This is a genomic window from Promicromonospora vindobonensis, assembly GCF_042685865.1.
In the GTDB taxonomy this organism is placed as follows: Bacteria; Actinomycetota; Actinomycetes; order Actinomycetales; family Cellulomonadaceae; genus Promicromonospora; species Promicromonospora vindobonensis.
The window spans coordinates 3533071-3646786 of the sequence record NZ_JBHUOG010000002.1; the positions used below are offsets into that span (position 1 = coordinate 3533071).

Below are 113716 nucleotides of genomic sequence, written 5' to 3' on the forward strand. Positions count from 1 at the left end.
GGAGCCCGTCGTCGGTGCGCCCCGGCTCGTAGTCGACGGTCTCCATCGGCCGGCCCGTGAGCCCGTCGAAGACGGTGAGGTACTCGGGGCCGCTCAGCACGAAGCCCTCGAACTGGCGCAGCTGGTTCCGCGCCGAGCGGGACGGTGCGTAGACGTCGATGAAGTGGTCCGCGGCGGCACGCGCCTCGGCGTCGGACAGGGGGTAGGACCACGTGGCGTCGATGCCCCACGCCTCCTCCAGCGTGGCGGGCCACTGCCCGCTCGTCACCTCCGACCGCGACGACCAGCCGCGGAACAGGTCCACGAGGTGCTCGTGGTAGTCGTCGGCCGACATCCGGTAGTCGTCACCGTTGGTGACGCCGGCCGCGCGGTCCTCCCGCGGGATCGTGACGTAGCGCCTGCCGGCGGGCTCGCCGTCGTCGTACCTGGTCACGCTCGTGCCGGGGGCGGTCTTGACCATCAGCTCGGCACGGCCGTCGCCGTCGTAGTCGTAGACGGGGAACTGCGTGTAGTGCGCGCCCGCACGGATGTTGACGCCCAGGTCGACGCGCCAGAGCTGCGTGCCGTCGAGCTCGTACGCGTCGAGGTAGGCGTTTCCCGTGTACCCCACCTGGGAGACGTCCTTGGAGTTGGACGGGTCCCACTTGACGACGATCTCGTGGTCGCCGTCGCCGTCGAGGTCGGCGACGGACGCGTCGTTCGCCCGGTACGTGAACGCCTCGCCGACGGGCGTGACGCCGTCGGCCGGCTTGTTCAGCGGGATGTCGAGGTGGCCATCGCCCCAGACGCCTGCTGACGCGGCCTTGCCCTTGCTCGGTCCGCCGAGCGGCACCACGCGGTAGCGCGCGTCGGCCGACCCGTCCGCATCAAGGTAGTTGGTCGAGTCCGTCACCGTGGCGATCCGCCGGCCGTCGCGGTACACGGCGAAGCTGGGACCCGCCAGGCCTGAGTCGGTGTGACCGGTGACCTCTGCGGCCAGGAGCCGCCAGCTCAGGAACACTCCCTCGCTGGTCGCGGCCGCCACGAGTCCGCGGTCGAACCGCTCGGTGCCGCGCCCTCTGCCGGGCTGGTCGCCCCGCGTGGTGGTCTGGGTCGTGGTCTGGGTCGTGGTCTGGGTCGTGGTGCGGGCATCGGCCGGAACGTGCGCGGGGGCCGACGCCGCGCCCGCCGGCGCCGCTGCTGTCAGGCCGCTCAGGCCGACGCAGAGCACTGTCGCCAGGACAGCACCCGCGCGGATTCTCCTCGGGATCATGGTCGAATTCCTCTCTGAATTCTGTTCTGGAGGTCGCTCGACGGCGGCACTGCCGCCAAGCGCGGATCATCGAATGCGGCTGAGATCGGTCCGTCGGGATGAGATCGGTCAATCAACGGACCGATCTCATCCCGACCGACCGAAGTCGAACGAGTTCGGTCAGACGCTGCGCTCCAGACGTCGGGTCTCGACGGCGACCGCCGCCAGGCTGAGCAGTCCGCCGGTCACCAGCACGAGCGGCACGAGCATCCAGACGAGCACCGCGCACATCGCGAGGGCGGCGAGCAGCAGCGCCGACCCGGTCAGGTCGTCGCGGGACCGCGCGGCCCCGCGAGCCAGCACCTGCCGCGCGCCGGCGGCACCCTGCGGCGCTGTCCCGACGCCCGGTGCTGTCCCGGCACCCGGCGCCGTCGCTGCATCCGGCGCCGTCCCGACGCCGCCTCCCTCGTCGTCGGACCACGCCGTCGCGGCCCGGACCAGCACCACGGCGGCGCAGATCGCCGCGATCCACGTCACCCACCGGACGGCCGGGGCACCCGGGAGCGCGCCCGACGCCGTCAGCCCGGTGTTGACGACGACCACCGCCACCACGCCCAGCAGCAGCATGCCCAGCGTCCAGAGGCTCCGCACCGCCGCGAGCCAGTCGTGCGCGTAGCTCCGGACGGACGTGTCGTACCCGCCGACGTGCCGGCGCAGGTGGGCCGTCCCGGCGGCGAGCGCCGCCGGGACCGTCACCACGGGGATGCTCCCGACCAGGACGAGCACCCCGGTCAGGAGCGTCTCGCCGAGCAGGGCGAACCCCTCGCCGCGGACCCTGCGGCGACCGGCGCGCGGGGTCTCGGGCTCGTCGGCCGGTTCCTCGGTGCTCACGCCGCTCAGCCCTTGAGGCCCTGCGTCGCGACGCCGTCGACGAGGTAGCGCTGGAACAGCACGAAGAACAGCAGCACCGGCACCAGCGCGAGCACGGCCATGGCCATCTGCGCGCCGTAGTCGGACACCGACGTCTGGTCCACGTACAGCCGCAACGCGATCGGCAGCGGGTACGTGTCGGGCTGCTTGAGGTACAGCAGCGGCCCGAGGAAGTCGTTCCAGGACCAGATGAACGCGAAGATCGAGCTGGTGATCACCGCCGGCCGCATCAGCGGGAGCAGCACGAGCCGGAAGATGCCCCAGTGCCCGCACCCGTCGATCCGCGCGGCCTCGTCGAGCTCACGCGGCAGCCCGCGCAGGAACTGCACCATGAGGAACACGAAGAACGCCTCGGTGGCCAGGAACTTGGGGGCCAGCAGCGGCAGGAACGTGTTCACCATGCCCATGGAGTTGAACAGGATGTACTGCGGGATGATCACCACGTGGAACGGCAGCAGCATCGTGCCGATCATGACCGCGAAGTACACCCCGCGCCCGGGAAAGCTGATGCGCGCAAACGCGTAGGCGGAGACCGTGGCGGACAGGACGATGCCGACCACCGAGCCGACCGCCAGGATCAGCGAGTTGAGGACGAACGTCCAGAACGAGACCCCGCCGATCCCGCCCAGCGCCGAGACGTAGTTGTCGAGCGTCCACGTCTCCGGCCACAGGTTCACGTTGCCGACGATGTCGCCGCTCGGTTTGAACGAGCTCATCACCATCCACACGCCGGGATACAGGATCACCGCGGCGATGGCGAGCACGAGCACGTGGAACACCACGGACCTGGTGCGCTTCCGCCGGTTCGCGACCACGCTCGCGGTGGCACTCACAGTTGTCATCGCAGTAGTCATCGCACGTCTCCCGTGTAGTGGACCCACGCACGCGAGGTGCGGAACAGGATGGCCGTGATGATCCCGACGACGAGCACGAGCACCCAGGCCATGGCCGAGGCGTACCCCATGCGGAACTCCGTGAAGCCCTTGATGTAGAGGTAGAACGTGTAGAACAGCGTCGAGTCGGCAGGGCCGCCCGTGCCGCCCGAGATGATGAAGGCCGAGCTGAACACCTGGAACGCGCCGATGGTCTCGAGCAGCAGGTTGAAGAACAGCACGGGGGACAGCATCGGGACGGTCACCGAGAGGAAGCGCCGGACGGGACCGGCGCCGTCCACCGCTGCGGCCTCGAGCAGCTCGGGCGGGATCTGCTTGAGGCCGGCCAGGAAGATCACCATCGGGGCGCCGAACTGCCACACCGCCAGCAGGATCATCATCGGCATGGTCATGTTGGGATTGCCCACCCAGCCGCCTCCGGGGAGCCCGAAGAACTGCTGGACCTGGTCCGCGACGCCGTCGTCGATGAACATGGCACGCCACACGATCGCCACGGAGACGCTGGCCCCGATGAGCGACGGCGCGTAGAACATCGAGCGGTACGCGCCCTGGCCGCGATGCTTGGCGTTCAGCAGCATGGCCACCGCCAGCGCGGCGGCCAGCTTCACCGGCACCCCCACGATCACGTAGATGGCGGTGACCTGGGCCGACTTCAGGAAGCGTGGGTCGGCGAACAGGGCGGTGAAGTTGTCGATCCCGATGAACTCCGGTGCCCGGAACAGGTTGTAGTCCGTGAACGCGAGGTACAACGACATCAGCATCGGGCCGGCCGTCAGCAGCACGAACCCCAGCAGCCACGGGGAAAGGAACGCGTAGCCGGCGCGCGTGTCGGCCCGGCTGCGCGACGGCTTTCCGGCGCCGCCCCGTGCGGGGGGCGACGGTGTCGCCGCCCCCCGCACGCTGCCGCTCCCGGCCCCGCGGCCGCGCTCGGTAGTGGTAGCTGACACGGTCACTCGCCGCCGAGGTTCGATTCGGCGCTCTGGAACCACTGGTCGGCGAACTCCTCGGCCGTGATGTTGCCGTACGAGAGCTCCTCGCCGAGCCGCTTGAACTCGACCTCGACCACGCCGTAGCCCTCGACGGGGATCGGGGTGTCGGCGGTGACGAGCTCGGCCACGTCCTCCTCGTAGGAGACGATCTTGTCGTCCACGGAGCCTTCCGCCACCTCCATCGCGTCCTTCTGGGCCGGCACGGCGGGCACGCCCTTCGACGTGCCGAAGATCTTGCCGACCTCCGGGTCGTTCACGAGGAAGTCGATGAGCTTGGCTGCGGCGTCCGGCTCCTGGGTGGCGGCCGACGACGAGAGGAGCATCGACGGCTTCCAGAACTGCTGCGAGCCGTCGGCGCCCGTCGGCACCGGCAGCAGGCCGACGTTGTCGGTGCCCGCACTCGCCGCGTACCCGGCCGTCATGTTGTCCCAGGTCAGCTCGGTGGCCGCCTCGTTGACCTGGAGACCCGTGAGGGGCTCCACCTGCTTGGCGCGCTCGACCGGGTAGAACACGCCGTCGTCGCGCATCGGCTGGGTGCGCTCGACCCAGGCGACGAGGTCCGCCTTCTCGAAGGCCGGCGAGCCGTCCTCGGCGAACGCGGTCTTGCCCTGCTGGAGCAGCCACTGGATGAACAGCCAGAGGGTGCCGGTGTAGTCGGTGCCGCCGTAGACCTGCGGGTCCTGGTCGGCGCCGGCCGCTGAGACCTCGCGGATCCAGGCGTCGTACTCGTCCCAGGTCAGGCCCGCCTCCGGCGGCTCCATGCCGAGCTCGTCGAGGAGGTCGTCGTGGTGGATCATGCCGAGCGTGTTCGTGCTGGTCGGGATGCCGTACTGCCCGCCGTTGACCGAGCCGGAGCCGAGCAGGGTCTCGTCGTAGTCGCCCGTCTCCAGGTTGACGTCCAGCTGCGTCGACAGGTCGAGGAGCTGGTTGTTCGACGCGTACTGGTGGATGTAGGCGAGGTCCATCTGGAAGACGTCGGGCAGGGTCTGGCCGGCAGCCTCGGTGCTGCGGGCGGTCCAGTAGTCGTCCCATGCCTGGAACTGGGTCTGGACGTCGATGTTCGGGTACTTCTCCTCGAACAGAGTCACCGCTTCCTCATAACGGGAGGCGCGGTCGTCGTCTCCCCACCAGACGAGCGACAGCTCGATGTCCCGGTCGGTGGCGACGGGCGCTGCGTCGGCCGATGCGGCGGTCCCGCCGCCTCCGCACGCCGAGAGGGCGAGCGCCGATGCTGCTGCGATAGCCGTGGCGTGGACGGCGGCCTTCCTTGTGGTGGTGCGTGTGCGAACCACGTGAGCCTCCTTGCTCGTACTGCTGTTGGCACGCCGGCTGCATCCTCGACGGCCGACTGAATCGATACAATACTCGTCGGGGAAGCGTTGTCCATAGCAAGCGGGTCAGGAATCAGTAACGAAGTACATCGATAGAGACCGAGGCCTGGTCAGCCACGGAAGCCCGGCCACCCACGACCGGCCCGCTCGCCGCTCAGCGCGGCGCCGCTCCCAGGTCCTTCACGGGAGCCCACGCGGGACCGGTCCCGCGCATGGAGCCGTGGAACGGGTCGCCCGGCCCGATCTCGCCCGCCCGGACCACTGCTCCGGTGAACGCCGACCGGTAGATCGCGGCGACCAGCTCGAGCGTGCCGCGCACGTCGTGCACCGTGACCGGGGGCGCCTCCCCCGCGACGAATGCGCGGTAGGTCGGCACGAGCTGGGCAAGGTGCCCGGAGGGCAGCGCCGCCGGGTCCGGCTGCCACAGCGGCCCGACGTCGTCCCGGCCCTGCGCGGGCGTGAACGTCCAGTCGGCGTCGGAGTACCCGTACAGGTGCGACAGCTCGACGGTCGCCGCCTCGGTGTCGAACCGGAGGGAGGAGGTCTCCCGCGGGGACAGCAGGGAGTTCGTGATCGTGGCCATCGCACCGCTGGCGAAACGGACGATCGCCATCGAGACGTCCTCGGTGTCCACGTGCCTGGCGAGGCGCCCCGCCATGGCCGTCACCTCGGACCACGGCCCGAGGACCGCCAGCAGCAGGTCGAACTGGTGGATGCCGTGGCCCATCGTCGGGCCGCCGCCCTCGGTGTCCCACCGGCCGCGCCAGGGCACCTCGAAGTACTCCGGGGCACGGAACCACAGGGTGTCGCAGGTCGCGACGAGGGGGCGGCCCAGCGCTCCGTCGTCGAGCAGCCGCCGGAGCTGACGTAGCCCGTGCCCGAACCGGTGCTGGACCACCTGCGTGAACGTCGCGGCCGAACCGGCCTCGGCCTCCGCGATCCGGTCGAGCTCCGCGAGGGACAGGGTGGCGGGCTTCTCCACCACCACGTGCACGCCGGCCTCGAGCGCGGCCACCGTGGCGACCACGTGGGCACCCGGTGGCGTGCACACGTGCAGCACGTCCGTATCGGCCAGCACGCCGGCCAGGTCGGTCCCGTGCGCGGCGGCGCCGTGCTTCCGGGCGAACTCCTCCGCCCGGGCCGCATCGATGTCGACGGCGTGGGCCAGTACGGCGTCCACCCCGTGGTCCGCCAGCCCGGTGATCGCTTCCGCGTGGGCTCCGGCGATGGCACCGGTACCCAGGATCGTGACTCTCACTCTTTCTCCGTCCTCGTCGACGTGGGATCGAATCGTTTCAGAATGCGCTTTCCAAGAGGCTACGGGAGGAGCTGCCAGGCGTACAGGTCACCGTGGTGGCCGGTACGCCTGACAGCTCGCGGGCGCGGCACGGCTCGGGAGGCACAGGCCTCAGCGCGCGACGGCGCCGATCTCCGCGGCCACCGCGTCGAGGAAGCTCTCCGGCGTGCTCTCCGGCAGCAGCCCCGGCAGGCCCAGGAGGGCACGGACGTCCTCCTCGGTACCGGCCAGCCCCTCGACGTCGCCCAGGCCGTCGGCACCGCCCGGCACCTCGAAAGCGGTGACCACTGCCTCCAGCTCCTCGGCGCGGGGGTCGTCGACGCCCTCGCCCGAACGCGTCCGGCGGCGGACGAACTCGGCCCATGCGGCCAGGGCGAACGCCACCCCCTGCGGCTCCCGTCCGGCGGCCAGTGCGTCCGTGAGGACCCCGCCCCACCGGAACGGGATCTTCTGCGTGCCGTCCATCGCCACCTGGGCGGTGGTGTGCCCGGTGTGCGGGTTGGCGAACCGGGACAGGATCTGCTCACCGTACTGGTGCAGGTCCAGGCCGTCGGGCGGGGTGAGCGTCGGCAGCGCGTCCTCGAACAGGTACTGGCGGGCGCGCTCGGCGATCGCCGGGTCGACCACCGCCTCGGCGATCGTCGTGTGCCCCGCGAGCCACCCGGAGTAGGCGACGAGCGAGTGGGTCCCGTTCAGCAGCCGCAGCTTGGCCTGCTCGAACGGGGCCACGTCCTTGGTCAGGGTGGCGCCGGCGGCCTCCCACGCGGGGCGCGGCCCGGCGAACCGGTCCTCGATCACCCACTGGGCGAACGGCTCGCCGACCACGAGCCCTTCGTCCCGGGCACCCAGTGCCTGGCTGACGTGGTCACGCTGCTCCGGCGTCGTCGCGGGCACGATCCGGTCGACCATGGAGCACGGGAACGTGACCCGTGCGTCGAGGAACCCGCGCAGGGCGTCGCCGTCCGCCCCTGGCAGGCCTGCCTCAGCGGCCTGCCGCACGAGACGCTCCAGCACACGGCCGTTGTCCACCATGTTGTCGCAGGTGAGCACCGTGATGGGGGCGGCGGAGGCCGCACGGGCCGCCAGGCCCCGCACCAGGAGCCCGATCGCCGAGCTCGCCGGCCGCACGGGTGCCTCCCCGCGGACATCCGCCTGGAGCGCCTCCAGGTCTCCCGCCACCGCCTCCAGGTCGAGCGACCCGTCCGGTTTCCGCGCGTAGCCCTTCTCCGTGATCGTCAGCGTGACCACGTGGGTCGACGGCGCCGCGAGCGCCGCCAGGACCCGCTCGGTCTCCTCAGCGGGGTAGGCGACGTCGACGACCGAGCCGATGAGCTCGACCGACGACTCCTGCTCCCCGGCCGTCAGCACCGCGTACACCCCGCCCTGCGGGCGCAGCTGGTCGCGGACCCGCGCGGACCGCTGGGTCACGCCGAGGATCCCCCACGAGGTGTCGCCCGTGGCGATCGCCGCGCGTTCCGTATAGACGGCCTGGTGGGCCCGGTGGAACGCCCCTATGCCGAGGTGGACGATGCCCACCGCCGTCGGCGTCACGGGCGCGTCGATTCCTACGGGGACGTTGTCCCGGTGCAGGCGGTCGTCAGTCATCACGTGTCTCCTTCACCTGTGCCACGAGCTGCGTCGGGTTCACGAACCGCAGCGCCACCACGAGCATGACCAGCATGGTCGCGGTGTAGATCACCGACATGGCCGAGATGAGCTGCCTCGCCTCGCCTCCGCCGGCAGACGTCATGCCACGGTAGATCGCAACGACGAGTGTGTCCGAGCCAGGACCGGACACCAGGAAGGTCAGCTCGAACAGCCCGACGGTCCGTACCAGAACCAGGATCGCCGCCGCGAGGATACCTGGCACGAGGAGCGGGGCGAGAACCCGCGTGAACACCTGCCGGGTCCGCGCACCGCACATCCGGGCCGCTGACTCGATGGCGGGGTTGATCTGTTCGATGAACGGCGTCATCGTCAGGATCACGAACGGCACGGACGGGACGAGGTTGACGAGCACGACAGCGGTCAGCGTGCGCCCCAGCCCGAACGAGTACATGACCGTCGCGAGCGGGATGCCGTAGGTGATGGGGGGCATGAGCACCGGCAGCAGGAACAGCAGCATGACGGCGCGCTTGCCCGGGAAGTCGCGGCGGGCCAGCACGTAGGCGGCGGGCACCCCCACCAGCACGGAGATGACCACGACGAGCGCCGCCACGCCGACGGTGACGCCGACGACCTCGCCGAGCGAGAACCTGTCCCATGCCTCGACGTAGCGGTCGGTGGTCAGGCCCTCGGGCAGCCAGGTGTCGAACCACTGGCGGCCGAACGAGTCGACGACCACCGCGATGATGATCCCGAGCAGGAATACCGCGAACGCGGTCATGCCTGCCCACACGAACCACGTGGACGGCCGGGCGGCGATCGGCCGCGCCAGCGTTGATACGGCCATCAGCCCTTCCCTCCTGTGGTCCCTCGGTACAACAGCGAGCGCAACCCCAGCACCGCCGCCACGACGAGCAGCTCGACCACGCCCATCATCAGCGCGATGGTGGACGCCATCGCGTAGTCGTTCTGTTCGCCGAACGCCCGGAACGCCATGAGCGACATGACGCGGGTCTCGCCCATGGCGTCACCGACCAGCCGCGCCGACGGGAACACGGAGAACGCGAGCACGAACGTCAGGATGAACGTGGTGGCGAGGCCCGGTGCGAGCAGCGGCAGGATGATCCGCCGGAACCGCTGCCACCAGCCGGCGCCGAGCGTCTTGGCGGCCCGCTCCAGTGACGGGTCGATACCGGACAGGTAGGACGAGATGAGCAGGAACGCGAACGGGAACCCGGTGATCACCAGGGAGAACATGACGCCCAGGTAGTTGTTCACCAGCCGGAGCGGCTCGTCGATCAGCCCGATCTCGAGCAGCGTGCGGTTGATCCAGCCCTGCCGGCCCGCGAAGATCAGCAGGCCCTGTGCCGTGAGGACCGTGCCGAGCGTGATGGGCAGCACGAGCAGCGACGTGAGCAGCCGCTTGCCGCGGAACCGGTGCCGCAGCACCATCGCCACCGGGATCGACGCCAGCACGTTGAACAGGGCCGCCGGGAGCGCGAGCCGCATGGTGAGCCAGATCGAGTCGAACACGAACGGGTCGCGGAAGAACGCCACGTAGTTCGCGAAGAGCCCGCCGCCCCACTGCTCCTGCATCTCGGCGCTCGGCTGCACGGTCAGCCCGATCCCGTACGAGAACGGGTAGACGAACAGCGCGATCGCGAGCACCAGGCCCGGCAGCAGCAGGAGCAGGGTGGGGTCCACACCCCGCTCGGCCAGGCGGTGCCGCAGGCTCGCCGTCGACCGCATCGGCTGCTGCCGGACGCCGCTCACGGCGCACCCCCCAGCTCGCCCTTTGCTGTGGGCGTGATCGTTGCGCCTAAAACGGGCACGTAAGCGCAATGATCACGCCCACAGCAAAGGGTGGGGCTGGTCATGCCGCCACCTCCACGGGCGCGACGGCGTCCAGCGACTCCGGGAACACCAGCACCCGTTCGACCGGCGCCGTCAGCCAGACCGCGCCGCCCACCTGCGGTGCGGCCGGCGTGCGCGCGTGCAGCATCGTGTCACCGGTCTGCACCCCGACGGCGTGCTCACGACCCTGGTACTCGACCACCGACACGGCGCCAGGGATGGCCCCCGCGCCCACGCCCTCCGTGACGCTGGTCGCGACCGAGAAGTCGTCCGGACGGATGGCCACCCGCACGCTGTCCCCGGCACTCAGGACGCCGACCGCGCGCCCGGTGAGCCGCGCGCCGCCGTCGGCCGTACCGGGAAGCTTGACGACCGCCTCGTCGCCGGAGGCCGAGACGACGGTGGCGGGCAGGATGTTGCGGTATCCCATGAAGTCCGCGACGTACCAGCTCGTCGGGCTCTCGTAGAGCTCGTCGGGTGTGCCGATCTGCTGCACCCGTCCGGCGCGCAGCACGACCAGGCGGTCGGCCAGGGACAGCGCCTCCTCCTGGTCGTGCGTCACGTAGATGGTGGTGAGCCCGAGCGACTGGTGCAGCCTGCGGATCTCGGTGCGCATGTCGAGGCGGAGCTTCGCGTCGAGGTTCGACAGGGGCTCGTCCATGAGCACGAGCGACGGCTCGAGCACGACCGCACGCGCGATGGCGACGCGCTGCTGCTGCCCGCCCGAGAGCTGGCCAGGCAGCTTCTTGGCGTGCTCGTCGAGCTTGACGAGCTTGATCGCCTCGCGCACCCGCGCGTCGATCTGGGCCCGAGGCAGCCCCTGCATCTGCAGGCCGAACGCGACGTTCTTCTCGACGGAGAGGTGGGGGAACAGCGCGTAGGACTGGAAGACCATCCCGAACCCGCGCCGCTCCGGTGGCAGGGTGTCGATCCGCTTGCCGTCCAGCAGGATCTCGCCGTGCGTGAGCGGTAGCAGGCCGGCCAGGCAGTTCAGGGCTGTCGACTTGCCGCAGCCGGACGGGCCGAGGAGGGCGACGAACTCGCCCGCCTTGATCGTCAGGTCCAGGTCGGCCAGCGCGTCCACCCCGCCGAACCGCCGGCCCACGCCGCGCAGCTCCAACGACTCGAAGTTGCTCACTCTGCTTCTTCCTCCACCTTGCCGCCGCCGACCTCGCGGTCCCAGATGTCGAACGCGGTCACCATGGACTCGGCGTCGAGCGGCACCACGGCGTCCTGCGACTCGATGAGCTCGTCGAACATGGGACGGCCGAACTCCTCGATCACGTCCTGCGACTCCTGCGGCGCGAGGTCGAGCGTGGCGCCCTCGACGGCCGGTCCTGGGTAGAAGTAGCCGGCGTCGTACGCCTTGGCGTTCTGCTCCGGGGTGAGCATGTCCTGCAGCAGGAGCATGATCGCGCTGATCTTGTCGGCGCTCTGCCCCTTCGGGATGGCCGCGTAGTGCGCGTCGGTGACCCAGGTGAAGTCGTCGAACGCTGCGGTCTCCAGCGTGTTGGGGAGCTGACCCTCCGCACGCGGCGCGATCTCCCAGCCGGTGGTCGTCGGGATCATGCCCCAGGTGCCGTCGGCCATGTTGGTGACGACCTGGCCGGTGCCCGTCGGGTAGGTGTCGACGTGCTGGCCGAGCTCCTTGAGGTACGCCCAGGTCTTGTCCCAGCCGTTCTCGGGGTCGCTCGGGTCCTCGTCGCCCAGGATGTAGGGCAGGCCCATGAGGAACGTGCGGCCGGGGCCGGAGTTAGCGGGACGGGCGTACCCGAACTTGCCCGGGTTGGCCTCGGCCCACTCCAGCAGCTCCTCCGGGGTGGCAGGCGCTGCGTCGACGACGTCAGGGTTGTACTGCAGCAGCGGCCCGGACGGGTAGTACGTCGTCACCACGCCGTAGCCCTGGGCGAGCTCCTGCATCTTGGCGGCAGGCTCCAGGTAGTTCTCCTGGTTGGACACGCGGTCGCCGTAGTCGTCGACGATCGGGAGCCACAGGTCCTGGCTGATCCCCGCTGCCAGCCCGTCGTTACCGGTGAACACGACGTCGATGGACAGGTTGCCGCTGTCGACCTGGGGCTTGACGAGGCCGGTGACGTCGGGCGCGCCGCCGGTCTCCCAGGTGACGGACTCGATGACGTCCGGGTTGTTCTCGACGAACTCGTCGACCATGCCCTCGGTGAGCCGCTGGTTGCCCGCGACGTCGAGGATGTTCAGCGTCACCGGCTCGGCGGGCGTGTCGGGGACGTCGGCCGGGTCGGAGACGGCGCTGCCACCCTCGCCGCCGGGGGCCTCCGGTGGCGTACAGGCGGTCAGCAGGGTCAGTGCCGCGACGCCGACGAGCGCCACGGCCTTCTTCGAGGTTCGCATGATGCCTTCCTCTCTCTCGGGCTCCTTCGCCCAGGGGGTGTAGCCGGGACGGGCGTCAGTTGACCGGCCCGGCGGGGACGGGTCCTGTGGACCCGCGAATCGTGAGCTCCACGGGGAGCTGGGCACTCGTCGCCGTCCCGCCGCGCAGGCGGACGAGCAGCAGGTCGACGGCGCGCCGGCCCAGCCGCGCGAGCGGTGCGTGCACCGTCGTGAGGGCAGGCGAGACGAGGGTGGCGAGCTGGACGTCGTCGAACCCCACGACGGACATCTCGCCGGGCACGTCGACGCCGCGGTGCCGCAGCCGGTCGAGGATGCCGAGCGCCATGAGGTCGTTGAACGCAACGACGGCGGTGACGCCGCTCGCCAGGGCATGGTCGGCGGCCTGGACCCCACCGGCGAAGTAGGGCTGGAAGGTGCCGAGCTCCACGAGCTTGACGTCCCGTTGGTCGGCGGCGGTGATCAGCCCGGCGACACGGCGTACGCCCGACCAGGACGAGACCGGGCCTGCGGCGACCCCGACGGTCCGGTGCCCGAGCGCGGACAGGTGCCCGAGCGCCTGGGCGACACCGTCGGCGTCGTTCACGCAGACGTACGGGACCTCGGGCTCTCCGGAGCCGGTGGCCGGCAGCTCCCGGCTCGCCAGGACGGCGGTCACGCCGACCAGCGCCGCACGGAGCTCCGCCTCGCCCGACCGCGGCGAGGCCACGAGCACGCCGTCCGTCCGGGCGGCGAGCGCGCCGATCAGCTCGGCCTCGACGTCGGCGTCCTCGTCGGAGTCGGCGACGAACACCTCGTACCCCTCGGCACGGGCCCGCGCCTGCACTGCCTTGGTCACCGTCGCGAAGTACGGGTTCTCCAGGTCGGGTACCAGCAGGCCCACGGCGTGCGTCCGCCCCATCCGCAGGCCGCTCGCCGCGTGATTCGGCCGGTAGCCCAGCTCGGTGGCGATGCGCGTCACGCGGTCACGGGTCTCGGCGGCCACCCGTTCGGGCGAGGCGAGGGCGCGCGACACCGTGGAGATCGAGACTCCGGCGGCGCGAGCGACGTCGTGCACCGTGACCATGGCACCTCCTTGTGACCGTTGCGACGCTGCAAACGTTTGCACCCTACCCTAGGTTAGAGTGCAAACGTTCGCATCCACCTCCGTCCGGCCGCCTGATGCACCGGCCCGGCAATGACGCCAGGAGCACACACGAATGACCCCTTGGACCCTGCACCCTGACCGAGCGCTACCCGCCGACCCCGTGACGCGGCCCATCGCCCGCGAGATCTACCAGGCGGTGCGGGACCTCCCGATCGTGTCGATGCACGGCCACGTCGACGTAGCGGCCTTCGCGGACGACGAGCCGTTCCCCGATCCCGCCCAGCTGCTCGTGGTCCCGGACCACTACCTGACCAGGATGCTCGTGTCGCAGGGCGCGCGGCTCCCTGAGCTGGGCGTCGGGCCGGCCGACGGCGCCGGTTTCGAGTCCGACCCGCGCGAGATCTTCCGCCGCTTCTGCGCCGGCTGGAAGCACTTCCGCGGCACTCCGACCCGGTACTGGATGGAGCACGAGCTCGTCGAGATCTTCGGCGTGACGGTGCAGCCGTCCGCCGAGACCGCCGACCAGGTCTACGACCAGGTCGCCGAGTGCCTCGCCGACCCGTCGTTCCGCCCCCGCGCGCTCCTGGACCGGTTCGGCATCGAGACCATCGGCACGACGGATCCCGCGTGGAGCACGCTCGAGGCGCACGCCCGCCTCGCCGCCGACCTGCCCGGCCGGGTGCTGCCGACCTTCCGGCCGGACCCGCTGCTGCACCCGGCCCGGCCGACCTGGCGTGGCGACCTCGAGCGGCTCGCGACGGCGTCGGGCATCGCCACCACCACGTACGCCGGCTACCTTGAGGCGCTCCGCGAGCGCCGCGCCGCGTTCGTCGCTGCGGGCGGCCTGGCCACGGACCACGGCCACTTCAGCGCGGACACCACCCCGCTGCCCGACGACGCCGCGCGCACCCTGTTCGAGAAGGCGCTGCAGGGCGGCCCGGGCGGCCCTGGGATCACGGCGGAGGAGGAATCGGCGTTCTCCGCGCACATGCTCTTCCAGATGGCGGCGATGGCTGCCGACGACGGGCTCGTGATGCAGTTCCACCCCGGTGTGCTCCGCGACCACGACCCGGCGGTCGCCGCCACGTTCGGGCCCGACAAGGGGTACGACATCCCCGTGACGACCGAGTTCGCGCGCGGTCTGCGGCCGGTGCTGGAAGCGTTCGGCAACTCGGAGAGCTTCCGGATGATCGCCTTCACGGTGGACGAGGACGTGTACTCCCGGGAGCTCGCGCCGCTGGCCGGTGTGTACCCGGCGCTGCGGCTCGGTGCCCCCTGGTGGTTCCTCGACGCACCGGACGCGATGCGCCGGTTCCGCGAGTCGGCCACGGAGACGGCCGGCTTCTCGAACATGTCGGGGTTCGTGGACGACACCCGCGCGTTCTGCTCGATCCCGGCCCGCCACGACCTGGCCCGACGCGTCGACGCCGGCTACCTCGCCCGGCTGGTCGCGGAGCACCGGCTCGACCTGGACGAGGCCCTGGACACCGCTGCCGACCTGACCTACCACCTGCCGAAGCTGGCGTACGCGGCACGGTGACGAGTCGACGCCGTCGAGGTCGGCAGTCCGCATCGAGGTCGGCACATCTCTGTGCCGACCTCGATGCGAACTGCCGACCTCGTCAGGCTGGGCGAGGGGCCAGCGGACCGCCCGGGCCAAAGGCCAGGGCCGCGAACCGTTCACCGATGCGCTGGTGCGTCGCGGCGTCCGGGTGGAGCCGGTCGGGCAGGGGCAGCTCGGCGGCGTCGGCGTGGCCGTAGAGCTCGAGGCCGTCGAGGTAGTGCAGGTTCGGGTCGGCCGGCGCACGCTCCACCACGATGCGGGCGAGCTGCTCGCGGATGACGGTGAGCGTGAGCTTGCCGGCCGCGCGCTCGGCGGGGTCGCCGGTCGCGCGGAACCGCAGCAGGCCCTCGGCCAGCGCGTCCTCGTCGAAGGTGCCTGGTCCCGGCGTGTCCTCGTGGATCGGGCAGAGGATGGGCGAGACCACCAGCAGCGGCGTGTCCGGGTGGCCGTCGCGGAGGGTGTCGAGGAAGCCGTGGACGGCGGGGCCGAAGGCACGCAGCCGCATCAGGTCGGCGTTCACGACGTTGATGCCGAGCTTCAGGCTGATCAGGTCGGCCGGCGCGTCACGCATGGCGCGGGCGGTGAACTGGTCGAGCAGGGCGCTCCCCCCGAACCCGAGGTTGACGAGGTCCACGCCGCCGCGGGACGCGGCGACCGCAGGCCAGATGCCGGTGGGGCGCACCGCGTTGGAACCCTGGCTGATCGAGCTGCCGTGGTGCAGCCACACCGGGCGCCGTTCCGGCGCCGGCCGCACCGGTGCGTCCGTACGCAGCTCGACGAGCTCGACGGTCTCGTTGTGGGGCAGCCAGAGCTCGACGGACTTCTCGCCCTCGGGCAGCCCGTCGAACCGGAGGCCGCCGACGGGCCCCTGTTCGGTCTCGCGCGCTCCGGTGGTCATGTCGATGGTCACCACGGTGGCCTCGGCGAGGCTCGCCTGGCCGGCCGGGTGTCCGTCGACGACCAGGTCGAAGACGCCGAGCGGCCGGGCGGGAGCGCCGCGGAAGCCGAACCGCACCGCGTGCGCCCGCAGCTCGATGCTGGTGGCAGCGGTCGTGACGGCCAGGCGCACCCCGGACGGCTGGGACTCGGCCATGGCGAGCTGTGGGTCGGCGGCCTGGGCCCGCGCCCAGGCAGGCAACCGGTGCACGCGCACGCCGGTCGGCGTCTGCTCGAGCTCCGGTGCACCTCGCAGCAGGTCGGCGGTGACGGGGGTGGCGATCTGAGCAGGCCCGGCGGTCATGGTCACCAGCGTAGGGGTGGTCCCGCCGCCCGACCGGCTGCCGCCGGGTGTTGCATCCTGGTTGAGGAACCCCGACCGGAGAGTGGACCTGAACCAGCTCGCTGCGGCACAGTTCAAGCACACCCCCACATATCCGCACATCAACCGCAAGACGGACGGGACGACGACCTATGACCGGTGATTCTCCGCGCTCTACCTCAGCTCCCCATCCCGCCTGGCTGCCCGATGACGCGTTCGCCGCGATCGGCAGCCGCCGGGTGGTGGTGGCGGGCGACGGCGCACTCGCTGGAACGGTCGCGGAAGAGGTGGCTGCTGCGACCGCGCGGTTCGGCGGCGCGTTCTCCCGCCTCGAGGTGGGCGACGGCGTGGCCGACGCCGAGCTGGTGCTGACGCTCGCGTCGTCCGATGCCTCGCCGGCCGACGTCTCGCCGGCCGACGTCTCGCCGGTCGGTGTCTCGCCGGTCGACGCCGACGAGAGCTTCCGGTTCATGCGGGAGTCGGGCGCCGTCGTCGTGCAGGCGACGACCGACGCGGGGCTGCTGTACGGGCTGTTCCACGTGGTGCGCCGTGGCGAGGCCGCCTTCGCGGGGCCCGACGCCGACGAGACGCACGCCCCCGCCACGGACCTGCGGATGCTCGACCACTGGGACAACGTGGACGCGCACCCCACGATGGGCCAGGTGGAACGGGGATACTCGGGCGGATCCATCTTCTACGACAACGGTTTCGTCCGGGCGGACCTGTCCCGCGTCGAGCGGTACGCCCGGCTCCTCGCAGCGGTGGGGATCAACCATGTGGCCATCAACAACGTCAACGTGCACGCGCACGAGGCGCGGCTGCTGACCGACGACCTCGGCGACGTCGTCCGGATCGCCGCCGTCTTCCGGCGGTGGGGCATCCGGGTGCACCTGTCGGTCTCGTTCGCGTCCCCGATCACGCTGGGCGGCCTGGACACGTCCGACCCGCTCGACCAGGACGTCGCGCACTGGTGGGTCCGCGCGGCGGCGCGGGTGTGGGAGGCGATCCCCGACTTCGGGGGGTTCGTGGTCAAGGCCGACTCCGAGGGCCAGCCGGGCCCGTTCGCCTACGGACGCACCCATGCCGACGGCGCGAACATGCTGGCGGCGGCCGTCGAACCGTTCGACGGCCTGATCCACTGGCGGGCGTTCGTCTACAACCACCGGCAGGACTGGCGCGACCGGTCGACGGACCGCGCCCGCGCCGCGTTCGACCACTTCCACCCGCTGGACGGCGCGTTCTCTGACAACGTGATCGTGCAGGTCAAGTACGGCCCGCTCGACTTCCAGGTGCGCGAGCCCGTCTCGCCGGTCGTCGCGGCCATGCCGCACACCCGGATCGCCCTGGAGCTGCAGGTCACCCAGGAGTACACGGGCCAGCAGAAGCACGCCGTCTACCTTGGGCCACAGTGGAGCCAGATCCTCGGGTTCCGCTTCTGGGAGCCCGTCGGCCGCGACGGCGGCTCGCCCACCGTGGCAGACCTCGCGACCGGCCGCGGCAAGGCCTCCGAGGACCCGGGCACCGGGACGTGGCGCAAGCCGGCGGGTGGGTTCGCCGCCGTCTCCAACGTCGGCGACGACGAGTTCTGGACGGGGCACCCGTTCGCCCAGGCCAACCTCTACGCGTACGGGCGGCTGTGCTGGGACCCGACGCTCGACCCCGGCGCCGTGCTCGACGAGTGGATCGGGCTCACGTTCCCGGGGGCGCCGGACGCCGTCGGCCAGGCGGTGCACGCAGTGCTCGATCGGTCCTGGGAGACGTACGAGCAGTACACGGCACCCCTCGGCGTCGGATTCATGGTGCGCCCGGGCCACCACTACGGGCCCGACGTCGACGGCTACGAGTACACCCCCTGGGGCACGTACCACTTCGCGGACCGCGACGGGATCGGCGTGGACCGCTCGGTCCGCACGGGAACCGGGTACGCGGGGCAGTACCCCTCGCCCTGGCGCGAGACCTACGAGTCGCCGTCGACCTGTCCCGACGAGCTGCTCCTGTTCTTCCACCACGTGCCGTACACGCACGTGCTGCACAGCGGGAAGACCGTGATCCAGCACATCTACGACACCCACTTCGAGGGCGTCGCACGGGTCGAGGCGATGATCGAGGCGTGGTCGGGGGTCTCGAAGCTCGTGGACCCGCGCTTCTCCGAGCGGGTGTCTGAGCAGTTCGCGGAGCAGCTCCGCAGCGCGACGGAGTGGCGCGACCAGCTCAACACCTATTTCCTCCGCAAGTCGGGCACCCCCGACGCCCACCACCGCCGCATCTATTAGGTCCGGCCGGATCAAGGGTGATCGGTAGAACGTCAGGTGATCGGTAGAACGTCAGGTGATCGGTACCCCGGGGGTACCGATCACCTGACGTTCTACCGATCACTCGTGGCTACCGACCCTGCCGCGGGACGTGGCGGGTGTGGCTGAACGTGCCCTTGCCGAAGGCAAGGACCTTGGTCGGATCCACGGCGAAGACGAGCGCTGGGCCGCCGATGTCGTTGCGGAAGACGCCGTCGCCCACCTCGTACACCCACTGCCCGTCCCACTTGGTGCGCCAGGCCGCGGCGAGCCGCCCCAGCAGCTCCGGGTCGGTGACGCGGCGGGCGGGGCCCTCGACCATGACGTCAAGACCCGCGTCCCAGGTGTCACGCCCCGTGGTCAGCACGACGTTCGGGTTGGCCGCGAGGTTGACTGCCTTCTGCTCCTCCGGTCCGGTCGTGAAGTGCAGCGCCCCGTCGAGCCAGACGGCGACGAGCGGCGTGACGTGCGGGCGCCCGTCGGCGCGCACGGTGGTCAACCAGGTGATCTGGGCGTTCTCGAGCACCTCCCGGGTCGCCGACCAGCTGGTCGGCTCGGCGTCGGGGTCGCTGAACCGGCTGTCGATCGTGGTGACGGGGTCGTTCATGATCGTGCTCCTCGAGGTTGTGTGGGAAAGAGGTCTGCGACGAGGCGGTCGACCTCGCCGGCGGTGCTCCAGTCCGCGCTGAAGCGGTTGCGCATCACCGCGACCGCGAGGCCGGAGTCGATGTCGGCCCAGGCGGCGGATCCGTTGCCCCCGGCCATGCCGAACGTCGAACCCGACCGGGCAGGCACGCCGCCCGGGCGGTACTCGCTGAACCCGAAGGCCCAGGTGGTGGCCGGTAGGCCCATCACCTCGTCCGGCCCCGCGTACGCCGGACGCGCCAGCTCCGCCAGCCGGTCCGGTGAGACGAGCGGAGACTCCGCGTGGCCCAGCAGGCCCGCATAGACCCGAGCCGCCCCGCGCGCCGTCATGGTGCCCTGTCCGACGAGGTCGCTGGTGAGCACGTCGCGGCGGTTGGCGAGGTCGGCGGTCGGCCGGGTCGCGGGCGGGACCGCCCGGCCGGCGGGCGTGCCCGGACCGGGGTGGTGCAGTGGCACGCCCTGCGCCACCTCCTGTCGCGCGACGCGGTCCAGCAGCGCCGGCGGGACGCCGAAGTGCACGTCGTCCTCGACGCCGAGCGGCCCGGTCACGGCCTCGTGCAGCCACGAGGTCAGCGTCCGCCCCGTCGCCCGGCGTACCGTCTCGCCGAGCAGGAAACCGAAGGTGTGGACGTGGTACCCGAAGCGAGTGCCGGGCTCCCACCAGGGTTCGGCGTCCGCGACCGCGCGGCACATCAGGTCCCAGTCGCACAGGTCCTCGACGGTCGTCTCGTACGGCAGGGCCGGTACGCCGGCCGTGTGCATGAGCACGTGCCGCAGGGTCACGCCGCCCTTGCCGTGCGCTGCGAACTCGGGCCACACGTCGGCGACGCGCAGGTCGTAGGTCAGCTCGCCGCGCTCCACGAGCACGTGGGCGACGGCGGAAGCCATCCCCTTGGCCGTCGAGGTGGCGAAGAACAGGGTGTCCGGGGTGACGGCCACGCCTCGCTCGGCGTCGGCCAGGCCGCTCACCGCGTCAACGACGAGCTCGCCCCCGTGGATGACCGCCACCTGGAGGCCGGCCTCGCCGCCGTCGGCCACGAGGCGGTCGACGGCCTCCTGGACGCGCGCCTGTGGGGTGCCCGTAGCGTTGTTCGCCATGCAAGGTCCGACGGGCGGCGGGCGGGAAAGTCATCGGCGCAACCGACGCACGAGCGTCGGAACCCTGGAGACAGAGCCTGGTATCACCTTGATACCTTGGCTGCCTGGCTAAGGTATCAAGGTGATACCTTAGCCAGGCAGCCCAGTTCAAGATGCGCAGCAACTCCAGAGGAGCCACTCTCATGGCTATGACACTCCGCCTCACCGAAGAAGAGGACCGCGCGCTCACCGCCACTGCCGAACGGCTGGGGGTCTCGAAGCAGGAGGCCGCACGTGAAGCCATTCGTGTGTTCGTCGACGAGCGCGCACACTTCGAGGACGTCGTCCAGCGCGCCGTCGACCGCTTCGGCCCGGTCCTCGACCGGCTCAAGTAGCGCCGCGCATGACTATCCGATATCTGACCGCATCCGAGCTGCTCTGGATCGCGGAGCAGTTCCTCGGTCGTGCCGTCGAGGTCCGCGACCCAGGCCTGCTCGATTCCGCAGTCACCCGCCCAGCATCTTCAATGATGGGCGTCGAGGCCTACCCCACGATCGACCTCAAGGCTGCCGCGCTGCTCGATTCCTCTGTCAACAACCACGCGCTGATCGACGGGAACAAGCGCCTCGGTCTGATAGCCGCCGCAACCTTCTACGAGGTGAACGGCTTCTACTTCGACCCACCACCCGATGACATCTACGAGCTGGTCATGGCCGTGGCCGACGGGTCACAGCGTGACGTCGCGAAGATCGCCGAGGTGCTCACGAGTTGGCGTGCGCCGCTCGCGCCGGAGGAGAACCGGCTCACCTGACTCTCTGTGCGCTTGCCGGCCGCGACGACAGGTCGCCTAACCTGCGGTCGCCCGCGGGGCGTACATGATGATCGCGACGCCGACCAGGCAGACCAGCGCGCCGATGACGTCCCAACGGTCGGGGCGAAAGCCGTCGACCACCATGCCCCACACGAGCGAGCCCGCCACGAAGACGCCCCCGTAGGCCGCAAGGATCCGGCCGAAGTTGGCGTCGGGCTGGAGGGTCGCGAAGAACCCGTACAGGCCCAGCGCGATCACTCCGGCACCGATCCACAGCCAGCCCCTGTGCTCGCGCACGCCCTGCCACACGAGCCACGCGCCACCGATCTCGAACACCGCGGCGGCGACGAACAGGATGATCGAGCGGGTCACGTTCATCGTGCCGTGCCCCCCGGCGTCGGCGCGGAGCTCCTCATCCCGTCCATGCCACGACCGTAGCCCGTCGAGCTGGCTCGACGGTCACGCTGCGACGCTCAGCCGGCGTCGAAACGCTCCTCGCCCTCGAGATCCGGGTTGTCCTCGGGATCCTCGCCGGGGATCGCCTCCGACCGCTCGTCCTCCTCCGCCGGTCCCGGGTTCTCCCTCGGCGCCCCCGCGGCGTCCGTGACCCCGCGGCCCTGGCCCTCGCCGGGGACCGGTGGCCCCGGACTGGGCACGTGGCCCGGCGCTACCTCGTTCTCGTCGTACTCGCTCTCGCTCATGCTCGGCTCCCTCCCGATGGGGTGGTGCGGCGGCGTGACCGTGGAGCACTCCACGCCGCCGCTCCTCGACCGTACGGCGCCGGCGTCTCGCTCGCACCCAGTCCCGCTGGCTCCGGAGGGGCACCTCCGGCCCGCCTAGAGCGGGGTGTCGCCAGGAGTCTTCCGGTCCTGGACCAGGGCCCGTGCCGGCAGGCCGATGTCCCAGAACTGGATGGTCTGCAGCAGCCAGAAGAGCGCGAAGGTCAGCATCATCACGGTCTCGACCACGAACAGCGTCTGCGGGAACAGGTCCGGGACGTACCGGTCGAGGACGACCATGGTGGTCAGGCCCACCACGAGCACGACCGCCATCACCACGGCTATCCACCGGTACCAGACCCGGTACGCGGCCGCCGACATGCCGCGCAACCGCTCGAACGCCTGGGCGGTGACCGCGTGGTCGGAGCCGTTGATCCAGGCGACGGCCACGAGACAGGCGAACAGCAGGACCGCCGCGGCGTAGTGGGCGACCGCAAGGAAGCTCGCCGGCCACGCCAGCAGCCACGTGCCGGTCGCCGCCCACGTCAGCCAGGTCAGCCACAGGTCGGCTCCCTGGCGGCCGCCGAGGTCGCGCCGCCGTGGCCACGTCGCCAGCAGCAGGACCAGGCCACCGACGAGAAGCAGCGTCCCGACGTTGTTGCCCACCCGCTCCGGAACGTCCAGGCAGTACGGCTCGACGGTGCACATCGCGGCGTCGAGCGGCGTCGGGACCAGCGCCACGACGAACGCGAACATGCCCGCGAAGTTGAGCAGCACCTCCTCGGCCCCGTGCCGGCCCTTGATCGCGATGAGGCACGTCCCGATGCCCACCAGCGTGCCGACGAAGATGCTCTGCACCGGCGAGTAGAAGTACGCGCTGATCGACGCGTGCCACCACTCCTCGCCGGAGCCGAGCCTCCCGTGATCGGCGACCACCTGCATCGCCAACGACACGAACAGCACCAGCACCACCGCCACTATCGCCACCCGGAGATAGCGGTAGGTCAGCCGTACCGGGTCCCCCTGCTTGATCACCATGCGCTCACCCTGGCGCAAGTGCGGCAGATCGGACAACGGCGCACCGCCCCACCACCCGCTACTCCGCCAGCGGGTTGGGGATGGTCACCGACCGGACCACGTCGTTCACGTCGTTGTCGGGCGCCTGGGCGTCCACCGGGCCGAAGTCCCGCGCCTCGACGACCACGCGGTCGTCGAACACGTCCACGGTGAGCCCCCGGTTGATGTCGCGCGTCACGATCTCCTGGATGCCGGACGTGTTCTCGCCCCGTGCGTCCCACTCCACCTGGACCGCTCCGGTGTTCACCGTCCAGAAGCCGTCCGGGTGGCCCCCCGCCGTGCGACGCTGCACCGCCCAGTCGCCGAGCTCGAACGGGTAGTGCGTGTGCCCGCTGAACAGGATCGCGTTGGGGTGGGCGCCGAGCAGCTCGGTCAGCTCGTCGTTGTACTGGTAGCTGTCGCTGTACCAGGGGATCCACGACGCAGAGACCGTGTCGCCGAGCGGGAAGTGCGACATGACCAGCACCTGCTTGTCCCGGGCGGACCAGTACGCGAGCCGGTCGCGCAGCCACTCGACCTGCTCGCGGGACATCGGCACCTCCGGCGGGCGGGCCTCCTCCTGGCCGAGGACGAGGACCGGCACGTCACCGCCCGAGCCCTCCAGGAGGTACTCGTCCCACACCCGGTCGCGCTGGGCGAAGTCGAGGAACCGGTCGCGCAGGACCTCCCACGGCTCGCCCGTGTAGCTCTCGTGGTTGCCGATCCCCGCCACCACCTGGTCCGGCAGGACGTCGGCCGCGCCGGTCATGACGTCGTCGACGTCCTGCCACTGGGCCGTCGAGCCAGAGGCGACGATGTCGCCCGCCATGAGGAGCCCGTCCGCGTCCGGGCGGACGGCGTCGAGGTCCCGCAGCGCGTGGCCGAGGTCGTCGGGGTCGCCCTGGATGTCACTGAGCACCCACGCCGACGTCGGCGCGCCGGCGGCCGGGGGCAGGGGCGCCCGGACCGATACCGAGTCGACAGCCCAGTACCAGGAGTTCGCGTCCGCCGTGAAGTGCCAGCGGAAGACGGCCCGCTTCGCGCCACGCGGCACGTCGACCGGCACGGTCTCGGTGGCGTTCAGCGTCGCACCGTCGTAGTCGTCGGTGACCGTGTCGCTGTCGTACCGGACCAGCTCGGTCTCCGCGCCGCCGTCGAACGCGACGGTGACCCGGCCGGTCTGGCCGGCCCAGCCGCGGTAGTGCGAGTCGAAGGTGAGCTCCACCTCGTCCCGGCCCTTGACCTTGATCGGCGTGGAGGCCAGCGTCGTCGCGTAGCTGCCGGGCGTGCCGGCGCCGTCGGCGAACTCGTCCGAGTCGGCCACGGCGATCACGTCCTGCGCGCGGGCGAACCGGTAGCGCATCTGGTCCTCGGCGTCGGTCCAGAACTCGCGGGTGGTGAACGACCAGCCGCGCCACTCCTCCACGCCACCGTCCGCCAGCTCGGGGCCGTTCTCGACGGACCAGCCCCGTGGGGCTTCGTGCGTCCAGCCGACCGTGCCTGGCTCGATGCCCGGGTCCTCGGCGCGGGGCAGCAGGTCGTCCGCGAGAGAGTCGAAGCTCTCCCGGTGGAGCACGTCGTCGGTGCCACGGGTGTCGGGCTGCCCGGGCCGGCCGGGGCCCGCCACTGCGGTAGCCACCGTGCCGGCGGCGAGCAGGCTCGTGCCGAGCAGCACGGCGACCGTGCGTCGCGTCCGAGCGCGGAAAGTGGAGGTCATGCGGGGGCCTCTCGTCGACCTGGATCGTCCGGCGCCGACGCTACGACCGCGAGGTGTCCGGTGCCGGACCCACGGTCGACGCCGAGGTGAACGGCGACGTCATCCGCGGCACCGGCTGTGCCAGACTCCCGTGCCATGACGTCTGGATCTCCGATGCCTGCCGCCTCCGCCGTTCCCAAGGGCGGGGCCCGGATCCCGCGGCTGCGACGCTCCGGCACGGCCACGCAGCTCGTCGTCGACGGGGAGCCGTTCCTGATCCGCGGTGGCGAGCTGGGCAACTCCAGCGCCGAGCGGACCTACCTTGCCGGCTACTGGCCGCGGCTCGAGGCACTGGGGCTGAACACCGTCGTCGCACCGGTGTACTGGGACGTGGTCGAGCCCGCCGAGGGAACGTTCGACTGGACGAGCGTCGAGGAGCTGATCGACGACGCCGCCGCCCACGGGATGCGCCTCGTACTGCTGTGGTTCGGCAGCTGGAAGAACAGCATGTCCTGCTACGCACCGGGCTGGGTCAAGACGGACGTCGAACGATTTCCGCGCAGCCGGGACTCCAACGGGCGCGCCCTGGAGATCCTCACACCGTTCAGCGACAACAACCGGGACGCCGACGCCCGGGCGTTCGCGGCCCTCATGCGCCGGCTGCGCGAGTACGACCGGGAGCACGTCGCCGTCCTCGTCCAGGTCGAGAACGAGATCGGGATGATCCCGGAGGCCCGCGACCACACCGCCGAGGCCGAGCGGGCGTTCGCCGGACCGGTGCCCGCCGAGCTGATGGCCTACCTGCAGAAGCACCACGAGGCGCTGGCCCCCGAGCTGCGGGAGAGGTGGACGGCGGCGGGAGGCCGCACCGGCGGGACGTGGACCGAGGTTTTCGGCGAGGGCCCAGCCACCGAGGAGCTGTTCATGGCCTGGGCCTTCGCCAGGTACGTGCAGCCAGTCGCCGCAGCCGGCAAGGCAGAGCTCGACCTGCCGATGTACACGAACGCGGCACTGATCCGGCCCGGATACCTCCCGGGTCAGTACCCGAGCGCCGGCCCCCTGCCGCACCTGATCGACGTCTGGCGTGCTGGCGCGCCCGCCCTCGACTTCATCGCCCCGGACATCTACTTCCCCGAGTTCGCGGAGTGGGCGGGCCGCTACACGCGCGACGGCAACCCCCTGTTCGTGCCGGAGGCGCTGCGCAGCACCGACGCCGCGGCCAACGCGCTCTACGCCTTCGGCGCCCACGGGGCGATCGGGTTCTCACCGTTCGGCATCGAGACGATCGAGGGCCCCGCCGCGGAGGCGTTGACTGCGAGCTACGACGTCGTGAACCAGCTCTCGCCGCTGATCGCGGCCCATGCCGGCGACGGCACCATGACGGCGCTGGTGCCACCCGCGGAGAGCCAGCGAGCCCCGCACCGGATCGTCTTCGGTGAGCTCGTGCTCGAGGCGACCTACGAGCGCATCGCCGCGCCGAGCCTGGCCGACGGTGTCATCAACGAGGCCGACGACCGGTCCACGGATCTCACCAGGCTGCCCGCGGCCGCGATAGTCATCCGGACGGCACCTGACGAGCTCGTCATCGGCGGTACGGGTGTCACCGTCACGTTCTCGTCCGCCCGGTCGGGTGCGGAGAGCATTGGCATCCTGGACTGCGCGGAGGGCCGGTACCACGACGGCGCCTGGGAGCACCAGCGGTGGCTCAACGGGGACCAGACCCACCAGGGACGGCACCTGCGGCTGGAGCCCGGTCGGTTCGCGATCCAGCGGATCCGGCTCTACCGGTACAGCTAAGGGCCGAGCCGACCGGGGCGGACCGGCTGGGGCGGTCCGGCCAGGTGGTCCGGCCTGACACCGTCAGTCGGCGCTCGGCACCGTGAACCGCTCCTCGATGTCGCGGATCAGCTTCGCGTAGTTCCGCAGCACGGCGGCCACCCAGAGCACCGCCAGCGCGGCGAACGCCACCTCCGTGGCGAGATAGACGACGCCGCCTGCGAGCACCAGCAACGACACGGTGCCGAGCGTAACGAGTGGAAACCGGAACAGGTAGTACACGGACAGCCGCGCGACGTCGCGTGTGCGGAAGTTGAAGAACGAGGCGATGACCAGCGAGTTCATGCACGCCAGCACGAGCACCAGGGAGATCCCGAGCAGCAGTCCGGCATACCAGTCCGGTACGCCGGTGGCACCGAAGTTCGCCAGGGTGACGCCCAACACCATCCCGCCGACGAGCGCGGGCACCCACACCTTGAGCACATCCGCCCAGTTCTGCCAGTATCCGCGCAAGAACGTTCGCGCCGGGGTCAACCCTTCGGTGCCTGCCCGGTTCCGCAACCCGTACAGCCCTGCCGAGAACGCCGGGCCCAATGGCATCAGGCACAGTGCCACCAGCGGGGCGTTGCCGGCGGACCGGTCCAGCACCAGCAGGGGCAGCGTCCCCGGCAGGGTGGTCAGGATCATGAGGAACCCGGTGACCAGGTACCAGTAGATCGCGTTGGTCACCTGGGAGAGCGGGCCCTCGCCGAACTCGGGACGCCCAGGAGGCTGGCCCGGCCTCTCGTGCGGCCAGTGCAGCGGGTCGCGCCGGGGTCCGTCGTCCGATGTCGTCACTCGCTCGTTCTCCGTCTCATGTGGTTCCCGCTCCGACCCGCGTGGCCGGGACGTCATCGTCGAGCCCTTTCACTGGCCGGTCGGGTCAGGCAGGTCAGGTCGGATCAGGTCGGGTCGGACGCGCTGGGCTTCCCGAGGATCCTGGCGTCGTCCAGCCACGGCGGGGTCTCGTCGCGCACGGGGTCGATCTCGACGAGCGTGACCCCGTGGCGGCCGATGGTCAGGTCGAGGTCGACCCGGCCTGCGTCCGCCGTCGGGACAACGGGGAGCGAGTACGCGCGGCGGGCAGGTTCGCTCGCCTCGCGCAGCGCATCCAGCTGCCTGCCCGACGGCGACGCGGGCCGCCCCATGGCCCCCCAGGCCGCCCAAGCGTTCCCGGCGGCCTGATCGACGTCGTGCCGCATGACGAACACCCGCCCGGTCGCCGAGACCGGGAGGCTCAGGCGTAACTCGTGCCGGTCCGGTTCCGGTGGGGCGTCCGTGCCGCCCACCGGCTGCCAGGCCAGCACGGTGACCCGGCCCGTCGAAGAGTCCCGGGTCACGAGATGGTCGGTGCCGCGGGCGAGGACGTCCTGGCCCATGCGCGCTGTGAACGCGTACAGGTGGTACGTCGGCTTCTTGATCTGGCGGTGCGTGAGCATGCCGAATCCGCCGTGGAAGAACGACGCGGGAACCCCGACCTCTTCGAAGACGTCGCAGAACGTCCAGTAGGAGAACGAGTCCACCAGCTCGCCACCGCCGGCCAGGACCGGCGCGAGGTAGGCCGCGTTGTAGGCGGTGTCGTGGATCGGGTTGTCGGGACGGTAGCTCGTGTTGAACTCGGACACGTGCAGCGGCAGCTCCGCCAGCTGCGTGCCGGCGAGCAGCTTGCGTGGTCGCGCGAACTGGTCGAGCAGGGTCTCCGGAGACCCGAGCGTCTGATAGACGCCGAACGGCACGTGCTGCGCGGGACCGGAGGAGTACGCGTGCACGGACGTGAAGTCGATCGGCACGTCGCGCGAGGTGACGAACTCGGCGAAGGGCTCCCACCAGTCGTCGGCGCCTGGTGACAGGACAGGGCCGCCCACCTGCAGCGACGGGTCCACGTCCTTGACGGCTGCCGCGGTCACCTCATAGAGGCGGAAGTAGGCGGCCCGGTCGGCGTCCTTCCAGAAGTTGACGAGGTTGGGCTCGTTCCACACCTCGACCGGCCAGGTGCTCACCTCGTCGAGGCCGTACCGGTCGACCAGGTGTCGCAGGGTTGCCCGCACGAGCCCAGCCCACTCGCGGTGGTCACGCGGCGGCGTGATGTTGCCCTTCCACCAGAAGACGGTGTCGGTCCCGGACGCGAGCGCCTCCGGCATGAACCCGAGCTCCAGGAATGGTTTGATCCCGAGGCTCAGGTAGGCGTCGACCACCTGGTCGACGTAGGTGAAGGCGTACCGGGTCCCGGAGTACCCGGCCTGGTCGTACGGCCGGAGCACCCCGACGTCGTCGGACAGCAGGCCGTGACCCCGGATGTACCGGAACCCGATGTCCTGCTGCACCAGGGCCAGGGATTCCTGGTAGTCCTGGCGGAGCGCCAGGTTGAAGCGGCCGGTGCCGACGCATGATCGCCAGGCGTCCCCCAGGACACCTGAGGGTTCGGCCGGTACAACGATGCGGGACACTGGGCTCCTCGAGGTTGGTACGTGTGTGCCCGGCGTACGGCGGTGGTACACCCGGGCACCGTTGCCGGCCCGAACCAGGTGTGGGCTCGGACCGGCAGACGGGGCGGGTCAGGCGTGGATCACTCGGTGACGCCGGCTGCGGAGTTGGCGCGGTCGACGTACTCCTGCATCCCGGCGCCCTCGAGCTCGGCGACGTAGGCGTCCCACTCGTCCAGCGAGCGCTGGCCCAGGATGAACTGTGCGGTGGCCTGGAAGACCATGTCCTGCAGCGTCGTCTGCTGCAGGCCCGCCTGCTCCTGCTCCATCTCGTCGTACGCGACGGCCGGCGGGATCTCCAGCTCCTCCTTGGTCGCGTTCATGTCCTCGATGTACTTGATCGACTCCTCGCTGCGCATCGACAGGTCCAAGTCCTCGGACGAGCCGTGGGCCAGCGAGAAGACGCCGTTGTAGTAGCCGAAATCGGCGTTGAGGAGCTTCGGCGCGCCCTCGTTCAGGGCACCCCAGGTGACGTCGTCCTTGAGTACGCGCTTGTCGCCCTCCCGCTCGAACGTCTCGCCCTCGACGCCCCACTTGGCGAACTCCATGCCCTCGTCGGAGTAGTACAGCCAGTCGACGTACTGGAGCATCGCCAGGAAGTCCTCCTGCTCGGCGGCGCCCGCCGCGAACATCAGGCCGGACTCGCGGCGCGAGCCACCGGGGACGTAGTCACCGGCCGGACCACCCGGGACGGTGATCATCTCGATCTCGGAGTCCTTGTCGCCGATCTCGTCGAAGGCCTTCCGGTACTCCAGGATGACCTGGTCGTTGGTGCCGATCGCCGCGGCCTGGCCCGACGCGAACTTCTGCTCGGCCTGCTCGTCCTCCTGGGTGACCGCCTCGGGATCCAGCAGCCCGTCCTCGACCAGACCGGCGAAGTACTCCACGAGGGTCTTGTACTCGTCCGAGCCACCGGCGTACTCGTACACGCCCTCGTCCTGGTTCCACTGCAGGCCCAGGACGTAGCCCCAGCCTGCCACCGTGCCGAAGTTCGGCGCGGCCGCGGAGATCGTGGCCTCGATCGGGCCGTTGGTCGACCAGCGGTCGGTCATCGGGTACTTCAGGTCCGGGTTCTCGTCCTTGATCACCTGGAGTTGCTCGGCGAGTTCGTCCCAGGTCTTCGGGTGCTCGAGGCCGGCCTCTTCCCACAGGTCCTTTCGGATCGCGACGGTGTAGGCGCCGGGGATCGTGATCTCGTGGATCCCCGGGATCATGTAGAACTTGCCGTCCTCCTGCTTCTGGGCGTCGATCTCCTCCTGCAGGTCCCACTCCTCCACCTTCTGCTGGAAGTTGGGCATGTACTGCACGTAGTCCGAGATCGGCAGCAGAGCGCCACCGCTCACGAACTGTGCCTCGTCCCCGGGATAGGTAACGGGCATGATGTCCGGCGCGTCGCCCGAGCTGACCAGGACGGACCGGCGCTGGGCCATGTCCTCCAGCGGCACGTTCTCGTAGTCGAACGTGACGTTCTGGTTCTCCTCGAGGTGCTGGATGATCGGCCAGTCGGCCTTGAACGGGTAGTTCGGGTGGTCGCGGTACAGCAGGCTGAAGCTGACCGGCTCGGTGGCCTTGAACGTGGTGCCGGCCTCAAAGTCCTCCATGTAGCCGACCTGCGACTCCATGTCGATTGCGCCGGCCTCGCCGCCGCCGTCGTCGCCGTCGCCGCCGACCGAGCACGCGGTGAGCGTGACGGCCAGGACCGACGCAGCCATGCCCGCGGCAGTCTTTCTGCGGGTGATCCTCATGATTCTCCTCCAGTTGTGAACGTCGTTGTTCGCGACGGTCAGATGGTCTGGTGCACCTGTGGGGTACCGGCGGGACGGCGGGCGTCAGCCCTTGACCGAGCCGAGCATCACGCCGGAGACGAAGTACTTCTGGACGAACGGGTAGACGCACACGATCGGGATCACCGTCAGCAGCATGGTCACCGCCTGGAGGTTGGCGCCGATCTGCACCTCCTCCATGCCCGCCTCTCGGCCCGCGCCCGTCGCGCCGGCCAGCAGGTTGCGTAGGTAGAGCGTGACCGGCTGGAGCTCCGGATCGCTCAGATAGAGCATCGCCGGGAACCACGAGTTCCAGAACGCGACGGCGTAGAAGAGGATCATGGTGGCCACGACCGCCTTGGACAGCGGCAGCACGATCCGGAAGAAGATCCCGTAGACCGTCATGCCGTCGATCGCCGCGGCCTCCTCCAGGTCGCTCGGGAAGTTCTCGAAGAACGCCTTCATCACGAGCAGGTTGAACGCGCTGATCGCGTTCGGGATGATGATCGCCCAGACCGTGTTCTTGAACCCCAGCCCGGAGATCAACAGGTAGTTCGGCACGAGACCGCCGTTGAAGAACATGGTCACCACGACCATGCCGATGAAGAACGACCGGCCCTTGAGGTGCTTCTTCGCCAGCGCGTAGGCCATCGTGGTGGTGAGTGCCATGGCGATGGCGGTCCCGCCGACCGTGTGGATGACGGTGTTCCCGTAGCCCGTCCAGAACCGCCCTTGGGTCAGCACCTCCATGAGGGTGGTGGTGTTGAAGCCCATCGGCCAGAGGTTCACCTGGCCGGCGACGATGTAGCCGTGCGAGCTGAACGCCTTGGCGATCAGGTTCACGAACGGGTACAGCGTGATGCCGCAGACGATCACCAGCACCGTGGCGTTGACGACGCGGAACACCGTATAGGCCCGCGAGTCCTTGACGGTCTTCGGGACCTGCCGGACCCGAGAGATGTCCGGGACAGCCGGATCCGTGGTCACCATAGGGAGGCTCCAACCGTGCGCTTGGCGATCGCGTTCGCTGAGAGGACAAGGGTCAGACCGATGAGCGCCTCGAACAGGCCGATCGCGGCGCCGTAGGAGAAGCTCCCGCTGTTCAGTGCGACGCGGTAGATGTAGGTCGCGATGACGTCGCCCGACGCGTACGTCAGCGGGTTGTACAGCAGCAGCACCTTCTCGAACCCGACCGCCATGAACGTGCCGATGTTCAGGATCAGGAGCACGACGATCGTCGGACGGATGCCGGGCAGCGTGATGTGCCACGTCTGCTGCCACCGGTTGGCGCCGTCGATCCGAGCCGCCTCGTAGAGCTGGTCGTCGATGGTGGTCAGCGCGGCCAGGTAGAGGATCGTGCCGAACCCGACGACCTGCCAGATCTCCGACGTCACGTAGATCGTCCGGAACCAGTCGTCCCGCTGCATGAACGAGATCGGGTCGGCGCCGACGGCGGAGATGATCTGGTTCACGGTGCCATTGAGCGCCGTCAGCTGGTACACGAAGCCGGCCACGATCACTATCGACATGAAGTGCGGCAGGTAGGTGATCGTCTGCGTGATCTTCTTGAACCGACGTGACCGCAGCTCGTTCAGCATGAGGGCTAGCGCGATGGGCAGCGGAAAGAGGACCACCAGGGTGAGCGTGCCCAGGACGACGGTGTTGAGGAAGACGTCCCAGAACTTGGGGTCCTGGATGAACATCTCGATGTAGTAGAAGCCGACCCACTCGTCGCCGAACATCGAGCTGCCCGGCCGGAACCGGCGGAAGGCGACGACGTTCCCGGCCATCGGTACGTACCTGAAGATGATCAGGTAGATGACGGGCAGGATCAGGAACGTGTAGAGCCGCCAGTCCTTGCGCAGCGCGCGCGCCCATGTGTAGGTGTTCCGCAGCTGCTGGGGCGGGGGGCTGTCCGCGCTCACGCCCTCCGTGCCACCCGGCGGTGTCCCACCCGGCGGCTTCCCAGCCGTCTGCGGCACGGTCTCGACCGTCCCGGTGCCTCGTGCCATCGATGTCCTCCGGCCACGGCGCCGTGTCCTTGACCCCGTCGCTGGGGTCGGTCCACTTCGTCGTGGAACGTTTTCGAAAACTATCGGCACGATTGCCGATACTTTGGTTTCTCGGACAGTAGGGTGACTCCGCTCACACAGTCAAGCCATGGTTGCTCGGGGTCAGGTCACGATTCGATGTCACCCTCGTGTTGGCCAACCCGGCAGTGCGAGCGGTGTACGGTCAGAAGTGAGAGGCGAAAGTTTCGACAAGGAGACCCGAAAGGTGGTGGCGACCCGCATGGCTGAGCTCGACACGGGACAGGGCGGACTGACCTCCGCCGCGGCAACGCCGACGATCGCCACGATCGCGCGCGAGGTCGGTGTCTCGGTGCCCACGGTGTCCAAGGTCCTGAACGGCCGGGCCGACGTCGCCCCGGCTACCCGCGAGCGCGTCGAGGCCGCCCTCGAGAAGCACCAGTACCGGCGTCGCCGTCCGGCGACCGCGCCACTGGGCACCGGCCTGATCGACCTCGTCTTCCACCGGCTCGGCTCGGGCTGGTCCATGGAGATCATCCGCGGCGTCGAGGCGGCGGCAGCCGAGTCCCGGACCAGCGTGATCCTGTCCGAGCTGGGCGGCGAGCACCGCCCGCCCGCCACCTGGCTCGACACGACCATCGCGCGGCCGCCGCTCGGCGTGCTGCTCGTCGCGGCGAACCTGTCGGAGGCCCAGCACCAGCAGCTCGACCGGCGCAGCATCCCGTACGTGGTGATCGACACCGACGGTGAGCCGCCGGCCGACGTCGCCTCAGTGGGTTCCGACAACTGGAACGGCGGGCTGCAGGCCACACGGCACCTGCTCGCGCTGGGACACCGCCGGATCGCGATGATCACCGGGCCATGGGACATGCTGTGCAGCCGCGCCCGCGTCGACGGGTTCCGCTCGGCGCACGACGAGGCGGGCGTCGTCGTCGACCCGGCGCTGGTGCGCGAGGGGAACTTCTACACCGAGGCCGGCTTCGACCAGGGCATGGAGCTGCTGTCCCTGCCGGACCGCCCGACGGCGGTGTTCGCCGGGTCCGACATGCAAGCCCTCGGCCTGCTCCGCGCCGCGCACCAGCTCGGCCTGCGGGTGCCCGAGGACCTGTCGGTGGTGGGCTACGACGACCTGCCGCTCGCCTCGTGGGTCGGGCCGCCGCTCACGACCGTGCGGCAGCCGCTCGCCGAGATGGGAGCTGCCGCCACGCAGATCCTGCTCGACATCGCGCGCGGCCGGTCGCCGAAGGTGCGCCGCCTCAACCTCTCGACCGAGCTGGTCGTGCGGGACTCGACGGCGCCCCTCCACTGAATCGCTTCTCTGTGGTGCGGGGCCGCTCAGATCGAGCGGGCGTGCGCAGCCAGCCGGTCGAACGCCGCGTCCAGGTCGGCGTCGACCACCTGGGCCTCTGGATGCGCGTCGAACCAGGACATCTGTTCCACCGCGCCGATGTCGTAGGTGATGGTCGTGCCGAACTCCGGCACGAGCGTGCGCACCTTCGAGATGTCGAAGACCATCGAGTGCGCCTTGTCGCCGACCAGACCTGCGCCCATCTCGGGGAGCACCCGTGCGATCGTCTCGGACGCCACGTGCACCAGGTCCGGGTTCGGCACGCCCGCCGCCTCGGCCAGCCAGGTGTAGATCTGGTCCCACGTGGGCGCGTGCGTGCCGGTGATGTGGAACGTGTCCCCCACGGCGAGCGGGTGACCGAGCAGCCCGACGAACCCGACGGCGAAGTCCTCGGTGTGCGTCAGCGTCCACAGCGACGTGCCGTCGCCGTGGACCACCACGGGCTTCCCCGTACGCATGCGGGCGACGTCGGTCCAGGCGCCCGACGTCGGCAGCAGGGTGCGGTCGTACGTGTGCGACGGCCGCACGATCGTCGCGGGGAACCCGTTGTCCCGATACTCCCGGACCAGCAGGTCCTCGCACGCGATCTTGTCGCGGGAGTACTGCCAGAACGGGTTGCGCAGCGGAGTGGACTCCCGGACCGGCAGCCTTGACGGCGGCGTCTGGTACGCCGACGCCGACGAGATGAACACGTACTGCCCGGTGCGGCCGGCGAACTGCGCGACGTCACGCGCCACGTGGTCGGGGCTGAACGCCCGGAACTGCGCGACGACGTCGAACTCCCGGCCGCCCAGTGCCGCGGCGACAGACCCCGCGTCGTTCGCGTCGGCGACGAGGGTCTCCACCTCCGCAGGAAGCGACCGGGTCGAGGACCGGCCCCGGTTGAGCACCGTCACCCGGTGCCCGAGCCGCGCGGCCCGGGCCACCGAGGCATGGCTGATGATTCCGCTTCCACCGATGAACAGGATGCTCTTGGACGACATGGCGCCAATCCTTGCACCCTGTCCGGCTGCCCGGGATCCGGGCAGTGATCAGCGCCGGACTCCCGCGGCGGGCGCGCGGCGGACGGCCTTCCACACCGGATCGAGGAGGCCTTGCACCGGACCGGCGGAGGCCTGACGCCGGACGGACGGCGGCCGTGGTGCCGGACGGACGGCGGCCTGACGTCGAGCGGACGGCGGCCTGACGCCGAGCGGCAAGTTGCCCGCTGCAGTGCGCGCCGAACCGCAAGCTAACCGTCCACGCCGCGCCGAACCGCACGTAATCCGCCCAACCGGGCGCCGAACCGCAAGCTAACCGTCCACCCGAGGGCCGAGCCGCAAGCTACAGGTCTTGTGAGGCCCTGATCGACGCGTCGGCTGCGGTTCGGCGCCCGGAACGACGTCCAACCTGCGGTTCGGCGCTAGGAAGTCCCCCGCACCGCGACCAACTTGCGGTTCGGCGGGGCGAGGACGGCTAACTTGCGGCTCGACGCCAGCAAGCCCTCGCAGGACGACCAACCTGCGGCTCACGTCAGCACGCCCTCCGCACAACGACCCACCCTGCGGTTCGACGAGGCCCGGAACCCCAGCACCAGTTCAGCGCTGGACCCGGGCGCTCCCGCCGCCGGCCAGCTTGGCCACCTCGGCGAGCGTCACCATGGTGGTGTCGCCGGGCGTGGTCATCGCAAGGGCGCCGTGCGCGGCGCCGTACTCGACGGCCTCCTGCAGCGAGCCGAGCTCCATGAGCCCGTAGGCCAGCCCGGAGGCGAACGAGTCGCCGCCGCCGACGCGGTCGAAGATCTCCAGGTCCGCCCGGTGGGTCGCCTCGGCGAAGCCCTCCTTGCGGGACCACGCGATCGCGCCCCAGTCGTTGCGCGAGGCGGACCGCACCCCGCGCAGGGTCGTCGCGATGACCTGGAAGTTCGGGTAGGCCTCCGACGCCGTCTCGATCATGGCCCGGAACGCGCCGGTGTCCAGGTCGGTGAGGTTCTCGTCGACGCCTTCGACCTCGAAGCCGAGCGAGGCGGTGAAGTCCTCCTCGTTCCCGATCATGACGTCGACGTGCCGGGCGAGGCGCCGGTTGACCTCGCGCGCGCGCTCCTCGCCGCCGATCCCCTTCCACAGCGAGGGCCGGTAGTTCAGGTCGTAGGACACGATGGTGCCGTGCCGGCGGGCGGCGGCCATCGCGGCCTCTGCCACGTCGGCGCTGCTCTCCGAGAGCGCGGCGAAGATGCCACCCGTGTGCAGCCAGCGCACGCCGCGCGAGAACAGCGCGTCCCAGTCGACGTCGTCCGGCTTCATCTGCGAGATGGCGGTGTTGCCGCGGTCGCTCACGCCGACGGCGCCGCGCGCGCCGAAGCCGCGCTCCGTGAAGTTGAGGCCGTTGCGCACCTGACGGCCGATGCCGTCGTAGGGCACCCACTGCACGTACTGGGTGTCGAGCCCGCCGGTCAGCATGAAGTCCTCGACCAGCCGGCCGATCTCGTTGTCGGCGAGGGCCGTGACGATCGCGCCGCGCAGGCCGAAGCAGCGGCGCAGACCGCGGGCCACGTTGTACTCGCCGCCGCCCTCCCACACGTCGAAGCTGCGGGCCGTGCGCACGCGCCGGTTGCCCGGGTCGAGGCGGAGCATCACCTCGCCGAGGGCGACGGCGTCGTACGCGCTCTCGGCGGCGGGGCGGACGTTGAGCGAGGTCATCAGTTCTTCTCCTCGGTGGTCGAGCCTGCGGTGGTGGAGCCTGTCGAGCCCCCGTCGATCTGTGCGGCGAGCGCCACGGCGTCGCGCGTGCGGCGGACGATCTCGTCCCAGTCGCCCGCTGTGACGAGCTTGCGGTCGACCATCCACGAGCCACCGACGGCGAGCACCGGCTTCAGCGTCAGGTAGTCGGCGAGGTTGGCGGCGCTGACGCCGCCCGTCGGCACGAACCGCACGCCCGGGAACGGGGCGGAGAACGCCTTGATGGCGGCGGGCCCGCCGACGACGGAGGCGGGGAACAGCTTGACGACGTCGAGCCCCAGGTCGAGCGCAGCCATGATCTCCGACGGCGTGGCGACCCCCGGCAGCACGGGGATGCCGTGCTCCTGGGCGCGCCGCACGACGGCGGCGGACAGCCCCGGGGACACGATGTAGCGGGCACCGGCGGCCGCGACGTCGTCCACCTGCTGCGCCGTGGTCACGGTGCCCGCGCCCACGACGACGTCGGGCTGGTTCTTCGCGACGGCGCGGATGGCGTCGACGCCGCCCGCGAGCCGCAGCGTGATCTCGGCGACGGGCAGGCCGCCGGCGACGAGCGCGTCGGCCAGGCGGGCACCCTCGTCTGCGCCGTCGACCACGACGACTGGCACGAGCCGGTGGGCGGCGAGGGTCTCGAGGACAGTGCTGTCCGGGGATGACATCGGATCTCCGTTTCGCTATGGTGAACGCCTGTTGTTCACTGCGAAACGCATGCTACGCGAGGGAGCCCCATGGATGCCAGCCCGCTCGGGAGCGTCGACAAGGCGCTGCTGGCGCTCGACACGCTCGCAGGCTTCGGCGCCGCTGGCGCACCGCTCGCGGTGCTGGCCCAGGCCGTCGGCGTCAGCAAGCCCACGTTGCACCGCACGCTCTCCGCGCTCCGGCACCGCGGGTACGCAGAGCAGACCCCTGGCGGCACGTACCGCCTCGGCCCCGCCGCGGTCGCCCTCGGGAGCACCTATCTGGCCGAGGAGAACCTGCCCGCGCTCCTGCATCCGGCCCTGACCGCGCTCAGCGAGAAGACCGAGGAGCTGGTGCACCTCGGTGTTCTCGCCGGGCGCGAGGTGGTGTACCTCGACAAGGTCGAGCCGCAGCGCGCGGTCCGCGTGTGGTCCGCCGTCGGACGGCGGCGTGCTGCCGCGACGACCGCGCTGGGCCGTGCGCTGCTGTCGGTCCAGGACCTCGACGAGGCGGCGCTCGCCCGGTTCGCCGGCACGGACACGAGCACCCGGCAGCTCCGTGGCGCGCTGGACGGCGCCCGGGCGAGCGGGATCGCCGACGAGACCGAGGAGAACGAGGCGGGTATCGCCTGCATCGCCGTGCCGCTGCTGCGGGCCGGGCGGGCCGTCGCCGCCGTCAGCATCACCGCCCCGGTCGAGCGGCTCACCGGCGACGCGCGCGACGAGCGGGTGGCGGCGCTCCGGGAGATCCTCCCGTCACTCCTCCCTGCGGCCCTGACGGTCCCACCCGCAACAACCTGACCCGTTTGGTTGTGGGCGCGACCGTTGCGCCTAAGACGGACACATAGTCGCAACGGTCGCGCCCACAGCCAACGCAAGCCGACTCAGCGGGCCAGCCACCCGCCGTCGACCGCGAGGACCTGGCCGTGCACGTAGTCGGCAGCGGTGGAGACGAGGAACACGACGGCGCCACCCATGTCCTGCGAAGTACCCCAGCGGCCGGCCGGGATCCGCGCCGAGATCTGCTCGGACCGCACCGGGTCCCGCACCAGGGCCTCGTTCATCTCCGTGTCCATGTACCCGGGGGCGACGGCGTTGACGTTGACGCCCTGACCGGCCCACTCGTTGCAGAGCGCCTTCGTGAGCTGGGCCACCGCACCCTTGCTCGCCGCGTAGGCGGGCACGGTGATCCCGCCCTGGAAGCTGAGCAACGAGGCCACGTTGACGACCTTGCCGCGCCCGCGCTCGAGCATGGGCCGCCCGAAGAGCTGGCACAGCCGGAACACCGCACGCAGGTTGACCTGGAGCACGGCGTCCCAGGCGTCGATCGGGAAGTCCACCGCCGGGTACCGGTCCTGCGTGCCGGCGTTGTTGACGAGGATGTCCACCTCGCCGTCCGCGAGCACCTGGGCAGCGGCGGCCTCGACCGACGTCAGGTCGGACAGGTCCACCGGCACGAACCGTAGGTCGCGCCCGGCCGCGGCGGCGTGCTCGGTGAGCTCCGCCCCCGGCGCGGACCGCGCCATGATCACCACGTCGGCGCCGGCGTCGAGCAGGGACCGCGTGATGCCCTCGCCGAGGCCGCGCGCGCCGCCGGTGACGACAGCCGTCGAGCCCTCCAGGGAGAACGGTGCGCCCGTCATGCCAGGTCCCCCGCCGGGGCGACCAGCACCTTGAGCGCGGCTCCCCCGTCGGCCGCGGCGGTGACCGCCGCCGAGACCTCCGCGAGCGGGAAGACCTGGACCGGCACGCGGGCAAGGCCCAGCGCATCCTCGGCGACCAGCTCGATCGCCCGCACCACGTCGGCCCGCGTGTAGACGCGCACGCCGCGCACGGACAGCTCCTTGAAGCAGACCGCCTGCAGGTCGACGGGTGCGGGCTTCTTGTGCACGCCCACGACCACGATCGAACCCAGCACCCGCGTCGCCGCGGTCAGCTCCGGCGTCACCGCCGGGTGACCAGCCGCGTCGAACGTGATGTCGGAGCCCTCTCCGGCGGTGTGCTCGAGCACCACGTCCGTCAGGGTCCGGTCTGCGGGGACGACGGTGAGACCGAGGTCCGCGAGGACGCTGCGGCGCCAGGCCGACGGTTCGCTCACGATGGCCTGGGCCGCGCCGGCGTGCCGGGCCACCAGCGCCGTGAGGACGCCGATCGGCCCGCCACCGGCCACCGCCACGACGTCGCCGGTGCCGACCCGCGCGGTGCTGACCGCATGCACGGCGACCGCGAGCGGCTCGACCAGGGCACCAACCCGCGGGTCCACGCCGTCGGGCAGACGGTGCAGCACCGACGGGGGCAAGGCCACGTACTCCGCCAGGCCGCCTGGCGCGTCGATGCCGTAGAGCTGGAGGTCGCGGCACACGTGCGTGGCGCCCGACCGGCAGGCGCGGCAGTCGCCGCACGAGATCAGCGGTTCGACGACCACCGTCGCGCCGGCCTCCGGGCCACCCTCACCGGGCGCGACCACTGTGCCCACGATCTCGTGCCCTGGCACGAGGCCCGCGGCGGCCCGGGGGTGGGCACCGTGCACGATCGCCAGGTCGGTGCCGCAGATGCCGTTGTACAGCACCCGCACCAGCGCCCAGCCCTGCGGCACCTCCGGGACGGGCAGCTCGCGCACGCTCATGGTGTCCGCAGCGGTCCACACGGCCGCGGTCATCGTGGTCGGGATGGTCGGGGTGGTCGGCATCTCAGGCTCCGATCGGCTGGGTGGCCAGGTGGGCGGTGCGTCCGCGCCCCCAGGCCTCGGGGTTCACGACCTCGCGGGGCGGGCTGCCCGCCAGCACGTCGACGACGTTCTGGGCGGTGCGCCGCTTCAGCTCCCGGTAGGACTCCTCCGAGTACCAGGCGAGGTGGGGAGTGAGCACGACGTTGTCGAACCGGGTCAGCGGGTGGTCGGTCGGCAGCGGCTCGACGTCGTGCGTGTCGATCGCAGCTCCGCCGAGCGCGCCCTGGCCGAGGGCCGCGACGAGCGCGTCGGTGTCCACGACACCGCCACGCGCCGTGTTCACGACGACGGCCGTCGGGCCCATCAGAGCGAGCTGCTCCGGCCCGATCATGCCGCGGGTGCCTTCGTGCAACGGCACGTGCACCGACACGACGTCGGCGGCCGCGCACAGCTCGTCGAGCGTGACGGCCCGCACGCCGCGGTAGTCGGTGCCGGGGGTCGCGAGCACGTCGAAGCCCACGACGTCGTACCCCAGACCCGCGGCCTTGCGCGCGGTGGCCCGCCCGATCCGGCCGAGACCGACGACGCCGAAGGTGCGTCCGGCGATCTGGTGCAGCGGCCGCACCTTCGGCAGGTCGACCCGGCCGGCGCGCACCCCGCGGTCGAGCAGCGGGATGCCACGCGCCACGGCGAGCGCCAGACCGATCGCGTGGTCCGAGACCGCCTCGGTACCGTAGTCGGGCACGTTGCAGACGGCGATCCCGCGTTCGGTGGCGGCCTGGACGTCCACCGAGTCCACACCGACGCCGTAGCGGCCGATGACGCGCAGGCGCGGCAGGGCGTCCATGAGCGGGCCGTCGATCGTCGCGTACTGCACGAGGATCCCGTCGGCGTCGGCGCAGGTACGCTCCAGCGCGGCGCGGTCGTGGGCCTGCTCGACGCGGAACGTCGCACCGGCCGCGCGGGCGACGTCCTCCTCCTGGAGGAACGCGTCGTGGTCGCACTCGGTGACGACCATCGTCGGGGCGGGCCCCTGGGGCGCTGTCGTCGTAGCCGTCATCGGGCGAGCCATCCGCCGTCGACGGGGAGGATCGCGCCGTGCACGTAGTCCGAAGCGGGCGCGGCGAGGTAGAGCACCGCCCCGGCGATGTCCTCCGGCGTGGCCCAGCGGCCGGCCGGGATCCGGCCGAGGATCTCGGCGTTACGCCCGGCGTCGCCCCGCAGCGCCTCCGTGTTGTCCGTGGCCACGTACCCGGGGGCGACCGCGTTGACGTTCACGCCGCGGCCGGCCCACTCGTTGGCGAGCGCCTTGGTCAGGCCGGCGAGCGCCGACTTCGACGCCGTGTACCCGGGGACGTTGACGCCGCCCTGGAAGCTCAGCATCGAGGCGGTGTTGACGATCTTGCCGTGGCCACGCGCGAGCATGGACCGGCCGACCTCGCGGGACAGCGTCCAGGCGGACCGCAGGTTCACCTCGATCACGTGGTCGAAGTCGGCATCCGGGTGCTCGGCGGCCGGAGCCCGGCGGATCGTCCCGCCGTTGTTGACGAGCACGTCCACCTCGAGGGCGGTCAGCCGGTCGCACAGGTCGGCGACGGCCGCCCGGTCCGAGAGGTCGGTGGCGATCGGCGTGAAGCGGCGGCCAGCCGCTTCGACGGCCCTGCGGGCATCGGTGTCGCCGTCCGACATGGTCGTGCTGACGCCGACGACGTCGGCCCCCGCCTGCGCGAGGAGGGTCGCGATGCCCAGGCCGATGCCCTTGCTCGCTCCCGTCACGACGGCGGTGCGGCCGGACAGGCTGAACATCCGGGCCAGGACCGGGGCGGTGTCGGGTGCGATGGTGCTCGTAGTGCTCACGTTTGATTTCTTTCGTCAGGGTCCGGGGTCGTCCGGCCGGGCACGTGGTGCCCTACCGGTCGCCCCCGAGTGCGTGGGTGATGTCAGCGGCCGCCTTGCGCAGGTCGCCGGCCATCGCGGCGAGCTGTCCCTCCGTGTGCTCGAGCGCGAGCGAGGAGATCGACAGCCCGTAGTTGGAGTGCCCCGTGTGGTCGCGGACCGCGGTGCCGATGCAGACGACGCCCGGCACGTTCTCCTCGCGGTCGAACGCGTAGCCGTCCTCCCGGATGTCGGCGAGCTCGGCGCGGAGCTCGTCCAGCGTGGTCAGGCTCCGGGCGGTCCGGCGCGGGAGCCCGGCCCGGTTGACGAAGCGTTCGATCGCGTCGTCGTCGAGCCGGGCCAGGATCGCCTTGCCGATCGCCGAGGTGTGCAGCGGGATCGCGGCGCCGACCCGGGACGGCATCCGGTACGGCTTGTCGGAGTCGGTGCGGACCAGGTAGATGATCTCGTCGCCGCTGCGTACGCCGACGTGCACCGTGCACTGCACACGGCGCACCAGGTCGTCGATGTACGGCTGGACGATCGTCGAGATGTCCACCCGGTCGTAGGCGACGCCGGCGAGCGACAGGATCTTGGGACCCGGCACGTGCGCACCGCCGTCGGCCACCTGGATGAAGTCCCGCTCGACGAGCGTGGTGAGGATCCGGTGCACCGTCGCCTTGGGCAGGTTCACCGCGGTCACGATCTCGCTGAACCGCCCGTGCGTCATCGCCGCCTCGAGCACCATCAGCGTCTTCTCGCTGGCCGTCGTCGCCTCGCTCATCACTGCCTCCTCGTCGTCACCGCATCGTGGAAACGGAGAAACCGTCCATGTCGTCGAACGCCTGGTTCTCACCGGCCATGGCCCACACGAAGGAGTATGAAGCGGTCCCTACCCCTGAGTGCACCGACCAGCTGGGTGAGATCACGGCCTCCCGGTTCCCGATGACGAGGTGCCGCGTCTCGGTGGGCTCCCCCATGAGGTGGATGACGCGCGCCTCGTCCGGCAGGTCGAAGTACAGGTAGCACTCGGTGCGCCGGTCGTGCGTGTGCGCCGGCATGGTGTTCCACATGGAACCCGGGTGCAGGGTGGTGACGCCCATGACCACCTGGCACGACCGCACACCGTTCTCGTGGATGTACTGGTTGAGCGTGCGGCGGTTCGAGGTGAGCGGGTCGCCCAGCTCGCGCACCGTGCCCTGGCCCGGCGCCACGAGCGTGGTCGGGTACGCGGTGTGCGCCGGCGCTGAGAACAGGTAGAACCGCGCGGGCCCCGCCTCGGCCGTCGGCTCGTCCGAGGCGAGCACGACGTCGGCGGCTCCCCGTCCCACGTAGAGGCAGGCGCCGTGCTCCAGCCGGTACTCCGTCCCGTCCACCGTGACGGTGCCCGTGCCACCCACGTTGACGATGCCCGCCTCGCGGTGCTCGAAGAACTGCGCCGAGCGGATCTCGGGGTAGCCCAGCAGGGTCAGCGGAGCGGAGACAGGGCTGATCCCGCCGAGGACCACCCGGTCGTGGTGGGTGTAGACGGTGCGGATCTCGTCGTCGACGAAGAGCTCGGGGACGAGGTAGCGACCACGCAGGTCGTCCGTGGTCATCCCGGGTACCTGGTCGGGTGCGGTGGCGTAACGCTGTTCCAACTGAATGCCTCCTTGGCAGAGTGACGGGCTAGACGAGCCCGAGAAGAGTGGGGAGCCACATCGACAGCGCGGGGGTCATCGCGACGACGACGAGCAGCAGCACGAGCGCGACGAAGAACGGGATCATGCGATGCATGACGCTCTCGATGGACATGCCGGAGACCCGGGCGCCGACGAACAGAACCGGGCCGACGGGCGGCGTGATCGTCCCGATCGACAGGGCCATCACCATGAAGATGCCGAAGTGCACCGGGTCCATCCCGAACGCCGTGACCACGGGCAGGAAGATGGGCGCGAAGATCAGGACGGCCGGCGTCGGGTCCATGAAGCAACCGATGGCCAGCAGCAGCACCACGATCAGGATGATCAGCAGGTACGGGTTGTTGGTCACGGAGAGCAGCCCGTCGGTGACCAGCTGCGGGATCTGCGCGAACGACATCACCCAGGACATCGCGGCGGAGACGCCGACCAGGAACATCACGATCGATGTGGTGCGGGCCGACTCGAGCAGGATCTCCGCGAGGTCGCGGACCTTGATCGCCCGGTAGACGAACGCGAGCACCAGCGAGTAGACCACCGCGATGCAGGACGCCTCGGTCGGGGTGAAGAAGCCCACCAGGATGCCGCCGATCACGACGACGATGAGCAGCAGGGCCGGGATCGCCTCGACCGTCACGCGGAGCGCCGCCGGGAACGACAGCCGCTCCGAGATGCGCAGCTCAGGCCGCTTCCGGGCGTACAGGTGCACGATCACCATGCAGACGCCCGCCCAGAGCAGTCCCGGCACGTAGCCGGCCATGAAGAGCGCAGCGATCGACGTGCTCGACACGAGCGAGTACACGATCATCAGGTTGCTCGGCGGGATGATCATCCCCGCGGGGGCCGACGCGATGTTCGTCGCGGCCGCGAAGTCCTTCGGGTAGCCCTCCTTGGCCTGCAGGGGGCCCATCGTGGAACCCACAGCGGCGACGGACGCCACCGCCGAGCCGGACACGGCGCCGAACATCGCGTTCGCCGCGACGTTCGTCTGGGCCAGCGAGCCTGGAGCGCGGCCGACCAGCATCTTGGCGAAGTTGACGAGCCGTAGGGCTATCCCGCCGTTGTTCATGATCACGCCCGCCAGGACGAAGAACGGGATCGCCAGCAGCGAGAAGTTGTTGATGCCGCGGAACATCTGCTGCGCAGACGTCAGCAGCCCGTTGTCGAAGCCCAGGGCCGTGATCGCCGCCGCGGCGGCGGACATGCCCACCGCGACGGAGACCGGGATCCCCAGGACGAGGAACACGACGATACCTACCACCAGGACGAGCCCGGCGAGAGCAGCCACCTCCATGTGTACAGCCTCCTCAGATGGCATCCGGCTCGCCGTCGGCGGTGGCGTTCTCCACGCCCCGCACGAGGGCTACCAGGTGGTAGACGGTGTAGAAGAGCACAAGGACTCCCGACAGCGGGAGCGCCAGGTACAGCCAGCCGACCTTCAGCGGCAGCCCCGGCATGCTCTGGTTCCAGGCGAGCTCCGAGACCTGCCAGCCGCCGTAGACGAGCACGAGGACGGCGAAGGCCGCGATCACGATCTGGCCCAGCACGGCGTTCCAGCGCTGCAGGCGCTCGGGCATCTTGCGGACGAGCGCGTCGACCGCGATGTGTCCCCGCTCGCCGAAGACGAGCGCGGCGCCGAAGAGCCCGAGCCAGATGAAGACGTACTTGGCGAGCTCCTCCGACCAGGTGCTCGGCGCGTTCAGCACCTGACGGGAAAAGACCTGCCACACCACGATCAGCACCAGGGCCGCGAACAGCCCGATGCACAACCACCGCAGCGCGACATCAAGACCTCGCTTGGCGTATGTCATTGCTCGAGATCCTCAGTGCCGGATCACTCGGCGGCCGCGCGGACGCTGTCGTACAGGTCCTTGGCGGTGTCGGTGGTCAGCTTCTCGTCCAGGAGGGGCTTGACGGCGTCACGGAAGGGCTCGACGTCCGGCTCGTTGAACTCGGCGCCGGCTTCCTCGGCAGCCGCCTGGCTCTCGGTCATGACCTTGGTCGTGAGCTCGCTGGACTCCTCGAACGCCACCTGGAGCTCCTCCAGGAACACCGCGCGGTCCTCCTCGGACATCGAGTCGAAGGCCTCGGGGCTCGTGATGAGGAGGTCCGGGATCATGAGGTGCTTGGTGTACGAGTAGTACGGCGCGACCTCGTCGTGCTTGAGGTTCGAGTAGATCGACTCGTTGTTCTCGCCGCCGTCGAGCACGCCGGACTGGATGGCCGTGTAGACCTCACCCTGTCCCATCGGCGTACCGGTGCCGCCCATGAGCTGGAGCATCCGCGTGTTGGTGTCCGACTCCATGACCCGGATCTTGAGACCTGCGAGGTCCTCGGGCGTCTCGATGGGGTGCGACGAGTTGTACACGCTGCGGGTTCCGGCGGAGAAACCACCGAGCACGCGGACGTTCTGGTCCTCGATCGAGGTGTACAGGTCGCCGGTGATCTCCGGGTCGTTGAGCACGGCTTCCTGGTGCTCCTGCGAGTCGTACACGTACGGCAGGTTCAGCGCGACGAAGTCAGGGTTGAAGTTCTCCAGCAGCGACCCGGCCACGAGCGCGAAGTCCACGGTCCCGGCCTGGACCAGCTCCACCGTGTCCTTCTGGGCGCCCAGCGTCTCGTTCGGGAAGACCTCGAGCGTGTACCGCCCGTCGGTCCGCTCCGCGAGGCGCTCACCGAGGTTGGTCAGGGCGACCGCCTCGGGCTGGTCCGCGTTCTGGTTGAAGGCGACCTTGAAGACCGTCTCCGCCTCCGGAGCCCCTGCACCGCCGGTGGTCTCGGCACTCCCCTCGGCGGGAGCCTCGAAACCACTGCCACAGGCCGTCAGTGCTACGGCCACGAGCGCCGCCGTGCCGACGGCAGCCATCTTCTTGAGCCTCATTGCTTCTCCTTCTGCTCAACAGCGAGCGGGACGTTCCATCGGTGCTTGATCCGTCTAGCGGAACTGAGTTCTGTCGTACGGAACCATCTCGACCGGGAAAATGTCAAACTCCGCCAGCTTCACCCGCTCGCCGAGCCGGAACGGGGCCCAGGGGCGCTGGGGCGCCTGCGGCCCGTGACGTCCCTGGGATCGGCAATCCGTCAGATGATCGGCAGCCCGAGTTGCCGAGCACCTGACGGATTACCGACCACGTGACGCCCTGCCGAGCACGTGACGCCCTGCCGAGCACGCACGAAGGCCCGGCCACCCCTGTTCGGGGTGACCGGGCCTTCGTTACGGTCCGGGAGACCTACCTGGCGGTTACGCCCCGCCGGCAGCCATCTGGCCTGACGGCGGCAGGTCGCGCGGCACCAGTCCGGCGCCCGCTGGCACCGACTGGGGCTCGGCCGGGGTCGGACGACGACGCTCGTCGCGCTCCACACCGCGGAACGTGAACTCGCCGAGGATGCCCTCGCCCTCGCCGTCGATGATCACCAGCTGACCGGCCGTGAGCTCGCCGAACAGGATCTTCTCGGACAGCGTGTCCTCGATCTCCCGCTGGATCGCCCGCTTGAGCGGACGGGCGCCGAGCACCGGGTCGTAACCCTTCTCCGCCAGCAGGTGCTTGGCGGCGGGGGTGAGCTCGAGGCCCATGTCCCGGTCGCGCATACGGCGGTCGAGCTTCGCGATCTCCAGGTCGACGATCTCGATGATCTCGTCCTGGGAGAGCTGCGGGAACACGATCGTGTCGTCGACGCGGTTGAGGAACTCCGGCCGGAAGTGCTGCTTGAGCTCCTCGTTGACCTTGGCCTTCATCCGCTCGTAGGAGGTCACCAGGTCGCCGCCGGCGTTGAAGCCGGTCTGGACGCCCTTGGCGATGTCCCGCGTGCCGAGGTTCGTGGTCATGATGATGACGGTGTTCTTGAAGTCGACCACTCGACCCTGCGAGTCGGTGAGCCGACCGTCCTCGAGCACCTGCAGCAGCGAGTTGAAGATATCGGCGTGCGCCTTCTCCACCTCGTCGAACAGGACCACGGAGAACGGCTTGCGCCGCACCTTCTCGGTGAGCTGGCCACCCTCGTCGTAGCCGACGTATCCGGGCGGGGAGCCGAACAGTCGCGAGACCGTGTGCTTCTCCGAGAACTCGGACATGTCGAGCTGGATGAGGGCGTCGTCGTCACCGAACAGGAACTCGGCGAGCGCCTTGGCGAGCTCGGTCTTACCGACACCGGTGGGGCCGGCGAAGATGAACGAGCCACCGGGGCGCTTCGGGTCCTTGAGCCCGGCACGCGTACGGCGGATGGCCTGCGAGAGCGCCTTGATCGCCGCTTCCTGCCCGACGACCCGCTTGTGGATCTCCGCCTCCATGTTGAGCAGGCGGCTGGACTCCTCCTCGGTGAGCTTGACGACCGGGATACCCGTCGACATCGCCAGCACCTCGGCGATCAGCTCGTCGTCGACCTCTGCGACCGTGTCGAGGTCGCCCGACTTCCAGGCCTTCTCCTTGTCCGCGCGAACCTGCGTGAGCTGCTTCTCCTTGTCACGCAGCCCGGCGGCCTTCTCGAAGTCCTGCTCGTCGATCGCCGACTCCTTCTCCCGGCGCGCCTCGGCGATGTTCTCGTCGAGCTCCTTGAGCTCCGGCGGTGCCGTCATCCGACGGATCCGGAGGCGTGCCCCAGCCTCGTCGATCAGGTCGATCGCCTTGTCCGGGAGGAACCGGTCGTTGATGTACCGGTCGGCGAGCGTGGCAGCCGAGACCAGCGCGGAGTCCGTGATGGACACGCGGTGGTGCGCCTCGTAGCGGTCCCGCAGACCCTTGAGGATCTCGATGGCGTGCTCGAGCGACGGCTCGGACACCTGGATCGGCTGGAAGCGACGCTCCAGGGCCGGGTCCTTCTCGACGTACTTGCGGTACTCGTCGAGCGTGGTGGCACCGATGGTCTGCAGCTCACCGCGAGCCAGCATCGGCTTCAGGATGGAGGCGGCGTCGATAGCGCCCTCGGCGGCACCCGCACCCACCAGGGTGTGGATCTCGTCGATGAACAGGATGATGTCGCCGCGCGTGCGGATCTCCTTGAGCACCTTCTTGAGGCGCTCCTCGAAGTCACCGCGGTAACGGGACCCGGCGACCAGCGCACCGAGGTCCAGCGTGTACAGCTGCTTGTCCTTGAGCGTCTCCGGGACATCGCCCTTGACGATGTCCTGCGCCAGACCCTCGACGACGGCCGTCTTGCCGACGCCCGGCTCACCGATCAGCACCGGGTTGTTCTTGGTGCGGCGGGAGAGGACCTGCATGACCCGCTCGATCTCCTGCGTACGACCGATGACCGGGTCCAGCTTGCCCTCGCGCGCGGCCTGGGTGAGGTTGCGGCCGAACTGGTCGAGCACGGCCGAGCCCGCGGGCTGACCCTCCTGGGGGCCGCCTGCGGAGACCGGCTCCTTACCCTGGTAGCCGCTCAGCAGCTGGATGACCTGCTGGCGCACCTTGTTCAGGTCGGCACCCATCTTGGTGAGCACCTGTGCGGCGACGCCCTCACCCTCGCGGATGAGGCCGAGCAGGATGTGCTCCGTGCCGATGTAGTTGTGGCCCAGCTGCAGCGCCTCGCGGAGCGACAGCTCAAGCACCTTCTTGGCGCGCGGCGTGAACGGGATGTGCCCGCTCGGCGCCTGCTGCCCCTCACCGATGATCTCGGTGACCTGGGTGCGGACGCCGTCGAGCGAGATCCCCAGCGACTCGAGCGCCTTGGCGGCTACGCCTTCACCCTCGTGGATGAGGCCGAGCAGAATGTGCTCCGTGCCGATGTAGTTGTGGTTCAGCATCCGCGCCTCTTCTTGGGCGAGGACGACGACCCGACGGGCGCGATCCGTAAATCTCTCGAACATGTGCTGCTCCCTCACGAGCGGCGTACACCTGCACCGGCGGTACCAGGCCTGACCGCAACGACTCTATGCGCTCACAACGCGCCCATGGGCCGGTTGATGCCCATGTTCGCCAGGGGCGTGACGATGTCGGGCCGCTGAGGGGTGGGTGGCGCCCCGCGCGGGGGCGACACGCCCGGGCACAGGCTCTCGATGGCGAGTCCGGGCTGTTTACGGGTCGATTCTGGCAAAGGTCGTTGACGCCTTCCCCCGCACCCGGCAGTCTCGTTGTCAGACCCGCACCCCGCCCCGGGAGGCCTCATGGCGGACGAACCGAGCCCGACCCCCGAGTCCTGGGAACAGATCGTCGCGCGCTTCGCGCGTTTCTCGGGCGTCGTCGGCGAGGTGGACGACCCGCTGACCTGGGGACTCGACCTGGTCGAGGAAGAGGTCACCGGCATCTCCGACAGCACGGACCCCACCGAGGAACGCTTCCTTCGCTCCTATCGCACGTTCTCCGGCGAGACCGTCGAGGTCGAGACCCTCCGCGTCCCCGCGACGCCGGCGCAGATCGAGGACATCGTCCGCGCGGCGTGCAGCGGCGCGCTCGTCGCACCCCTGCACGCCGACGTCGATCCGGCCGCGCCGCCGGCGATCGCCGACGTGACGGAGCTGGCCGAGTCCTACCAGGACTACCGCAGCGCGATGCGGGCGATCGTCGCCGAGGTCGACGACGTGCCGTGCGAGACCCGGCAGTTCCGGGTCGACGGCGCGAGCAAGCGCTGCATGCGGGTCACCGTGCGCGACGTCACCGCCGTCTACTCCCCTGCCGCCGACCGGGCCGTCGTCGTGACCGGACCGGCCGACCTGGTGGACCGGGTGGACGTCATCACCCGCCCCATCCGCAACCTGCTCCACGGCGAGGAAGGCCCACGGTTCTGACGGTTCCGCACGTGCGGCGGTAGGATCGCCGCCGTGATACGCGCCACTGCCTCCGCCGCGCCGCCGCGGCCGACGGTACGCAACGCCCCGGCACGACGCCCGCTCCAGCGGGTCCTGCTCCTGCTGACGATGCTCGCCCTGACGAGCACCGCCGCGGCAGGGCAGCAGGCTGCGGCCGCCAAGCGCTCGCAGGACGACATCTGGGTCAACGTCGACGGTGTCGCCTTCGAGCGCGGCAGGGAGAGCGACGAGGTCGCCTACGTGGTCCGGCCCGCCGGGACGCACCGCGGCGGGCAGGCGTACTCCCGTGACCTCACCCGGAACGAGAAGTACCGCGGCTGGACCACGTTCTGGGAGGCCAAGCAGGCGTACCCGGACGGCTACTGCGTGGTGTGGGTGGAGGTCGAGGACGCGAGCGACTGGCACGAGTCGGAAGGAAACACCGCGTGCACGGCCAGCCGGCCGGCCTCGACGCCCACGCCGACACCGACCGCCACGAAGGCCGACAAGCCAGCCAGTGCCCCTGCCCCGGTCGCGACACCGAGGCCGACGCCTGCGCCCGAACGGCCGCGGGCCACGGCAGCCGCTCCGCCGCCCTCCGCCGCACCGACAGCCGCTCCGGCGCCCACCCTCACGCCGACGCCGACCCCGACCCCCACACCCAGCGCGAGCCCGTCGCCGTCCGGCTCGAGCACACCGAGCCCTTCGCCCTCCCGCACGTCGCCAGAGGTGGCGCTCATGCAGGGCATGGCAGAGCAGCAAGGCACCGAGGCTCGGGCGGTCGCGGCGAGGGACGGCGAGGTCATCTCCCCGCTCGGTTGGGTGGCCGTGCTCGGCAGCGGCGCGGTGCTGACCACCGGCGGCCTGCTGGTGCTCTGGCGTCGCCTGACCTGACCAAGGACGCGGGTGCGCCCGGCCGGGCCCGGCAAGGGCCGCCAGGGCAGACTGGGTGCGTGACCAGACCCGCAGGCCTCCTGCTGACCCCCGGCGCGGGTGCGAACCGCGACAGCGCGGCGCTCGTCGCGGTGGAGCATGCCCTGGCCGACGTCGCACCGCCGCTGCCGGTACGCCGCGTCGACTTCCCCTACCGCCTCGAGGGGCGGCGGATGCCGGACCGGGCGCCGGTCGCCGTCGCGCACCTGCTGGCCGAGGCGGCGGCGTGGGCAGACGAGCTCGGTGTCCCGACGGACCGGCTGCTCCTCGGCGGACGGTCCTACGGCGGGCGGATGTGCTCGATGGCCGTGGCGGAGGGTCTGCCCGCCGCCGGCCTGGTGCTGCTCAGCTACCCGCTGCACCCGCCGGGGCGACCGGAGAAGCTGCGGGTGGAGCACTTCGGGCAGATCCAGGTGCCCACGCTGTTCGTGTCCGGGGACAAGGACCAGTTCGGCACCCCCGACGAGCTCGCTGAGCACGTCGCGGCGATCCCCGGGCCCGTCACGACCGTGACGCTGTCCGGAGCGCACGACATGCGCGGCGTAGCGCGCCAGGAATCGGTGGCCCAGGCCGTCGCGGCCTGGGCCGCATCGTTGTGAGCGCGACGGTTGCGGCTACGTGACCGCTTTGGGCTCAACGATCGCGCTCACAACGAAGGGGTCAGCGGCCGCCGGCCGGCTTCGCCGGGTAGGTCGGCGGGGTCTTGTCCAGCTCGATGGCGATCTCGCGCCGTTCCGCGATGATGTCGTCGCGCTCCTCGTCACGCTGCTCCAGCGCGTCAGCCTGCAGGTCGGCGCTCAGGTGGTCCCAGTACAGGACGCCGTCGAGGTGCTGGGACTCGTGGATGAGGCAGCGCGCGAGGTAGCCGGTGCCCGACAGCTGCATCGGCCCACCGTGCTGGTCCACGCCGCGCACCGTGGCCGCGCCAGGGCGTTCCAGCGGCTCGTACGCGCCGATCACGGAGAGGCAGCCCTCCTCCTCGGTCTCCGGCTCGGCATCGAGGTCCATCTCGAGCACCGGGTTGACCACGTGTCCGACGTGCCGGTCGCCCGACGAGTCCGTGAGGTCGTACACGAACACCCGGAGGTCCACGCCCACCTGCGGAGCCGCGAGGCCGACACCCTGCGCCGACTCCATGGTGGCGAACAGGTCGTCGATCAGCCGGGCGAGCTCAGGGGTCGAGAACTCCTCGACGGTCCGGGCCGGCTTGTGCAGCACCGGCTCACCGATCTCGGTGATGCGCAGCACTCGGCCGCGGGCGACCTCTGGTGCTGTCGCCGGGTACTCCTCGACCGGTTCTCCGAGCAGATAGGTGACGGGCTTGCGCCGCCGGGCGCGGGTCCATGCCATGGCACAGAGAGTACCTTCGACGCATGCAGTCCACGCCGATCCGCGACGCCGCGAGCGCGGCGGGGTACCTGCTCGACGACGCACAGCTGGCCGCGGCGGGGCATCTCGAGGACCTGCTGGGCAGGGTGGCCGTCCGCCCCGGCCGTGGACGCCCGGAGGCCGCCGGCGGCGTCTATCTCTGGGGCCCGGTGGGCCGGGGAAAGACCTGGCTCCTCGACCGGTTCCATGGTCTGGCGGGCGGGCCGCGGTTCCACTTCCACGAGTTCTACCGGGCGCTGCACGCCGAGGTCTGGGCACGGATCGGCACGGCCGATGCGATGGACAGAGCCCTGGACGCGCTGCTCGGGAACGCGCGCGTGCTCTGCTTCGACGAGCTCCACCTGCACGACGCCGGCGACGCCACGCTGCTCTCCCGGGCCCTGCGCACCCTGCTGGGCCGCGGAGTGACGCTCGTCGCGACCTCGAACTACCCACCGGAAGGGCTCCTGCCCGACCCGCTGTTCCACGAGCTCGCCGAACCCCTCATCGACCTGCTGGAGTCCCGGCTGGACGTGCTGCGGGTGGACGGTCCCGTGGACTACCGGGAGCTCGAGGTGCCGGACGACGCCGTCGTCCACGCGCCCGTCGGCTGGCGCGGCGGCGCCGTCCTCGTCCCCGGTTCGCCGGAGCTGCTCGCGGCCTCCGGCCTGGTCCGCCCCGCACCGCAGGAGGCAGTGGACGTCGCGCTGAGCGGGGGCCGGAGCGTGCAGGCCCTCCGGGCGTCGGACGGCGCCGTATGGTTCGACTTCGCCGGTCTCTGCGCCGCACCGGTGTCGGCACTGGACATGCTGTCCCTGGCCGACCGCTACGTCCGGTGGGTGGTGTCGGAGGTCGTGCCGTTCGCGGAGTGCCACCTCAACACGCAGCAGCGGTTCGTGAGCCTGGTCGACGTGCTCTACGACCGGGACCTCGCGCTGGTGCTGACGGCGCAACGGCCGCTCGACGAGCTGTTCTCGTTGCCCACCGACCGCCCTGCCCCGCCCGACCTGGCCCGTGCGACGAGCCGCCTGCGGCAGCTCCGGCAGACTGCGCACATGAGTGACGCACATGAGCGGTGAGACGACGGTCCGGGCCCGGCTCGGGAGCCGGGCGGCGCCTGCCGCCGCAGCCGTGGTGACCGTGGCTGCCGGACTGTCGGTGCGGTCGGTGCTCGGCGGCGACGTCGCGAAGTACGCGGGCGACGCGCTCTATGCGCTGCTGATCTTCTGGCTCGTGCTCGTCGTGGCCCCGCACTCTCGCGCGTGGGTCGCCGCGATCGTGGCGTTCGGGGTGAGCGCAGCTGTCGAGCTCTTCCAGCTCACCGGTGTCCCCGCAGAGCTGGGCGCCCACAGCGCGCTCGCGCGGCTCGTGCTCGGCACCACCTTCAATGCGCCGGACCTGCCGTTCTACGCGGTCGGGGCGGCACTGGGCTGGGCGCTGCACCGGCTCGCGCGGAGAGTGCGCGGCGACCGACGGCGCCGGCCGCCCGTCCGGCATCCCCGCTAGGCGGCGTTCGTCAGCCCCCTGAGCGCGTGCCGGACGATCGCCCGCACTCCATCGGGGCTCAGGTCGCCGGACCGCTCCGTCCAGCGCCGGGTGACCGGCGCGAAGATCAGATCGACGGCCAGGTCGAGGTCGACCCCCGGGTCGAGCCGGCCGGACTCCTGCGCCCGGCGGAGCCGCCGCTTCTTGAGCTCACGCATCGGCTCGTCCAGCCGCTCGCGGTAGGCCTGGCTGAGCTCCGCGTCCTCGATGATCGCCGCGGTGAGGCCGCGCAGCGCTCGGTCGAACGCGGGGTCGGCGAACTCCTCGACCGTGGCTACCAGCACGGCCGTCAGGTCTGCCTCGAGGTCACCGGTGTCGGGCAGCTCGGCAGGCTCTCCCGGTCCGAGAGAGCGCTCGAGGACGGCGTCGAGCACAAGCGCGCCCTTGTTCGGCCACCACCGGTAGATCGTCTGCTTGCCGACGCCCGCCCGTGCGGCCACCTTCTCGATGGTGAGACGCGCGTAGCCGAGCTCTGCGACGACGTCGAAGGTCGTGGCGAGGATCGCCGCGCGGGTGGCGGGGTTGCGGCGCCGTCCGGTGGACGGAAGCGAGGCGGTCGACATGCGAGCAGCCTATCGCAATGAGACGAGACGTTGCGTATTGACAAAGAGCCATCGCCCCGTCAGAGTTGTTGTCGAGACGCTTCGTCTCGTAAGCCCGTCGGAAGGGGAAGCACCATGACCGAACGACCTACCACCAGGGCCCGAACCTGGTTCATCACCGGCGCGAGCCGCGGCCTGGGCCGCGCCTTCGCCGACGCCGCCCTCGACTCCGGTGACCAGGTCGCCGCGGTGTCCCGCACGATCAGGGACGACGAGACGCGACCCGGCCTTCTCCAGATCGCCGCGGACGTCCGCGACCCGGCCTCGGTGCGGTCCGCCGTCGAACAGGCCGTGGCGGCCTTCGGCCGGCTCGACATCGTGATCAACAACGCGGGGACCATGTCGTACGGGTTCGTCGAGGAGTTCACCGAGGAGCAGGTCCGCGCCCAGCTCGAGACCAACTTCTTCGGCGCCGTCTGGGTGACCCAGGCCGTCGCTCCGGTACTGCGCCGGCAGGGGTCGGGCCACCTCATCCAGATCTCCAGCATCGGGGGTCTGGCCGGCTTCGCAGGCACCGGCCTGTACAGCGCGAGCAAGTTCGCACTGGAGGGCCTGAGCGAGGCGGTGGCGCACGAGCTCGCGGACTTCGGCGTCGACGTCACCATCGTGCAGCCGGGCGGCTACTGGACCGACCTTTACACCGCCATGGACACCGCAGCGCCCCTTGCGGAGTACGACGCGCTGCGTGACCGGCTGGCGGCGCAGTTCGCGGAGAACAGCGTCGACAGCGACCCGAAGCGGGCCGCCGACGCGATCCTTGAGCTGACCGCCAGTGCCAGTCCGCCGCGCCGGCTCCTCCTGGGCGGCACGGCCTACGACATCGCATTCGACGTCACCGACGAACGGCGCAGGACCTGGCAGGAATGGGAAGCGGTGAGTCGCGCAGCCGAGGAGCCCATCGCGGCGCCGGAGGGATAGCCCGCGCCGGTAACCCGTGCGGCCGCGCTGTCACACACCGGCCCCCTCTGTCGTCGGCGGTACAGACAGTGACCCCGGCTTCGAGGAGAACCGTATGAACATCGCCCTGTGGATAGTCGCCGGGCTACTCGCGATCGTCTACGTGGGCAGCGGCGCGCTCAAGATCATCGCGAGCAAGGAGCGGATCGCCGCGACGGGACCTGCTGCGAGATGGACCGACGACTTCAAGCCCAGCACCATCAAGGCCATCGGGGTCTTCGAGGTACTGGGCGGCCTCGGCCTGATCCTGCCCGCCCTGCTCGGCATAGCGCCGGACCTCGTGCCGTTGGCCGCCCTCGGCCTCGCGATGATCATGGCCGGCGCTGCGGTCACCCGGATCAGCCGTCGCGAGTACAAGCTCATGCTGGCGGACCTGACCTACCTGGTCCTGATCGCCTTCGTGGCGTGGGGTCGGTTCGGGCCGGAGGCGTTCGTGGCCTGATCGGGCCGACGTCGGCGGGTGCGTCCCGACGGCACGTACGCGAAAAGCCCGGAACCGCTGAGGTTCCGGGCTTTTGGCGTACGGAGCCGCCTGTGAGAATCGAACTCACGACCTTCTCATGACGAGAACGTCCCAGGGCCACGCGTGACGAATTCCGCGCACCATTCGGCGTGCATGTGGTGCGTCCGGCCGTCCCTGATGCGGCGGCGGGGGCCGCCGGGGGGCCGCGCTCCCACGGAACGTCCTTGAGAAACAGCCGGACGACAGCAAGGACTCAAGGCAGGTGCATGAGGACCTGTCGCGCCAGCACTGCGGGCTCTTGACCTTCGACGTGCAAGCGCAGGCTGCTCGGCAAGTGCGGCAGGTGGCGCGCGTATATATCGTGGTCGGCGCGTAGGTGGGCCGGATCCTTGCTGACCCCGCGTCCCGGATCCGCACGCGCTCGGGCAAGTGAGGCATCGAAGTCGGCAGTGAGCACGACGTGGAAGGCATCGATGCCCTCAGGCACCTGGTCAAGTACCTGGTGCACCTCATCCGGGCTGGAGGTGCCTTCGTCGACGACGATGTCGACGCCGGTCCTCAGCCAGGCGCCGACCAGCTGCGCATGAATTCCATGCGCCCAGTCCCAGTTCGGAAGCGTCGGCAGCGCCATCTCCGCAACGGTGTCGAGGTCGGTGCGTGCGACCGAGAAGCCATCCATCCGAAGCATCTGGACGAGTTCGCCAGCCAACGTGCTCTTCCCCGCCGCGATCGGACCACTGATTATCACCAGCCGTGAACGCGTGCGGCCCTGTTCCTTGTCAACCACGTTTTGATCGTGTCATGACCGCCGTGATTAGAGCGACGCAATACTCCCCCGCCAGTCTGGGCGACGCCGAGGGCTCTCAAGGAGGAGTGCGAGCTGCGGGTGGCACCGTAGCCATCTCGCGGCACGCCCTCGACGGCGCGCGAGGGGTAGCGGAGGGACCCGCTACCAGTAGCGCGGGCGCTACCGCCCCCGCTACCCCTGGACACGCTAGATTCCTACGATTCTCACCAGGCGTAGCGGAGTAGCGGCTCCGGCCCAGACCCCTGTTTTGGCCCAAAACCGGGGTTTGGGCGATCGGCGGGTAGTCCCTACCCGCGCTACCGCTACCGCGTCAGCCGACCTTCGTCGTGAGGTAGTCCTGCATTGCCGGCGCGAAGCCGTAGGGCACGTAGTCGGTGAACTCGTCCGGCGTCGCCCACACGATGTCCGCGAGTTCTTCGGCATCGGCGACGTATGCCTCTCCGCTGACGACGTCGCACGCGACGTAGTCCATGAGGCGTCCGGTGTTCGGGTGCACCCGCTCCCCCAGCACCTTCACGGCCTGGACGGTGAGCCCTGCCTCTTCGGCCGTCTCGCGGACAGCCGCCTCTGCGAACGTCTCGCCCTGCTCGACTGCACCGGCGGGGAACTGCCATGAGAGCGAGCCCTCAGAAACGCGACGCTGGACCAGCAGCAGCTTCCCGTCCTGGACGATGATCGCCGCTGCGATGGCGGGCTTCTCTTCGGTTACTGCCTCGGGCATGCGTGCCTCCCAGCACTTCGAGGATCGGCGGGTAGATGGTGCTCTCCGGGATGAACTTGCCGAGGTCCGCTACGGCCACCCATGCGACGCTGGCGTTCTCGACGACGTCGCGATTCTCCGCCTCACCGGCGAGGTAGTCACAGTGGAAATACTCGATGTAGACGCCCGTGTGCGGGTGCACGCGGGCTCCGATCTGCTCTCGCACGGAGCAGTGAACGGCGGTCTCGGCGTAGGTCTCGCGTACTGCGGCATCGGCCGGCGAGGCTCCGGGTTTCACGATGCCAGCCGGGAACTGCCAGTGAAGCGCGCCACCGTCGCGGCGCTGGACCAGGAGCACGAGATCGTCACGCTGAACCAGCGCGAGGACGACCGTGAGGCGCTGCGGCCCGTCGTCGCTCTGCTCTGGTTCAGCAGCTCGCATCGCGTGCGCGAACCGCTGGCGCGCTCCGTCTTCGGCTCGTTGTAGCGTCGCGTCCAGCATCCGCTGAACGTCGGGCCGCTGTCGGGTCGCCGGGTTCTGGTGCCAGCCCGCGACGGTGCGCGGAGCGAGGCCGAGGTGCTCGGCGAACTCTTCGTTGGACATGCGTAGCGCGGACTGGAGCCGGGCGGCTCGCACGCCGTTCCACGCATCAAGCAGAGTCAATGCAATCACCCCCTGCATCGGTTGCACCTGCACTGCGTCGGGACTGCATCGGGGCGTCATCGATCGCCCACCCGAACAGCGATTCGCTGGTCACATGCAAAACGACCTACGCGGACCGAGCATCCTCAAGAGCCTGCACCCGTGCTTCGAGTGCGGCGACGCGCTCCGCGAGGCTCTCGTCTCCGGCCGACGCCGTGCGCTGGTCAGCACTGGCGACGAAGACGCCCTTGCCCTGCTGTCCGATGACGTAGCCCACCGCTTTGAGCGCACCGAGCGCGTCACGGACGACCGTGCTGGATACGCCGTGCTCCGCCTGAAGCGTGGCCGACGAGGGGAGCTGCGCACCCTCGGAGAGTTCACCGCTGGTGATGCGGCGTCGGAGTTCTCCGGCCAGTCGTCGGCCGGCGGTTCGCTCGTGAGGTTCTCCGAACGCGAGGTGGCGCGCTCCTTCGAGAAGCTGCTCGCTGGTGGCCTGGTCAACTCGTCGGTGGTGCGCTACCGCGCCAGCCTGTCCGTGTTCTTCTCCTGGTGCGTCCGTGAGAAGTTGCTCGCGCGGAACCCCGTCACCGGGGTCAAGGTTCCCAAGGGCTCGGACGAGGTGGACGAGATACACCCGTTCACGGAGAACGAGCTCGAGGCCGCGTACCTGGTCTGGAAGACGAAGGACGAACGGTTGGCGGACATCCTGCTCGTGCTGGGCTGGACCGGCCTCCGCTGGGGCGAGGCACGTGCGATGCAGGTCGCGTCCCTCATGGAGGTACCGACGGCTGCGCTCATGGTGCGCCGGAGCCAGCCCGAGGGCTCCCCAGTGAAGGCCACCAAGGGCCGGAGCATCCGTCGTGTGCCGCTGGGGAACCGCGTGCTGCCGATCGTCCGCGAACTGGCGCGTGGCAAGGCACCTCATGACCTGTTGTTCACGACGTCGGGCGGGGCGCAGCTCTGGCGGTCGGCGTCGCTGCGGCTGCTCGACTGGGCGAGGCGGGACGACGCCGGGAACAGCATCGGGACCGGTCGGGGCCGGCGTCTCCACGACCTACGGCACACCGCCGCGTGTCTCTGGCTGGCACGGCGTATCGATCCCGGAACGGTGCAGGCGTGGTGCGGCCACGAATCGATCGCGACCACGAACCGGTACCTGCACTACCTCGGTACCGGAGCCGACAAAGCGGGCCTAGGTCGCCTGAACGAAGGGGTCTCCGACGACTCGGGGGCCGCCGGGGGGCCGTTGGGTCCTTAATTGGGTCCCGGCCAACGAAGAAACCCCGCTTAACCAAGGCCATACAGCCTGGTCAAGCGGGGTTTTTCTGTGGAGCCGCCTATCAGAATCGAACTGATGACCTTCTCATTACGAGCGCGTGCCGGGTGCCTCGCTCGTCGATTCATGGCCGGTCTCTCCGTGCATCGAGTGCGCCGGTCGGCTGTCCGTGCATCCTGGGGGAACCTCGGGGGAACCTGCGCACCCGGCTCCCCGACTACGTGCGGGCGGTTGTTAGGCGGAGGACCGACCCGTCCGACGACAACGCCGTCCGCCGTGACCGTCCGCAATCTACGAGTAGCACCGTAGCCGTCTCGTGGCGCCCCCTCGACGTCGCGCACGGGGTAGCGGAGGTAGCGGAGCGCCCCGCTACCGGTAGCGGGGGCGCTACCGCCTCCGCCACCCCTGGAGCCGCTAGATTCCAACGATTCTCACCAGGGGTAGCGGAGTAGCGGCCTCCAGCCCAAGGCCTCGATATGGCCCGAAACCGGGGTTCTGGCGCTGCGCGGGTATTGGGCTACCTGCGCTACCGCTACCTCGTTATCCGACCTTCGTCGTGAGGTAGTCCTGCACCGCTGGCGCGAAGCCGTAGGGCACGTAGTCGGAGAACGTGTCAGGAGACGCCCAGACGATGTCTGCGAGTTCTTCGGTGTCGGCGACGTACGCCTCGCCGCTGACGACGTCGCACGCGACGTAGCCCATGAGGCGACCGGTGTTCGGGTGCACGCGCTCCCCCAGCACCTTCACGGCATCGACGGTGAGCCCTGTCTCTTCGGCAGTCTCGCGGACGGCTGCCTGCTCGAACGTCTCGCCCTGCTCGACTGCTCCCGCGGGGAACTGCCACGAGAGCGAGCCTTCGGATACACGACGCTGGACCAGGAGCAGCTTGCCGTCCTGGACGATGATCGCCGCTGCGATGGCGGGCTTCTCTTCGGTTACTGCCTCAGACATGCGTGCCTCCCAGCACTTCGAGGATCGGCGGGTAGATGTTGCTCTCCGGTATGAACTTGCCGAGGTCCGCCACCGCGACCCACGCGACGCTGGCGTTCTCGACGACGTCGCGATTCTCCGCCTCACCAGCGAGATAGTCACAGTGGAAATACTCGCAGTAGACGCCCGTCTTCGGGTGCACGCGCGCTCCGATCTGCTCACGGACAGAGCAGTGAACAGCAGTCTCGGCGTAGGTCTCGCGTACAGCGGCATCGGCCGGCGACGCTCCGGGCTTCACGATGCCAGCAGGAAACTGCCAGTGGAGCGCGCCCCCGTCGCGACGCTGGACCAGGAGCACGAGGTTGTCCCGTTGGACCAGCGCGAGGGCGACCGTGAGGCGCTGCGGCCCGTCGTCGCGCTGCTGCTCTGGTTCAGCAGCTCGCATTGCGTGCTCGAACCGCTGGCGCGCTCCGTCGTCGGCTCGCTGTAGAGCCCCGTCCAGCATCCGCTGAACGTCTGGCCGCTGTCGGGTCTCCGGGTTCTGGTGCCAGCCCGCGACGGTACGCGGAGCGAGGCCGAGATGTTCGGCGAACTCTTCGTTGGACATGCGTAGCGCGGACTGGAGCCGGGCGGCTCGCTCGCCGTTCCACGCATCAAGCAGAGTCAATGCAATCACCCCCTGCATCGGTTGCACCTGCACTGCATCGGGACTGCAGCGGGCTGTCATCGATCGCCCGCCCGAACAGCGATTCGCTGGTCACATGCGAAACAACCTACGCGGTCCGAGCATCCTCGAGAGCCTGTACCCGCGCTTCGAGCGCGGCGACACGCTCCACGAGGCTCTCGTCTCCAGCCGTCGCCGTGCGCTGTTCGGCAGTGGCGACGAAGACGCCCTTGCCCTGCTGGCCGATGACGTAGCCCTCAGCCTTGAGCGCACTGAGCGCGTCACGGACGACCGTGCTGGAGACGCCGTGCTCCGCCTGGAGCGCGGACGCCGAGGGCAACTGCGCACCCTCGGAAAGTTCGCCGCTGACGATGCGGCGTCGGAGTTCTCCGGCCAGACGACGACCGGCGGGTTCGCTCGTGAGGTTCGTGTTCATCAGGGCACCGCCTCCTTTATGCACTAAGTACAGCACACCCCACCTGCGAGTTCACGGAAGTTCACTCGTAACACTTGACGCACTATGTGCACTAGGTGCACTGTGGAGACACGGGCCGAGGCAAAAGGTCTCGGCCAGGACTACGAAACTCAGGAGGCCATCATGTCTGTAACGACGACGGAGAAGACGACGGTCGGAGCGCAGGAGCCCCGGACGCTGGTGGACGTCATGATCGACTCTGCGGCCCTGGTGGGCCGTATCGGTCGTGACCGTGTCTTCGAGGTGCACGTCCACGTGCACGACGTGATCGTGATCCTCGCGAGCGGCGTTGACGCGTGGGCCGTGGCTGCTGACCTCGGCCTGGTCCTCCAGGACCTGACCGAGGACATCGAGGACGGCGAACTGGTCCGCAGCGCCTGGGGATACGACGTCGTCCCCGGCCTGTCGTACGTGATGCTGCGCGGCGAGGGGATGCCCGGCGACGCCGAGCTCTACGCCGAACTGACCGGTGCCCAGGGTGCGGGCGCCGGGCGGCGCGTCGTCGGACCGAACGCATGACGCGGCCTGGCTACTACTCCGGCCGCTCTCCGCGACCGAGTCCCGTCCGACCGCCGTCGCGCACGGACCGAACCGGATGGCGCGGACGCCCGGACCGGACCGGACAGCCGGACGGGACCGGTCCAACGGACAGCCGTACCGGACCGGACCGCCGCCCGGCACGCCGGGCGGACACAGACGTCATCCGGCCGGACAGCCCGAAGACTGCCCGACCGGACACGCGGACAGGCGGCTCCTGCCAGAGCCCCAAGTCCGGACAGACCGCCAACGAATCCAGCCGCTAGGAAGGGTCGCGATGAACAGTCCAAACCCAGTGAACACCACGGGTGACAGCCACGTCACGCCGGACATGTCCGCCCGGACAGCCGGTGACGCGGCACCCGCCGTGTCCGCCGAGAAGTCCGCCCCGGACACGGCCGGACCACGGGAACGGAAGTCCGCCGCTGCGGTCCTAGTCGAACTGGCGATGGACCGGTACGCCTTCGGCTGCACCCCGGACGGCGAGCCGTTCGCCGTTCCGACGTCGGGCGGCAAGATCGTCCGGATCCTGCGTGGCGGACGCTCGTCACTACGGTCCGAACTCGCACAGATCTACCAGAAGCACACCGGCCTCATCGCCGGACAGCAAGCCCTGTCGGACGCACTGCTCGTCATCGAGGGCACCGCCCGGCAAACCGAGCCGGTACCGGTCCACCTGCGCGTTGCGGAGTCGGCCGGCGCAACCTGGATCGACCTGGGGGACGCCGCCGAGAGCGTCGTCCGAGTCGACTCCCGAGGCTGGACCATGGCCGACGACGTGCCGGTCCTGTTCCGTCGTACCGCGCTCACCGCAGCGCTCCCCGCCCCGGAGCCGGGCGGCACGCTGGATGACCTGTGGGCGCTGCTCAACGTCACCGCGGCGGACCGGCCGCTCGTGCTCGCCTGGCTCGTCGCTGCTCTCGGCTGGGAGAACATCCCGCATCCGATGCTCGCGCTCCTGGGCGAGCAAGGCACCGGGAAGTCGTCGGCGACGAAGAGTCTGGTGCAGCTCGTTGACCCGTCCCCGGTCCCGCTGCGCAAGCCGCCGCGAGACGCCACAGGATGGGTGACCGCCGCCGCTGGTTCGTGGGTCGTCGGCCTGGACAACATCTCAGACATCCCCGGCTGGCTGTCTGACTCCCTGTGCCGGGCGGTGACCGGTGACGGCGACGTTCGACGCGAGTTGTACAGCGACGACGGCCTAGCCGTGTTCTCGTTCCGCCGCGCCATCGTCATGAACGGCATCGACGTCGGAGCCATGGCACCCGACCTCGCGGACCGGTCCATCGTCGTCAACCTGGACCGGATCAGCGAGACGCAGCGGCGCCCTGAGTCGCAGCTCGTGACCGCGTGGGAGTCCGCGTGGCCGCGTGTGTTCGGCGCGCTGCTCTCGCAGGTCCAGGCGTGCAAAGCCCGGATTCCTTCCGTCCGGCTCGACTCCATGCCGCGCATGGCCGACTTCGCCATGGTGCTCGCAGCACTGGACCAGGTGAACGGGACCGCTGGCCTCTCGTCCTACCGGGACCAGGCGAACACCCTGGCCCGCGACGCGGTGACCTCAGACCCGTTCCTCGCCGCTCTGTCGGTCCACGTGACCACGGCATGGGAGGGCACCGCCGCCGCGCTGCTCGACCTGGTCCAGCCCGAGGGCATCCCGCCGCGCACCTGGCCCAAGAGCGCCCGGGGAGTGACCGGTGTCCTCAAGCGCACCGCGCCCGCGCTGCGCTCCGCTGGATGGGGCGTGGACGACCTCGGCACCGCGAACAAGAGCGGCGTCAACCTCTGGCGACTCACCCCACCCAGAGATGCCCCGGAATCATCCCCGCCTATCCCCGCTACCCCGTCTCCGCAGGTCACAGCCCTGCACACGGCGGGGGAAAGCGTGGCAGGGCGGGTTACCGATCCCGGCAGGCGGGGTAACGGCGGGGAACGATACCCCGCCCTGAGAGTCGTTAACCCGCCTTACCCCGCCACATCCGACGCCCTGACCTGCGAAGACGGGGTAGCGGGGATAGGCGGGGATCAATACGGGGCATCTCCGGTCGGCACCTGCCCCGACTGCGGAGAGTCCCTGTCCGGCCCTGGCTCCACCACCCGATGCCGCCCCAACCACACCAGCGACGACGCCGAGGAGAACACCCATGTCTCTTGACACCACCACAGCCGTCGCCCACTCAGCGACCGCCGTCCCCACAGACGAGTTCCTGACGACCGAGGAAGTAGCCACCTGGCTCAAGGTCGCTCCCTCGACGGTGTGCCGCTGGCGGCTCGCTGGCAAGGGTCCGCGCGTCGTCTGGCTCTCGCCGTCGCTCCCCCGCTACCGCCGTGACGACGTCGTCGTCTGGCTGGACCAGGCGGCTGCCTGATGAGCGTCCAGAAGCAGCCGAACGGGCGTTTCAAGGCCCGGCTGAAGAACGGCCGCGAGTACATCGGCGGCAAGACCTTCGACACGCGGACCGAGGCACGGGACTGGCTCAAGCGAGAGCGAGCCGCCCTCGCCGGAGGCATCGACCCACGGGCCGGTCGGGAGCAGGTCCGCGCCGTGCTGGACCGCTGGCTCGCGATCCGCCAGAACACGGTGGCCGCGAAGACGTACCGAGCCGATGCGGACCTGCGCCGGCTCATGCCGTCGAGCCTGCTGAACATGCATCTGGGCGCGGTTTCCGACCGCGAGATCTCACGTTCCTACGAGCGGCTGCTCACAGCGGCACCTCACCGTTCGACGAAGCACAAGGGCGGGCGTGCACCCGAACGGCTCACCGCCGCTTCGGTCGGGCGCTACCGGGCGAGCCTGTCGGCGTTCTTCGGCTGGTGCGTCCGAGAGAAGCTGATCGTCGCCAACCCGGTCACGAACACCCGCGTCCCCAAACCCTCGGAGGAGGCCATCGAGATGCGACCGTTCACGGAGGCAGAACTGGAAGAGGCCTACGCCATCTGGAAGGAGAAGGACACACGCCTCGCGGACGTGCTGCTCGTGCTGGGCTGGACCGGGCTCCGCTGGGGTGAGGCCAGAGCACTCCAGGTGGCTGACTTCGTCGAGGTCCCCACGCCCGGCGTGATGGTCAGGCGGAACCAGCCCGAGGGGATCGAGCGCAAGCGCCCTAAGGGCGGTCGGTCCCGTCGCGTGCCGCTGGCAAACCGGGTGCTGGCTATCGTCCGCGACCTCGCGCACGGCAAGGCACCGCACGAGCTGCTTCTCACCACGTCGTCGGGAGCGATGCTCCACAGGACGGCCGTGCTCCGCGCGCTCGACTGGGAGAACACCGGTCAGGGTCGCCGCCTGCACGACCTGCGACACACCGCCGCGTGCCTCTGGATCACGCGCCGCGTCGACCTCGCCACGGTGCAGGCGTGGTGCGGCCACGAGTCCGCAGCGACGACAAACCGGTACCTGCACTTCCTCGGGACCGGTGCCGATGTCGCGGGCCTGGAGCGCCTGAACGACGCTCCGGGGAACCTCGGGGGAACCGACGACGAGGAAGACGCCTCCTAGGCAACGAAGAAACCCCGCTTGACCGGAGCGTTTGCCCTGGTCAAGCGGGGTTTTTCACGGAGCCGCCTGTGGGAATCGAACCCACGACCTTCTCATTACGAGTGAGACGCTCTACCGACTGAGCTAAGGCGGCGTGCGCACCGCGAGCCGGTAACGAACCGGATCGGTGAGCGGCCCTCACTGTACCCAATGGAAGGCCCAGGTTTCAAAGCGAAACCGTGTGACGTCCTCAACCCCGTGAAACCGGGCCCACCTGCGTCAGCAGGTGAGGCCGTCCTCCGGGACCGTGCCCTCCACCAGATAGTCCTCCACGGCCGTGCTGACGCAGGTGTTCGACCGGCCGTACGCCGTGTGCCCCTCACCCTCGTACGTAACCAGGGTGCCCGACGAGAGCGTGCTCGCGAGCGACTCGGCCCAGCGGTACGGGGTGGCCGGGTCGTTGGTGGTACCGACGACGACGATCGGCGGCGCGCCCTTGGCAGCCTGGTCGAACTCCTGCTCCGCCGGCGGGTACGGCCAGTCCGTGCACTCGATACCGGAGTACCCGAAGGACTCACCGAGGGTGGGTGCCGCTTCCTCGATGTCGGCAGCCAGCTCCCGCATCTGCGTCATGTCCTCCTCGGCGCGGTCGTCGGCGCAGTTGATCGCGCGGAACGCCTCCTCGCTGTTGGACTTGAAGGTGCCGTCCTCGTTGCGGTCGTTGTAGACGTCGGCCAGGTAGAGCAGGTCGTCACCGGTGCCCTCCCAGAAGACCTCCTGCAGTGCCTGCGTGAGGAACGACCAGGACCCCTCGTCGTACATGGTCACCGCCACGCCGTAGAAAGCGAGCTTCTTGGTCACCGACCGCTCGGACGACGTCGGGATCGGGTTGGGTTCCGCGTCCTCGACCATGGCCTGGATCTGCTGCAGGCCGCTGGTGACGTCACCGGTCAGCGGGCAGTCGCTGCTCGCCTGGCAGTCCGTCACGTAGGCGCGCAGGGCGCTCTCGAAGCCTTCCGCCTGCTGCAGGGCCACCTCGTCCGACGCCAGCGTGGTGTCGAGCGCGCCGTCGAGCACCAGGCGCCCGGTCCGGGCCGGGAACAGGCCCGCGTAGGTGGCGCCGAGCTGGGTGCCGTAGGAGAAGCCGAGGAAGTTGAGCTTGTCGTCGCCGAGCGCGCCCCTGAGCATGTCCATGTCCTTGGCCGCTGACTGCGTGTCCACGTTCCCGAGCAGCGGACCGGTGTTCTCGGCGCACGCCTGCCCCCAGGCCCGGACCGCGTCCTGCCGGTCCGCCAGGCCCTCCGGCGTGTACGGGTAGTCGGTGCTGAGGAACTCGTCCTTGCCCGCGTCGTCGTAGCACTTCACCGGCGTCGACTGCCCCACACCGCGGGGGTCGAAGCCCACGATGTCGAACGAGGAGCGCAGCGACTGCCCGAACCGCGCCGGGTCGCCGACGAAGTCCACCCCTGACCCGCCGGGACCGCCCGGGTTGACCAGCAGGGATCCCACCTTCTGCCCCGAGGCGGGGATCCGCTTGAGCGCGATCTCGATGCTGCCGGACCCGGCGTCGTGCCAGGAGAGCGGCGCGGAGGCCACGGCGCACTGGAAACCCTCGCCGCAGTCGGTCCACTCCAGCGACTGGCCGTAGAAGTCCTCGAACCCCTTGGGCGCGCCCTCTGTCGCCGAGCCGTCCGACTTGCCCACGTCCTCCAGCGCGGTCTGCACCTTGGGCGGCGCACCGCAGGCGGCGAGAAGGAGAACAGTGGTGAGCAGCGTGGCGACGACGGCCGCAGGCTGACGACGGCGGGCGGGGCGAATCACCCGCACAACCTATCGGTTGTGCTGGGTAGATTTCTTACCCGTTGGCGAACCGACACGCGACCCTCACGAGTCGAGCCAGGTCACCGGCCCGGGCTCGCCCTCTGCGGCGCGGGGCTGGAGCTCGACCTTGCCCTTTTCGCCCAGCATGACCGGGACCGGCTGGCCGGTGTCCGACTCCGCCGGCACCTCGACCACCGTGGTGGTGGGCACGAAGTCCATGGTGCAGATGCCGTCGCTCGGCGGTATGAGCTGGACCGCCAGCAGGCCGTCGGCCGCGGCGACGCCGGGCGCCTTGCCGCCAGAACCGATGGTCGCCTCCGGCTCCGCGAACGTGGGACAGGAGCTGGACCCGTTGGTCACCACGTACAGCAGACCCTCCACGGGCGCCCACGCGACCCCGACCGTCGAGTCCGTGCTGCCCTCCACACCAGGAGGCAGGCCACGCCCGGAGCTGCCGGCCTCGACCTCCATGTCGGCGGCCTGCGGAAGCTGGTCGTCCTTGCCCGTCCCATCGGAGGGGCTGGCGCTGTCGGAAGGGCTGGGGCTGGCCGTCCCGCTCTCCTCCGGCGTCGTCGACGTGGCGGCGGCCGAGTCACCCGCCTCGGACCCGCCGACGTCGGACTGCGCGCAGCCGGACAGCGCCAGCGCCGCCGTCACGCCGAGGCCCAGCACCACCGCACCCGCACGGTCGAGGTGCCGTGCCGTCCCACCGGATCGGTCCATCCGCCTGATCTTCATACCCAGATCCTTCCGCTCGCCTGACACCACCGGGTGGTCGTCGCAGGTTACGACGCCTCCACTCCTGTCATGTGGCGGGCGCTGGCGGTCTTGCACGCTCCCGGCACATCGGTACATGGCGAGGTGACCGATAGTCCGAGCTATCGGTCACCTGACCATCTGCCGATCATCCGTGCTCGCGGCGGATCACGCGCGTCGGCGGCCGCACACGAGCGTCAGACGCGGGCCGTGGAGAAGCGCAGCTTCTCGGGGGTGGCGTCCGCTGCGGTCTTGCGCAGGAAGGCCCGGCGGTGCACCGAGAAGGCGTTGCGGTCGTCGAAGAAGTCGCGCGCCATCTCGGCCAGCTCGATGGTCTGGTAGTACGACAGCGGCCGGTCCGTCGCGCGGCGCTCCGCGCGTGCGGCGAGCATCCAGCCAAGTGTGGCCGGCTCCTCGTACCCCTGAGCGGCCGAGGACAGCCAGCTGGTGAACTCGCCCCACTCCCGCGGCCCGACGGCGCTGATCAGCCCGATGCGTGCCGCCTCAGCCACCGAGATCGGCAGCTTGCGGTTCAGGAGCAGCGACGCACGGTGCTCTCCCACGCGCGCAGGGACGCTCCAGGAGTGCAGCTCGGAGCCGTAGATCCCCATGTCGTAGTACGGGTTGAGGACGACGCCCTCACGGGCGAGCGTCACGTCGGCACAGAGCCCGGCCATCACGCCACCAGCGCCCGCGTTGGCGGTGAACGCCGCGACGGTGAGCTGGTCCGCGGTCGCGATGGCGAGACACAGCTCGTCGATGGCGCAGATGTTGTCCCAGGCCTCGGCGGCCGGGTCGGGCGACGCGTCGATGGTGCCCAGGTGGATCCCGTTGGAGAACGTGTGCTCGGTGCCCTTGATGACGAGGACCCTGGTGTCCTCGGTGAGGGCCTTCTCGACGGCGCTGGTCAGGCGGCGGCACTGCTCGGTGTACATGGCGCCGCTGTACGAGCGGATCGTCAGGTACCCGACGGCGCCATCCCGCACGTACGTGGTCTCCGCCAGGGCGTCCGGGACCCGGCGGAACGGGGCGCCGCTCGCGTCGATCACTTGGGCGGCCGGGAGCTTGGCGCCACGGCGGCCGCTGAGCTCGGCGGCGTAGCCGACCCAGAGCGTGCCGACGCCGCAGGCGATCGCGACCGCGTCGAGGTTGCGGCCCACGACGGTTCCGGGCGCTGCGCCGGTGTGCTCGGGCGACGCGACGGCGTCGAACACGCAGACCGACCGGCCGTTCACACCGGCGGGGGCGCCGGGGGCGCCGTCGGCCGCCGCGACGAGCCGCTCCAGCTCGCTCGCCGGACGGTTCCAGTCGATGCGGAAGTCCTCGCGGCGCAGCAACGGCAGCTCGCCGTCGACGGGCACGATCCGCAGGCAGGCCTCGGCCGGGATCGGCCGCTCGCCGTCGGCGACCTTGCGGACCACCTCGCCGATGCAGGCCATCGCGGCGTCCGCGACGCGGCTGTTGTAGAGCGCGCTCTTGGCGATCGGCTGGTCGGGCATGTCGAACACCGCTGTGGCCCAGACCGGGCCGGCGTCGAGCTCCTCGACGGCGGACAGGGCGGTGACGCCCCACCGGTCCCGGCCGTCGCGGATCGCGTGGTCCAGCGACGACGGACCGCGGTCGCCCACGGGTCCCGGGTGCACGATGACGGTCGGCCACCGGTCGTAGATCGTGTCAGGCACGCGGTGCTTGAGGAACGGGCACAGGATCAGGTCAGGGTCGGCACGCTCGACGGCCCGCGTCATCGCGGCGCCGGACTCGAACGTCGGGGCAAGCTCGATGCCGACATCGTGCCCCTGTTCCCTCAGGGAACACCAGACCCGCTGGGTGAGACCGTTGAAGGCTGAAACCAGCAGGAGGATCCTCATCGGGCGGTGGACTCCTTGTCGCACGGAAAAGCTCTGGGGGCGTCCCGCAGCCTAACCACGGACGCCAACCGGGACAATCTGCCTGGGTGGTTCAGCTTCACCCGTGCCAAATCTTCACAGGAGCCGACCGAGCGGGCGATGACCGGACGTCGTTCACCCTTGCGGGCGCAAGGCGATCGTCATCGCTTCGAGCGCCAGCAGCGGCGCCACGTTGCCGCCAAGGCGGGTGCGGGCCACCCCGATCGAGTCCATCCGCCGCACCGTCTGCTCCGGGGTGGAGTCAGCGGCCAGCGAGCGCACCGTCTCGGCGAGCTCCGCGTTGACCAGGTCCACCTCCGCACCGAGCTGCACCACGAGCACGTCCCGGTACAGCGAGAGCAGGTCCACCATGGCGCGGTCGAGCACGTCACGCTGGTGCCGGGTGGCACGCCGCTTCTGGTCGTCCTCCAGCTGCTTGAGCTGTGAGCGCAGGCGCGGCGGCAGGGTCTCGCCGTCGGCCACGCCAAGACCACGCAGCAGCTCGGCCTTCTCGGCCGCGTCCCGCTCCTGCGTGGCCGACACCGCCTCCGCCTTGGCCACCTCCACGAGCTCGCCGGCGGCGAGCACCGCGTCACCGACGCCGCGGATGCGGCGCGCGATGCTCAGCACCGCGGTGCGCCGCTCGCGCGCCCCGGCGTCCCTGGCCAGCCGCTTCGCCAGGCCGACGTGGCTCTGCGCCGCGCGGGCCGCGCTCAGCGCCACCGCCGGGTCGGCACCGTCGCGCCGCACCAGCAGGTCGGCGACCGCCTGCGGTGGCGGCACGCGCAGCACCACGGCGCGGCAGCGCGACCGGATGGTCGGCAGCACGTCCTGGACCGATGGCGCGCAGAGCACCCACACCGTATGCGGCGGCGGCTCCTCGATGGTCTTGAGCAGCACGTTCGTGGTGCGCTCCGCCATGCGGTCCGCGTCCTCGATCACGATCACACGCCACCGGCCGCCCGACGGCGACCGGGAAGCCGTCATGATCAGGTCCCGCACCTCGTCGATGGCGATGACCACCTTCTCGGTGGCCAGCAGCGTCACGTCCGGATGAGTGCCCGCCATGGTGGTGGTGCATGCGTGGCACACGCCGCAGCCGCCCTGCGGGCACTGCAGCGCCGCCGCGAAGGCACGGGCCGCCACCGACCGGCCGGACCCCGGTGGACCCGTCACCAGCCATGCGTGCGTCATCGCTGCCGGGTTCGCCACGGCCGCCTGGAGCGCGGCGACGGCGGACTCCTGCCCGACGACGTCGTCCCACACCGTCATGCCAGGTCCTCGCCGGCCGTGTCGGTACCACCGGGCTCGGCAAGGCTGCTCGCCTCGGCGACGACCGGGGTGAGGCCGAGCCGGGCCGAGACGTCCACCCGGATCTGCGCCTGGATGTCACCGACCGACGCGGTCGCGTCGATGACCACCCAGCGCTCGGGATCTGCTGCGGCCCGCTGGAGGAACGTGTCCCTGACGCGCGTGTGGAACTCGAGGCCTGCGCGCTCCAGGCGGTCCAGCGCGCCCTTGCCGTCGGCCGTGGCACGGCGGGCGGCCGCCGTCTGTGGCTCGAGGTCGAGCAGGACCGTGATGTCCGGGCGCAGGCCCTTGGCCGCCCACAGGGAGAGGTGCTCCACCTCGTGGCCGGGCAGGTCGCGACCACCGGACTGGTAGGCGACGGACGAGTCGAGATAGCGATCGGTGATCACCACGGCACCGCGGCCCAGCGCGGGCCGCACCACGGTCTCGACGTGGTGGGCGCGGTCCGCCGCGTAGATGAGGGCCTCGGCCCGTGGGCCCATGTCCTGGCCGTGCATGACCGCTGCCCGCAGCTCCTTGCCGAGCGCCGTGCCGCCGGGCTCGAACGTGAGCACGACCTCGCGGCCGGTCAGGTCGGCCAGCCAGTCGCCGAGGAGGCGCGACTGCGTCGACTTGCCGACGCCCTCGCCGCCCTCGAAAGAGATGAAGAAGCCCGGTGCGTTCACGCGGCAACCCTAACCGCGCCCACCCACATCGACCGGCCGTGCGCCACCGGCCGGCCGAGCGCACGATGGACCGATGGACCTCAACAAGCAGAGCATCACGCCGATGACCGAGGACGAGTGCTGGGAGTTCCTGTCGATGCAGCCCATCGGGCGGCTCGGGACCGCCGTCGCCGGAGACCCCGAGATCTTCCCGCTGAACTTCGCCGTCGCGGACCGGGCCATCTACTTCCACACCATCCCAGGGACCAAGGTCGCGGAGGTGGCGGTCAACGCGAAGGTCGCGTTCGAGGTCGACCAGTGGGGTCCCGAGATCGCCTACAGCGTCCTCGTGAAGGGCACGGCGGAGATCCTGGAGACCGACGCCGACATCGCGGCCGCCGAGTCGACCAACCTGGTCAGCTACCTGGACGAAACCCGGGACACCTGGGTCCGCATCACGCCCGCCGGTGTCACGGGCCGCCGGCTGCGGCGCTGACGACGACCTCGTCCATCAGCGTGCCGGACGTGCGGGTCGCAGGGCGTCCCACACGTCCGACCCGCGCTACTTCTTGGTGCTCGTGCTCTTCGCCGGAGCCTTCTTCGCGGGCGCCTTCTTGGCCGGGGCCTTCTTCGCCGGCGCACGCGTCGTGCGCTTCTTCGCTGGGCCCTGGGCGCGCTTCTCGGCGAGCAGCTCGATCGCCTGCTCCGCGGTGACCGACTCGGGCGTGACGTCGCGCGGCAGCGTGCGGTTGGTCTCGCCGTCGGTCACGTACGGGCCGAACCGGCCGTCCTTGACGTGGATCGGCTTGCCGCTGGTGGGGTCGTCGCCGAGCTCACGCAGCGGCGGGGCCGCCGTACGACCCCGGCCCCGCTTGGGCTGCTTGTAGATCTCGATCGCCTCGTCGAGGGTGACCGTGAACATGGCCTCCTCCGACGGCAGCGTGCGCGAGTCGGTGCCCTTCTTGAGGTACGGCCCGTACCGACCGTTCTGCGCGGTGATCTCGTCACCCGACTCCGGGTCCACCCCGACGACGCGCGGCAGCGACATGAGCTGCAGCGCGTCCTCCAGCGTCACCGAGTCGAGAGCCTGCGTCTTGAGCAGCGACGCGGTCTTCGGCTTGGGCAGGGCGGCAAGAGCGCGCTTCTTGGCTGCGGCGGACAGGTCCGGGTCGAGGTCCGGCTCGGGCAGCTGCTCCGTGACGTACGGGCCGTAGCGGCCGTTCTTCGCGACGATCGGGTTGCCGGTCTCCGGGTGCACGCCGAGCACGCGCCCGTCGTCGGCTCCTGCCGCGAGCAGCTCGCGCGCCTTGGCGACGGTCAGCTCGTCGGGTGCCACGTCGTCGGGCACCGAGGCGCGAGGCGGGGTCTTGCCCTCCTCGACCTCGGCCGCGAGGTCTTCGAGGTACGGGCCGTACCGGCCCACCCGCACGCGGATGCCCTCGCCGATCTCGACGGAGTTGATCGCTGCGGCATCGATCTCGCCGAGGTTCTCGACGAGCGCGCGGAGACCGCCGCCGTCGCTGTCCACGCCGAGCGGGTCGGACGTGCCGATGTTCCCGGGGGTCTCACCGAAGTAGAACTCCTTGAGCCACGCGACCCGCTCCCGTGACCCGGCGGCGATCTGGTCGAGGTCTGCCTCCATCGTGGCCGTGAAGTCGTAGTCGACCAGCCGGTCGAAGTGCTCCTCCAGCAGCCGGATCACGGCGAACGCGAGCCAGGTCGGCACCAGCGCCTGGCCGCGCGTGATCACGTAACCGCGGTCCTGGATGGTGGAGATGGTCGCCGCGTACGTGGACGGGCGGCCGATGCCGCGCTCCTCCAGCGCCTTGACGAGGGAGGCCTCCGTGTAGCGCGGGGGCGGGGACGTGGAGTGACCGTCGGCGGCGAGGTCGGTGCCGATCAGCGCATCGCCCTCCGCCATCGTCGGCAGGCGCGTCTCCTTCGCCGCCGCGGCGCTCTCGGCCGCCTCGACGTCGGCGTCGGCGCTCTCCTCGTAGGCCGCGAGGAAGCCGCGGAACGAGATCACCGTGCCCGACGCGGAGAACACCGCCTCGTTGCCGTCCTGGTCGCCGCCCACGACGACCGCGCCGAGCCGGACGGAGGCCGTCGAGCCCTTCGCGTCGGCCATCTGCGAGGCCACCGTGCGCTTCCAGATCAGCTCGTACAGGCGGAACTGGTCGCCGCTCAGCTCACCGGCGACCTGCGCGGGGGTGCGGAACGAGTCACCCGCCGGGCGGATCGCCTCGTGCGCCTCCTGGGCGCCCTTCGACTTGGACTGGTAGAGGCGGGGAGCGCCCGGCACGTACTCGGGGCCGTACAGCTCTGCGGCCTGGTTGCGCGCCGCGTTGGTGGCCTCGGCCGACAGCGACGGGCTGTCGGTACGCATGTAGGTGATGTAGCCGTTCTCGTACAGACCCTGCGCGGTCCGCATCGCCTGGCGCGACGACATCCGCAGCTTGCGCCCGGCCTCCTGCTGCATCGTGGAGGTGGTGAACGGCGCGGCGGGCCTGCGGGTGTACGGCTTGGTCTCCAGGCTGCGGACGGAGAAGTCTGCGGCCGCGAGCCCGGAGACGACGGCGTTCGCCGTGGCCTCGTCGAGCTGCACGACGCCGGTGCGGACCTTGAGCCGCCCCCGGTCGTCGAAGTCGCGGCCCGAGGCGACCTTGTCGCCGGCGAGCTGGGTGAGCCGGGCGCGGAAGGAGGGCTGGTCGGCGGCGGCCGCGCCGCCGTCCGAGACCGCGAAGGTGCCCGCCACGTCCCAGTAGTCCGCTGAGACGAACGCCATACGCTCACGCTCGCGCTCGACGACGAGGCGCGTCGCCACGGACTGGACACGGCCGGCGGACAGGCCCTGGCGCACCTTGCGCCACAGCACCGGCGACACCTCGTAGCCGTAGAGGCGGTCGAGGATGCGCCGGGTCTCCTGGGCATCCACGAGGTCCTGGTCCAGCTCTCGCGTGTTCTCCAGGGCGCGGAGGATCGCGTCGCGGGTGATCTCGTGGAACACCATGCGCTTGACCGGGACCTTGGGCTTGAGCTCCTGGATCAGGTGCCACGCGATGGCCTCGCCCTCGCGGTCCTCATCGGTCGCGAGGAAGAGCTCGTCGGCGTCCTTCAGTGCCTTCTTGAGCTCGCTGACCTTCTTCTTCTTGTCCGCGTGGACCACGTAGTACGGGTCGAACCCGTTGTCGACGTCGACCGAGAACTTGCCGTACGGGCCCTTCTTCATGTCCACCGGCAGGTCTTTGGGCTGCGGGAGGTCGCGAATATGCCCGACGCTGGCTTCGACCTCGTAGTCGTCGCCGAGGTAGCTCTGGATCTTTCGAGCCTTCGTGGGCGACTCCACGATCACGAGCTTGCGTGCCTGGGACATCCGGTCCTGCCTGCTTCCTGCGGGGTCTGGGGGTGGGCGCCGAGCGCCGTCGGAGAGTTCACGGTACGCCAGGCGCGACGGATCGCACCCTATCCGGGCCGACAGCCGGTTGCCCGGCGGTCTCAGATGACCGTGGTGATTTTCACCCGGGGCATGATCGACAGCGGAGCCTCACACCGACCACACGCTCTCTTCAGGCGGTTCGCCTACGGTTGAGCCCATGACGGACCGCACCCTCCCGCTGCCCGCCCTCGGGAACGCGGTCGGCACCCCCACCTCTGCGCGAACGCCCAGGTACCAGCCCCGCCTGCGGCCACGCATCGCCGCAGGCGTCGTCGCTGTGCTGGCACTGTGGGCCGTGTGGGCCACCTGGGACACCTTCGTCCGGTCGGCCGGCGGCCAGCGCGCCGACCAGCTCGCGCTCGAGGGCGCCGCACGCGGGCAGGGCGTGCTCTGGGAGCTCGCCGAGCCGGTCCTCGGTGTGGTGTCCAACTCATTCGTCGGCCTGGGGCTCGCGGCCGCCGTCGTGCTGGCGCTGGCCCGGGGTCGCTGGTGGCTCGCGGCACAGGTCGCGATCCTGGTGGCCGGATCGAATCTCACCACCCAGGTGCTCAAGCACGCGGTCCTCGACCGGCCGGCACTGCTGGACGTCGCACGCGCCGACATCAACACCCTGCCCAGCGGCCACACGACGGTGGCAGCCTCGGTGGCGGCGGGTCTCCTCATCGCGGTGCCGCGGCGCTGGCGACCGGTGGTCGCGGTGGCGGGTGCCGCCTACACGGCAGCCACCGGCGTGTCGACCCTGGTCGGGCAGTGGCACCGGCCGGCCGACGTCGTCGCCGCCGTCCTCGTGGTGCTCGCGTGGGGCGCCGGTGTCTGCATGCTGAGCTCGCCCTCGTCCCTTGACGCGCCGCGGGACGGCCTGGAGCCCGGGTCGGCCGGCGCGGCGGGGCTGCTGCTGCTGGGCACGGCAGCCACGGGCGTGCTCGCCGTCGGCGCACTCGGCAGCGTGCGTGGCTACGGCTGGGGCCTGCCACTGGGCGGCGACCTCACCGCGTACATGGGCGGGATGCTCGGGGTCGTCGCGGTGAGCCTCGGCTCGTTCGCGCTGCTGCTGCTCGTGCGCCAGTCCACCGCGCGCCCCTGACGCGCTGGTCCCACGTGTCAGACGCTCAGGCCACCTCGGGTGACCTGAGCGTCTGACACGTCAGGTGGTGGAGATCACGGGGTCGTGTAGCCGCCCGTGTAGGAGCCCGAGCCGGAGTACGCGTCCACGACCCAGCGGTAGGTGCCGGACGTGCCCGTGTAGCGCACGTTCTCGTCGGCAGCCGCGGTGATCCCCTGGGCCACCGTGGTCCAGGAACCGCCGCTCGCCTTCTGCAGGTAGAGGTCGAAGTCCGTCCCGCTGGGCCCGTCGAGGCAGCCCGTGATGGTGCCGGACAGCGACGAGAACCCGGTGGTGCCCGGCTCGGCCGCCTGGCCGCCGGAGCCCAGCGAGCCGCTGAACGCCGTCCGCTCACCCGTGCAGCCGGTGGGCGGCGGCGTGGTGCCGCCACCACCGGTGATCAGCGAGACGTTCGCCGCACTGAGGGCCTCGTTCACCGGCTGGAAGTAGGTGGTGCCTCCGGAGGAGCAGTTGCCGTTGCCGCCGGAGGTCAGGCCCTGGGCCTGCGTGCCGGCGAGCAGCGAGCCGCCGGAGTCGCCCGGCTCCGCGCACACGTTGGTGCGGATCAGGCCGGAGACTGTGCCCTGGGGATAGGTGACCGACGCGTTCAGCGCCTGGATGGTGCCGCAGTGCCAGCCGGTCGTGGAGCCGGAACGGCAGACGGTGGCACCGACGGCGGCAGCGGACGAACCGGCGACGTTGACGGTGCCGCCGTTGTAGTTGTTGACCGAGCCGACCGGGTTGTCGTCGGAGCCGACGTTCACGTACGCGTAGTCGTTGCCAGGGAACGAGGACACCTGGAAGGTGCCGCTCGGCTGGCTGGTGGTGGCGCCGCGCGAACCGCAGTGTCCGGCGGTGACGAATCCGCCGGTGGCCGAGAAGCCGACCGAGCAGCGGGATCCACCGATGTAGTAGGCGTTGCCGCCGATCACGTTGATGAAGGTGCGGGGCATCTCGGCCACCTCGACGACGGAGACGGAGCCCGCCGAGATCCCGGCCTTCTTGACGGCGGCCGCCACGGCGGCCTTCGCGCCCTTGGCCACCTCCATGACCACCGAGTTGGACTCGACGTCCACGTAGGCGGCGGCGACCTTGGCCTCTGGCGCCGCCCGGTAGGCCTTGGTGGCCAGCCGGTCGAGCTGGCTCAACGACCTGTCGACGGTGACGGCGGTGGCACCGGCGGCACGGACCTCTGCGGCCCCTGCCGTGTCGGTCACCGCGACGAACAGCTCTGTGCCGTCCACCCAGGCGCCCGCGTACCCCTTGTCCAGGGCCTTGGCGATCGCGAGCTGCTTCTCCGACAGTGCTTCGTCGGTCTTGAGGCGGGCGACCGCCTCCGAGGTGGTCAGGCCGAGGTCGCGCTCCAGTGCGGCAACCATGCCCGGCGCGTAGCCGGTCACGTCGGGCCTGTCGGAACCGGCGGCAGTGCCTGCGGTAGCGGCGGTGATGCTGGCGGCGAGGAGCGTCGCAGCGGCTGTGGCCACGGTGATCGCTCTGAAGGATGTGCGTCTCATGTCCAGCGACTCCTTGTCGTCGGGGCAATGAATTCACCCAGTGCGGCACAGCGTAGGGTCGCTTTCAGGTAACTCCCAGATACCGATTAGGACATATCGCACCAATATGCGGGCATACCGAGGGCGGGTAGGGGACGCCCCTACCCGCCCTCGCCCCTGCGGCCGGCGCGGACGCCGACCGGAGGGCCGATCAGTTCGTCAGCAGGGACACCCCAGCGGCGCTCAGCGCCTCGCCGACCGGCTGGAAGAAGGTCTGGCCACCGGACGAGCAGTTGCCCGAACCGCCGGACGTCATGCCCTGGGCCTGCGAGCCGGCGAGCAGCGAGCCGCCCGAGTCGCCCGGCTCCGCGCAGACGTCGGTCTGGATGAGACCGGAGACGCTGCCCTCCGCGTAGTTGACCGTGGCGTTGAGCGCCTCGATGGTGCCGCAGTGCCAGCCGGTCGTGGAGCCGGAGCGGCAGACCGAAGCACCGACGGCGGCCGGCGCGGAGCCCTCGACCGCAACGGTGCCGCCTGCGTAGTCGTCCACCACGCCGACCGGCGTGTCCGAGTCGACCGAGACGTAGCTGTAGTCGCTGCCCGGGAACTCCGAGACCTCGAAGGTGCCGGCCGGCTCGCTCGCCGAGGAGCCCACCGAACCGCAGTGGCCGGCCGAGACGAACCCGCCGGTGACGGCAAAGCCGACCGAGCAGCGCGAGCCGCCGTCGATGAAGTACGCCTCTCCGCCGATCACGTCGGCGAAGGTGCGAGGACGCTCGGTGGCCTCGTTCAGGGAGACAGCGGAGGCGGGCACCCCTGCCTCGGCCACGGCAGCCTTGACGTCGGCCGTGGCGCCGTCGACGACGTCGATGACGATCTCGTTGGTCTCCACGTCCACGTGGTACGAGGTGACGGAGGACCCGGGCAGCGCACCGTTCAGGTCGGCCGTCCAGGCGTCGAGCGCCTGCAGCGAGTTGTCGACGGTGACGGGGGTGGCACCGGCCGCACGGACGTCGGCGGCCTCAGCGGCGTCGGTCACGGCGACGTGCAGCGCGTCCGTGCCCTCCACCCAGGCACCCGCATAGGAGGCGCCGAGCGACCTCTCCAGGCTGCGCTGCGTACCGGACAGGGTCTCCTGGGCCTCGATCTGGGCCACGGCCTCGGTCGCACTCAGGTTCAGGTCGCGCTCCATCGCGGCGACCAGGCCCGGCGCATAGCCCGCTGCTGCGTTCTCGACGTCGGACTGTCCAGCAGCGGCGACGGCGTTGATGGTGCCGGCAAAGAGGCCCACGGTGGCGGTTGCCACGGCGAGGCCCCGGAGGGAAGAGCGTCTCATCTCCAGCGACTCCTTGTGTCGTAGAGCGGGTGAAGTTCCACCCACGAGTGATTTTTCACCCGCGCTGACACAGTAGGAGGAGTTGGACGTCCCGCCCAGATCACACTGAGGTCATACATATTTCCTATGGAGGGCAAACCACAAGGTCACCGCTCAGGCTCTACTGGTTTCGGCTGAGCCTGCGGTTCCGCTCCGGCTCAGCCGAGCATGCCGTACAGGGCCAGCCACTGCTCGTACTGCGGGCTGCGCCGGACGGCGTCGCGATGTGCGCGGTGGGCGGCACCCTCGACGGCCTCGAGGTCCACGCGGAGGTCGGCGTCGTGCCGCCAGCCCAGGTAGTGGGTGCGACGTAGGGGCGCTCCCGCCAGGGGGACCGTCACGACCCCCGGTGGGTCGAGCTGCCCCGGCTCGACGAGCGCGACGGCGCGCCCGGCCCGCACCTGGTCGACCGCGGTGGTCCACTCGGCCTCCCCCATGCCGCGAGGCGTGAAGCCCGCGCGTACGCACGCCGACACGAAGCACTCCTCGAGGCAGCCGTACGACGGGACGCAGAGCCACTGCTCCTCGGCCAGCTCGGCGAGGGACACCTCCGGCTTGCCCGCGTAGGGATGGTGCTCGTCGATGAGGACGAACATCGGGTCCGCGCAGACCCGGGTCCACGCGACCTCGACCGCCGCCGGTGGCGAGGCCTCCGAGCACATCCCGACCAGCCCCACGTCGATGGTGCCCCTGGCGAGCCGGGAGGCGACGTCGTCCGCCAGGTGGGGCATGCTCGTGGTGACCTGCACGCCGGGGATGGCGATGTGCAGCTGGTTGACGAACAGGCCACCCAGCGCGGTTCCGGTGATGCCGACCCGGACCATCTCGCCCTGGGCCACGTCACCGTTCACCAGCCGCTCGGCGTCGTCGGCCAGGGCCGCCATGGCAGGCAGCAGCACACGGGCGTGCCGGAGTATCAGGTCACCGAGCTCGGTCGGGCGCGCGCCGAAACGATCGCGGACGAACACGTTCCCGCCCAGCGACCGGTCGATGCGGTTGAGCTGCGCAGTCAAGGCCGGCTGCGCGATGCCGAGGGCAGCCGCCGCCTTCGTGACGCTGCCCGACTCGGCAACGGCGACAACCATCCTCAAGTGCCGCATGTCGAGTTCCACACGGTGGAAAATATCTGTCATAGCCGCAGATGTCTCTGTTCTGAACAAGATTTATCGGTTCGCACGACCGACCGTTACGCGCACGAAACGGGCGGGCGCCCCCAGGACGGCCCGTCGGTCGGGGTTCACTCCGCCAGAAAACCGTCGCGGACCAGACCGCGCACCGCCGGGAGCAGCTCGGCCGCCAGGTCGGCCGCCGCGACGTCGAACAGGGCGGCGAGCGCCCCGACGATCTGCCCCACCGTCAGCTCCCCGTCGCACGCACCGACCAGGGCGGCGAGCGGGCTCGACGCCTGCACACCGCGGCCCAGCCCGTCCCCCTGCCGCACGATCACGATGTTCGGGTCGGCCGCTCCCGGCGTCAGGTAGCGCTCCTCCGTGACGTCGGCCGCCGTGACGAGGCGCGCAGCGGCGAGCGCCGCGTCGTCGCGCGCGGCGAGCCAGTCGTGCCCGGCGAGGCTGCGGGCGATGTGCGCGCCGAGCGGCTGGCGGACCGACCCGGTGTGCTCCTCGAGGCGCCGCAGCGTGGCCGGCCCGGAGGACGGGCGCCGGAGGGTCACGAGCCCGAAGCCGACGGCTTCGACGTCCCGGGACTCGAAGTCGTCGAGCCACGCGCCGTAGGCGGCGGCCCAGGCGTCCGGCTCGCGGTCGGGAGTGGTGCCGCCGTCCCGGATCCACGTCTCGGCGTACTCGGCCGGGTCGAGGACCTCGCGCTGGATGATCCAGCCGTCCAGGCCTGCATCGGAGAGCCACGCGCCGACCCGGTCGGTCCACGGCTCGCCCCTGCGGTGCTCCCAGTTGCCGAGGAGCTGGGCCGTCCCACCGGGTGCGAGCACGTCGCCGACGCCGAGGATCAGGTCCCGCACCAGGTCGTCGCCCGCGCGGCCGCCGTCGCGGTACTCGTAGTCGCCGAGCGCGTCGGCGACCGCCCGGCCTGCCGCTCCGGCGTGCGGGGTGATGACGAACGGCGGGTTGGAGACCACGAGGTCGAACAGCTCCCCCGCGACCGGCTCCAGCATGGAACCGTGCCGCAGCTCCACCGCACCGGCGTCGGTGTTCAGCGCGACGTTGAACGCCGCGAAGGACAGCGCCCGCCGCGATATGTCCGTCGCCACGACGTGCCGGGCGTGGCGCGCGGCGTGCAGGGCCTGGATCCCGCAGCCGGTGCCGAGGTCCAGTACCCGGCCGGTCGGGTTGCGCACCGTGACCTGCGCCAGCGTGAGAGAGGCACCGCCCGCGCCGAGCACGTGGTCCGTGGCAAGGCGCCCGCCGGTCGCGAGCTCGCCCAGGTCGGAGGCGAGCCACCAGCGCGCGTCGCCGACGGCGTCGACGGAGGAGTAGGGGCGCAGGTCCACGACGGCCCGCACCGCGTCGTCGTCCCCGGCGCCCTGGGCCGCGACCAGGCCGAGCCGCTCGGCGCCCGCCGAGCCGGTCGCAGGCAGCGCGCGGTCCACCGCTGCGCGCGGCACGTCGGCGCCCAGCAGGAACAGCCCAGCGAGGGTGGCCAGCGGGTCCCGGTCCGACGGCGGCTTGCCGCCCACGGCCGCCGCGACCGCCCGGCGGGCCGGCAGCGACTGCTCCCTGTGCAGCGCGGCCGCCGCGAGCGGTCCAAGGAGGTCCTCGACGCCGTCCACGTCGTAGGCGGCGGAGACCAGGTCGGCACGGAGCGAGGCGACGAGGGCTTGATCGGTCACGGGTGGCTGCACGGGCCTATCCTGCACGCAGACCGCGTGGCCTCACCACGCGTGCACGCGCACCGCGCTCGTACCCGCACCACGGTGCGGATCGGGCTAGCCGCGGCAGTTGGACGCCACGTACTCCTGCACGCGCTGGGATGCCTCGACCATCGCGTTGGTGTCGAGCTCCTCCTGTGCGCCGCCGACGGCGGCGGTCACCGCCGGGCCGTCGTTCGCCTTCACCTTCTCGATGTTGTTGGCGACCGTCGAGTAGTAGGTGAAGGCGACCGCCCAGTCCTTCGAGATGGCCTCGGGCGGCGTCACGCCCTCCAGCGCGTTGCGGGCGTTGATGAACCCCTTGCGCAGCGTCTCGGGCTGGTCCACGACCATGGCCGACTGCGCGTTGGCGGCCTGCGTCCACGCCATCTGGGTCTGCGCGCACGATGCGGCGTCCGCGTCCGAGATGACGTCCTCGCCCTGGAAGAAGGTCATCCCCCAGCCGGTACCGAGACCCAGCGCCGCAGCGGTCACGCCGGCCAGCACGAGCACCAGCGGCTGGTCGAGCACCTTGGGCAGGCCCCGGCGGAGCGTCTTCCTGATCCGCTTCTGCTGCGCGGTGCTCGGACCGGAGATACGGCCCTTCCCGCGCTTCTTGCCCGCCTTCCTTGACTCGGGCTTGCCCGGCTCGGCGGACCGGTCGGCCAGGTCGGGCAGATCGGGTACGCCGGCGGGCGCGTCTTCCGGCAGGGACTCGGCCGGGGCGGCGAGAGGCAGCGGCGCGAGCGGAACGTCGACGTCGTCGGCCACCGGGCCCACGTTGAGCGGAAAGCCGCCCGCCGGCGTCGGCGCGGGTTCGCTCTTCGGCACGCTCGGCGCGGCCGCCTTGCCTGCCTTGCCCTTCGACCTGGACTTGCCGGCCTTACCGCTCTTGCCGCCTGCGTTCTTGCCGCGCCCACGGGTCACGGCCGGCTCGGCGGCCGCGACGGAGCCCCACGGGTTCGCGTCACCGTCGGTCTCGCCGTCCGGCACGGCGGGCGCAGGCACGGGGCCCCAGGGCGAGCTGCCCGTCTCGTCGGCGGCCGGGGCGGGATCCGCTGGCGCGGCGGCAGCGCCGCTGCCCCAGGGACTGGGGGCCTGCTCCGGCTCCGTGAGCCCCTCGGCCCACTCGAGGGCACTGGCACCGGGCGCTGCTTCCCCTGCTGCGAGGCTCTCCGCCCAGGTGAGCGCATTCGTTGCGGGGGGACCTCCGGCGCGAGACGCAGCACGACCGCCCCGCGAGCCCTTGCGCCGTGTCGCACTCATAGCCGCGAACTTTACCCGCAAGTCCCACCAGGACAGGAGGGGCAATCGTGTGATACGAGACGAACAGGGGGTGAAGTTGCTACCCGTTCAGGTAGGTGATGCTCGCCCAGAACACCACGACCACGACCGCGACGATTCCGATGGCGAGCGACACCAGACCCCAGTTGCGTGCGCGACGAGACGCTTTCCGTGCCTTGTCGTGCTCCTGTGTCTTCCACAGGTAATTGACACGCAGCGCGTTCACGAGGGCGACGATTCCGGTGGGCCAGAAGCAGAAGATGGTCACCAGAACGGCGAAGAGGAGATAAGACCGCGGCGGGTACTGCAACTGTGCCGGGTAGGTGTGCACGTTGACGCTCACGGGCGAGCGCGAGCCGCCCGGCACGGCGGGCGGCACAGCGGAGCTGGTCATGGACGTCTCCCTCAACGTACGTAAAGGGAGAACTTAGTCCAATTTCGGTGATTTGTTGAATGTGCAGGTCAGCCGGGGATCTTGCGGAGCATCTCGCGGTAGAAATGCACTCCGCGAGCCAGAGAATCGACGCTCAGATGCTCGCCGACGCCATGAATCGACTGCCGCTGCGCACGAGACAATGCAAACGGGCTGAACCGGTAGACGTGGTCGCTGATGGGGGTGAAGGTGCGCGAGTCGGTTGCCGCGGGCAGCACGAACGGAACCACGACCGCATCCGGGTATGACGCGCCGATCGCCTCGCTGAGCAGCGCGAACTGCTGGCTGTCGGTCGGCGAGACCTCGCTGGGCTCGCTCCGCTCCACCACCTCGATCTCGACCTGCTTGTCCCCGATGACGCGGCGCAGCCGCGCCACGGTCCGGTCCACCGTCTCCCCGAGCGCCACCCGGACGTCCAGGCGGGCACGGGCCGACGACGCCGCGGCGTTCGGCCCCGCGCTGCCCTCGAGCTCGGTGACCGCAACGGTCGTGCGGACCAGCGCAGAGGCCTCAGGTCCACCCTTGGCCACCAGCCAGGCCGCGACCTTGCCGAACGGGCCCGAGGCGAGCCTGGCCGCCGCCCTGAGGCCAAGCCCTCTGGCGCCGGCCGCGCTCGGGGCGACCCGCTCCAGCATGTCGACGGTCGGCGCGTTGACCCGCGCCCCGGACCGGCGTCCGCTGACCCGCGTCACCGCGCGGGCGAGCCGTACGGTGGCGGGCCGCCTGCCGGGCGTCGCGCCATGGCCGCCGACGTCGGAGGTGTGCAGGTCGATCCCGACCAGGCCCTTCTCCGCCACGCCGACCATGGCGGTCTGGCGGTCCACGCCGGGAAAGGCGTCGGTCACGACGCCGCCGCCCTCATCGACCACGAGCCAGGGCCGCACGCCCAGCTCGTACAGCCGCCGGACGGCGATCTCGGCGGACTTGCCCGCCGCCTCCTCGTCCGCGCCGAAGAACAGCCAGATGTCCCGCTCCGGCACGAAACCGTCGCCGAGCAGGGTCTCCGCGGCGTCGAGCACCGCGACGAGCCCGCCCTTGTCGTCGAGCGTGCCGCGACCGTGCACCGCCCCGTCGCGGATCTCGCCCGAGAACGGGTTGGCCGGCCAGTCCGCCACCTGGACCGGTGCCACGTCCTGGTGCGCCAGGAGGACCACCGGGAAGGGGTGCAGCACGTCCTGCCGCCCCCGGCCCGGCCACCGGTAGAGCAGCCCGTGATCGCCCGCCGGCTCGCTCTGCAGCGCGTGCACCCGCGGGTAGAACGTCGCCAGCGCGGCCCGGTGCCTGCCGAACGCCTCGTGGTCGAGGTGCTGCGGGTCCCACGACGACACGGTGGGGATCTGCACGAGCGAGGAGAGATGCCCTGCGGCGATGTGCCCGGCCGCGGCGTGCTGCTCGCCATACGGCTCCGACGGGGCAAAGGCCTGCGTGCCCGTCCGGTCGCGGAGCATGGCGTCCGGCGCGGCCGGCTGCTCGGCGACCTGGCCCGCCGCCCTCTCCCGGGCTCCCGCCTCCGGATCGGCGGACGTGCCGCGCCGGGTCTGCGGGGTGGACGAGGACCGCGCAGACCTCGCTGCCGACGTATCCGGACGCGTGGCCGACAACGGGGCCGGCGGCGGTGCGACGCCGGCCTCGGGCGGGCGCGGCCCTGCCGTCGGCCCAGGGGTCGGCTCTGCGGTACGCGACGCGGCCGGCCGGGCCGGCGCCTTCGCGATCATTTCGGCCGTGACCTGGGGGATGGCCTCGGTCGGGTCGATGTCGGCACTCACGGGACCTTCTCCTGCTCCGGGTCTCCCACGAGGGGGGCTCCTGCGTCGGGGCTCTCGTCGGCACCCGCGGACCGCGGAGCATTCGGGAGCACAACACCGCAGACGATAGCGCTCGGACCCGGTTTTCCACAGATCCCCGGTGATGCTGGGTACGGCAGCATCGCAACCTCCGTCGAGGTCACAGTGCCGCCCAGTGGATGGCCGTCGCCGCCTGGCTCAGGCCGCCCCGAGGATGGGTGCGGAAGAAGACCGAGGTGCCGAACACGAACGCCCGCGCCTGTCCTATTTTGCCGGATACGGCGGCGGCCTGCCCGATGGCGGCATCCTGCCCCCGACCGGCCGAGGCAGCGTGCCCGTCACCGCCGCCCGACCGAGGCCAGTGCCCGGCCAGGAAGCGGCCGTAGGTCAGCTCGGTGGCCGTGCCCGCACCCAGGTCCGTGAACCAGACGGCCGGGTAGAGGAAGCCGTGGTCCTGCGCGTGGTCGTCCAGCACCTCGCCGGGGGTCCCGGTGGAGATGATCCCGTTGCCGGCCGGATCCCCCGTCACCGCACGGCCGCTGACCAGCCCGAACGCCTCCGCGGCCGCGAACGCACCGGCGCCGCTCCCGACGATGGCGCCGCCGTCGCGCAGCCAGGACCGGACGTAGGCGTGGCCCGCCGAGCCCGGCGGGAGGTCGAGGGAGGAGCCGACCCACAGCACGTCGGCGTCGTCCAGCCCTGCGCCGCCGCCGGCGGCGGCCTCCTCGATGCCCGCAGCGGAGACCGGCACCAGGTCGTCGAACCCGAGGGCCAGGAGCGACAGCCGGTCGTCCTGGTTGCCCGCGTAGGCGACGGTGACCTCCTCGGCCCGCTCTGCCCCCGCGTACTCGGCGCGGGACACGGCCACGAGGCCGAGGCGGTACCTGTCGGCCGCGTCGCGGGCCGCCTGCAGCCCGCGCGGCCCGACGACGGCGCGTCCGTCCGACGTCAGCCGTACCGCCACGTCCTGCTCCAGGAGGTCGTTCAGAGCCCGGTGATCCCTGACGCCGGCCACGTCGAACGCGGCGTACCTGGCTCCGGGCGGGACGCTCCCGCCCGGTCCGGCGCCACGCACCGGGACCGTCCGGCCGATCGGGCCGTCCGTCGTCGTGCCCACCCGGTCCACCGTCGCGCCCCAGAGGTAGGCGGGAGACCACGCCGAGATGTCGTACATGGCGGGGACCTTGGCCGAGATGTCCGACCCGAGGGCGAGCAGCGAGGCCGCAAGCCCACGCAGGGGCTGATGCAGGTCGACCACGTAGGACCCTGCCGGATAGGTGGTACCCCCGACCTGTGACGGGCCGACCAGCCGCCCCACCTCGATGCCGTGGAACAGCAGCGCGTCCACGAGGTCCTCCGCGTCGCTCGCCGACCGCTGGCCGGAGCCGACCGGGAGCACGTACGCGCGGGGCAGGCGCACTGCGACCTGGTCGTCGGCGGTGTCCCAGAGCCGCTTCCACTCGTCGGGACCGGGTACCTCGTCGATGTTCTCTGCGGTCAGCGCCGTCTTGGGCGCGCCGGCGACACCGCGCCGGAACAGCTCGATCTGGTCGCCGAGCATCGCGTCCGAGTTCGTATGGACGTAGTCGATCATCGACGCCATCGTCGTGACCGCTACCTCCGTGTTGACCGCGGCGTCCGCCCGCGTGGTGGTCCGGCCCGTCGGCCCGAGCGGGAGCTCGACAGTGCTGGTCACCGCGCCGTGGAGCGAGGCGTACTGGGCGGTGAACACGGGCGGGTAGTCGTCCCAGCCCGACGGTGTGTCCCGGTACGGGATCTTGATGAACCCCGTGTTCCTTCCCACCACGGCACCGCTGCCCGGGTCGTAGTAGGTGTTGCCGTCGATCCCTGCCGCCACGACGTCGTCCTCGACCTGCCGCGCGATGGCGTAGCTGTGCGGGAGGAACAGGTCGTACTCGTAGTTCTCACCGTGGGGCGGACCGGCCGGCTCGACCTGCAGCACGTCCGTGTAGCCGTGGAAGTCCGCTGTGAACAGCGGCTGGACCGCCTGGGCCGTCCGCACGTACGAGCGTGCCTCCGGCGTGGCCAGCGTGATCATGTCGCGGTTCGCGTCCAGGCCGAGGGAGGTCGAACGGGTCGCGTTGGTCCGGCCGTCGGGGTTGAGCGTGAGGCTGAACACGATCCGGTGCTGCTCCAGCAGGTGCCTCGTCGCATCGTCGTCCGCGGTCGCCAGGCGCTTGATGATCCGGAGCGCCGCGTCGGTGCCCTCCCACTCGTCGCCGTGGATGTTCGCACTGACCCAGATCGGCGCCTTGTACCCCGCCCGCAGGTCACGGTCGCGCGCAGCGCGGCCCGGCCGCTCCTTGATCTCCTCGCGCCACGCCGTCTGCCGGGCGGTCTCCGCGCGGCGTTCTGGCGCGGTCACGGTGACCAGGTAGAGGTCGCGCCCTTCCGTCGACCGGCCCACCACCTGTGTCGATACCCGGTCGCTCCGCTCCATCAGCCTCGTCAGGCGCGGCGCAAGGTCGGCGTGGCTGACGGTCCCGTTCCGCTCGGTGGCGTCCGCGTCGTTCGGCGGGAAGGCGCGGAGCTCCGGCTGGTGCGGGTACGACGCGGGCAGGTGCAGGTCGGCGCCGCCACCCGGCGACAAGGGCTCCGGCGGGTCCGCCGGGTGGTCCTGCTCGCCCGCCGTCGGTTCGGCCAGGACGTCGGCCTCGAGGCCGCGGCCCAGTCCGGCGGCGGCCACCCCTGCGACCGTGCTCCCGTCCACGGGCGCGCCGGAGGGCTGCGCGACCGCGGGCGCGGCCAACGAGCCCGCGGCGAGCGCGACCCCGGTCAGCGCCGCGCCGGTCAGGGCAGCGAGCGAACGAGCACGAACGAGCACAGATGCCTCCCCAGGCAAGTCGGCCAATTCTGACCTACGGCCCGGGCAGTCAGGAACGGCGCACCGGAGACGGTACAGCCACGGCCCTGCGATCCGCAGGACGACGCCGGCGGACAATGCCGTTGACCAGGCCGGTCCGGGGCGGTGCACTGTGCGGATGACCTCCGAACGCTGGACCTCTGCCACCGTCTACCCCGACATGTGGGCAGACCCCGACGACGACGCGCGCGAAGCGCTGGCGAAGCCCGTAGGGGAGAAGGAAACGTATCGGAACTACCTCGCGCACTACCGGATCACGCTGGAGATGAAGTGCGAAGGGCTCGATGCCGAGCAGCTCGCCCGGCGATCCGTGCCGCCGTCGACGATGTCGCTGCTCGGGCTGGTGCGGCACCTCGCGCACGTCGAGCAGAGCTGGTTCCGGCGGGTGCTGCAGGGTCAGACGGACACGCCCGCGCTGTTCGGCAAGTCCACGGAGACGCCCGACGCCGACTTCGACGGTGCCGTAGCCGACCCCGCCGTCGTCGAGGAAGCCTGGGCGACCTGGCGCCGCGAGGTCCGGGACGCCGACGCCTGGTTGGCGGCCCTCCCGGAGGACGAGCTGGGCCGCACGGCGCTGCACCACGGCAACGAGATCCCGGTCCGTGACGCCCTGGTGCACATGATCGAGGAGTACGCCCGCCACGTGGGCCACGCCGACCTGCTGCGGGAGTGCATCGACGGCCGAGTGGGCCAGTAGCCAGGCGACGGTGCCCGACGTCCGCTTCGAGCATGCGATCAGGCCTGGAATCTCGACGGATTCCAGGCCTGATCGCATGCTCGAAGCGGACTTCCCGGTGCTAGACCGTCGCTTCCGCCCGGTCCTGCTCCGCCTGCTGCTCCGCGTCCACGCGGGAGGCCCGCATACGGGACCAGATGACGGCGCCGAACGCCACGGCCGCCGCCACGAGAGCGATGCCGATCCGGAGCGTGTGGTTGGCGTCCGCCGGGACGCTCATGGCCACCACTGCGGGGGCGATCAGCAGCGCGACCAGGTTCATCACCTTGATCAGCGGGTTGATCGCCGGGCCTGCGGTGTCCTTGAACGGGTCACCCACGGTGTCGCCGATGACCGTCGCCGCGTGGGCGTCGGAGCCCTTGCCGCCGTACTTGCCGTCCTCGACGATCTTCTTCGCGTTGTCCCAGGCGCCGCCCGAGTTCGCCAGGAAGATCGCCATGAGCACGCCCGTCCCGATGGCCCCGGCCAGGAATCCGGCCAGCGGCCCGACGCCGAGCCCGAAGCCCACCGCGATGGGAGCGAACGCCGCAAGGAGACCCGGCGTGATGAGCTCGCGCAGCGAGTCCCGGGTGCAGATGTCGACGACCTTGGCGTAGTCGGGGCGCTCGTCGTACGTCATGATGCCCGGGTGGTCGCGGAACTGGCGACGCACCTCGAACACGATGGCGCCGGCAGCACGCGTCACCGCGTCGACGGCGAGCCCGGAGAACAGGAACACCGTTGCACCACCGAGGATCACGCCGACGAGGGTGACCGGCGAGATGATCTCGTAGCTGAGCATCGAGGTCACCAGGCCGGTGCCGACGTTGCTGACCTGCGCGAGCGCGTGCGAGACGGCGTCGGCGTACGACCCGAACAGCGCGGTCGCCGCGAGCACCGCCGTGGCGATCGCGATGCCCTTGGTGATCGCCTTGGTGGTGTTGCCGACGGCGTCCAGGTCGGTGAGGATCTGCGCGCCCTCATCGTCGACGTCGCCGGACATCTCCGCGATGCCCTGGGCGTTGTCGCTGACCGGGCCGAACGTGTCCATGGCGACGATGACGCCGACCGTGGTGAGCAGGCCGCAGCCCGCGAGGGCGACGAGGAACAGCGCCAGCGGGACGGACCCGCCGGCCAGCAGGAACACGCCGCAGATCGCTGCGGCGATGATGCCCGCCGTGTACACGGCTGACTCGAAGCCCACACCGATCCCGGAGAGGACCACGGTCGCCGCACCGGTCCGGGAGGTCGCGGCGACGTGCAGCGTCGGCTTCTTGTCCGTGCCGGTGAAGTAGCCGGTCACCCAGAGGATCACACCGGCGAGCACCACACCGATGAGGACGGCGAGCGCCGACACGACGCGCGGGTCGGCGGTCACGCCGGAGAGGTCCGCGGTACCTGGCACCTGGGCGAACGAGGAGGGCAGGTAGGCGAAGGCAGCGATCCCGGCCAGTACGGCGCCGACGATCGCGGAGACGTAGAACCCGCGGTTGATCGCGGCGAGGCCGCTCTCGTTCCCGCGGATCCGGGTGATGAACACGCCCAGCAGAGCGACGAACGCGCCGATCGCGGTGACGATCAGCGGGAACACGAGGCCCTCCTCACCCATCGCGGCCTTGCCGAGGATCAGGGCGGCCACGAGGGTCACCGCGTAGGACTCGAAGAGGTCGGCGGCCATGCCCGCGCAGTCGCCGACGTTGTCGCCCACGTTGTCGGCGATGGTCGCCGCGTTGCGGGGGTCGTCCTCAGGGATGCCCTGCTCGACCTTGCCGACCAGGTCGGCGCCGACGTCGGCGGCCTTGGTGAAGATGCCGCCGCCGACCCGCATGAACATGGCGAGCAGCGCGGCACCGAAGCCGAAGCCCTCGAGCACGGCGGGCGCGTCGACGTCGTACACGAGCACGACGAGCGCGGCGCCGAGCAGACCGAGGCCCACCACGGACATGCCGACGACGCCGCCGGTACGGAAGGCGATCCTTGCGCCCTCGGCCCGGCCGCCGGGACGGGTCGCGGCCGACGCGACGCGGACGTTCGCCCGCACCGCCAGCCACATGCCCAGGTAGCCGATCGCCGCGGAGAACCCGGCGCCGAACACGAACGCGATGGAGCGCCCGATCCGGATGCCGCTGTCACCAGGCAGCAGGAAGAGCAGCCCGAACACGACGGCTGCGAACAGCACGAGCGTGCGGAACTGTCGCTTCAGATAGGCGGAGGCCCCTTCTTGCACGGCCTGGCCGATGTCCTGCATCTTGGCGGTTCCATCAGGTGCCGCGAGCACCTGGCGACGCAGCACGAACGCACACCCGAGTGCGGCAACCGCGATGACGGCGATCACCGCCACGGTGGTGTAGCTGCCTGCGCCGAAAACAATGCCGTCTTCGAGCATTCGTCCTCCTCGACGAGCTCCGGGGAGTTCCCCCAGAAAGTGTGTTGCCCTGCACGGGGTTGACCCGGGCAAGGCCTCAGCGTCCCGCCGGCAACGTCGATGGCGGGAAGAGACCAGAGTCTACCCACATGTGACGGCAGTCACTATGTCAAGGCCTCGGGGTACCCGCACCCGGTCCCGCCTGGGTCTACCGGGGTCCTGCGTCGGCGGTGAGCTCCCGGATCTCCTGGAGCAGCCGGGCGGCGTCGGTGAGGTCGGGCAGCACCACGTCGGCGCCCGCCTCGGCGAGCCGGTCCGCCGACGTCGTACCCGACGCCACGGCGATCACGTGCGCGCCACCCTCGAGCCCCGTGCGGACGTCCTCGAGGGAGTCGCCGACGATGACGGTGTTGCCGGCGGAGAAGGTGCTGTCGTACCGGTCGCCCGCGCGGCGCTGGGCGATCGCGACGAGCGCCGGCCGGTGGGCGTCGTCGGACGAGTAGCCGCCCAGCGCTGCGTGCACGTAGCGGTCCATGCCGAAGGCGCGCAGCTTGATCAGGGCGTTCGCCTCGAGGTTGCCCGTCACGACGGTCGGCACCAGGTCGGGCTCGGCCGCGACGGCCTTGAGCGCCTGCATGGCACCGGGGAGCACGGAGCCGAGCTGCCGCACGTCCTCGGCGTGCGCGGCGAAGCGCAGCGGCACCGCGTCGAGCATGCGTGGCAGCAGCTCGTCGACCTCGCGCGCGCCGACGCCGTTGTCCTCCAGCAGCCCGCGGATCGCCAGCGGCATGGTCACGCCGGTGCCCTTCGCCGGGAGGCGTTCGGCGGGCCGGCCGACGACCTCGGCGAACGCCTCCCGGTATGCCGTCCGGTCCACCTCCCCGACGTAGACGAGCGTCCGATCGATATCCCAGAGCACGAGGGCCCTGGCGGCGCCGCGGGAGGTGACCGGTGCGGTCACGACGCGAGCGCCGCGATCCGTTCGGTCAGCACCCGGGCACCTACCCCGGACCGCCTCGACGACCCGCCACGCCGGAGGTCGGCCGAGAGATCCCGCAGGTGCTCCCGCAGCCGTGCCGACTGCACGGTCTCCGCGATGCTCACCGCCTCGTCGCCGGCAGCGCACGCGGCGTCCAGGTCGCCCGCCCTGGCGTGCGCCTGAGCCGCCCGGCTCAGGAACAGCCCGTGCGTCCGGCGCTCACCGGCGCGCTCCGCCTGGATCGCGTGCCCGAAGCTCTCCACGGCTCGCGCCGTGTTGCCGAGCGCGAGGTGCGCCGACCCGGACTGCCCGTGGATCTCACCCTCGTTCATCCAGTACAGCCAGTGCGGGTCGTCCTCGCCGCGGCCCCGTGCGCACAGGTCGGAGGCCTCGCCGAGCGCCCGGCGCGCTGCCTCGCCCTCGCCGGCGGCGGCGTGGCCGCGCGCCTGCCGGGTGAGCAGCGTCGCCGAGAGGTGCGGCGCGTCGAGGCGAGCGATCCGACGTCGGCCCGCCTCGGCGGCGCGGACCGCGTCACGCGGGTCGCCGCTGGAGTAGCCGTGGATCGCGAGGTAGGAGAGAGCACCCGCGCCGAGCCGGTCGTCGGCCGCCGCGTGCGCGGCGCGCAGGCCGGCGAGCATGTACGCGCGCGCCGCGTCCGGGCGGCCCGCGTCGAACGCGAACCAGCCGGCCTGCGTGGCGGTGTCGGCGGCGACGGCGGTGAGCCGGCGTCCCGTCACCTCGTCGTACGTGCTGCGCTCCAGCACGCGGACCACCAGGGCCAGGTGGGCACGGGCCAGGTCGGCCACCGCACCGCTGCCCGAGCCCTTGTCCATGACCCGCAGCTCGTCGAGCGTGCCCTGGAGGTGCCCGCACAGCTCGTGCGAGACGCGGGTGCCCGTCGTGGCACGGCGCATCGGCTCGGCCTGCTCGGCGTCCCAGCGCTGGATCATCGAGTTCAGCGCGATGCCCGAAGCCGGGCGCGGGGTGTCGGTCCCCGCCGCGTCGCTCATCGCCGTGGCGGACACGGGGCCGTTGGCGTCCGTGGGCAGCCAGTCGGCGGTGTTGTCGGCGACGTGGGCCAGGCGGAGCGCCGTGAGCATGCGGTCCGCCGTCCACGGGAGCGTGGGGTCGGGCGCCGTCGGCGTCACCGGCTCCGGCGTCGTCGGCTGGCCGGACGCGGCGGTGCGCGCGGGAGCGGCGTCGGGCAGCGGGCTGATGCCAGGGAGCGGGAGCCGGACCAGGTCAGGTGGCGTGCCCAGGCCGGTGAGGAACTGGACCACGCGCGAGACGTCGGTGAGCCGGCGGTCGCCGCACTCGAGCATCGACAGGTAGGACTGGCTCAGCCCGGTCAGGGCCGCCACGTCCTCCTGGCGCAGAGGGACGAGCTGCCGCACCATGCGGCTGACCTGACCGAAGTCCCAGTCGGCGAGCGCCGACCGGACCGCTTCGTCCTGCCAGACCCGCGTCGGCACGCTGGGGAGGGAGACTACTGGAACTGATTCCGTACGCCGGCATGCGGCGCAACGCGCTTCGGAGTTGTAACGGCTGAGTACACAACCGCATCGGGCGCAAGTGCGAACGGTGGCACGAGGCAACGGGGGCTCCTGAGGTCCGGCATTTCTCTTTTGCCGAGTTCACGGCTCGGATGACCACAGTGGTATCACCCCCCTGAGGTCCATGCATCCGGACCGTACTAGGTATTTTCTTCCAGACCAATGGCCAACCTAGACCGTACGTTTTCGCAGGTCAGGCCCGGTCTCTTTTGGACAAACGTCCAACTAGCGCCCGAATTACGCCAATTGTAGACCGGGACAGAACCAACGAAACATGCATAAGCGCAGGTCGCTCCGATTAGCGGCGCATCCACCCGGTTCCGGGAGGATTCACCGGTTCAGCGGACGAGCACAGCCTCCATGGCACGCGCCAGGTACCACGGGTCGACGACGGCGGTGAGCTCGCGGGCCGAGTGCATCGACAAAATTGGTACGCCGACGTCCACGGTGCGGATGCCCAGACGGGTCGCGGAGATCGGTCCGATCGTCGAACCGCACGGCAGCGCGTTGTTGGAGACGAACTCCTGGGTGGGCACTCCCGCCGTGGCACAGGCGACGCTCCACGCCGCCGCGCCGTGCGCGTCCGTCGCGTAGCGCTGGTTCGCGTTGATCTTGAGGATCGGGCCGCCGCCCGCCACCGGGTGGTTGGCCGGGTCGTGCCGCTCGGGATAGTTCGGGTGCACGGCGTGCCCGACGTCGGACGACACGTGCAGCGACGCGGCGAACGCGCGGGCCCGCTCCTCCGCCGTCGCACCGAGAGCGGTCGAGATGCGCACCAGCACCTCCTCGAGGAACGAGCCTGCCGCGCCCGAGCGGGACGCGCTACCGATCTCCTCGTGGTCGAACGCGGCGAACATCTGGATCGAGCGTGCTCCGCCGGTCGAGCCCGTCGAGCCGGTCGAGCCCGCGGCCGGTCCGTTCCCCGAGGAGGCCCGCAGGAGCGCCGTCAGCCCCGCGTGGGTCGAGAGCAGGTTGTCGAGGCGGCCGGACGCGAACAGGGCCTGCCCGGCGCCGAACGTGCGCGGCTGCTGCGTGTCGGCCAGCACCACGTCGTAGCCGCCGATCGTGGCCGGGTCGACGTCGGCGTCCGCCGCGAGCGCCGCCAGGACGTCGGCGCTCTGCGCGTCCCCGAGGCCCCAGACGGGCTGCGTGTGGCGCTGCTTGTCCAGGGTGAGCCCGTTGTCGTTGACGCCCCGGTCCAGGTGGACCGCGAGCTGCGGGATGCGCAGCATCGGGCCGGTTCGCACGAGGTGCTCGGTGCCGTCGTGGGTGACGATCCGCCCGGCCAGCTCCAGCTCGCGGTCGAGCCAGGAGTTGAGCAGCGGTCCGCCGTACACCTCGACCCCGGCCTGCCACCAGCCGCCCGCTCCGTGCGTGGTCGGCTTGGGCTTGAGCTTGAAGCTCGGGGAGTCGGTGTGGGCGCCCACGATGGTGAACCCCGTGGTGGGGCCCGCGGCGTCGGGCACCGTGAAGGCGATGACCGAGCCGTCGCGGACCACCACGTAGCTGCCACCGGGGAGCACGGCCCAGGCGGCACCCTCGGCGATGCGGGTGAAGCCCGCCGCAACGGCGCGCCGGGCCACCTCCTCGGCCGCGTGGTAGGACGACGGCGACGCCGTCACGAACGCACCGAGGTCCTCGGTGTGTGCGCGGGCTTCCTCTGGAACGGCGGGCGTGGGCTGGGCTGAGGTTGTCTGGGCAGTCACCGAGCCATTATGTCGCCCGCCGGTCCAGCCCCGGATCGCTGGTGTCAGCCGGCCGGGACGAGACGGACGTAGCCGAGCACGACGCCCTCGGGCACGTCGGTGAGCACCACCCCGTCAGGTGCGCCGGGGACCGGCGGCGGCTCGTAGCCCGCTTCGTCGTCCATGGTCACCTTCTGCCCGTTGCAGGGGATGGAACCGCCCGTCCTGGCGTTCCCCCACTCGCCGACCTGGTCGTACGAGAGCGAATCGTTCGGGTCGGACGAGCTGCACCAGGCCTCGACCAGGTAGTCCCGCCCCTCCAGCGCCTCCGGGTTCTCCACGATCACCTGGTAGATGTCCCGGCGCTCCCACCTGCCCGTGCGGTCGATGACCGCGCTGCCGAGGCCTTCGTCCTCGATGAGCGATGCGTCGGGGGCTCCGGGCACCTCGATCGGCACCGGTGCTTCCTGGCCGCCCGTCCCCCAGTGCGGCTGCCCGTCCTCGACCGTCACCTGGAACGGCTCGTCGGTGAACAGCAACCGGCTGCTGGAGTACTCGATGCTCGTGGGGAAGATGTCGTACGTCCCGTCCGGGAGCGAGCCGGCGGGCCCCTCCACGAGGCACGACGACTCGCCGTCCTCGTACGCCGCCGGCTCGCCGTCCTCGCGCAGCAGGTACATGGGGGACTGCTCCTCCCACCACCCCAGGTCGACCACCCTGCCGTTCGCGTCGGTCCACACCAGCGTCGGCGCCTGGACGTCCTCCTCCGCGGTGTTGCCGTCGACACCGACCGGCACCGACGTCTGCCCGACGCCCCACTCACCGTCAGCGTGGTACGTGATCGTCTCCGGGTCCCCGGCCACCAGACGCGCGTCCGGGGAGAAGACGATGTCTCGCAGGTTCACACCGCACGCGAGGCTGGTGCCCTGGAGAAGCTCCGGCTGGTAGCCCTCCCGCAGCTCGATCTCCGGCAGGGCCGACGGCGAGGCCGATGACGTCGCGGGCAGCGGCTCGGACCGGTCCGGAGGCGCGAGCTGCGTCGCCCCCAGCACCAGCGCCGCGGCGAGCGCCAGCGCACCCCCGCCGAGGCCGCCCAGCTTCGCCGTCCGACGGCGGTGCACCCGCCTGCTCATGACGGTCATGGCCGCAGCGGGTCCCGTGGGGGACGCCGGATCCACGCCGTCCGCCATCGCACCGAGCGTCTGCGCAAGAAGGCCGGCCCCCGCGGGATCCACCCAGCCGTGGTCTCGGTCCCGGCCGTCGTCGTGCTGGTTCATCGGAGCTCTCCTTCCGCCGTTGCCGCTCCAGTCGGTTCGAGCACGTCGCGCAGCACGCGCATCGCATCGTGCAGGTGCCGCTTCACCGTGCCCGGAGCGTTCCCGAGCGTGTCCGCCACCTGCTCGATCGTCATGTCCTCGAAGTAGCGCAGCACCACGCATGCCCGCTGCCGGGGCGTGAGCCGGGTGAGGGCGTGCACCACGTCGGCGCGGGCCGTGACGCCCGAGTCGGGGAACCGCACCCGGTCGTCCGTGGCGACCCTCGGTTCGATGTCCGCCCAGCGCTTCTTGCGGCGCCAGCCGTCCAGGTACAGGTTCAGCATCGTGCGGCGCACGTACGCCTCCGCGTACTCGACCGGTGCGTGCCGGCTGTCGTCCGACGCGCGCCCGTCCAGCGGAACCGTGTACATGCCCGACGCCGCCCGACCGCGTACTCCGCCCCGCCGCACCAGGCGGGAGCAGTACTTGACCAACGCCTCCTGCACCAGGTCCTCCGCCTGCCGGATATCGCCGCACAGTGTGTAGGCGTACCCGACGAGCGCCGAGCCGCGCTGTGCGGCAAGCGTCTCCAGGTCTTCGTGCCAGCCCATTGCCGGCTCCTTCCTGCCATCCTGAACGTACCGACGAACCACCCCGGCGGGAGGTTGGGGCGTTTCGGCATCCGATCCCGAACGGCCCCTGCCGCGGCTGATGCTCGCCCGTACGCGCGTGGGCGGGTCAGGATGGGGACATGGTGCGCGGAGATGCAGCGAACGACGTCGGACAGCCCGCCGCGCTCACGTACCCCCGCCGGTTCCGCTCCGCCGAGGCCCGCGGAGCCCGGATCGGCCGGCCGCTGCGCCTGCTCGGCCGGGTACGCGGCGTGGACGAGGCGCTCATGGAACGGATCGGCCGCGCCTTCTTCGAGGCCGACGACGCCGGGGCGGCGCTCGCGGCGGCGATGCGACTGCCGTCCGGGGTGCCGGGGCGGGTGAGCCACCGGCAGCTTCGGGCGGCGCTGGCCGGCCCGGCCACGGAGCCCGAGTTCGGTCGGTTACACCGTGCAGAGGATGACCGTGCTGAGGATGACCGTGCTGAGGATGACCGTGCTGAGGATGACCGTGCTGAGGATGAGATCGGTCCGTTGGGACGAGATCGGTCAATCAACCGACCGAACTCATCCCAAGTGACCGATCTCAGCGCGCAACCCGAGCAACCGACCGAACTCAGCGCAGCACCGCGGGCGCTCCGCGAGTTCCTCGCCGAGGTCACCACCGTGCCCGACTGGGTGGACTGGGAACTCGTCGACACCGGCGCCGCCGTGCTGCGGCGGCTCGGGCAGAACGGCGCCGACGTGCTGCTCCAGCTCTCGCTGGTCGGCGGGTACCGGTTCGGTGGGCCGACGGATCTGCTCGCGGCGACCGGCGCGCTGACGGGCGGGACGCTGCGGCGGCTCGCGGAGACCCAGGAGTGGACGGTCGGGCTGTCCGAGCCGGGGTCGCTCCGGCCGTACGGGTCCGCGTGGCGGGCCACGGTGCACGTCCGGGCGATGCACGCCCTCGTCAACGCCTCGTTCCTCGGCCGTACGGACCCTGACGACGCGGCGTCTGGCTCTGCGGGACCTGTCGGCACCGGCCCCGACCGCACAGCTCGCGACGCGTGGGACACCGCGCGCTGGGGCCTGCCGATCAACCAGGCGGACCAGGCAGCGACGCTCGGGCTGTTCGACGCCACCCTGATCCTGGGCTGCCGGGCGCTCGGGGTGCGTATCCCGCCGTCGGACAGCCGGGCCCTGATGCACCTGTGGAAGTGGGTGGGGCACCTGATGGGCGTGCACCCCGACTTCCTGGTCGATGACGAGTGGGCGCGACACCGCATCAACTATCACGTGCTGCTCGCACAGGCCGACATCTCGGACGCCGGCCCGCGCCTCGCCCAGGCGGTCGTCGCGGCGCAGACCGACCGGACGTACCCCGGCCCGTCCTGGTGGCAGCCCGCACGGGCCTGGCTGGAGCGCGAGCGGCTGCCGTCGATGCTCACGATGTTCCTCGGGCCGCGCAGCATGCGGGAGCTCGGCCTGCCCCTGCGTCCGCCGTGGGCGCACGCCTACCTCCTGCCGCTCAACGTGTGGCGGTACCACCTGCTCGGACGCACCCGCAGGGGCCGCGAGCGCCTGGACCGGTGGGGCCGACGCCGGAGCGACGCGATCCTGGCGAGCTACCGCGCCTGGCCCGAACCGTCCGCCAGCGTCACGCGCACCGGCGCAGAGACAGGAAGCCAGGCGGCAGAATCCTGACCGAACACCGGCATCACGGCTAGACGTCGAACGTGCCGCCTTCGCGCAGGTGTGTGTACACCAGCGGCCAGTCTTCCTTTGAACCCTCGAACTCGGCAGCGCACGCGTTGGTAGCCCCCGTCAGCGCCCCCACGTCCCACGGCCCCTCCGGAGCGCCCTCCTCGGGTGCGTAGTAGCTCAGGTTGGAGGCGGTGCTGGACGGGATGTCGACCACCACACCGTCCTGCACCCAGATCAGCATCGGGTCCAGATAGCCGCTGAGCGCGGCGGCGTCACCAGTGAGCCGGGTGCCCGCTCGCCAGCCCTCCGCGTCCTGTCGCGCGCTCAGACCACTCGTCATCTCGAGCTCGAAGCCCCCGTCCGGTGCGCTCAGCAGATCCTCGACAGCCATACCGCAGTGCGCGTCGAGTCCCTCGACCTCGAAGCTGTTGAGCCAGCCGTGAGCTCGTCGTCCCAGCGGGCGCTCATCAGGCACCGCTGTCCTGGCCCCGTCGGATCGCTCGACCTGTCACGTGCCCGTCCCCTTGTCCGGTGTTCCTGTGCCCCGCTCTCACTGAGATACGAGCGGCGCACAGGAAACGTTGGGACGCACGCAGAACACTTCGTCCTCGGCCGGTCAGTCGCCGCCCGAGTAGTACCGCCACGTGCCGTCCTCGGCGATCCCGATCCGCATCCCCACGTAGCCGAACTCGTCGGCCCGTTGCGCGTCGGCATCCGCCTGCGTGAGCAGGCCGGCTTCCACGGCCTCCGCCCAGGCCTCGTTCGAATCGGCGAACTCCTCGACGGCGACGCGCGGCCAGGTGATCGTCTCGTTCCCCGGGTCCCCGCCGTTCACCTCGCCACTCGTACCTGCGAGGAGGCGAACGAGCGTCTCGTACGGCACGCCGGCGTCCTCGGGCAGCCTGAAGGTGTCCTCCGGCGTCGCATTCCCGAGCATGAGCTCCGTACCGTGCTCCGTGGCGAGCTGGGTCAGCCGCTCGGAGTCGCAGGCCAGCGCGGCCTCCACGATGGCCGCCGCGGTCGACCCGGCTCCCTCGCTCGGCGAGTTCGCCGGGTCGTACTCCAGGTCGAGACTGCTCGCGGAGCACTCGCCGGCGGCGTCTCCGCCGTCGGCCTCCGGCTCGACGTCCGCATAGGCGAGCGTGACGCCGTCGGGCACCTCCGTGAAGGCGACCGGGAAGTATGCGGAGCGGACGGCACCCTGCTCCTCCAGCTGCTCGATCGCCGTGGAGCTGGCCGTGAGCGCCGGAAGGGAGACGGTCTCGCCGTCACAGGGCAGTGTGGACTCCCCGCCGCCTGCACCGACGAGCCAGCCCGCGGTCCGGAGGGTGATCTCGTCGCTCGGGTCGGCCGACGTGCAGCGTGCCTCGACCGTGAACCGCTGCCCGTCGTCGGGGTACCAGCGCCAGTCCCCTCCCTCGTCGTAGGCAGTGCTGTAGGTGACGTCGCGCCCCCACGGTCCGGTCCGGTCCACGACGGCGCTACCCAGAGAGGGGGAGCTGGCCGACGGCTCGTCCGCGGACTCCGGCACCTCGAACGGAGCGGCCTCGCCGCTGCCCGGGTTCTGGTGCACCGCACCGTTCTCGACCGTCAGGACGACAGGGTCGCTCACCGCGAGCGACGGGTCCTCGCCCCCGACCGGGTGCACCCGGGTGAGGGCCCGGACGTCGTACTCGCCGTCGGGCAGCGGGGTCTGTTCGACCACACAGCTCGAACCCGGAAGGTCAGTGGCGCCCGAGTACCGCCCCTCCGGCTCGACGGGCACCGGCTCTGCGTCGGTACGGTCGCCGCCGAGGTCCACGACCTGTCCGTCCCTGCTCCACACGAGCACGGGCGGGACCGCCGGCGAGCTGTCGACGCCCTGGACCGCGTCCCATGTCAGGCTCACGGGCAGGACGGAGTCGTAGCGCCAGTGCGGCTCGCCGAGGGTCTCGGCGATCTGATGCAGATCGCCGCGCACCTCGAGGTGGTACTCGCTCGCTGTCGCGCGCTCCTCCAGGTCCGAGACGGGCATGCCGCACGACAGACCCGTACCCGCCAGCCAGTCCGGGGTGAAGTCCTCGCGCAGGCTGAGGTCGGGACCGGGCGTCGCGGTCGGGGCCGCGTCCGGCGTCGCGCTCTCGGACGTTCCCGGCGGCACCGGCTCGGCACGGTCCAGCAGCGGCGCCTGCGTCGCGCCGAAGGCGAGCACACCGACCAGCGCGAGGCTCGCGCCGGTGAGGCCGCCGATCTTGGCCGCACGGCGGCGCCGCACGCGGTCCCGCACCACTCCGAATGAGACGTGCAGGTCGTCCACCTCCGCACCGGGCATCGTGTCGGCAGCGCCGTGGAGCGCGCCGCGCAGGAAGTCGTTGTCACTGTTGGGGGTCTCGTGGCTCATCGGGCGGCCCTCCCTTCGGCAGGACGAAAATCGTCGGGGCGCAGGAGCTCCTGCATGTTCCTGGTGGCGTCGGACAGGTAGCGCTTGACCGTGCCCTGGGCCGTGCCAAGGGCCTCCGCGATCTGCGGCACCGTCATGTCCTCGAAGTAGCGGAGCACCACGCAGGCCCGCTCCCTGGCACCGAGCTGCGCGAGCGCCGCCATCACGTCGACGCGCGCCGAGGCGGCCTGGTCGGCGCCGCGCGTGCTGGCGTCGTCGGCCAGGAGGTGCTTGATCCCGCCCCAGCGCTGCCGCTTTCGGTAGCCGTCCAGGTAGATCGTGAGGACCGCGCGCCGTACGTAGCCCTCGGCATTCGTGAACGGGGAGTCGAGGTCGTGCGCCCGGCTTCCTTCGGCCACCCCCACCGCACTGCCACGCCCAGCGCGGGAACGCAGCCGCGAGTAGACCTTCACCAGGGCGTCCTGGACCAGGTCCTCGGCGAGTGCGCGGTCCCCCGAGAGCATGTAGGCATAGCGGACGAGCGCGCTGCCGCGCACCCGCATGAGCTCATCGAGCTCGCTCTCCCACCCCGCCATGGCCACCTCCCGGATGCGTGTGTGCTGTCATCGTCTCCACATCCACCATGACGCGCCGCGTGTGGCTTTCGTTGGTGTGCGCCGGTCGGCAGCCGGACGCGCCCGCTCACTCCCCGATCACACGGGGCCCTGCCTCCACCGCGAGGTATTGCGGCTCACCCGCCGAGCCGGGGTCGAGCCGGGTGAAGGCGTACAGCGCGTACTCACCGGCCGGGAGCCCGTCCTCGGGATGCGTCAGGCAGGTCGTGTCGGGCTCGACCGGCACGACGACGTGCGGCCCGTCCTCTGCGCCGGTCGGCAGCTTCTCCGCCGGCTCGGACGAGACGTCCCGGCCCACCCCGACGACCCGCCCCGTGTCGCTCACCCAGACCAGCGTGAACGGCGTGTGAATCGTGTCGGCGGCATGCTCCTCGACCTGGTTGAAGTAGATCCAGACCTCGTCCTCGGGTATGTGGGAACCGGCATCGATGAATCGGCTCACCCCTGCGGCGGCCGACACGCCCGACCGCTGCGACGGAAGGCGCGGACCGGCCGGGATGTCCGACACGTAGGCACCACACGCCAGGCTCGTGCCCTTGAGCCACTCCGGCTGGTAGCCGTCGCGGATGTCGACGGACAGCGGCTTCTCGTCCGGCAGGGCGAGCTCCGGGACCTCCAGGGTGACCGGCTCGCTCACGGCCAGGTACTGCTTGTTGCTGCCGTCCGGCGCGTGGTCGAACCAGGGCAGCACCGCGTAGACGTCGTAGGTACCCGCCGGGCGGGACTCCACGTAGGTCTCGAAGGACCCGCTGAGCGTCCAGTCCCCGCAGGCATCGGCCGCTCCGGCCTCAGCCGTGTCGACGGTGGACTCTCCGGCGTCGGGCAGCGGGTAGCCGGCCTCGGTCCAGCCCATGCCGAGGTCGACCACCTGGCCGTCCCGGGCGAAGACCAGCCGGGGGTGAGCGCCGCTGGCGTCAAGCCCCTCGGTGCTGTCACGGGTGACCCGGACGGGCACGGCGACGCCGTGCTCCCTGGCCGTGACGTCGCCGGTCAGCTCCAGCCGCACGACGTCGGAGGTCGACGTCAGGTCCTCGACCTCCATGCCGCACTGGTACCTGGTGCCCACCTCGCGCCAGTACTCGGGGGTGAACCCCGCACCGGCCGTCTGGGCGGACGTCTCGGGGCTCGGGGTGGCCGGTGGCACCGGCTCCGACAGGAATCGCGCCGGTCCCCACAGCGCCGCGACGGCCAGCACGCCCGCCAGGACGAGCGAGGCACCACCGAGCGCGCCCACCTTGACCGCACGACGGCGACGCACCGCGCCCACCACGGCCCCCACGCGCTCGTCCAGCGCGGTGTCCAGCTCCGGCGCCGTCATCTCCGCGAGCGATCCGCGCAGCAGCTCCATCGCGTTGGCCAGGTGCCTCTTGATCGTGCCGGGGCTCGTGCCGAGCGTCTGCGCGATCTGCGGCACCGTCATGTCCTCGAAGAACCGCAGCACCACCGACTCGCGCTGCCGTGGCGACAGCTTGGCCAGCGCGACCCCGACATCGACCTTGGCCGTCGCGACGCGCTCCGCCGCCGGCGCGCGGTCCTCGTCCGCCAGCAGGTGCTTGATGCCCGTCCAGCTGTTCTGCCGCCGGTAGCCGTCCAGGTAGATCGTCAGGATCGCGCGGCGGACGTAGGCCTCCGCGTTCGTCAGGCGAGGCAGGTCATGGTCCAGGTCCACGACCTGCCCGCCGTCGGCCGTGCCGCGCGGACGCCGCAGCCGCGAGAAGACCTTGACCAGCGCGTCCTGCACCAGGTCCTCGGCCTGCGCCGTGTTCCGTGTCAGCGAGTACGCGTACCCCGCCAGCGCGCGGCTGCGCCGCGCCATGAGCTCCTCGAGCTCCCGTTCCCACTGCGCCATCTGTGACGTCCCCTCTCCCTCTCATGCTCCCTGACGGGTGGGGACGACGAAACGATGACGCCAGGTGCGATCTTTGGTCAGTCCTCGACGATGTACTCCGAGCCGCCGGCCGCGCGCGGACCGTGACGACCGTGCACAACGGGCACCCCGACGAGCTCATCGACCTGACCGACGTGCTCCTGAGGTGGGCCGCCGCCGAGGGCCTCACGTTCGACCGGCACGACACCGATGCCGGCGACGCCTGGGCCGGCCGCTTCGAGTTCTTCCTGACGGATCCGGACGAGCAGCCCGACATGGCCCAGTGGGACACGGAGCTGGCGTTCAGGCTGGCGGACTGAGCTCGCAGAGCGTCGAGAACGGGGTTGTGTTCCGTGCGGGCCTCGTCCCGCACACAACCCCGTTCTCACCGCGGGGGTGCTTCGAGTCACGCCAGGTCTATGCGGTAGCCCCGTTTGACCACGGTGCGGATGAGGTCGCGGCGGCCTGCTGCCTCGCGCAGCCGCGCGATGGCGACCTCTGCGGCGTGCGTGTCCTGCGAGTCGCCCGGCAGCGCGGCCAGCACGGCTTCGCGTGACACGACGTCGCCCTCGGCGGCGGCGAGCAGCCGCAGCACCGCGACCCCGGTCGGCGACAGGGGCAGGACCTTCCCCTCCAGCACCGCGACGCGTGCGCGGATCACCAGCGACCCGGCGACCGTGCTCAGCGCCACGGAGTCGATGTGCTCGTAGTACCCGACCAGCGCGCGGACCAGCGCCCCGAGGCGCCCGCGCTCGGGCTGCAGTGGCACGATCCCCCGCTGCTCCAAGGGCTTCGCCGTCACGGGTCCGACGGCGGCCGCCACCATCCCGCCGTCGACGAAGCGTGCGCGGACCCGGTCGAGCAGCCGCTCCTCCTCGACGACGCGCAGCCACGCCTCGGCGCCCGGGGCAGAGGTGAAGACCACGGCGTCGATCTCGCAGTCGGCCACCGCGTGCACCGAGTCGCGGACCGCCGCCGGGTCGGGCGCCGGGCCCCACCGGTAGACCACGAGGCTCGCGACCTGCGCACCCGCCTTCTCGAACACCTCGTCCAGGCCGTCGGCGCCCGCGCCGTGGTGCTGGATGGCGATGCGGAGCCCTTGCACACCCTCGCTGAGCAGCACTTCCGCCACCTCGGCGGAGGTCTCGGACTCGGCGACCCAGTCCGCGTGCAGGCCGGCGGCCTGGATGGCACCGCGGGCCTTCGGGCCGCGCGCGACGATGCGGGTCGCGGCGAGCAGGTCGAGCAGCGGCTCAGCGAGCCCGTGCGCGTCGGCGGCCTCGATCCAGGCGCGGAAGCCGATCCCTGTGGTGACCACGACGACGTCGGGCGGGGCCGAGACGATCGCGCGCGTCGCAGCGATCAGGGTCTCGTCGTCGACGTGCGGGATCATGCTCAGCGCCGGCGCGTGGCGGATCGTGGCGCCGCGCCGCTCCAGGGCCGCAGCGAGCTCGGCCGCGCGGCGCTCCGCCGTGACGAGAACCGTCGCGCCGGCCATGACCTGACCGAGCGTCGGGTGCGTCGCCTGGGCGTGCGCGGGCGCTGCGACGTCAGACACCGGCACCTGCCAGACGTCGCTCACTCGTACCCTCCAGGAGTCCTGCCGCTGCCACGCGGCCGATGACGACGACCGCGGGTGACCGCACGCCGCGGGCCGCTGCAACGGAGGCTGCCTCGTCGAGACGCGCCCGTGTGACGCGCTGCTGCGACGTGGAACCGTTCTCCACGATCGCCACAGGGGTTCCGGGATCGGCGCCGGCGGCCAGGGACTGCGCCACGATCGCGCCGAGGGACCGCACCCCCATCAATACGACAAGAGTAGCCGTGCCGCCCCGCACGCAGGAGAGGGCCGCTTCATCGAGCGGCCCAGACCTGTCGGACCCGGTGGCGCAGTGGCCGGAGACCACGTGGAAGCCCGTGGTGACACCCCGGTGGGTGAGCGGGATCCCGGCCAGGCCAGGCACGGCGACCGCCGACGTCACCCCCGGTACGACCTCGACGGGCACGCCTGCCGCCACGCACGCGACGACCTCCTCGCCGCCCCTGCCGAGCACGAACGGGTCGCCACCCTTGAGCCGCACCACGTGGGCGCCCGCCAGCGCATGCTCGACGAGCAGCTCGTTGATGCGCTCCTGGGGCACCGGGTGGTGGCCGGGTTCCTTGCCGACGTCGACCACGCGGACGTGCGGCGGGAGCTCGGCGAGGATCTCGACGGGTCCCAGCCGGTCGGCGACGACGACGTCGGCCGCCTGGAGCGCGCGCCAGGCCCGCAGGGTCAGCAGGTCGGGAGCCCCGGGCCCGCCCCCGACCAAGGTCACCCGCCCCCTCGTCGTCACGGCAGCCCCACGTGGACCACACCGTCCCGGATCTCCACCGGGTAGGTCGCCAGGTCCGGGGACAGGTCTCCCTTCGGGCTCTTGTCCGCCGCGACCAGGCACTCGCCGGTGACCAGGGAGAACACCTGCTTGTAGACCGGGGCGGCCACAGTGGGCACGCCGGCCCGCGTACCGACGATCCCCCGGGACATGACGTACGCCCCGGAGAACGGGTCCAGGTTCTGGACGGCGTAGACCCGGGCGCCGCCGTCGGGGTCCAGCGGGTCCTCGGGCAGCCGGAAGAGCGCCACCTGGACGTCGCCGAACAGCGCCGCAGCCCCTCGCTCGGGAAACAGCTCGGTGACCAGGCAGGCGCGCTCCCAGCGGACCGGGGCGTCGGTCACCAGGGTCACCCCCGTGGACGGGATTGCTGACACGTCGTCGGAGCTCATGCTCGTACCTCCAGCTTCGGACCCGCGATGACGACGCCGGCCGCACGCTCCTCGTCCGTGGCAGGACGGCGCTGGCCGCGCTCCTGCACGTAGGCGAGGGACGGGTCGGCGTCCTGGGGGGCGTTGACGAACGACGAGAACCGGCGCAGCTTCTCCGGGTCCTCGAGCACGGCCTTCCACTCGTCCTCGTAGTTCTCGACGTGGCGGGCCATGGCGGCGTCCAGGTCGGCGCAGATGCCGAGCGAGTCCTCCATGATGACCTCACGCACGCCGTCCAGGCCGCCGTCGACCTCCTCGATCCACGGCGCGGTGCGCTGCAGCCGGTCCGCGGTGCGGACGTAGTACATGAGGAAGCGGTCGATGGTCCGCAGGAGCTCCTCCGAGGTCAGGTCCTCGGCGAGCAGCTTCGCGTGCCGCGGCGTCTGCCCGCCGTTGCCGCCTACGTAGATGTTCCAGCCCTTGTCGGTGGCGATGACGCCCACGTCCTTGCCGCGCGCCTCCGCGCACTCCCGTGCGCAGCCGGACACGCCCATCTTGAGCTTGTGCGGCGAGCGCAGGCCGCGGTAGCGCAGCTCCAGCTCGACGGCCATGCCGACGGCGTCCTGCACCCCGTAACGGCACCACGTGGACCCGACGCACGACTTCACGGTGCGCAGCGACTTGCCGTACGCGTGCCCGGACTCGAACCCGGCGTCGACGAGCCGGCGCCAGATGTCCGGCAGCTGCTCCACGCGGGCGCCGAACATGTCGATGCGCTGACCGCCCGTGATCTTCGTGTAGAGCCCGAAGTCCTTGGCCACCTGCCCGACGACGATGAGCCCCTCCGGGGTGACCTCACCGCCGGGCATCCGGGGCACCACGGAGTACGTGCCGTCCTTCTGGAGGTTGGCGAGCATGTGGTCGTTGGTGTCCTGGAGCGTGGACTGCTCGCCGGCCAGGATGTGCCCGTTGCCCAGCGACGCGAGGATCGAGGCGACGACCGGCTTGCAGATGTCGCAGCCACGGCTGCCGGTGTGGGTCCCGAACCGCCCCACGATGTCGCTGAAGGAGTGCAGGTCGGCGACCCGGACGGCGTCGAAGAGCTGGGCACGGGACATGTCGAAGTGCTCGCACAGGGCGGTGCTGACCTCGATGCCCGCGCGCTCCAGCTCGGTGTCCACGAGCTTCTTCACGAGCGGCAGGCAGGCGCCACAGGTGGTGCCGGCGCGGGTACAGGCCTTCACGCCGGGGACGTCGGTGCACTGGTGCTCGGTGACCGCGCCCCGGATCGTCCCGGCAGAGACGCTGTTGCAGGAGCAGACGTTCGCGTCGTCGGGCAGCTCGAGGCCCGGGGCCCCGCCGCCGCCCTCGGGGAGCAGGAAGGCGCTCGGGTCGTCGCCCGGCAGCGCCGCGCCGAGCATCGGGCGCAGGCTGGCGTACGGGCCTGCGTCGCCGACGAAGACGCCGCCAAGGAGCGTGCGGGCGTCGTCGGACAGGACGAGCTTCTTGTAGACGCCGGCCACCGGGTCGGCCCAGACCACCTCGACGGCGTCCTCGGTGCGGGCGTGCGCGTCGCCGAACGACGCGACGTCGACGCCCGAGAGCTTGAGCTTCGTGGCGGTGTCCGCGCCGGGGAACTCCGCGAGGCCGCCGAGCAGCCGGTCCACGACCACCTCGGCCATCGTGTTGCCCGGCGCGACGAGGCCGATGCAGCGGCCCTCGATACAGGCCACCTCGCCGACGGCCCAGATGTGCGGGTCCTCGGTGCGGCACGACAGGTCGACGACGGCGCCGCCGCGCTCGCCGACCGGGAGGCCGGCCGCGCGAGCGAGCTCGTCGCGAGGCCGCACGCCGGTGGCCACCACGACGACGTCGACGTCGAGGCGCCCACCGTCGGCGAAGTCCAGCCGGCCCACGTGGCCGGTGCGCCTGTGCGGCTTCATCTGGCTGGTCGCGGTCTCGGCGCGGACCCCGATGCCCTTGCCGTTGATGAGGCGCTTGAGCGCCTGGCCGCCGCCGAGGTCCACCTGCACCCCCATGAGGTGGGTACCGAACTCGATGACGGTGGCCTGCGCGTCCAGCGCGGTGAGCGCGCCGGCGGCCTCCAGGCCGAGCAGGCCGCCGCCGATCACGGCTCCGCGCACCGGCTTGCCCTCGGGGTAGCTCCTGCGCTTCTGCTCGACCCAGCCGCGCAGGGCGGCGACGTCGTCGAGGGTGCGGTACACGAAGACGCCCGGCAGATCGTTGCCGGGGATGGGCGGCATCGCGGCGCTGGAGCCGGTGGCGAGCACCAGCTCGTCGTACGCGTGGACGTGGCCGAGCCGGTCGGTGACCGTCCTGGCCTCGCGGTCGATCGACTCGATCTTCCGGTCGGTGTGGAGGGTGACGTGCGGGTCGGCCCACAGGGCCGGGTCCCCCAGGCCGATACCCTCTGGACCTTCCTCGAACCAACGGGTCAGACCGACCCGGTCATAGGGCGCGCGGGGCTCTTCCGCGAAGACCGTGACGTGGTAGCGGCCGGCGTCGTCCCGGGCGCGCAGCGCCTCGACGAGCCGCTGCGCGACCATGCCACCACCGATCACGACAAGGTGCTGAGATGTGCCGGAATTGACCATGTCTTGACCGTAGGGCGCGGGTTTTTCGCGCCGGTGCGCCGGTCGTTACCCGGGCCGAACATCTTCCTCACAGGCCCGAGCGAGGGCCGGTGAGCGCCGTCGCCGTGGTTGGTTAATCCAAGTTTCGGCGAAACTTGGATCAACGAGGCCGCCTACCCCAGGTTCTTGCACCGCTACCGTGGGGGCGCATGGACATCCGGACCGTACCCAATCCTCTGGTCCGCGCGGGCGGCCGGTGGCTCCGCCGGATCAACGACAGGCACCCGTGGAGCCACAACGACCACTTCCACGGCTGGATCCTGCGGCGGCTCCCGGCCCGACGGCGGCAGGCGCTCGACGTCGGCTGCGGCGCCGGCCTCCTGCTGAGCCGGCTGCGGGGACGCTTCGACGAGGTCCTTGGCGTGGATGCCGACGCCGCCATGGCCGCCGTCGCGACGGAACGTTTCGCCGGCGACCCGGCGGTAAGCGTGCGCCACGCGCGGTTCGAGGAGGTCGACGGCACGTTCGACGCGATCACCATGGTCGCGGTGCTGCATCACCTGCCGCTGGAGGTTGCGCTGCGGCACGGTGCCGAGCTGCTGAAGCCCGGCGGCCGGCTGCTCGTCATCGGCCTGGCGCGGGCGCAGACGCTGACCGACCTCGCCTGGGACCTGCCGTCCTCGCTGCTCAACCCGCTGGTCGGGCTGGTCAAGCATCCACAGCCGGTCACAAAGCCTGTGGACGAGGGCGGCCCGCCGCTGCCGATGCGCGACCCGGCCGAGACGTTCGCGGAGATCTCCACGGTGGTGCGCCGGGTGCTGCCGGGAGCGCGGCTCCGGCGTCGACTGTTCTTCCGCTACACGCTGGAGTGGACCCGCCCGGCGTGAGCGGCCGGAAGTCCGCTCCCACCATGCGATCTGGCCTGGATACTCGCGCTGGAGCATGCCGAATCGCGTGCTGGAAGCGGACTTTCAATCCGCAGGTTCCCTTCACGCCGGCTCCGGCACCGCCTCCTCGCTCGCCGTGAGCCAGTCGACCAGCCCGCACACGGCGTCCTTGCAGGAGCCACAGCCCGTCGTCGCCCGCGTGTCGCGCGCGACGTCGTCGACCGTGTGCGCGCCCGCCTCGCACGAGTCGGCGATGTCGCCCTTGGTCACGCCGTTGCAGCGGCACACCACCGCGTCCTCCGGCATGTGCTCGGGGGACGACGCCGGAGCCGCGGCAGGCATCACCGGCGTCAGCAGCAGGAAGGCAGGGTCGAGCGGGACGGGGGTACGGCGGGTGTAGGCGGCCGTGAGGTCGGCGGCGACGCGCGGATCGCCCACGCACGTCGCACCCACGAGCATCCCGTCCGCCACCACCACCTCGACGTACCGGCCCGCTGCAGGGTCGGCCAGGCGCACCGCGCGCTGGGTGGCGCCGTCCGGGCGCGACGGCCCGCAGACCCCCATCGTGGTGACGCTGAGCGCACCGCCCTTGACCTTCACGACGTCGGTCCCCCGCGTCTCGATGCCCCGGTCCGACTGGGCACGCGTGGTGGCACCCCCGGCCAGCAGGGCGCCCAGGCGAACGGCCATGCTGGGCTGGGCACCGGCGCGCGGCAGGCGGAGGTGGGTCCTGGCCTCGACGGGCTCGACCGGCCGGAGCACGGGCTGGACCACCGGCCCGACGGCCAGCGACGGCTCGACCAGCGAGACCAGCAGCTCCGCCAGGCGACGCGCCTGGTCCCAGCCCTCGGCGACGAGCCCGCGCGAACCGTTCGGCGGCTGCGCGCAGTCGCCGATCGCGTGGACGCGCGGGTCGTCAGGGCTGGCGAGGTCGTGGCCGACGACGATGCCGCGATCCGTCGGCAGCCCCGCCGCCGCGGCGAGCCCGGTCTCCGGGGTCGTGCCGATGGAGAGGACGATCAGTCGGGCGGCGACCACATCGTCGACGACCTCGTCGCGCCGTCCCGAGCCGCGCTCGACCCGGACGCCCACGGCGCGCCCGCCCGCCACGAGCACCTCTCTGGGCCGACGGCTCTGCAGCACGGTGACGCCCTGCTCCTCGAGGCCGGCCCGGACCACCTCGGCCGCCTCCGGATCCAGCTGGCGTTCCATGAGGGAGTGCGTGTGGTGGATCAGCGTCACGCTCAGGCCGCGGCCGGCGAGCCCGACGGCGGCCTCCAGTCCCAGCACGCCGCCCCCGACCACCACGGCACGGGGAGAGTTCACGGTGGCGGCCACGATCTCGCGGGCGTCGTCGAGGTTCCGCAGCGCGTGCACGCCGGCGGGCAGCCCGCCGCCGGCCGTGCGCAGGCCCGGGATGGGCGGAATGCGGGCCGCCGCACCGGTCGCGAGCACGACGTGGTCGTACGGGTGGGTGGTGCCGTCGTCGGCGGTCACCACGCGGGACGCCCGGTCGATCGACGTCGCGGTGACGCCGCGGCGCACGGTGACCCGGGCGCCGTCGGGCAGCGGCATCGTGATGGCGGCGATGTCGGTGCGCCCGGCCACGACGTCGCTCAGCAGCACCCGGTTGTACGGCTCGTAGGGCTCGGCGCCGAGCACCGTGATGTCGAACGCCTCCGGCTCGCGGCGCAGCAGCTCGTCGACCAGCCGTGAACCGACCATCCCGAAGCCCACCACGACGACCTTCACGGGGACACGTAGGTTCATGTCGAGAGCTCCTTCGTTCGGCGGGCACCGTGCCGCTGGCCGAGCTGGTCGAGACCTGGCGTGGTCTCGGCCGGCCTGACCTCCGGGGCATCGGGCACTGGCGTGAGGTCCACGGCGCAGACCTTGAACTCCGGCATCCCGGAGATCGGGTCGGTAGCGTCGGTCGTCACCTGGTTGACGGAACCGGTGCCGCTCCAGTGGAACGGCATGAAGACGGTGTCCGGCCGGACGGCGTCGGTCCAGCGCGCGGTCGCCTCCACCCGCCCCCGTGCGCTGGTCAGGCGGACGCGGCCGCCGTCGGGCACACCGATACGGGACCCCAGCACGGGGTGCAGCTCGACGTACGGCTCGGCCACCAGACGCTCCAGCTCCGCGACGCGGTGCGTCTGCGCGCCCGACTGGTAGTGCTGCAGCACCCGGCCCGTGACCAGGTAGATCGGGGCGCCGGGCCGTACGTCGTCGCTGGGCCCCACGTGGTCGACGGCGACCATCCGGGCCCGCCCGTCCGGGGTGGCGAACCGGTCGAGGAACATCCGGGGCGTCCCGGGGTGCTGCGCCGAGGCTCCGGGGTCGGCGGCGCCGGAGGGCGCCGCAGGCACCGGCCAGAACAGGCCGGGACCACCGGACGCCTCGTCGGCGTCGAGCCGGGCGTGGGACAGCCCGGAGTAGTCGGCGGGGCCGCCGGCGGAGGCGCGGGCCAGCTCGTCGAACACCACCGCAGGGTCGGTCGGGAACGCAAGCGGCTCGGGTGCCCCGAGCCGGCGCGCCAGCTCGGCGAGGATCCACAGCTCGGAGCGCGCCTCACCCGGGGGCGCCACGACGGCCCGGCGGCGGATGACCCGCCCCTCGAGCGACGTCATGGTGCCCTCTTCCTCTGCCCACTGCGTCACGGGGAGCACGACGTCGGCCAGCAGCGCCGTCTCGCTCGGCACGAAGTCACAGACGACCAGGAGGTCGAGGCTCTTCAGCCGCTCGATGACGCTGCTCGCGTTGGGAGCGCTGACCACGAGGTTCGACCCGTGCACGAGCAGCGCGCGCGGTCCGCCCGGCGTGCCGAGCGACCTGAGCAGCTGCACCGCGGGGACGCCCGGCCCAGGCAGTGTCTCCGGGTCGACGCCCCACACGGCGG

The 113716-nt window shown here is 71.0% G+C and carries 101 protein-coding genes and 1 tRNA gene (2 of these 102 running past the window's edge); 25 read left to right on the forward strand and 77 right to left on the reverse strand.

Annotation, left to right across the window (positions count from 1 at the left end):
* From ACFS27_RS28915 to ACFS27_RS28970, 12 genes are all read right to left on the reverse strand, one after another.
* Window positions 1-1252, reverse strand: partial view of a rhamnogalacturonan lyase gene (locus tag ACFS27_RS28915; protein ID WP_377190775.1) — the 5' portion only. It extends 1121 nt beyond the left edge of the window; the window shows 1252 of its 2373 coding nt (coding positions 1-1252); it begins with the start codon at window positions 1250-1252; its stop codon lies off the left edge, out of view.
* 159 nt (window positions 1253-1411) lie between these two features.
* Complete coding sequence (locus tag ACFS27_RS28920; RefSeq protein WP_377190777.1) at window positions 1412-2122, reverse strand: Poxvirus protein I5; 711 nt, start codon at window positions 2120-2122, stop codon at window positions 1412-1414.
* A gap of 5 nt (window positions 2123-2127) precedes the next feature.
* Complete coding sequence (locus ACFS27_RS28925; RefSeq protein ID WP_377190779.1) at window positions 2128-3015, reverse strand: carbohydrate ABC transporter permease; 888 nt, start codon at window positions 3013-3015, stop codon at window positions 2128-2130.
* Window positions 3012-4007 (reverse strand): carbohydrate ABC transporter permease, encoded by a 996-nt coding sequence (locus tag ACFS27_RS28930; RefSeq protein ID WP_377190781.1) that lies wholly within the window; start codon window positions 4005-4007, stop codon window positions 3012-3014. Before ACFS27_RS28930 ends, ACFS27_RS28925 begins: the two co-directional genes overlap by 4 nt.
* Window positions 4004-5335 (reverse strand): ABC transporter substrate-binding protein, encoded by a 1332-nt coding sequence (locus ACFS27_RS28935; protein WP_377190783.1) that lies wholly within the window; start codon window positions 5333-5335, stop codon window positions 4004-4006. Before ACFS27_RS28935 ends, ACFS27_RS28930 begins: the two co-directional genes overlap by 4 nt.
* A gap of 193 nt (window positions 5336-5528) precedes the next feature.
* Window positions 5529-6632, reverse strand: a complete 1104-nt coding sequence (locus tag ACFS27_RS28940; protein ID WP_377190785.1) for a Gfo/Idh/MocA family protein — start codon at window positions 6630-6632, stop codon at window positions 5529-5531.
* A gap of 150 nt (window positions 6633-6782) precedes the next feature.
* Complete coding sequence (locus tag ACFS27_RS28945) at window positions 6783-8276, reverse strand: mannitol dehydrogenase family protein (RefSeq protein WP_377190787.1); 1494 nt, start codon at window positions 8274-8276, stop codon at window positions 6783-6785.
* Window positions 8269-9123: an ABC transporter permease gene (locus ACFS27_RS28950; RefSeq protein ID WP_377190789.1), complete on the reverse strand. Its 855-nt coding sequence runs from the start codon at window positions 9121-9123 to the stop codon at window positions 8269-8271. The genes ACFS27_RS28945 and ACFS27_RS28950 overlap by 8 nt, the downstream gene beginning before the upstream one ends.
* Window positions 9123-10049 (reverse strand): ABC transporter permease, encoded by a 927-nt coding sequence (locus ACFS27_RS28955; protein ID WP_377190791.1) that lies wholly within the window; start codon window positions 10047-10049, stop codon window positions 9123-9125. Before ACFS27_RS28955 ends, ACFS27_RS28950 begins: the two co-directional genes overlap by 1 nt.
* Before the next feature lie 100 nt (window positions 10050-10149).
* A complete protein-coding gene (locus tag ACFS27_RS28960; protein WP_377190793.1) occupies window positions 10150-11268 on the reverse strand; it encodes an ABC transporter ATP-binding protein in 1119 nt (372 codons plus the stop codon).
* A complete protein-coding gene (locus ACFS27_RS28965; protein ID WP_377190795.1) occupies window positions 11265-12497 on the reverse strand; it encodes an extracellular solute-binding protein in 1233 nt (410 codons plus the stop codon). The genes ACFS27_RS28960 and ACFS27_RS28965 overlap by 4 nt, the downstream gene beginning before the upstream one ends.
* 55 nt (window positions 12498-12552) lie before the next feature.
* Complete coding sequence (locus ACFS27_RS28970) at window positions 12553-13560, reverse strand: LacI family DNA-binding transcriptional regulator (protein WP_377190797.1); 1008 nt, start codon at window positions 13558-13560, stop codon at window positions 12553-12555.
* Window positions 13561-13693: 133 nt separating this feature from the next.
* Here ACFS27_RS28970 and uxaC point away from each other — a divergent pair, with 133 nt between their 5' ends.
* Window positions 13694-15121 (forward strand): glucuronate isomerase, encoded by a 1428-nt coding sequence (gene uxaC, locus ACFS27_RS28975; RefSeq protein WP_377190799.1) that lies wholly within the window; start codon window positions 13694-13696, stop codon window positions 15119-15121.
* A gap of 82 nt (window positions 15122-15203) precedes the next feature.
* Here uxaC and ACFS27_RS28980 read toward each other — a convergent pair whose 3' ends face one another.
* Window positions 15204-16385: an SGNH/GDSL hydrolase family protein gene (locus ACFS27_RS28980; RefSeq protein ID WP_377190801.1), complete on the reverse strand. Its 1182-nt coding sequence runs from the start codon at window positions 16383-16385 to the stop codon at window positions 15204-15206.
* 170 nt (window positions 16386-16555) lie between these two features.
* Here ACFS27_RS28980 and ACFS27_RS28985 point away from each other — a divergent pair, with 170 nt between their 5' ends.
* Window positions 16556-18676: an alpha-glucuronidase gene (locus ACFS27_RS28985; RefSeq protein WP_377190803.1), complete on the forward strand. Its 2121-nt coding sequence runs from the start codon at window positions 16556-16558 to the stop codon at window positions 18674-18676.
* A 109-nt stretch (window positions 18677-18785) separates the two neighbouring features.
* Here the strand turns inward: ACFS27_RS28985 and ACFS27_RS28990 are convergent, their stop codons facing one another.
* Window positions 18786-19301, reverse strand: coding sequence for a pyridoxamine 5'-phosphate oxidase family protein (locus ACFS27_RS28990; protein WP_377190805.1), 516 nt, complete (start codon window positions 19299-19301; stop codon window positions 18786-18788).
* Window positions 19298-20437 (reverse strand): serine hydrolase domain-containing protein, encoded by a 1140-nt coding sequence (locus ACFS27_RS28995; protein WP_377190807.1) that lies wholly within the window; start codon window positions 20435-20437, stop codon window positions 19298-19300. Before ACFS27_RS28995 ends, ACFS27_RS28990 begins: the two co-directional genes overlap by 4 nt.
* Before the next feature lie 182 nt (window positions 20438-20619).
* Here ACFS27_RS28995 and ACFS27_RS29000 point away from each other — a divergent pair, with 182 nt between their 5' ends.
* Complete coding sequence (locus tag ACFS27_RS29000) at window positions 20620-20811, forward strand: ribbon-helix-helix protein, CopG family (RefSeq protein WP_377190809.1); 192 nt, start codon at window positions 20620-20622, stop codon at window positions 20809-20811.
* Window positions 20812-20819: 8 nt separating this feature from the next.
* Window positions 20820-21227 carry a type II toxin-antitoxin system death-on-curing family toxin gene (locus ACFS27_RS29005; protein ID WP_377190811.1) on the forward strand — a complete coding sequence of 136 codons (408 nt, stop codon included), beginning with the start codon at window positions 20820-20822 and terminating at the stop codon, window positions 21225-21227.
* Between the two features lie 36 nt (window positions 21228-21263).
* On the opposite strand, the gene ACFS27_RS29010 is transcribed toward ACFS27_RS29005, so the two are convergent.
* The 4 genes from ACFS27_RS29010 to ACFS27_RS29025 form a co-directional block, all read right to left on the reverse strand.
* Window positions 21264-21605 (reverse strand): YnfA family protein, encoded by a 342-nt coding sequence (locus tag ACFS27_RS29010; protein WP_377190813.1) that lies wholly within the window; start codon window positions 21603-21605, stop codon window positions 21264-21266.
* 95 nt (window positions 21606-21700) lie between these two features.
* A complete protein-coding gene (locus ACFS27_RS29015; protein ID WP_377190814.1) occupies window positions 21701-21928 on the reverse strand; it encodes a hypothetical protein in 228 nt (75 codons plus the stop codon).
* 135 nt (window positions 21929-22063) lie between these two features.
* Window positions 22064-22984 (reverse strand): hypothetical protein, encoded by a 921-nt coding sequence (locus ACFS27_RS29020; protein WP_377190816.1) that lies wholly within the window; start codon window positions 22982-22984, stop codon window positions 22064-22066.
* A gap of 58 nt (window positions 22985-23042) precedes the next feature.
* The gene (locus ACFS27_RS29025; RefSeq protein WP_377190818.1) at window positions 23043-24719 is read right to left on the reverse strand and encodes a metallophosphoesterase family protein; all 1677 of its coding nucleotides are present in this window, start codon (window positions 24717-24719) and stop codon (window positions 23043-23045) included.
* A 135-nt stretch (window positions 24720-24854) separates the two neighbouring features.
* On the opposite strand from ACFS27_RS29025, the gene ACFS27_RS29030 reads away from it, so the two are divergent.
* A complete protein-coding gene (locus ACFS27_RS29030; protein WP_377190820.1) occupies window positions 24855-26495 on the forward strand; it encodes a GH35 family beta-galactosidase in 1641 nt (546 codons plus the stop codon).
* Between the two features lie 63 nt (window positions 26496-26558).
* Here the strand turns inward: ACFS27_RS29030 and ACFS27_RS29035 are convergent, their stop codons facing one another.
* The 5 genes from ACFS27_RS29035 to ACFS27_RS29055 all read right to left on the reverse strand — a co-directional run bounded on the left by ACFS27_RS29035 (window position 26559) and on the right by ACFS27_RS29055 (window position 32771).
* Window positions 26559-27311, reverse strand: coding sequence for a glycosyltransferase (locus tag ACFS27_RS29035; RefSeq protein ID WP_377190822.1), 753 nt, complete (start codon window positions 27309-27311; stop codon window positions 26559-26561).
* 104 nt (window positions 27312-27415) lie between these two features.
* Window positions 27416-28960 (reverse strand): GH39 family glycosyl hydrolase, encoded by a 1545-nt coding sequence (locus ACFS27_RS29040; protein ID WP_377190824.1) that lies wholly within the window; start codon window positions 28958-28960, stop codon window positions 27416-27418.
* A gap of 119 nt (window positions 28961-29079) precedes the next feature.
* Entirely contained in the window at window positions 29080-30741 is a 1662-nt protein-coding gene (locus tag ACFS27_RS29045; protein WP_377190826.1) for an ABC transporter substrate-binding protein, read from the reverse strand.
* Window positions 30742-30825: 84 nt separating this feature from the next.
* A complete protein-coding gene (locus ACFS27_RS29050) occupies window positions 30826-31749 on the reverse strand; it encodes a carbohydrate ABC transporter permease (RefSeq protein WP_377190828.1) in 924 nt (307 codons plus the stop codon).
* Window positions 31743-32771: an ABC transporter permease gene (locus ACFS27_RS29055; protein ID WP_377190830.1), complete on the reverse strand. Its 1029-nt coding sequence runs from the start codon at window positions 32769-32771 to the stop codon at window positions 31743-31745. Before ACFS27_RS29055 ends, ACFS27_RS29050 begins: the two co-directional genes overlap by 7 nt.
* A 280-nt stretch (window positions 32772-33051) precedes the next feature.
* Between ACFS27_RS29055 and ACFS27_RS29060 the strand changes: the two genes are divergently transcribed.
* Window positions 33052-34098 carry a LacI family DNA-binding transcriptional regulator gene (locus ACFS27_RS29060; protein WP_377190832.1) on the forward strand — a complete coding sequence of 349 codons (1047 nt, stop codon included), beginning with the start codon at window positions 33052-33054 and terminating at the stop codon, window positions 34096-34098.
* A 26-nt stretch (window positions 34099-34124) separates the two neighbouring features.
* Here the strand turns inward: ACFS27_RS29060 and ACFS27_RS29065 are convergent, their stop codons facing one another.
* The 3 genes from ACFS27_RS29065 to eda all read right to left on the reverse strand — a co-directional run bounded on the left by ACFS27_RS29065 (window position 34125) and on the right by eda (window position 37513).
* Window positions 34125-35120, reverse strand: coding sequence for an NAD-dependent epimerase/dehydratase family protein (locus ACFS27_RS29065; protein ID WP_377190834.1), 996 nt, complete (start codon window positions 35118-35120; stop codon window positions 34125-34127).
* Window positions 35121-35714: 594 nt separating this feature from the next.
* Entirely contained in the window at window positions 35715-36815 is a 1101-nt protein-coding gene (locus tag ACFS27_RS29070) for a sugar kinase (protein ID WP_377190836.1), read from the reverse strand.
* Complete coding sequence (eda, locus tag ACFS27_RS29075; protein ID WP_377190838.1) at window positions 36815-37513, reverse strand: bifunctional 4-hydroxy-2-oxoglutarate aldolase/2-dehydro-3-deoxy-phosphogluconate aldolase; 699 nt, start codon at window positions 37511-37513, stop codon at window positions 36815-36817. Before eda ends, ACFS27_RS29070 begins: the two co-directional genes overlap by 1 nt.
* A gap of 69 nt (window positions 37514-37582) precedes the next feature.
* Here eda and ACFS27_RS29080 point away from each other — a divergent pair, with 69 nt between their 5' ends.
* Window positions 37583-38332, forward strand: a complete 750-nt coding sequence (locus tag ACFS27_RS29080) for an IclR family transcriptional regulator (protein ID WP_377190840.1) — start codon at window positions 37583-37585, stop codon at window positions 38330-38332.
* Between the two features lie 83 nt (window positions 38333-38415).
* On the opposite strand, the gene ACFS27_RS29085 is transcribed toward ACFS27_RS29080, so the two are convergent.
* The 10 genes from ACFS27_RS29085 to ACFS27_RS29130 form a co-directional block, all read right to left on the reverse strand.
* Window positions 38416-39174 carry an SDR family oxidoreductase gene (locus ACFS27_RS29085; protein ID WP_377190842.1) on the reverse strand — a complete coding sequence of 253 codons (759 nt, stop codon included), beginning with the start codon at window positions 39172-39174 and terminating at the stop codon, window positions 38416-38418.
* Window positions 39171-40220, reverse strand: coding sequence for a zinc-dependent alcohol dehydrogenase (locus tag ACFS27_RS29090; RefSeq protein ID WP_377190844.1), 1050 nt, complete (start codon window positions 40218-40220; stop codon window positions 39171-39173). Before ACFS27_RS29090 ends, ACFS27_RS29085 begins: the two co-directional genes overlap by 4 nt.
* Window position 40221: 1 nt before the next feature.
* Window positions 40222-41259 carry a C-terminal binding protein gene (locus tag ACFS27_RS29095; protein ID WP_377190846.1) on the reverse strand — a complete coding sequence of 346 codons (1038 nt, stop codon included), beginning with the start codon at window positions 41257-41259 and terminating at the stop codon, window positions 40222-40224.
* Complete coding sequence (locus tag ACFS27_RS29100; RefSeq protein WP_377191221.1) at window positions 41256-42005, reverse strand: SDR family oxidoreductase; 750 nt, start codon at window positions 42003-42005, stop codon at window positions 41256-41258. The genes ACFS27_RS29095 and ACFS27_RS29100 overlap by 4 nt, the downstream gene beginning before the upstream one ends.
* Before the next feature lie 103 nt (window positions 42006-42108).
* Window positions 42109-42858, reverse strand: coding sequence for an IclR family transcriptional regulator (locus ACFS27_RS29105; protein ID WP_377190847.1), 750 nt, complete (start codon window positions 42856-42858; stop codon window positions 42109-42111).
* A 16-nt stretch (window positions 42859-42874) separates the two neighbouring features.
* Window positions 42875-43714 (reverse strand): 5-dehydro-4-deoxy-D-glucuronate isomerase, encoded by an 840-nt coding sequence (gene kduI / locus ACFS27_RS29110; protein WP_377190849.1) that lies wholly within the window; start codon window positions 43712-43714, stop codon window positions 42875-42877.
* A gap of 28 nt (window positions 43715-43742) precedes the next feature.
* Window positions 43743-45047, reverse strand: coding sequence for a TRAP transporter large permease (locus tag ACFS27_RS29115; RefSeq protein WP_377190851.1), 1305 nt, complete (start codon window positions 45045-45047; stop codon window positions 43743-43745).
* A gap of 13 nt (window positions 45048-45060) precedes the next feature.
* Window positions 45061-45564: a TRAP transporter small permease gene (locus ACFS27_RS29120; RefSeq protein WP_377190853.1), complete on the reverse strand. Its 504-nt coding sequence runs from the start codon at window positions 45562-45564 to the stop codon at window positions 45061-45063.
* A gap of 23 nt (window positions 45565-45587) precedes the next feature.
* Entirely contained in the window at window positions 45588-46634 is a 1047-nt protein-coding gene (locus ACFS27_RS29125) for a TRAP transporter substrate-binding protein (protein WP_377190855.1), read from the reverse strand.
* Window positions 46635-46994: 360 nt separating this feature from the next.
* A complete protein-coding gene (locus ACFS27_RS29130) occupies window positions 46995-49556 on the reverse strand; it encodes an ATP-dependent Clp protease ATP-binding subunit (RefSeq protein WP_253873504.1) in 2562 nt (853 codons plus the stop codon).
* 297 nt (window positions 49557-49853) lie between these two features.
* Between ACFS27_RS29130 and ACFS27_RS29135 the strand changes: the two genes are divergently transcribed.
* From ACFS27_RS29135 to ACFS27_RS29145, 3 genes are read left to right on the forward strand one after another with little or no spacing between them, the layout of a single operon-like run.
* Window positions 49854-50474: a hypothetical protein gene (locus ACFS27_RS29135; protein WP_377190857.1), complete on the forward strand. Its 621-nt coding sequence runs from the start codon at window positions 49854-49856 to the stop codon at window positions 50472-50474.
* A gap of 33 nt (window positions 50475-50507) precedes the next feature.
* Complete coding sequence (locus ACFS27_RS29140; RefSeq protein WP_377190859.1) at window positions 50508-51368, forward strand: hypothetical protein; 861 nt, start codon at window positions 50508-50510, stop codon at window positions 51366-51368.
* Between the two features lie 59 nt (window positions 51369-51427).
* Window positions 51428-52006 (forward strand): alpha/beta hydrolase family protein, encoded by a 579-nt coding sequence (locus tag ACFS27_RS29145; protein ID WP_377190861.1) that lies wholly within the window; start codon window positions 51428-51430, stop codon window positions 52004-52006.
* 61 nt (window positions 52007-52067) lie between these two features.
* Here ACFS27_RS29145 and def read toward each other — a convergent pair whose 3' ends face one another.
* On the reverse strand, window positions 52068-52757 hold the full coding sequence (def, locus tag ACFS27_RS29150) for a peptide deformylase (protein ID WP_377190863.1): 690 nt from the start codon (window positions 52755-52757) through the stop codon (window positions 52068-52070).
* A 23-nt stretch (window positions 52758-52780) separates the two neighbouring features.
* Between def and zapE the strand changes: the two genes are divergently transcribed.
* Both zapE and ACFS27_RS29160 read left to right on the forward strand, forming a co-directional pair.
* Window positions 52781-53854 carry a cell division protein ZapE gene (gene zapE, locus ACFS27_RS29155; RefSeq protein ID WP_377190865.1) on the forward strand — a complete coding sequence of 358 codons (1074 nt, stop codon included), beginning with the start codon at window positions 52781-52783 and terminating at the stop codon, window positions 53852-53854.
* Window positions 53844-54281, forward strand: a complete 438-nt coding sequence (locus tag ACFS27_RS29160; RefSeq protein WP_377190867.1) for a ribosomal maturation YjgA family protein — start codon at window positions 53844-53846, stop codon at window positions 54279-54281. Before zapE ends, ACFS27_RS29160 begins: the two co-directional genes overlap by 11 nt.
* Here the strand turns inward: ACFS27_RS29160 and ACFS27_RS29165 are convergent.
* Window positions 54278-54883, reverse strand: a complete 606-nt coding sequence (locus tag ACFS27_RS29165; protein ID WP_377190869.1) for a TetR/AcrR family transcriptional regulator — start codon at window positions 54881-54883, stop codon at window positions 54278-54280. The two genes, ACFS27_RS29160 and ACFS27_RS29165, sit on opposite strands and share 4 nt — an antisense overlap.
* 114 nt (window positions 54884-54997) lie before the next feature.
* Here ACFS27_RS29165 and ACFS27_RS29170 point away from each other — a divergent pair, with 114 nt between their 5' ends.
* Both ACFS27_RS29170 and ACFS27_RS29175 read left to right on the forward strand, forming a co-directional pair.
* Window positions 54998-55840, forward strand: a complete 843-nt coding sequence (locus ACFS27_RS29170) for an SDR family NAD(P)-dependent oxidoreductase (protein WP_377190871.1) — start codon at window positions 54998-55000, stop codon at window positions 55838-55840.
* Between the two features lie 94 nt (window positions 55841-55934).
* The gene (locus ACFS27_RS29175) at window positions 55935-56321 is read left to right on the forward strand and encodes a DoxX family protein (RefSeq protein WP_377190873.1); all 387 of its coding nucleotides are present in this window, start codon (window positions 55935-55937) and stop codon (window positions 56319-56321) included.
* A 274-nt stretch (window positions 56322-56595) separates the two neighbouring features.
* Here ACFS27_RS29175 and ACFS27_RS29180 read toward each other — a convergent pair whose 3' ends face one another.
* The 4 genes from ACFS27_RS29180 to ACFS27_RS29195 form a co-directional block, all read right to left on the reverse strand.
* Window positions 56596-57129: an AAA family ATPase gene (locus ACFS27_RS29180; RefSeq protein ID WP_377190875.1), complete on the reverse strand. Its 534-nt coding sequence runs from the start codon at window positions 57127-57129 to the stop codon at window positions 56596-56598.
* Window positions 57130-57460: 331 nt separating this feature from the next.
* The gene (locus ACFS27_RS29185) at window positions 57461-57871 is read right to left on the reverse strand and encodes an NUDIX hydrolase (protein ID WP_377190877.1); all 411 of its coding nucleotides are present in this window, start codon (window positions 57869-57871) and stop codon (window positions 57461-57463) included.
* On the reverse strand, window positions 57777-58532 hold the full coding sequence (locus ACFS27_RS29190; protein ID WP_377190879.1) for an NUDIX hydrolase: 756 nt from the start codon (window positions 58530-58532) through the stop codon (window positions 57777-57779). Before ACFS27_RS29190 ends, ACFS27_RS29185 begins: the two co-directional genes overlap by 95 nt.
* An 88-nt stretch (window positions 58533-58620) precedes the next feature.
* Window positions 58621-59127, reverse strand: a complete 507-nt coding sequence (locus tag ACFS27_RS29195) for a winged helix-turn-helix domain-containing protein (RefSeq protein ID WP_377190881.1) — start codon at window positions 59125-59127, stop codon at window positions 58621-58623.
* Between ACFS27_RS29195 and ACFS27_RS29200 the strand changes: the two genes are divergently transcribed.
* Window positions 59113-59751, forward strand: a complete 639-nt coding sequence (locus tag ACFS27_RS29200; RefSeq protein WP_377190883.1) for a tyrosine-type recombinase/integrase — start codon at window positions 59113-59115, stop codon at window positions 59749-59751. The two genes, ACFS27_RS29195 and ACFS27_RS29200, sit on opposite strands and share 15 nt — an antisense overlap.
* Window positions 59752-60309: 558 nt before the next feature.
* On the opposite strand, the gene ACFS27_RS29205 is transcribed toward ACFS27_RS29200, so the two are convergent.
* From ACFS27_RS29205 to ACFS27_RS29215, 3 genes are all read right to left on the reverse strand, one after another.
* On the reverse strand, window positions 60310-60720 hold the full coding sequence (locus tag ACFS27_RS29205) for an NUDIX hydrolase (protein WP_377190885.1): 411 nt from the start codon (window positions 60718-60720) through the stop codon (window positions 60310-60312).
* Window positions 60713-61384, reverse strand: a complete 672-nt coding sequence (locus ACFS27_RS29210; RefSeq protein WP_377190887.1) for an NUDIX hydrolase — start codon at window positions 61382-61384, stop codon at window positions 60713-60715. The genes ACFS27_RS29205 and ACFS27_RS29210 overlap by 8 nt, the downstream gene beginning before the upstream one ends.
* A gap of 88 nt (window positions 61385-61472) precedes the next feature.
* Window positions 61473-61799 carry a winged helix-turn-helix domain-containing protein gene (locus ACFS27_RS29215; RefSeq protein WP_377190889.1) on the reverse strand — a complete coding sequence of 109 codons (327 nt, stop codon included), beginning with the start codon at window positions 61797-61799 and terminating at the stop codon, window positions 61473-61475.
* Window positions 61800-61961: 162 nt separating this feature from the next.
* Here ACFS27_RS29215 and ACFS27_RS29220 point away from each other — a divergent pair, with 162 nt between their 5' ends.
* The 4 genes from ACFS27_RS29220 (at window position 61962) to ACFS27_RS29235 (ending at window position 65868) form a co-directional block, all read left to right on the forward strand.
* The gene (locus ACFS27_RS29220; protein ID WP_377190891.1) at window positions 61962-62357 is read left to right on the forward strand and encodes a hypothetical protein; all 396 of its coding nucleotides are present in this window, start codon (window positions 61962-61964) and stop codon (window positions 62355-62357) included.
* A gap of 295 nt (window positions 62358-62652) precedes the next feature.
* Entirely contained in the window at window positions 62653-64527 is a 1875-nt protein-coding gene (locus ACFS27_RS29225; RefSeq protein ID WP_377190893.1) for a hypothetical protein, read from the forward strand.
* Window positions 64517-64741: a helix-turn-helix transcriptional regulator gene (locus ACFS27_RS29230; RefSeq protein ID WP_377190895.1), complete on the forward strand. Its 225-nt coding sequence runs from the start codon at window positions 64517-64519 to the stop codon at window positions 64739-64741. Before ACFS27_RS29225 ends, ACFS27_RS29230 begins: the two co-directional genes overlap by 11 nt.
* Entirely contained in the window at window positions 64741-65868 is a 1128-nt protein-coding gene (locus ACFS27_RS29235) for a tyrosine-type recombinase/integrase (RefSeq protein WP_377190897.1), read from the forward strand. The genes ACFS27_RS29230 and ACFS27_RS29235 overlap by 1 nt, the downstream gene beginning before the upstream one ends.
* Before the next feature lie 60 nt (window positions 65869-65928).
* Here ACFS27_RS29235 and ACFS27_RS29240 read toward each other — a convergent pair.
* The 6 genes from ACFS27_RS29240 to tmk all read right to left on the reverse strand — a co-directional run bounded on the left by ACFS27_RS29240 (window position 65929) and on the right by tmk (window position 72286).
* Window positions 65929-66001 (reverse strand) — tRNA-Thr (locus tag ACFS27_RS29240).
* 125 nt (window positions 66002-66126) lie between these two features.
* Window positions 66127-67668, reverse strand: a complete 1542-nt coding sequence (locus tag ACFS27_RS29245) for an alpha/beta hydrolase (RefSeq protein ID WP_377190899.1) — start codon at window positions 67666-67668, stop codon at window positions 66127-66129.
* Window positions 67669-67731: 63 nt separating this feature from the next.
* Window positions 67732-68406 carry a hypothetical protein gene (locus ACFS27_RS29250; RefSeq protein ID WP_377190901.1) on the reverse strand — a complete coding sequence of 225 codons (675 nt, stop codon included), beginning with the start codon at window positions 68404-68406 and terminating at the stop codon, window positions 67732-67734.
* 215 nt (window positions 68407-68621) lie between these two features.
* On the reverse strand, window positions 68622-70292 hold the full coding sequence (locus ACFS27_RS29255; RefSeq protein ID WP_377190903.1) for an enoyl-CoA hydratase-related protein: 1671 nt from the start codon (window positions 70290-70292) through the stop codon (window positions 68622-68624).
* Between the two features lie 153 nt (window positions 70293-70445).
* Window positions 70446-71582 carry a DNA polymerase III subunit delta' gene (locus tag ACFS27_RS29260; protein ID WP_377190905.1) on the reverse strand — a complete coding sequence of 379 codons (1137 nt, stop codon included), beginning with the start codon at window positions 71580-71582 and terminating at the stop codon, window positions 70446-70448.
* On the reverse strand, window positions 71579-72286 hold the full coding sequence (gene tmk, locus ACFS27_RS29265) for a dTMP kinase (RefSeq protein ID WP_377190907.1): 708 nt from the start codon (window positions 72284-72286) through the stop codon (window positions 71579-71581). Before tmk ends, ACFS27_RS29260 begins: the two co-directional genes overlap by 4 nt.
* Before the next feature lie 73 nt (window positions 72287-72359).
* Between tmk and ACFS27_RS29270 the strand changes: the two genes are divergently transcribed.
* Window positions 72360-72761 carry a pyridoxamine 5'-phosphate oxidase family protein gene (locus tag ACFS27_RS29270; protein WP_377190909.1) on the forward strand — a complete coding sequence of 134 codons (402 nt, stop codon included), beginning with the start codon at window positions 72360-72362 and terminating at the stop codon, window positions 72759-72761.
* 66 nt (window positions 72762-72827) lie between these two features.
* On the opposite strand, the gene topA is transcribed toward ACFS27_RS29270, so the two are convergent.
* A complete protein-coding gene (gene topA, locus ACFS27_RS29275) occupies window positions 72828-75638 on the reverse strand; it encodes a type I DNA topoisomerase (RefSeq protein WP_377190911.1) in 2811 nt (936 codons plus the stop codon).
* Window positions 75639-75858: 220 nt separating this feature from the next.
* Between topA and ACFS27_RS29280 the strand changes: the two genes are divergently transcribed.
* Window positions 75859-76785: a phosphatase PAP2 family protein gene (locus ACFS27_RS29280; RefSeq protein ID WP_377190913.1), complete on the forward strand. Its 927-nt coding sequence runs from the start codon at window positions 75859-75861 to the stop codon at window positions 76783-76785.
* A gap of 74 nt (window positions 76786-76859) precedes the next feature.
* Here the strand turns inward: ACFS27_RS29280 and ACFS27_RS29285 are convergent, their stop codons facing one another.
* The 8 genes from ACFS27_RS29285 to ACFS27_RS29320 all read right to left on the reverse strand — a co-directional run bounded on the left by ACFS27_RS29285 (window position 76860) and on the right by ACFS27_RS29320 (window position 88841).
* Window positions 76860-78317: a S1 family peptidase gene (locus tag ACFS27_RS29285; RefSeq protein ID WP_377190915.1), complete on the reverse strand. Its 1458-nt coding sequence runs from the start codon at window positions 78315-78317 to the stop codon at window positions 76860-76862.
* A gap of 190 nt (window positions 78318-78507) precedes the next feature.
* Entirely contained in the window at window positions 78508-79632 is a 1125-nt protein-coding gene (locus tag ACFS27_RS29290; protein ID WP_377190917.1) for a S1 family peptidase, read from the reverse strand.
* A 197-nt stretch (window positions 79633-79829) separates the two neighbouring features.
* Window positions 79830-80771, reverse strand: coding sequence for a LysR family transcriptional regulator (locus ACFS27_RS29295; RefSeq protein WP_377190919.1), 942 nt, complete (start codon window positions 80769-80771; stop codon window positions 79830-79832).
* Window positions 80772-80908: 137 nt separating this feature from the next.
* Entirely contained in the window at window positions 80909-82477 is a 1569-nt protein-coding gene (locus tag ACFS27_RS29300; protein WP_377190921.1) for a DUF7059 domain-containing protein, read from the reverse strand.
* 96 nt (window positions 82478-82573) lie between these two features.
* On the reverse strand, window positions 82574-83761 hold the full coding sequence (locus tag ACFS27_RS29305) for a hypothetical protein (RefSeq protein ID WP_377190923.1): 1188 nt from the start codon (window positions 83759-83761) through the stop codon (window positions 82574-82576).
* A 79-nt stretch (window positions 83762-83840) separates the two neighbouring features.
* Window positions 83841-84173, reverse strand: a complete 333-nt coding sequence (locus ACFS27_RS29310; RefSeq protein ID WP_377190925.1) for a CD225/dispanin family protein — start codon at window positions 84171-84173, stop codon at window positions 83841-83843.
* Between the two features lie 68 nt (window positions 84174-84241).
* Window positions 84242-85978, reverse strand: coding sequence for a M20/M25/M40 family metallo-hydrolase (locus ACFS27_RS29315; RefSeq protein ID WP_377190927.1), 1737 nt, complete (start codon window positions 85976-85978; stop codon window positions 84242-84244).
* Between the two features lie 178 nt (window positions 85979-86156).
* Window positions 86157-88841: a M14 family zinc carboxypeptidase gene (locus tag ACFS27_RS29320; RefSeq protein WP_377190929.1), complete on the reverse strand. Its 2685-nt coding sequence runs from the start codon at window positions 88839-88841 to the stop codon at window positions 86157-86159.
* 157 nt (window positions 88842-88998) lie between these two features.
* Between ACFS27_RS29320 and ACFS27_RS29325 the strand changes: the two genes are divergently transcribed.
* Window positions 88999-89577, forward strand: coding sequence for a DinB family protein (locus ACFS27_RS29325; RefSeq protein WP_377190931.1), 579 nt, complete (start codon window positions 88999-89001; stop codon window positions 89575-89577).
* 100 nt (window positions 89578-89677) lie between these two features.
* Here the strand turns inward: ACFS27_RS29325 and ACFS27_RS29330 are convergent, their stop codons facing one another.
* The 6 genes from ACFS27_RS29330 to ACFS27_RS29355 form a co-directional block, all read right to left on the reverse strand.
* Complete coding sequence (locus ACFS27_RS29330; RefSeq protein ID WP_377190933.1) at window positions 89678-91981, reverse strand: sodium-translocating pyrophosphatase; 2304 nt, start codon at window positions 91979-91981, stop codon at window positions 89678-89680.
* A gap of 187 nt (window positions 91982-92168) precedes the next feature.
* On the reverse strand, window positions 92169-92921 hold the full coding sequence (locus ACFS27_RS29335) for an HAD family hydrolase (RefSeq protein ID WP_377190935.1): 753 nt from the start codon (window positions 92919-92921) through the stop codon (window positions 92169-92171).
* Window positions 92918-94411, reverse strand: a complete 1494-nt coding sequence (locus tag ACFS27_RS29340; protein ID WP_377190937.1) for a helix-turn-helix domain-containing protein — start codon at window positions 94409-94411, stop codon at window positions 92918-92920. Before ACFS27_RS29340 ends, ACFS27_RS29335 begins: the two co-directional genes overlap by 4 nt.
* Before the next feature lie 419 nt (window positions 94412-94830).
* Entirely contained in the window at window positions 94831-96198 is a 1368-nt protein-coding gene (locus tag ACFS27_RS29345; protein WP_377190939.1) for a M18 family aminopeptidase, read from the reverse strand.
* A 44-nt stretch (window positions 96199-96242) separates the two neighbouring features.
* Window positions 96243-97454, reverse strand: a complete 1212-nt coding sequence (locus ACFS27_RS29350; RefSeq protein WP_377190941.1) for a hypothetical protein — start codon at window positions 97452-97454, stop codon at window positions 96243-96245.
* Window positions 97451-98044, reverse strand: a complete 594-nt coding sequence (locus tag ACFS27_RS29355) for a sigma-70 family RNA polymerase sigma factor (protein ID WP_377190943.1) — start codon at window positions 98042-98044, stop codon at window positions 97451-97453. The genes ACFS27_RS29350 and ACFS27_RS29355 overlap by 4 nt, the downstream gene beginning before the upstream one ends.
* A 140-nt stretch (window positions 98045-98184) precedes the next feature.
* Here ACFS27_RS29355 and ACFS27_RS29360 point away from each other — a divergent pair, with 140 nt between their 5' ends.
* Window positions 98185-99729, forward strand: coding sequence for an oxygenase MpaB family protein (locus ACFS27_RS29360; RefSeq protein WP_377190945.1), 1545 nt, complete (start codon window positions 98185-98187; stop codon window positions 99727-99729).
* Window positions 99730-99748: 19 nt separating this feature from the next.
* Here the strand turns inward: ACFS27_RS29360 and ACFS27_RS29365 are convergent, their stop codons facing one another.
* From ACFS27_RS29365 to ACFS27_RS29380, 4 genes are all read right to left on the reverse strand, one after another.
* Entirely contained in the window at window positions 99749-100204 is a 456-nt protein-coding gene (locus tag ACFS27_RS29365) for a hypothetical protein (protein WP_377190947.1), read from the reverse strand.
* Between the two features lie 141 nt (window positions 100205-100345).
* Window positions 100346-102109 (reverse strand): hypothetical protein, encoded by a 1764-nt coding sequence (locus ACFS27_RS29370; RefSeq protein ID WP_377190949.1) that lies wholly within the window; start codon window positions 102107-102109, stop codon window positions 100346-100348.
* Window positions 102106-102684 carry a sigma-70 family RNA polymerase sigma factor gene (locus ACFS27_RS29375; RefSeq protein ID WP_377190951.1) on the reverse strand — a complete coding sequence of 193 codons (579 nt, stop codon included), beginning with the start codon at window positions 102682-102684 and terminating at the stop codon, window positions 102106-102108. Before ACFS27_RS29375 ends, ACFS27_RS29370 begins: the two co-directional genes overlap by 4 nt.
* Window positions 102685-102790: 106 nt before the next feature.
* Entirely contained in the window at window positions 102791-104572 is a 1782-nt protein-coding gene (locus ACFS27_RS29380; RefSeq protein WP_377190953.1) for an RNA polymerase sigma factor, read from the reverse strand.
* Between the two features lie 131 nt (window positions 104573-104703).
* Here ACFS27_RS29380 and ACFS27_RS29385 point away from each other — a divergent pair, with 131 nt between their 5' ends.
* Window positions 104704-104910 carry a hypothetical protein gene (locus ACFS27_RS29385; RefSeq protein WP_377190955.1) on the forward strand — a complete coding sequence of 69 codons (207 nt, stop codon included), beginning with the start codon at window positions 104704-104706 and terminating at the stop codon, window positions 104908-104910.
* A gap of 86 nt (window positions 104911-104996) precedes the next feature.
* Here ACFS27_RS29385 and ACFS27_RS29390 read toward each other — a convergent pair whose 3' ends face one another.
* From ACFS27_RS29390 to nirB, 4 genes are read right to left on the reverse strand one after another with little or no spacing between them, the layout of a single operon-like run.
* A complete protein-coding gene (locus tag ACFS27_RS29390) occupies window positions 104997-106172 on the reverse strand; it encodes a uroporphyrinogen-III synthase (protein ID WP_377190957.1) in 1176 nt (391 codons plus the stop codon).
* On the reverse strand, window positions 106141-106908 hold the full coding sequence (gene cobA, locus ACFS27_RS29395) for a uroporphyrinogen-III C-methyltransferase (protein WP_377190959.1): 768 nt from the start codon (window positions 106906-106908) through the stop codon (window positions 106141-106143). Before cobA ends, ACFS27_RS29390 begins: the two co-directional genes overlap by 32 nt.
* A 14-nt stretch (window positions 106909-106922) precedes the next feature.
* On the reverse strand, window positions 106923-107357 hold the full coding sequence (gene nirD, locus ACFS27_RS29400) for a nitrite reductase small subunit NirD (RefSeq protein ID WP_377190961.1): 435 nt from the start codon (window positions 107355-107357) through the stop codon (window positions 106923-106925).
* Window positions 107354-109951 carry a nitrite reductase large subunit NirB gene (gene nirB, locus ACFS27_RS29405; protein ID WP_377190963.1) on the reverse strand — a complete coding sequence of 866 codons (2598 nt, stop codon included), beginning with the start codon at window positions 109949-109951 and terminating at the stop codon, window positions 107354-107356. Before nirB ends, nirD begins: the two co-directional genes overlap by 4 nt.
* 188 nt (window positions 109952-110139) lie before the next feature.
* Between nirB and ACFS27_RS29410 the strand changes: the two genes are divergently transcribed.
* A complete protein-coding gene (locus tag ACFS27_RS29410) occupies window positions 110140-110817 on the forward strand; it encodes a class I SAM-dependent methyltransferase (protein ID WP_377190965.1) in 678 nt (225 codons plus the stop codon).
* Window positions 110818-110919: 102 nt separating this feature from the next.
* On the opposite strand, the gene ACFS27_RS29415 is transcribed toward ACFS27_RS29410, so the two are convergent.
* Both ACFS27_RS29415 and ACFS27_RS29420 read right to left on the reverse strand, forming a co-directional pair.
* Window positions 110920-112587 carry an FAD-dependent oxidoreductase gene (locus ACFS27_RS29415; protein ID WP_377190967.1) on the reverse strand — a complete coding sequence of 556 codons (1668 nt, stop codon included), beginning with the start codon at window positions 112585-112587 and terminating at the stop codon, window positions 110920-110922.
* Window positions 112584-113716, reverse strand: the 3' end of a protein-coding gene (locus ACFS27_RS29420) for a molybdopterin oxidoreductase family protein (RefSeq protein ID WP_377190969.1). The gene runs 1177 nt beyond the window's last position; 1133 of the gene's 2310 nt are visible here — the last part of the coding sequence; its start codon lies off the right edge, out of view; the stop codon is at window positions 112584-112586. Before ACFS27_RS29420 ends, ACFS27_RS29415 begins: the two co-directional genes overlap by 4 nt.

What these genes read in the sequence shown, in the direction of transcription:
- ACFS27_RS29130 (WP_253873504.1), bottom strand. Translation starts at nt 49,556, where the DNA reads ATGTTCGAGAGATTTACGGATCGCGCCCGTCGGGTCGTCGTCCTCGCC.
- ACFS27_RS28995 (WP_377190807.1), bottom strand. Translation starts at nt 20,437, where the DNA reads ATGGCGAACAACGCTACGGGCACCCCACAGGCGCGCGTCCAGGAGGCC.
- ACFS27_RS29070 (WP_377190836.1), bottom strand. Translation starts at nt 36,815, where the DNA reads ATGACCTCGCTCAACGTCCGCCCCGCCGCCGAGAGCGCGTACGACGCC.
- ACFS27_RS28970 (WP_377190797.1), bottom strand. Translation starts at nt 13,560, where the DNA reads ATGGTCACGGTGCACGACGTCGCTCGCGCCGCCGGAGTCTCGATCTCC.
- ACFS27_RS29020 (WP_377190816.1), bottom strand. Translation starts at nt 22,984, where the DNA reads ATGGTGATCAAGCAGGGGGACCCGGTACGGCTGACCTACCGCTATCTC.
- ACFS27_RS29060 (WP_377190832.1), top strand. Translation starts at nt 33,052, where the DNA reads ATGGCTGAGCTCGACACGGGACAGGGCGGACTGACCTCCGCCGCGGCA.
- ACFS27_RS29330 (WP_377190933.1), bottom strand. Translation starts at nt 91,981, where the DNA reads ATGCTCGAAGACGGCATTGTTTTCGGCGCAGGCAGCTACACCACCGTG.
- ACFS27_RS29080 (WP_377190840.1), top strand. Translation starts at nt 37,583, where the DNA reads ATGGATGCCAGCCCGCTCGGGAGCGTCGACAAGGCGCTGCTGGCGCTC.
- ACFS27_RS29355 (WP_377190943.1), bottom strand. Translation starts at nt 98,044, where the DNA reads ATGGGCTGGCACGAAGACCTGGAGACGCTTGCCGCACAGCGCGGCTCG.
- ACFS27_RS29030 (WP_377190820.1), top strand. Translation starts at nt 24,855, where the DNA reads ATGACGTCTGGATCTCCGATGCCTGCCGCCTCCGCCGTTCCCAAGGGC.
- ACFS27_RS29160 (WP_377190867.1), top strand. Translation starts at nt 53,844, where the DNA reads ATGAGCGGTGAGACGACGGTCCGGGCCCGGCTCGGGAGCCGGGCGGCG.
- ACFS27_RS29190 (WP_377190879.1), bottom strand. Translation starts at nt 58,532, where the DNA reads ATGCAGGGGGTGATTGCATTGACTCTGCTTGATGCGTGGAACGGCGTG.
- ACFS27_RS29105 (WP_377190847.1), bottom strand. Translation starts at nt 42,858, where the DNA reads ATGAGCGAGGCGACGACGGCCAGCGAGAAGACGCTGATGGTGCTCGAG.
- ACFS27_RS29230 (WP_377190895.1), top strand. Translation starts at nt 64,517, where the DNA reads ATGTCTCTTGACACCACCACAGCCGTCGCCCACTCAGCGACCGCCGTC.
- ACFS27_RS29025 (WP_377190818.1), bottom strand. Translation starts at nt 24,719, where the DNA reads ATGACCTCCACTTTCCGCGCTCGGACGCGACGCACGGTCGCCGTGCTG.
- ACFS27_RS29375 (WP_377190951.1), bottom strand. Translation starts at nt 102,684, where the DNA reads ATGGCGGGGTGGGAGAGCGAGCTCGATGAGCTCATGCGGGTGCGCGGC.
- ACFS27_RS29165 (WP_377190869.1), bottom strand. Translation starts at nt 54,883, where the DNA reads ATGTCGACCGCCTCGCTTCCGTCCACCGGACGGCGCCGCAACCCCGCC.
- ACFS27_RS29055 (WP_377190830.1), bottom strand. Translation starts at nt 32,771, where the DNA reads ATGGCACGAGGCACCGGGACGGTCGAGACCGTGCCGCAGACGGCTGGG.
- ACFS27_RS29290 (WP_377190917.1), bottom strand. Translation starts at nt 79,632, where the DNA reads ATGAGACGCTCTTCCCTCCGGGGCCTCGCCGTGGCAACCGCCACCGTG.
- ACFS27_RS29310 (WP_377190925.1), bottom strand. Translation starts at nt 84,173, where the DNA reads ATGACCAGCTCCGCTGTGCCGCCCGCCGTGCCGGGCGGCTCGCGCTCG.
- ACFS27_RS29280 (WP_377190913.1), top strand. Translation starts at nt 75,859, where the DNA reads ATGACGGACCGCACCCTCCCGCTGCCCGCCCTCGGGAACGCGGTCGGC.
- def (WP_377190863.1), bottom strand. Translation starts at nt 52,757, where the DNA reads ATGGCATGGACCCGCGCCCGGCGGCGCAAGCCCGTCACCTATCTGCTC.
- zapE (WP_377190865.1), top strand. Translation starts at nt 52,781, where the DNA reads ATGCAGTCCACGCCGATCCGCGACGCCGCGAGCGCGGCGGGGTACCTG.
- ACFS27_RS28925 (WP_377190779.1), bottom strand. Translation starts at nt 3,015, where the DNA reads ATGACTACTGCGATGACAACTGTGAGTGCCACCGCGAGCGTGGTCGCG.
- ACFS27_RS28985 (WP_377190803.1), top strand. Translation starts at nt 16,556, where the DNA reads ATGACCGGTGATTCTCCGCGCTCTACCTCAGCTCCCCATCCCGCCTGG.
- ACFS27_RS29205 (WP_377190885.1), bottom strand. Translation starts at nt 60,720, where the DNA reads ATGTCTGAGGCAGTAACCGAAGAGAAGCCCGCCATCGCAGCGGCGATC.
- ACFS27_RS28965 (WP_377190795.1), bottom strand. Translation starts at nt 12,497, where the DNA reads ATGCGAACCTCGAAGAAGGCCGTGGCGCTCGTCGGCGTCGCGGCACTG.
- ACFS27_RS29215 (WP_377190889.1), bottom strand. Translation starts at nt 61,799, where the DNA reads ATGAACACGAACCTCACGAGCGAACCCGCCGGTCGTCGTCTGGCCGGA.
- ACFS27_RS29175 (WP_377190873.1), top strand. Translation starts at nt 55,935, where the DNA reads ATGAACATCGCCCTGTGGATAGTCGCCGGGCTACTCGCGATCGTCTAC.
- ACFS27_RS29095 (WP_377190846.1), bottom strand. Translation starts at nt 41,259, where the DNA reads ATGACGGCTACGACGACAGCGCCCCAGGGGCCCGCCCCGACGATGGTC.
- ACFS27_RS29185 (WP_377190877.1), bottom strand. Translation starts at nt 57,871, where the DNA reads ATGCCCGAGGCAGTAACCGAAGAGAAGCCCGCCATCGCAGCGGCGATC.
- ACFS27_RS29360 (WP_377190945.1), top strand. Translation starts at nt 98,185, where the DNA reads ATGGTGCGCGGAGATGCAGCGAACGACGTCGGACAGCCCGCCGCGCTC.
- ACFS27_RS29210 (WP_377190887.1), bottom strand. Translation starts at nt 61,384, where the DNA reads ATGCAGGGGGTGATTGCATTGACTCTGCTTGATGCGTGGAACGGCGAG.
- ACFS27_RS29260 (WP_377190905.1), bottom strand. Translation starts at nt 71,582, where the DNA reads ATGACGGTGTGGGACGACGTCGTCGGGCAGGAGTCCGCCGTCGCCGCG.
- ACFS27_RS29120 (WP_377190853.1), bottom strand. Translation starts at nt 45,564, where the DNA reads ATGACATACGCCAAGCGAGGTCTTGATGTCGCGCTGCGGTGGTTGTGC.
- ACFS27_RS28980 (WP_377190801.1), bottom strand. Translation starts at nt 16,385, where the DNA reads ATGACCGCCGGGCCTGCTCAGATCGCCACCCCCGTCACCGCCGACCTG.
- nirD (WP_377190961.1), bottom strand. Translation starts at nt 107,357, where the DNA reads ATGAGCTCCGACGACGTGTCAGCAATCCCGTCCACGGGGGTGACCCTG.
- eda (WP_377190838.1), bottom strand. Translation starts at nt 37,513, where the DNA reads ATGTCATCCCCGGACAGCACTGTCCTCGAGACCCTCGCCGCCCACCGG.
- ACFS27_RS29285 (WP_377190915.1), bottom strand. Translation starts at nt 78,317, where the DNA reads ATGAGACGCACATCCTTCAGAGCGATCACCGTGGCCACAGCCGCTGCG.
- ACFS27_RS29100 (WP_377191221.1), bottom strand. Translation starts at nt 42,005, where the DNA reads ATGTTCAGCCTGTCCGGCCGCACCGCCGTCGTGACGGGAGCGAGCAAG.
- ACFS27_RS29255 (WP_377190903.1), bottom strand. Translation starts at nt 70,292, where the DNA reads ATGAGGATCCTCCTGCTGGTTTCAGCCTTCAACGGTCTCACCCAGCGG.
- ACFS27_RS29015 (WP_377190814.1), bottom strand. Translation starts at nt 21,928, where the DNA reads ATGAGCGAGAGCGAGTACGACGAGAACGAGGTAGCGCCGGGCCACGTG.
- ACFS27_RS29000 (WP_377190809.1), top strand. Translation starts at nt 20,620, where the DNA reads ATGGCTATGACACTCCGCCTCACCGAAGAAGAGGACCGCGCGCTCACC.
- ACFS27_RS29115 (WP_377190851.1), bottom strand. Translation starts at nt 45,047, where the DNA reads ATGGAGGTGGCTGCTCTCGCCGGGCTCGTCCTGGTGGTAGGTATCGTC.
- ACFS27_RS29135 (WP_377190857.1), top strand. Translation starts at nt 49,854, where the DNA reads ATGGCGGACGAACCGAGCCCGACCCCCGAGTCCTGGGAACAGATCGTC.
- ACFS27_RS28950 (WP_377190789.1), bottom strand. Translation starts at nt 9,123, where the DNA reads ATGGCCGTATCAACGCTGGCGCGGCCGATCGCCGCCCGGCCGTCCACG.
- ACFS27_RS29415 (WP_377190967.1), bottom strand. Translation starts at nt 112,587, where the DNA reads ATGAACCTACGTGTCCCCGTGAAGGTCGTCGTGGTGGGCTTCGGGATG.
- ACFS27_RS29170 (WP_377190871.1), top strand. Translation starts at nt 54,998, where the DNA reads ATGACCGAACGACCTACCACCAGGGCCCGAACCTGGTTCATCACCGGC.
- ACFS27_RS29050 (WP_377190828.1), bottom strand. Translation starts at nt 31,749, where the DNA reads ATGGTGACCACGGATCCGGCTGTCCCGGACATCTCTCGGGTCCGGCAG.
- ACFS27_RS29325 (WP_377190931.1), top strand. Translation starts at nt 88,999, where the DNA reads ATGACCTCCGAACGCTGGACCTCTGCCACCGTCTACCCCGACATGTGG.
- ACFS27_RS29250 (WP_377190901.1), bottom strand. Translation starts at nt 68,406, where the DNA reads ATGAAGATCAGGCGGATGGACCGATCCGGTGGGACGGCACGGCACCTC.
- uxaC (WP_377190799.1), top strand. Translation starts at nt 13,694, where the DNA reads ATGACCCCTTGGACCCTGCACCCTGACCGAGCGCTACCCGCCGACCCC.
- ACFS27_RS29045 (WP_377190826.1), bottom strand. Translation starts at nt 30,741, where the DNA reads ATGAGGATCACCCGCAGAAAGACTGCCGCGGGCATGGCTGCGTCGGTC.
- ACFS27_RS29380 (WP_377190953.1), bottom strand. Translation starts at nt 104,572, where the DNA reads ATGGCGCAGTGGGAACGGGAGCTCGAGGAGCTCATGGCGCGGCGCAGC.
- ACFS27_RS29005 (WP_377190811.1), top strand. Translation starts at nt 20,820, where the DNA reads ATGACTATCCGATATCTGACCGCATCCGAGCTGCTCTGGATCGCGGAG.
- ACFS27_RS29010 (WP_377190813.1), bottom strand. Translation starts at nt 21,605, where the DNA reads ATGAACGTGACCCGCTCGATCATCCTGTTCGTCGCCGCCGCGGTGTTC.
- ACFS27_RS29225 (WP_377190893.1), top strand. Translation starts at nt 62,653, where the DNA reads ATGAACAGTCCAAACCCAGTGAACACCACGGGTGACAGCCACGTCACG.
- ACFS27_RS29410 (WP_377190965.1), top strand. Translation starts at nt 110,140, where the DNA reads ATGGACATCCGGACCGTACCCAATCCTCTGGTCCGCGCGGGCGGCCGG.
- ACFS27_RS29220 (WP_377190891.1), top strand. Translation starts at nt 61,962, where the DNA reads ATGTCTGTAACGACGACGGAGAAGACGACGGTCGGAGCGCAGGAGCCC.
- ACFS27_RS29090 (WP_377190844.1), bottom strand. Translation starts at nt 40,220, where the DNA reads ATGCCGACCACCCCGACCATCCCGACCACGATGACCGCGGCCGTGTGG.
- ACFS27_RS29270 (WP_377190909.1), top strand. Translation starts at nt 72,360, where the DNA reads ATGGACCTCAACAAGCAGAGCATCACGCCGATGACCGAGGACGAGTGC.
- ACFS27_RS29350 (WP_377190941.1), bottom strand. Translation starts at nt 97,454, where the DNA reads ATGAACCAGCACGACGACGGCCGGGACCGAGACCACGGCTGGGTGGAT.
- ACFS27_RS29125 (WP_377190855.1), bottom strand. Translation starts at nt 46,634, where the DNA reads ATGAGGCTCAAGAAGATGGCTGCCGTCGGCACGGCGGCGCTCGTGGCC.
- ACFS27_RS29295 (WP_377190919.1), bottom strand. Translation starts at nt 80,771, where the DNA reads ATGCGGCACTTGAGGATGGTTGTCGCCGTTGCCGAGTCGGGCAGCGTC.
- ACFS27_RS29085 (WP_377190842.1), bottom strand. Translation starts at nt 39,174, where the DNA reads ATGACGGGCGCACCGTTCTCCCTGGAGGGCTCGACGGCTGTCGTCACC.
- ACFS27_RS29065 (WP_377190834.1), bottom strand. Translation starts at nt 35,120, where the DNA reads ATGTCGTCCAAGAGCATCCTGTTCATCGGTGGAAGCGGAATCATCAGC.
- ACFS27_RS29305 (WP_377190923.1), bottom strand. Translation starts at nt 83,761, where the DNA reads ATGAGTGCGACACGGCGCAAGGGCTCGCGGGGCGGTCGTGCTGCGTCT.
- topA (WP_377190911.1), bottom strand. Translation starts at nt 75,638, where the DNA reads ATGTCCCAGGCACGCAAGCTCGTGATCGTGGAGTCGCCCACGAAGGCT.
- ACFS27_RS28945 (WP_377190787.1), bottom strand. Translation starts at nt 8,276, where the DNA reads ATGACTGACGACCGCCTGCACCGGGACAACGTCCCCGTAGGAATCGAC.
- ACFS27_RS28990 (WP_377190805.1), bottom strand. Translation starts at nt 19,301, where the DNA reads ATGAACGACCCCGTCACCACGATCGACAGCCGGTTCAGCGACCCCGAC.
- ACFS27_RS29370 (WP_377190949.1), bottom strand. Translation starts at nt 102,109, where the DNA reads ATGAGCCACGAGACCCCCAACAGTGACAACGACTTCCTGCGCGGCGCG.
- ACFS27_RS29235 (WP_377190897.1), top strand. Translation starts at nt 64,741, where the DNA reads ATGAGCGTCCAGAAGCAGCCGAACGGGCGTTTCAAGGCCCGGCTGAAG.
- nirB (WP_377190963.1), bottom strand. Translation starts at nt 109,951, where the DNA reads ATGGTCAATTCCGGCACATCTCAGCACCTTGTCGTGATCGGTGGTGGC.